This is a genomic window from Methylobacterium sp. A54F (assembly GCF_053346035.1).
On sequence record NZ_JBKFBF010000010.1, the window covers coordinates 109,622 to 218,903 of the forward strand.

Below are 109,282 nucleotides of genomic sequence, written 5' to 3' on the forward strand. Positions count from 1 at the left end.
GCATCGAGGGGCGCCCCGCCAACGTGCTGTTCTACGCCACCTCCAACCGGCGCCACCTGCTCGCCCGCGAGATGGTGGAGAACGAGCGCTCGACGGCCATCAACCCTGGCGAGGCGGTGGAGGAGAAGGTCTCCCTCTCCGACCGCTTCGGCCTCTGGCTCGGCTTCCACAAGTGCAGCCAGGACGAGTACCTCGCGATGATCCGCGCCTACGTCGCCCGCTACGGGCTGGCCGTGGAGCCGGAGCGGCTGCGCGCCGAGGCGCTGGAATGGTCCACCACCCGTGGCTCCCGCTCCGGCCGCACGGCCTTCCAGTTCATCCAGGACCTCGCCGGACGCCTCGGACGGACGCTGGACTGAGGGTGCGGGACCGCGGACACGATCCGCGGCGCGGGGCCGCACCGCCCGCGACGCTTGCCGGCCCGGGCCGCCGCCCAAGCTTCCCCGCGTGCGCCGCCGCGGGCGGCACGACGGGGGGTACGGATGGGCATGATCGCGCGCGTGACGGCGGGGCTCGAGCGGCGGCTCGACGATGTCGGGGCGGACGGCCTCGCGATGGCGGCGGCCAAGTTCGTCCCGGGCGGGCTGCCGGCCCTGCTCGATCGGCTGCGGGCGGACGGCCACGGCGCGGCGGTGGATTCCTGGATCGGTACGGGGGAGAATCGCCTCATTCCCGCAGAGGCTTACGAGCGGGTGCTCACGCCCGGTGTGAGGGACGCCTTCGCGCGCGACCTCGGCCTGCGGCCCGAGCGGGTGGCGCAATCCCTCGCCGCCTTCCTGCCCGCCGCGGTCGACCGGGAGAGCCCCGGCGGACAACTTCGCGAGCAGCGCCAGTTCAGCACGCAGATCCGCTGACCGGGCGGCAGGCCCGAAGAAGGGTCCGAAACGCGAAACGGCGGCCCGAGGGGCCGCCGTTCCCGTTCGAGCCCTGCGGGGCTCAGTTGCTGGCGAGCTGCGACATCGGGTCGACCGGCGCGCCGCCCTTGCGGATCTCGAAGTGGAGCTGGGGCGAGGTGACGTTGCCCGACGCGCCGGACTTGGCGATGGTCTGGCCGCGCTTCACCTTCTCGCCGGGCTTCACGTCGATCTCGCCGTTGTGGGCGTAGGCCGAGACGTAGCCGTTCTGGTGGCGCACCAGCACGAGCTTGCCGTAGCCCTTCACGTCCGAGCCCGCATAGGCCACGGTGCCGTCCTCGGCGGCCTTCACGGCCGTGCCCTCCGGCACCGCGATGTTGATGCCCTCGTTGCCGCTGGAGCCGTAGCCGGCGATGACCCGGCCCTTGGCGGGCCAGCGGAAGGTCTGGTCCGGCGCGGCGACGGAGCCGGTGCTGGCGGGCTCGGGCGCCTTCTCGGGCGCGGCGGGCTTGACGGGCGCGACCGGCGTCGCGGCCGCGACCTTCACGGTCTCCTTGGCCGACTCCTTCGCGGCGTCCTTGGCGCTCTTCTCGGCCGCTGCCTTGGCGGCGTCCTTGGCGGCCTTGGCCTCGGCGATCTTCTTCGCCGCGTCCTTGGCGGCGGTCTCCTTGGCGGCGGTCTCCTTGGCGGCCGCCTCCCTGGCGAGCTTCGCCTTGTCGGCCTCAGCCTTGCGCGCGGCCTCGGCCTTCGGATCGGCCTTGATCTCGGGCTTGGTCTCGACCTTGGCGGTCTGGCCCGGACGGACGTGGCGCTTCCTGGCCTCGGCCTCCTTGTCGGCCGCCTCCTTGGCGGCGTCCTTGGCAGCCTTCGCCTCGGCGATCTTCCTGGCCGCGTCCTTGGCAGCCTCGCGCTTGGCCTCGGCCGCGCTGGCCTCGCGCCGGGCCTCCAGGGCGCGGGCGGCCTCGGCGGCCTTCTCGGTCCCCTTCTCGGTCCCCTTCTCGGTCCCCTTCTCGGTCCCCTTCTCGGTCCCCTTGGGGCCCTGCGTCAGCTTCAGGCGCTCCTGGGGGGCGGCCGGCACGGTCCGGGCGGACATCGGCGCGGCCGCGGGGTTCATGCCCGAGGCGCTGTAGACCGGGATCGTGATCTGCCGGCCGGGGGTGACCTGCGCGGCGCTGGTCAGACCGTTGGCGGAGAGGATCGCCGAGGCCGGCACGCCGAAGCGGGTCGCCATCTGGTTGAGGCTGTCGCCCTGCGCGACGGTGATCTGGGTGCCGCCCTGCGCGTTCCAGCCGGCCGGGCCGGTGGCGGCGACGCGGGTCGCGGGCGCCGCGACGGGCGCGGGGCGGCTCGCGACGGGGCCGGGCCGCGGGGTGATCGGCGTCGGTGCGCCGAGCGCCTCGGACTGGATGCGGCCGGTGCGGATGACCGGCGCCGGCGCGACCTCGCCCGAGTCCGGCAGGCTTCCCGTCGCCGCGGGCTCGCCCGGCTGGTTCGACGCGAAGGGGTTGACGAAGGGGTCGCCGAGGCGCGAGGCGTCCGACGAACAGGCGGCGGCACCGCCACCGATCACCCCGATGAGGGCGAGGCGCGACAGCGTCCTCAGTCCCCGACCAGTTCCGCGAACCCGCATCGACGCACCCGTTTGCCTGACGCAACTTGATGCGGTCATTTCAACCGGATTCAGGTTAAGCAACCGTTCCCGTTCACCACGTTTCCCGCACCGCGAGAACTACCGAGCCCGTCGCCCTCAGCCCGCCTCGGCGCGGCCCGGAACCAGCGGCGCGAGGCGCAGCGGCAGCCCCAAGGCCTCGCGGGTCCCGACCTCGGAGCGCTCCACCGCGACGAGGCGGCAGCCGCCCGTCCGCCCCGCGAGGCCCGCCACGAGGCGCCCGCCCGGCGCCAGCGCGGCGATCCAGTGGGCGGGGAGCGCCGGCACGCTGCCGTTGACGAGGATGCGGTCGTAGGGCCCCTCCCCGGCCTCCACGAGGCCGTCGCCCTGGCGGATGTCGGCGCGGGCGAACTGGGCCCGCGCGGCCGCCGCGAGGCCCGCGTAGCGTTCCAGGCTGGTGACCACCGCCCCGAGCTGCCCGAGGAGCGCCGTGACGTAGCCGGAGCCGGTGCCGATCTCGAGGACCCGCGCGCCCTCCGCGACGCCCAGCGCCGCGAGCATCGCCGCAACGGTGGTGGGCGCCGTCATGGTGGCGCCCTGGGGCAGCGGCAGGGCGAGGTCCCGCCTGGCGAGCGCCCGGTGGGCCTCGGGCGCGAAGCGCTCGCGGGGCACGAGCTCCATCGCCCGCAGCACGCCGGTGTCGCGCACGCCGCGCTCGCGCAGCGCGAGCACGAAGGCCGCGTTCTCGACGGCGCCGAGGAGGGCGTCGTGGCCGGACTCCTGTCCGGCGTCGTCGGGATCCGTCACCGCGCCCCGCGAGCCGTCAGGCGCGGCGGTCGGCGTCGGAGAACGCCTGCGCGAACCGCGTCAGGGTCGGCTCGTCGGTGAGGTCGAGGCGCAGGGGCGTCACCGAGATGCGGTTCTCCGCGATGGCCTTGAGGTCCGAGCCGTGGCCCGGCTCGAACCGCGCCTTGGCGAAGGCGAGCCAGAAGTAGGGGTTGCCGCGCCCGTCCATGCGGGCGTCGATGGCGAGCAGCGCCTGGTTGCGCTGGCCCTGCGCGGCCACCGCGATGCCGGCCACCTGATCGGGCTCGCAATCGGGGAAGTTGACGTTGACGAGGATGCCCGGCTCGATGCCAATCTCCAGGATCCGTCGGACCACCGCCGGCCCGTGATGGGCCGCGCAAGACCACTTGATCGCCCCCCGGCCCCCGGCCCCGTAGGCTTGGCTGAGCGCGATCGAGCGCACGTTGAGGATGGTGCCCTCCATTGCCCCCGCGATGGTGCCCGAGTAGGTCACGTCCTCGGCGACGTTCTGGCCGCGGTTGACGCCGGACAGGATCAGGTCCGGCCCGTGGTCCTTGAGGATGTGGCGCACGCCCATGATCACGCAGTCGGAGGGCGTGCCCTTCACGGCGAAGCGCTGCTCGGAGACCTGCCGCAGGCGCAGCGGGTCGTTGAGGGACAGCGAGTGCGAGACGCCGGACTGGTCGGTCTCCGGCGCCACCACCCAGACGTCGTCCGAGAGCGCGCCCGCGATCCCCTCCAGCGTGGCGAGGCCCGGCGCGTGGATGCCGTCGTCGTTGGTGACGAGAATGCGCATCAGCTGTTCGGTCCCTCGATCCGGTTGAGTCCGCCCATGTAGGGCTGCAGCGCGGACGGGATCGTGACGCTGCCGTCCGGGTTCTGGTAGTTCTCCATCACGGCGATCAGCGCGCGGCCGACCGCCACGCCGGAGCCGTTCAGGGTGTGGAGGTAGGCGGGCTTGCCGTCCTTGCCCCGGTAGCGCGCGTTCATGCGCCGGGCCTGGAAGTCGCCGCAGACCGAGCAGGAGGAGATCTCCCGGTAGGTCTTCTGGCCCGGCACCCAGACCTCGATGTCGTAGGTCTTCCGGCTCGCGAAGCCCATGTCGCCGGCGCAGAGGGTCATCACCCGGAACGGCAGCTCCAGCTTCCTCAGCACCGCCTCCGCGCAGGCGAGCATCCGCTCGTGCTCGGCCTCCGACTGCTCCGGCGTCGTGATGGAGACGAGCTCCACCTTGTCGAACTGGTGCTGGCGCAGCATGCCGCGGGTGTCCCGCCCCGCGGCGCCCGCCTCCGCCCGGAAGCAGGGCGTGAGCGCGGTGAAGCGGAGCGGCAGCGCCTCCTCGGACTGGATCGCCTCGCGCACGAGGTTCGTGAGCGGCACCTCCGCGGTGGGGATCAGCCAGTAGCCGTCGCCGGCCGCGAACTGGTCGTCGCGGAACTTCGGGAGCTGCGCGGTGCCGAACATCGCCTCGTCGCGCACGAGCACGGGGGGCGCCACCTCGGTGTAGCCGTGATCGGTCGTGTGCAGGTCCAGCATGAACTGCCCGAGCGCCCGCTGCATCCGGGCGAGCCCGCCCTTCAGCACCACGAAGCGGGAGCCCGAGAGCCGGGCGGCCGCCTCGAAGTCCATCAGGCCGGCGGCCTCGCCGATCTCGAAGTGCTCGCGGCCCTGCTCCAGGCGGGGCCGGTCCGGCTCGAAGCGGCGGTACTCGACGTTGCCGTGCTCGTCGGCCCCGTCCGGCACGTCCGCCTTCGGGCGGTTCGGGATCGCGGCGAGGCGCGCGTCGAGGGCGCGGGCCGCCTCCCCTTGCGCGGCGTCGAGGGCCGGGGCGGCCTCCTTGAGGCGGGCGACCTCCGCCATCAGCTCGCTCGCCCGCGCCTCGTCCCGGGCCTTCTTGGCGCCGCCGATCTCCTTGGCGAGGGCGTTGCGGCGCTCCTGGTTTCCTTGCGCCGCCGAAACGGCCTCCTTGCGCGCGTCGTCCAGGGCGATCAGCTCGGCCGACAGGGGCGCGAGGCCGCGCCGCGCGAGGTCGTGGTCGAAGGCGGCCGGGTTGTCGCGGATGGCGCGGATGTCGTGCATGGAGGCGGCTCGCGTGACGGGCGCGCCCGCTTTGCCGCATCGGACCCGGTGGGACAAGGCCGGGGAGGATCAGGCCTGCGCGTAGAGGCCGTGCAGGAGGCGCGGGTCCATGTCGAGGGCTGCGGAGAGTGCATCCAGCATTCCGGGGCTCGGAGGCTGCGTGCCGGCCTCGATCGCGTCGAGCTCCGCCGCCGACACGCCCATCGCGCCCGCGAACGCCTCCGGCGTGAGCGCCGCGTGGACCCTGACGGCGCGCAGGGGATTGCGATGGACGATCAGCCCCTCGCTCAACCAAGCCGGCAGCAGGACGTCCCGTCCGGCTTCGAGGGCCGCCCTGGCTTCCGCGGCGAGCACCAGCGTCATCCGATCCTCGGCCGCCTCATCCCCGAGGCGAGCGAGGAGGACGTCGTAGGACCGGCGGGGCAGGACGACGAGTTCCTCGCCCGCCTCCGTCCTCAGGATCTGCGGTTCCACGCAAGCCCTCCTCTCACCGGTAGATCTCGCGGCGGTGCCCGATGCCGATCACCGTCAGCGCGTTCGCGGATTCCGCGAAGACCACCCGGTAATCGCCATCGCGCAGGCGGACGAGGTCGGATCCGACCATGCGCTTGACGTCGCCCTCGCCCGTCAGACCGTACAGGTAGAGCTTTCGGGTCAGGCTCTCCTGCACCGCCTCCGGCAGCTTCCAGAACGCACGGGCCGAAGAGGCCGCGAAGACCAGCGTCTTGTTCATGACCGCTGGACCCTCGCGTTCGCGGAACGCCCTGGATCCCCATCATAGAGCGCGCCACGGTCGCGGAAAAGGCGCAGCGCGCTACGGCTCCAGCCCCTCGGCGGCGCGCCGGGCCGCGCGCAGCTTCTCCATGCGGGCGACCGAGAACACCGAGGCCTCGTAGAGGAGCAGCATCGGGATCGCCAGGGAGAGCTGGGAGATCACGTCGGGCGGGGTGAGCACGGCCGCGGCCACGAACACCAGCACGATGGCGTAGCGGCGCTTCTCGCGCAGGAAGGCCGCGTCGATCACGCCGATCTGGCCGAGCAGCGTCAGGATCACCGGCATCTGGAAGGCGATGCCGAAGGCGAAGATCAGGGTCATGATCAGCGAGAGGTACTCGTCGACCTTCGGCAGCAGCGCGATCGTCGGCTCGCCGGCGACGCCCACCTGCTGCAGGCTCACCGAGAACTGGATCAGCAGCGGCATCGCCAGGAAGAACACCACCAGAGCGCCGAGCACGAAGAAGATCGGCGTCGCGACGAGGTAGGGCAGGAAGGCCTTGCGCTCGTTGCGGTAGAGGCCCGGCGCCACGAAGGCGTAGATCTGCGTCGCGATCACCGGGAAGGCCAGGAAGGCCGCCCCGAACACGCTGAGCTTGATGTTGGTGAAGACCTGCTCGAGGAAGTGCGTCGCGATGAGCTTGGCGTTGTCGACGCCCACCACGGTCACGTAGGGGTGGACGAGGATGTTGTAGATCTGCCGCGAGAAGAAGAAGCACCCGAAGAACATCACCACGAAGGCGATCAGCGACTTGATGAGCCGCGCGCGCAGCTCGATCAGGTGCTCCAGCAGGGGCGCCCGGGAGGCCTCGATCTCGGCCTCGTCCGCCTCGTTGATCATCAGCTGTGCGGCCCGGTGGCGGTCTGGTCGACGGGACGGGCGGCCGCGGCCGCCCCGGATGCGTCCGGCCTCGGCACGTCGAAGCTGCCCGGTGCGGTGGAGCCCTGCGGAGCGCCCAGATGAGTACCTTGAGCCTCACGCAGCTCGGCGGTCGCGTCCGCGAGGCTGCGGGCGGCCGGCGCGGTGGCATCCGCGGCGCGGGCCTGGCTGCGGCCCTCGACGGCGCCCTTCAGCTCGTCCCGGATGGTCTGGACCGGGTTGAAGCCCGTGCCGGCGCTGCCCACCGTGCGCTTGATGCCGTCCACCTCGCGGCGCACCTCGTCGAGCTCCGCCTCGCGGATCGCCTCGTTGAACTGCATGTGGAACTCGCCGGCCATGCGGCGCAGCTTCGTCGTGATCTGCCCGACGGTGCGCAGCGCCTTCGGCAGGTCCTTCGGCCCGATGACGATGAGGGCGACGCCGCCGATCAGCATCACCTCGCCCCAGCTCATGTCCAGCATGTCGATCGCCGTCCCGCCGCGGCTCCCGCCGGTGGGGTCGGGGCGGGACGCGGTTTACACCAACGCGCCGCCCGGGAAAGGCCCGCAGGCGGGCTTGAGGGCCTCGCGCGAGGCCCCGGAGCGCCTCAGACGGGCTTGTGGTCGGCGCCGGGGATGTGGCTCGCGGGGATCGCGGTGCCGGGCGCCGGCTCGCTGGCGTGCGGGAGGGTGCGCACCGGCTCGGCGCCGGGGACCGGCGGCTTGGCGGCGGCCTGCGGCTGCGCCTCCTCGTCGGCCATGCCCTTCTTGAACGCCTTGATGCCCTTGGCCACGTCGCCCATCAGGTCGGAGACCTTGCCGCGGCCGAACAGCAGCATGACGATGAAGGCCACGACGACCCAGTGCCAGATACTCATGCTGCCCATGGCAACCTCCTGCGCCGGGGTGGATCACCCGCGCGGCGTCTCTCGCGATCGGAATTCGGCCCGAACCTAAGGATCGGGGGCGCCGAACACAAGGCGCGCAGGCCCGGCCCGCAGGGCGGGCGGGCGCGCCGCTCAGGTGATTCGGGCGGGCTGCGCCCTCAGGCCGCGGCGGAGAGCTCCGCCTCGAAGCGGGCCCGCGCGGCGCCGACGTCGAAGGCCTCCTCCCGAGGGGCGAGGCGGGCGAGCGCGGCCTCGGCCCGGCGCAGGCCGGCCCCCGCGAGCAGCGGCGCACCGGCCGCGACGCCCTCCATCTCGGCCCGGTCGCCGTTGCAGTGGAGCACGACGTCGACGCCGGCCGCGAAGGCGGCCTCGGCCCGGGCCCGGAACGGCCCGGTGAGCGCGTGCATCGAGAGGTCGTCGGTCATCAGCAGGCCGTCGAACCCGATGGCGCCGCGGATCACCTGCGCGATCACCGTCGCGGACTGGGTGGCGGGCCGGTCGGGGTCGATCTGGCGGAACACCACATGGGCGCTCATCGCCATGGGCAGGTCGGCGAGCGCCCGGAACGGCGCGAAGTCCTCGGCCGCCAGGCTCGCGAGGTCCGCCTCCACCACCGGCAGGCCGTGGTGGCTGTCGCAGGTGGCGCGGCCGTGGCCGGGGATGTGCTTCATGACCGGCAGCACGCCGCCGGCCAGCAGGCCGTCGGCCACCGCCCGGCCGAGCTCCGCCACCGCCGCGGGGCTCGTGGCGTAGGCGCGGTCGCCGATGATGTCGTGCGCGCCCTCGGCCGGCACGTCGAGGACGGGGGCGCAGTCGACGTTGATGCCCACCGCCGCGAGGTCGTGGGCGATAAGCCGCGCCCCGAGCCAGGCCAGGGCCCGGCCCGTGCCGTTCGGGCGGCCGTAGCGGCGCCCGGCCGGGTAGGCCGGCCAGTGGGGCGGCCCCATCCGCTGCACGCGCCCGCCCTCCTGGTCGATCAGGATCGGCGCCTCGGCCCGGCCCACCGCCTCCCGCAGGGAGGCCGTGAGGGCCCGCACCTCGTCCGGCGTGCCGATGTTGCGCTTGAACAGGATGAAGCCCCAGGGCCGCACCTCGCGGAAGAAGGCGGCCTCCTCGGGCGTGAGGGTCTTGCCGGCGCAGCCGAGGATCAGGGCACGGGAGGACATCGGGGCTCGGGTCTCGGCTGGCGAGGCGGGACGGCGAATCGGACGGGGCCAGGGTCGGCCCTGGGGCCGGCGACCGCAAGGGCGAAGGCGAGAGCGAAGGCACCGGGAGGGCGGCCGGGCCGGCCGGTGTTGCGGCGCTGCGTCAGGCGGGGCCCGCGCCGGGACGCGCGCCGTCGCGGGCCGGTCCCGGCTCCCGTCCCGGTGCGCGCCCCAGGGCTCGCCTCGGTTCCCGGCTCAGTTCTTGGCGACGAAGCAGGGGGCGCCGGCGCCCTGCAGCTCGCCGCACAGGCTCGTGGCCTTCTCCTTGGCGAGCGGCCCGACGCGGACGCGGAAGATCGTCTTGCCGCCGACCTCGGCCTGGCGGATCAGCTCAGGCTGGCCGGAGAGCTGGCTGTACTTGGCCTGGAGCTGGCGCAGGGCCGTCTGGGCCTCGGCCGCGCTGCCGCGCACGCCGAGCTGCACCGAGAAGCCGCTGACGGGCGCGTTGCTCAGGGCCGGTGCGCTGCTCACGGCCGGCGCGCTGGTGGCGGCGGTGGTCGGCGGCTCGATCGGCATGCCGGCCTCGGGCGAGACCGAGGCGACGCGCTGCAGGGCCTTGCGGGGGGGCTTCGCCTCCGCGGCGGGCCTGGATTCCGCGAGGGCGGGCTGGGCGGGGGCCGCCTCGACGGGCGCCGGCTGCGGCAGGGCCGCCTGGCGCAGCGGGCGGGCCTTCGGGGCCGGCGCCGGCTCGTCGGTCGGCAGCGTCATGGTCGGGATCACGGAGGCCGGCGTCGCGGTCTCGGCGGGGGTCGCCTGCGCCTGGGCCTCGGGGCGCGGCGGGCCATCGGACTTCACCGAGACGGTGCGGACCCGGCGCGGCTCGCCGAGGGCGTCCGAGAAGGTGCCGCCGGAGGCGCCCGGCGTCGTGCTGCCGGTCTCGCCGGCCTGCGCGGCGCGGGCGGCCTGCGCCACGTCGAGGGGCTGCTCCTCGCGGTTGACGATCCGGATCTGGCTGTCCCGGGCCTTCGGCTCGTAGATCTGCTTGTTCTGGTCCGGAATCTCGACGCCGTCGGCGGTCTTCGGGGCGACCTTCAGAGGCGAGGCGTCGGCCTGGATCACCGGCACGCCGCCGTCCGCGCCGCGGGGGCGCGTGCCCTTGTAGGTCAGGGCGCCGGCCACCGAGAGGGCGAGCACCGCCACGCCGGCGCCGACCGAGAGGAGGCGGCGGCGCGGGCGCACCCGCTTCAGCTCGCGCCCCTCGAAGGGCGCCTCGACCTCCGGTGCCGCCGCGTAGGCGGCCTCGGCCGGGAACTGCTGCTCGACGCTGGCGAGGTACTGGTTGAAGGCGTCGGCCGGGGTCGCGTTGCGCTCCGGGTCCTCGGCCGAGAAGCGCGGCTCGGTGCGGCCCTGCCAGGCCGCCTCGGGCGCCTCGGGGCCGCGGCGTCCGTCGCGGGCCGCCAGCAACGCCCGGAACGGGTCGTCCTGGCCGACGATTCGGGCGAGCTCCGCCAGCGGGTCGGCCTTGCCGGCGCGGGCCTGAACGTGAGCCTGGGCGCCCGGCGCGGCCGCCACGGGGGGCTCGAGCTCGCGCGCGAAGGCTTCGAAATCGACCGGCGCACGCGACGCATTCGTCATGGCAGCATCCTCACTTCACGCCGTCAGACATCTCACCGCATCTCCTCCGGTGCGGTGACACCCAGGATGGCGAGGCCGGAGGCGATGACGCCCCGCAAGGCCTCGACGAGGGCCAGCCTCGCCCGTGTGGACTTTCGGTCGGTTGGATTAACAAACCGTAATTGCGGCAAGTCTTTGCCCTTATTCCAGAAACTATGAAGCGAACTCGCGACCTCATAGAGATGGAAGGCGATCCGGTGCGGCTCGTGCGCCGCGGCCGCGCCCTCCAGGACACGCGGAAATTGCGCAATCAGCCGCATCATCTCGGCCTCGCCCGGGTCCGTCAGCAGGGCGAGGTCCGCGTCGCCGAGGAGGGATTCGCCGGAGAGGTCCTCGTCCGGGAAGGCGGCCCGCGCCTGCCGGAACACCGAGTGGCAGCGGGCATGGGCGTACTGCACGTAGAAGACGGGGTTGTCCTTCGACTGCTCCACCACCTTGGCGAGGTCGAAATCGAGGGTCGCGTCGTTCTTGCGGTAGAGCATCATGAAGCGCACCGCGTCGCGGCCGACCTCGTCGACGACCTCCCGCAGGGTCACGAAGGTGCCCGAGCGCTTCGACATCTTGACGGGCTCGCCGGCCCGCAGGAGCCGCACGAGCTGGCACAACTTCACGTCGAGGGTCGCCTCGCCCCCAGTCACCGCGGTCACGGCGGCCTGCATGCGCTTCACGTAGCCGCCGTGATCGGCGCCGAGCACGTCGATCATCTCGCGGGCCCCGCGCAGGTACTTGTCGCGGTGATAAGCGATGTCGGAGGCGAAGTAGGTGTAGGTGCCGTCGGACTTGAGGAGCGCCCGGTCGGTGTCGTCGCCGAATTCCTTCGTGCGGAACAGGGTCTGCTCCCGGTCCTCCCAATCCTCTGGGAGCTGCCCCTTCGGCGGCGGCAGGCGGCCCTCGTAGACGAGGCCGCGGGCCCTCAGGTCGGCGAGCAGCGCCCCCACCGACCCTGGGCCGTCGCCGTGGAGCGTGCGCTCGGAGAAGAACACGTCGTGGTGGATGCCGAGCGCCGCGAGGTCGGCGCGGATCATCTCCATCATCGCCGCGATGGCGGCCTCACGCACCGCCGGCAGCCATTCGGCCTCGGGCCGGTCGAGCAGGCCGCGCCCGTGCGCCTCGGCGAGCCGCGCGCCCACCGGCTTCAGGTACTCGCCCGGGTAGAGCCCCTCGGGGATCGCCGCGACCGTCTCGCCGAGCGCCTCGCGGTAGCGCAGGTGCGCGGAGCGGGCGAGCACGTCCACCTGCGCGCCGGCATCGTTGATGTAGTACTCGCGGGTGACGTCGCGCCCGGCCGCGACGAGGAGGTTCGCGAGCGCGTCGCCGAACACCGCGCCGCGGCCGTGGCCCACGTGCATGGGCCCGGTGGGGTTGGCCGAGACGTACTCGATGTTGACCCGGCCCCCCGGCATCCGGGCGCGGGCGAACCCGTCCGGGTCGGCGAGCGCGGCGCGCAGGACCCCCTGGTAGGCCTCCGGCGCGAGGCGCAGGTTGATGAAGCCCGGCCCCGCGACGCTCGCCTCGGTAAGCCGCGGGTCGGTCCGAAGCTCGGCCGCGAGGGCTTCGCCGAGGGCCTTGGGGTTGGCCTTCGCCTCCTTGGCGAGCACCAGGGCGGCGTTCGTGGCGAGGTCGCCGTGGCTCGGGTCGCGCGGGGGTTCCACCACGACGCGCGCGAGGTCGAGGCCCTCGGGCAGCTGGCCGGCGCGGGTGAGCGCCGCCAGCGCTTCGCGCACGCGCGCCTCGAAGATGGCGAAGAGGTTCATGGTGGCGAGATCCGCTCAGGCGGCCGCGCGAGCGCCGCGGCCGGACATCCAGGGCGGCCGCATAGCAAGCGCGCCCCGAGGTGTCACGGACCGGCTGCGGACCCGGGTCCGGTCACGAGGCCGGCGAGCGCCGCCCGCAGGGGCTCGGGCAGCGGCACCGGGCGGCGGCTCTCGCGGTCGACGTAGACGTGCACGAAGTGCCCCTCGGCCGCCGCCTCGGCCTCCGCGCCCCGGAACAGGCCGACCTCGTAGCGCACGCTCGTGCGCCCGAGCCGGGCGACCCGCACCCCTGCCGTCACCGCGTCCGGGAAGGCCACCGGCGCGTGGTAGCGGCAGCCGGTCTCGACCACGAGGCCGATCACCGGCCCGCGGGCGATGTCGAGCACCCCGGCCTCCACCAGGAGGCCGTTCACCGCGGTGTCGAAGAAGGCGTAGTAGACGACGTTGTTGACGTGCCCGTAGACGTCGTTGTCGCCCCAGCGGGTGCCCATCTCCACGAATGCCGCATACGCCTCTCGGCGAGACCGCTCCGAACTGCTCATCTGATTGCCGTCTCACCCATAGTGCCGACCACCCTTCCCTCGCCTGCCGCAAAGATCGTGTACCGCTTCGGTCCACGCTGAAGAAGAGTCGTGGACCGGTTGCTGGGCCGCGCTGTGCGGACGTCGAGGCTATGGTGGCGACAGCGCTTTGGTTTTCGGAAGCGGCTTGAGGGTGATGAACCGCGCGGCGCGCGTCGGGTCGTCATCGTCCATCTGCCAGACGGTGCGGACGTTCGGATCAACGGTCGTTAACGAGACGAGGGGCCCTTCGAAATAGAGCTTGATCGCTTTGTGCGCAGGAACGTATCCGCGGAAATGGTCCCGCTGGGCATGATTCAGGATGGCTCGGGACAGGGCGCCGGGGTTCCGCCGTGAGAAGCCGAAGGACGCGAGAAATGCGCATTTCGGGCCGCCTTCTGCGTGCGTCGGGTCGAGCAGATAGGCGGTGATCTTAGCGGGCGCGATCGTGAAGCGGGCCGGCCAAGGAGGCGGATGCGTCACTCCCCGCCGCGCTGAATCAGTAGGACTGATCGCCCGTCGACGGTCGCCAAAGCCTCGAAGGGATGCACGAACTCGACCTCGAACGCCTCGCCGTTGGCATAGATCGCTACGACGGTGCCTTCCGAGCCCATGGGCACCTTCTGCCGGTCGTCGCTGACGACGGTCGATAGGAGGCGCACGCGATCGAGTTCGCGGATCGACGAGCCCCCATCGGGGCCATTTCCGCGCGTGGCGGTCGACGTCGATGTCCAGCGGCGCATGACCATGCCGCTAACGTAAGGGTGCCGCCGACGGAAGAAAAGCGCGCGCAACGCCGAGCCGCGCCCGGGATCTGTCTGCCATCGCGGGAACCTGAGGCGCGCGCCCGCCGCCCTATTGCGAGCGCCGGCTGAACGAGATCGCGTAGGCCTGCACGCGCGCGTCGATCAGCGGATCGTCGGAGACCTCGATGCCGTCCGTCAGGGCGTTCGGCAGGAACAGCAGCGCCTTCTCGGCGGCCTTGCTGTCGGCGACCGCCTTCGTGAGGGTCAGCGTCCCGAGCTCGACGGTCGGGCGGTCCTCGGGCCAGGGCTTCGTGGCGTCGGCCGTCGAGTCGCCGGCCTGGGCGAGCTGCGCGAGCACGCGGAAGCTCACCTTGGTCTTGGCGAGGCGCTCGCCGATCTCGTCCATCAGGTAGTCCTTGGCCTGCTTGGCGGCGGCCTCCGGCGGCAGCAGCTCCTCGCCCTCGGACGGGACGAACCGGTAGCGGAAGGCCTGGCGCTTGCCGGCCCCGTCCACGAGGACGAAGGCGTTGACGCCGTTGTAGGTCTGCCGGGCGAGGCTCGACGGGGTCCTGGCGGTGGCCCCGGCCGTGCCGGCGGCGGGGTGGGTCGCCAGGAAGGTCTCCACCGGCGTGGGCTTGGGCGTGTCGGGCTTGCTCTCGGCGATCGCCCTGAGCAGGTCCCGGAACTCCTCGCCCGTGGCCACGGGGAAGTACTTCAGCGCGTTGACGACGACGTCCATCTCCGAGCCGTCGGCGAGCTTGAACTTCAGCGCCATGCCGTGCGGGTTCGCGGGGGCGGCGCCGTCCGAGATCAGCGGCAGGCCGGTGGCGTCGGAGAACCGCACCGTCACGGGCACCGGCGGCCCGGCGAAGACCGAGGCCTTGCTGAGCGTCGCGGCCTCCCGGCTCGGCGCGAAGCTGCCCTCGACGACGACGCCCTTGGCGTGGTTGGCGCGGAAGCCCGGGTGCTGGCCCCAGAGCTTGTTCATGGCATCGACGGTCTGCTCGGCGGTGGTGCCGGCCTCTTCGCTCCGCGCGGGCAGCGGCGCGGCAAGCAGGAGAGCGAGGACGATTGCGGCGGACCCGGACTGCGCGCGAACCATGAGACTTCCCCAGGACAATCCCCTCGTCCGGCGCATGGTTATGCGCGCCGGACGCGCGCGTCCACACCACGCCCCGGAATCTCCCCTGGCGGTTGCGCGTCCGGCAATCCGGGGCGGCCCGGTTGTCAGGTGGCGCGCGCCTGCAGCATCGTGCGGGCGATGCGCCCACCCGTCCCGCTCTCCGCCGTCCGCACCTTCGAGGCCGCCGCCCGCCGGCGCTCCTTCAAGGATGCCGCGCGCGAGCTCAACCTCACGGCGAGCGCGGTCAGCCACGCAATCCGGAAGCTGGAGCAGGCGCTGGGCGTGCAGCTGTTCGAGCGCGACAGCCACGGCATCGCCCTCACGGCGGCCGGTGAGGCGCTCCTGGAGCCCGTCGGCCGCGCCTTCGAGGAGCTGAACCGCGGCTTCGACCTCGTGGCGACGCGCGCGCCGCAGCTCCTGCGCCTGCACTGCGCCCCGAGCTTCGCGGCGCAGTGGCTGACGCCCCGCCTCGCCCGCTTCATGGCCGGGCATCCCGATTTCGAGGTGCGGCTCGCTGCCGGCATGGACTACGCCCGCTTCATCACGGACGAGTTCGACGCCGACATCGTCTACGGGCCCCCGCGCGGCGAGGGGCTCGTGGTGGTGCCCCTCGGGACCGAGACGGTGACGCCGCTCTGCGACCCCGCGCGCGCCGCGGAGATCCGCGAGCCCGCCGACCTCCTCGGCCAGCCCCTCATCCAGAGCGACAACAAGCTCGTGCGCTGGCCGCTCTGGTTCGAGCGCAACGGCCTGCGGGCGCCGGCCCCCTCGGGCCTGCGCTTCGACCGCAGCTTCCTGGCCCTCACGGCGGCGGCGGACGGGCTCGGCGTCGCGCTGGAATCGACCCTCCTGGCCGAGCGGGAACTCGCGAGCGGGCGCCTCGTGGCCCCCCTCGGGAGCCTCGCGACGAACGTGCGCTACAACGGCCACCACCTCGTCTTCCCGGCGGTGACGCGGCGGCGCACGCCCTTGCGGGTCTTCGCCGCCTGGCTCGCAGCGGAGCTCGGCGTGGACCTGCCCGTCGAGATCGCCTGAGGGCGGCGCTCCACGTGGTGAGATGAATGAAATTCATCCGGCGCTGAAATCTTCGCGTTTGCGACCGCGCCGGGGCTGCGGCACCGTCCCTGTCAACGAGATGAGAGGAAACGACCCGCGGCCGACCCGGCACCCCTGCCGGATCACCGCCCGTTGAACGGGCCTCATGCCCCCGGCGAAGCCTTCGCCCCGGGCCATCGGCTCACCCCTCCCGTCTCGCGAACGGACCGGGCCCCGGATCGGCGACGTCCTCCGGCGCACGAGGGAGACAGCCATGCTTCTGAAGGACAAAGTCTGTGTGATCACCGGCGCGGCCTCCGCGCGCGGCATCGGCCGGGCGACCGCGCGCCTGTTCGCGGACCACGGCGGCCGGGTGGTCGTCCTCGACCTCGATGCCGGCCAGTCCGAGGCTGCCGCCCGCGAGATCGGCGCCGGCCACCTCGGCCTCGCCTGCGACGTGACGGACCGGGCGGCCTGCCGGGCCGCCGCCGAGGAGGTGATCGCCCAGGTCGGGCGCATCGACGTCCTCGTGAACAACGCCGGCATCACCCAGCCCCTGAAGCTGATGGAGATCGAGGCGGAGAACTACGAGGCCGTCACGGACGTGAACCTGCGCGGCACGCTCTACATGAGCCAGGCGGTGGTGCCGGCCATGCGGGCCCAGCGCGCCGGCTCCATCGTCTGCATGTCCTCGGTCTCGGCGCAACGCGGCGGCGGCATCTTCGGCGGCCCGCACTACAGCGCCGCCAAGGCCGGCGTGCTCGGCCTCGCCAAGGCGATGGCCCGCGAGCTCGGCGCCGACGGGGTCCGGGTGAACGCCGTGACGCCCGGCCTGATCCAGACCGACATCACCGGCGGCAAGCTCACCGACGCCCTGCGCGCCGAGATCCTCAAGGGCATCCCCCTCGGCCGGCTCGGCGTCGCCGACGACGTCGCCAAGGCCTGCCTGTTCCTCGCCAGCGACCTGTCGGACTACCTCACCGGCACGGTGATCGACGTCAACGGCGGCATGCTGATCCACTGAGCGGAAGGACCGGACCCATGGAGACCCTCCTCGACGTGCGGCCCCACGAGCGCTCGAACACCGCGCTCGCCGACCGCGCCTACCACATCCGCCGCCACGCCCTTCTGATGGGCGAGGTCCAGGGCCAGGGCTACATCGCCCAGGCCCTCGGCATCGCCGACGTGCTGGCGGTCAGCTACTTCCACGCCCTGACCTACCGTCCGGACGATCCGGAATGGGAGGGCCGCGACCGCTTCCTGCTCTCGATCGGCCACTACGCCATCGCCCTCTACGCCGCGCTGATCGAGGCCGGCATCATCCCGGAGGACGAGATCGCGAGCTACGGCAGCGACGACAGCCGCCTGCCGATGTCCGGCATGGCCGCCTACACGCCCGGCATGGAGATCACCGGCGGCTCGCTCGGCCACGGCCTCGGCATCGCCGTCGGCATGGCGCTCGGCCTCAAGCGCAAGGCCTCGTCGGCTTTCGTCTACAACCTGTTCTCCGACGGCGAGCTCGACGAGGGCTCGACCTGGGAGGCGGCGATGTCGGCCGCCGCCTTCGGCCTCGACAACCTGATCGGCCTCGTCGACGTCAATGGCATGCAGGCCGACGGGCCCTCGCGCGGCGTCCTGAACTTCGAGCCGCTGGTGCCGAAGTTCGAGGCCTTCGGCTGGTTCGTCCAGCGCGTGGACGGCAACGACATCGGTGCCCTGGTGCGGGCCTTCGACGCCGCCCGGGCCCATCCGGGCCGCTGCCCGCGCCTCGTGATCTGCGACACGCGGATGGCCAAGGGCGTGCCGTTCCTCGAGGCGCGCGAGCGCAATCACTTCCTGCGGGTCGAGGCGGACGAGTGGCGCCAGGCCCTGGCGGTTCTGGACGAAGGGAGGCTCCAGTGAAGCGTTCGAAGTACGAGAGGCCGGTCCGCTCCGAGGCGGCCGGCGGCCTGAAGACCTCGGCGATGATCGCCTCGCTCGCCGCCCCCGGCCAGCGCACGAAGCCGGCGCCCTTCGGCCACGCGCTCAAGGCGCTTGCCGAGACCCGCCCCGACATCGTCGGGATGAGCGCCGACCTCAGCAAGTACACCGACCTGCACGTCTTCGCGCAGGCCTATCCCGAGCGGTTCTACCAGATGGGCATGGCCGAGCAGCTCCTGATGAGCGCGGCGGCGGGCCTCGCCCGGGAGGGCTTCACGCCGGTCGCCACCACCTACGCGGTGTTCGCGGCGCGGCGCGCCTACGACTTCATCTGCCTCGCGATCGCCGAGGAGAACCTCAACGTGAAGATCGCCTGCGCCCTGCCGGGCCTGACCACCGGCTACGGCCCGAGCCATCAGGCGACCGAGGACCTCGCGATCTTCCGCGGCATGCCGAACCTCACGATCCTCGACCCCTGCGACGCGCACGAGCTGGAGCAGGTCGTGCCCGCCATGGTCGAGCACCAGGGCCCGGTCTACCTGCGGCTCCTGCGCGGCAACGTCCCCCTCGTCCTCGACGAGTACGGCTACACGTTCGAGTGGGGCAAGGCGAAGACCATCCGCGACGGGCGCGACGTCCTGATCATCTCCTCCGGCCTGATGACCATGCGGGCGCTGGAGGCCGCGCAGGCCCTGGAGGACGACCGGGTGGACGTGGCCGTCCTGCACGTGCCGACCATCAAGCCCCTCGACGAGGAGACCATCCTGCGCGAGGTCGGCCGCGGCGGCCGGCTCGTCGTGGTGGCCGAGAACCACTCCGTGGTGGGCGGCCTCGGCGAGGCGGTGGCGGGCCTCCTCCTGCGGACCGGCACCGTGCCGCCGGCCTACCGGCAGGTCGCCCTGCCGGACGCCTTCCTGGATGCCGGCGCCCTGCCGACGCTGCACGAGCGCTACGGCATCTCGAGCCAGGCGATGGCCCGCAGCATTCGCGGCTGGCTCTGAGCCCGCCCCCGGCGGGCCCGCCCGCCGGGCTCCGCCCTCGGACGCGCCGGGGTTCCCGGCGCCCTCCCCTCCACCCACCAATCACGAAGCAAGGCGCCACGGGCGGCGCGCAAGGCATCCGGCGAGACCGGATGACGATCCCGAAAGACCGGCAACGGCGGGGATCGGACGGCATGCCCGAACCACCAGGGAGTGAAACATGCCAGAGGCTTCTCTCAGCCGGCGCCGCCTGCTCGCGGGCGCCGCCGCGCTTCCGCTGTTCGGCATCCTGACCCGGCGCGCGTCGGCCGCCGAGTTCGTCTACAAGCTCGCCACCGGGCAGGATCCGAACCATCCGGTCAACCTGCGGGCGCAGCAGGCGATCGAGCGCATCCGCGAGGCGAGCGGCGGGCGCCTGGAGATCCGGCTCTTCCCGGCCAACCAGCTCGGGGCCGACACCGACCTCCTGGCCCAGGTCCGCAGCGGCGCCGTCGAGTTCCTCAACCTCGCCTCCTCGGTCCTGGCGACCTTCCTGCCGGTGGCGAGCCTGCCGAACGTCGGCTTCGCCTTCCGGGACTACCCGAGCGTCTGGGCCGCCCTCGACGGGCCGCTGGGCGCCTACGTGCGCGAGCAGATCGGGCGCACGCCGATCCTGACGGTCTCGAAGGTCTGGGACAACGGCTTCCGCCACATCACCTCCTCGACCCGCGAGATCCGCACGCCCGACGACATCCGCGGCTTCAAGATCCGCGTGCCGCAGGCGCCGATGCAGACCTCGCTGTTCCGCTCCCTCGACGCGGGCGCCACGCCGATCAACTTCAACGAGCTGTACTCCGCCCTTCAGACCCGGGTGGTCGAGGGCCAGGAGAACCCGCTCCCGATCACCGCGACGACCCGGCTCTACGAGGTCCAGAAGAGCTGCAGCCTGACCGGGCACGTCTGGGACGCCTACTGGATCCTCGGCAACAAGCGGGCCTGGAACCGCCTGCCGGAGGACCTGCGCGTCATCGTCTCCCGCGAGCTCGACCGCTCCGCCGACGACGAGCGGACCGACCTCGTGAGCCTCAACGCGAGCCTGCGCGACACGCTCGCGGCCAAGGGCCTGCGCTTCATCGACCCCGACCGGGAGGCGTTCCGCGACGCGCTCGGACGGAGCGGATTCTACCGGACCTGGAAGGGGAAGCTCGGAGATGAGGCCTGGGCCCATCTCGAGAGCGTCACCGGCAGGCTCGCGTGAGGAGGCCCGACATGCGACTCGACGTGCACGTCGACATGCCCGTGTCCCCTGGCCACGCGCCGAACCCTTCGCCGAACCCTTCGCCCGCCGGCATCGCCCGCCCGCAGCTCCAGGCCTTCGACCGCGCCTTCGGCCGGATGGTCGAGATCCCGGCGGCGATCCTCGTCGGCCTGGAGATCGTCGTGCTCCTGAGCGGCGTCGTCAGCCGCTACGTTCTGCACCGGCCCCTGGTCTGGTCGGACGAGCTCGCCTCGATCCTGTTCCTCTGGCTCGCCATGCTGGGGACGGTGGTTGCCTTCCGGCGCGGCGAGCACATGCGCATGACCGCCCTCGTGGGCATGGCGAGCCCCCGCGCCCGGGCCTTCCTCGACACCCTCGCGGTGGTGGCCGGCCTCGGCCTCGTCTGCCTGCTGCTGGAGCCGGCCCTGGAGTTCGCGATCGAGGAATCCTGGGTGCACACGCCGGCCCTCGACCTCGCCAACACCTGGCGGGCCGCCGCCCTCCCGGTCGGCTTCGCGCTGATGGTGGTCACGGCGGTGGTGCGCCTCGTGCAGGAGAGCGACTGGCGCCTTGTCGGCGCAGCCCTCCTCGCCGGCGCCGGCATCGCCCTCCTCCTCGCCGCGCTGTCGCCGGTCCTGATCGGGATCGGCAACCTGAACCTCCTGGTGTTCTTCCTCCTCGGCGTCGGCGCCCTGGTCTTCCTGGGGGTTCCGATCGCCTTCGCGTTCGGGCTCGCCACCTACGCCTACCTGATGACCACGACGCACGCCCCCGCGATGGTGGTGGTCGGCCGCATGGACGAGGGCATGAGCCACCTCATCCTGCTCTCGGTGCCGCTGTTCATCTTCCTCGGCCTGCTGATCGAGATGACCGGCATGGCCCGCGCCATGGTCGGCTTCCTGGCGAGCCTGCTCGGCCACGTGCGCGGCGGCCTGCACTACGTGCTGGTCGGGGCGATGTACCTCGTCTCCGGGATCTCCGGCTCGAAGGCGGCCGACATGGCCGCGGTCGCGCCGGTCCTCTTCCCCGAGATGAAGGCGCGGGGCGCCAAGGAGGGCGACCTCGTGGCGCTGCTCTCGGCGACGGGCGCGCAGACCGAGACGATCCCGCCCTCGATCGTGCTCATCACCATCGGCTCGGTGACGGGCGTCTCGATCACCGCCCTCTTCACCGGCGGCCTCCTGCCCGGCCTCGTCCTCGGCCTGACGCTCTGCGCGCTGGTCTGGTGGCGCTACCGCGGGGAGGATCTCCGCCACGTGGTCCGGCCCGACCGGCGGGCGGTCCTGCGGTCCCTCGTGGTGGCGGTGCCGGCGCTCGCGCTCCCCTTCGTCATCCGGGCGGCCGTGGTGGAGGGCGTCGCCACGGCGACCGAGGTCTCGACGATCGGCATCGTCTACGCGATCCTCGCGGGGCTCCTCGTCTACCGGCAGTTCGACTGGCGCCGCCTCGTCCCGATGCTGGTGACCACCGCGACCCTGTCGGGGGCGATCCTGCTGATCATCGGCGCGGCCACCGCCATGGCCTGGGCGCTGACGCAGTCCGGCTTCTCGCAGGCGCTCGCCGTCGCCATGAAGGGGCTGCCCGGCGGCCCCCTCGGCTTCCTGGCGATCTCCGCCCTCGCCTTCGTGGTCCTGGGCTCGGTCCTCGAAGGGATCCCGGCGATCGTGCTGTTCGGGCCGCTGCTGTTCCCGATCGCCCGGGCGGTCGGCGTGCACGAGGTCCACTACGCGATGGTGGTGATCCTCGCCATGGGGATCGGCCTGTTCGCGCCGCCCTTCGGCGTCGGCTACTACGCCGCCTGCGCCATCAGCCGGATCCAGCCCGATGCCGGGATGCGGCCGATCGCCGGCTACATCGCGGCCCTGCTGGTGGGCCTCGCGCTGATCATCCTGGTGCCCTGGTTCTCGATCGGCTTCCTGTGAGCCGAGGCAGCGGGGGCCGACCTCGGCCCCCGGGGCACGGGCGTTCTCAGAACGCCCCGGCGCGCCCGGTGCGCTCGATCCGGTCGAGCTGCTCGGCGAAGCGCGCGCGGGCGCTCCGGCGGAGCGCCGCGGCGAGCCACCCGACGAGGGACCCGGAGCCCGTCGCTCGCGCGGGGGGGATCGGCCGACGGATTGCCTGAAGGGCGACGGGCATGACCACTCCGTTGCGGGCCTCCGACGACCCGCCTGATGTTGCATCGCAATATAGCCCGACAGCCGCCGAGGTTGCGTGAGAAGTGCCGCGGTCTGGCATGCGTCCGGCTCATGCGGGCGCGGCCTACGCCCGATGGATGAACCGCGCCGCGCGCGGGGGATGGCGTAGGCGTTGCAGGGGATTCCCCCCGTCAGACCAGATCCGATCGATGCCCAGACTCGCACGCCTCCTCGGTTGGCTGCTCCTCGCCGCCCTCGCCTACGTCACGGTCTGCCCGATCGGGCTGCGGCCGATCTCGAACGAGCCGCTCTGGCTCGAGCGGTCGGCCCCCTACGCGCTCCTCGCCGCCCTGTTCTGCATCGGCTACCCGCGGCACCGCCTGCAGGTCCTGGTCCTGACCGTCGCGGCGGCCGGCCTGCTCGAGGCCGCGCAGGCGCTGCAGCCGAGCCGGCATCCGGGCGTGCCGGACGCCCTCGTGAAGGCGGCCGGCGCCTGCGCCGGGTGGTCGGCCGCGCGCATCGCCCAGTCCCTCGGCCCGTCCCTCGTCCCGTTCCTGCCCCGCCCGGCCATCCGGTTCCTACAGCGAACGTGACCCGCCCCTACCACCATCGGCGGCATTGCCCGCACCCCCGCTGAGCCGCACCATCGACCGTGACGTTCGACAGCCCTCTGAACGTCAGAGCCGGCGAGGCGAGAGAGGGAGCTTGGCTCGCTCGCCTCGCCGGTCCTTTTCGGAATCATCAGTCCGCGAAGCCCTCCTCGAACGTTGCCGCCCGGCCGGCCCCGGTCCCGTAGGCGCCGCCCACCAGGGACGCGACGACGAGCGACGTGACGCACAACGCGACCGCCAGCGTGATCCGGATGGCCGCCACGAACCTCCGACTCTCACCGATCTGCATGGTTCACCTCCTGTCTCGTGACGGGAGGCGTATGCGCCGGTTCGCCGGCCGCGACCGTGACGCGGGTCACGCAGGGCCGCCGCGCGGCGCCGGCTCTGCGGCGCCCGCCTGCATCTCCGCGCGTCACGGAGCCTCGGCTCGGCCGTCCCGCACCAGGTCTATGAAGTTGCTGACCAGCGGGTTCTCCGTGCCGATCCTCAGGGCGTGGACGTCGGCCCGGATGGGGTCTCCGCCGATCTTCCTGTAGACCACCGCCCGGTGGGCCAGCCTGCTGACGAATTCCGGGATGATCGCGATGCCGAGCCCGGCGGCGACGAGGCTCGTCAGCGAGGCCGCCTCGACGACCTGATAGGTGATGCGCGGAGAGAAGCCTGCGTCGAAGCAGTGCTGCCAGAGATGCCTTGCGAAGAGGGAGTCCTCGAGCCGCAGGAACACGAACCTCTCGTCGCGGAGGTCCGCGAGCCTGATCCGCGTCCGCGCCAAGGCGTGGTCCCGGGGGAGGACGACACTGACGGACTCCCGCCAGGCGAGCTCGCCGATGATCTCGCCGTCCTGGGGCGGGCAGCGCAGGAAGCTGAGGTCGGTCTGCCCGGATTTCAGCGCCCTGACCTGCCGATCCGGCGACATCTCGTGAAGGCGCAGGTCGACGTCGGGATAGGCGAGGGCGAATCCCCTGATCGCCCCCCCGAGGGGGCCGGTCAGCATCGATCCCGTGAGCCCGATGTTGAGGATCCCGGCCGTTCCGCCGCCGATCGATCGCGCCCGCCTGACGGCTTCGTCGGCCCGCTCCAGGATCGCGAGCGCCTGCGCCAGGAAGTCCTCGCCGGCTCGCGTCAGGGCGACGCGCCGGGTCGTACGCGTGAACAGCGCGGTGCCGATCTCGCGCTCCAGGTCCCTGATCTGCTGGCTGAGCGGTGGCTGGGCGACGCCGAGGCTCTCGGCGGCCGCCGTGAAGCTGAGGTTTCGCGCGACGGCCACGAAGTAGCGCAGGTGCCGGATCTCCATGGGTTTTTCATATCAAAAACATATAAAACAAGACAGAAGAAATATTTGACGTCTAGATCGACCGGAACAATCGTGCAGAAGGCGACGCCGAGTGTTCGCCGCACTGCACAATGCCGCCAGCGCCGCAGAGGGCGTCCCGCGGCCGAGCCACCGACGCGCCAGGGCCGGGCGGTCGGACGAACGAGAGGCCCGATGGCATCCGGGAGGTTTCGATGAGGCGGTTCTTCGCATCGCTGTTCGGTCAGGTCGTTGCCGCCCTCGTCCTCGGCGTGGTCGTCGGCGTGGCCTGGCCGGACTTCGCGGTCACGCTCAAGCCCCTCGGCGATGCGTTCATCAAGCTCATCAAGATGGCGATCGCGCCGCTGGTGTTCGGCGTCGTCGTGCACGGCATCGTCGGCGCCGGCGACCTGAGGAAGGTCGGCCGCGTCGGGCTCAAGGCGCTGATCTACTTCGAGGTGGTGACGACCATCGCCCTCGCTCTCGGCATTCTGCTCGCCTACGCGTTCGGGCCCGGCCACGGCATGAACGTCGATCCGGCGAGCCTGGATGGGACGGCGCTCGCCGGCTACACCAGTCACGTCAAGGAGGTCACCGGCACCGTCGGCTTCCTCATGAAGCTCGTGCCGACCACCCTCGTCGACGCCTTCGCCAAGGGCGATATCCTGCAGGTCCTGATCATCGCGATCCTGTTCGGCTCGGGCCTCTCGCTCCTGGGCGACCGGGGCCGCCCGCTCGCCGACAGCCTGGAGCGCATCACCGAGGTCCTGTTCAAGATCATCGGCTTCATCGTGAGGCTCGCCCCGCTCGGCGTGCTGGGGGCGGTCGCGTTCACGGTGGGCAAGTACGGCGTCGGCTCCCTGAAGCAGCTCGGCATGCTGGTGGGCCTGTTCTACGCGGGCGTCGCGTTCTTCGTGCTCGTGGTGCTGGGCGCCATCATGCGCCTGGCCGGCTTCAGCATCCTCAAGTTCCTCGCCTACCTGCGGGAGGAGCTGACGGTCGTGGCCGGCACCGCCTCCTCGGACAGCGTGCTGCCGCAGGTGATGCGCAAACTGGAGCGGCTCGGCATCCGGGACTCGACCGTCGGGCTCGTGATCCCCACCGGATACTCGTTCAACCTCGACGCGTTCTCGCTCTATCTCACCCTCGCGACCGTCTTCATCGCCCAGGCGACCAACACGGACCTGTCCTTCGGCCACCTGCTGCTGATCCTCGGCGTCGCCCTGCTGACGTCGAAGGGGGCCCACGGCGTGCCGGGCTCGGCCATCGTCGTCCTCGCCGCCACCCTGTCGGCGGTTCCGGACATCCCGGTGATCGGGCTCGTCCTCCTGCTGTCGATCGATTGGTTCATCGGCATCGCCCGGGCGCTCGGCAACCTGATCGGCAATTGCGTGGCGACCGTGGTGATCGCGGCCTGGGAGGGCGACATCGACCGCGCGCAGGCCCACCGCGTCCTGAACGGCGAGGTGGCGACCGACACGGCCGAAATCCTCGAGGCGCCCGTCGCGGAGATCCGGTCCGCCTGAGCGCGGGCGGCCGCCCCATCCCACATCCCATTTCGGACCAGCGGAGAAGCACCATGAACGCATCGACCTACCACGCCGCATGCGGGGGATTGCCGGGACAGGGCGCGCTGATGACCGGCCGCGCGGTGTTCACGGAGGCCTACGCGGTCATCCCCAAGGGCGTGATGCGCGACATCGTCACGAGCCTGCTGCCGGGCTGGCACGGGACGCGGGCCTGGATCCTGGCGCGCCCCCTGTCGGGCTTCGCCGAGACCTTCGCGCAGTACCTGATGGAGGTCGCGCCCGGCGGCGGTAGCGAGCGGCCCGAGCCCGACGCGGGGGCCGAGGGCGTCCTGTTCGTGGTGGAGGGCGGCCCGAGCCTCGTCCTCGACGGCCGGACCCATGCCCTGCGTCCCGGCAGCTACGCCTACCTGCCGCCCGGCGCGGATTGGCGGCTGCGCAACGACGGCGCCGCGCCCGCGCGCTTCCACTGGGTCCGCAAGGCCTACGAACCCGCCCCGGGCCTCGAGGTGCCGGAGGCCTTCGTCACGCACGAGGCCGAGATCGAGCCGGCCGGCATGGCCGGCTGCGACGGGGCCTGGGCGACGACCCGCTTCGTCGCGTCCGACGACCTGCGCCACGACATGCACGTCAACATCGTCACGCTGCAGCCCGGCGCCACGATCCCCTTCGAGGAGACGCACGTGATGGAGCACGGCCTGTTCGTGCTGGAGGGCAAGGCGGCCTACCGCCTCAACCGCGACTGGGTCGAGGTCGAGGCCGGCGACTTCATGTGGCTGCGCGCCTACTGCCCGCAGGCCTGCTACGCGGGCGGCCCCGGTCGCTTCCGCTACCTGCTCTACAAGGACGTGAACCGCCATCCGGCCCTCGCGCCGCGCGGGGCCGCCCGGTGAGCGGCGCGCCCGGGAGTCCGTTCGCCGACCGGTCCCTCACCGCCCAGCCGCTGACGGCCGAGGCCTTCGCGCCGTTCGGCGCGGTGATCGACCGGGCGGGGGCCGCACCGCGCCCGATGAACGCCGGCATGGCGCGCCGCTTCCACGACCTCGCCTCGGTCGAGATCGACGGTCCGGACGGGCGCGTGGTGATCGGGCTGGTGGAGGCGGAGCCCTACGCGCTGCCGCTGAGCCTGAGCCTCGTCGAGCGCCATCCCCTCGGGGCGCAGGCGTTCGTGCCGCTGACCGGGGCGCCGTTCCTGGTCGTGGTCTGCCCGGACGAGGGCGGCCGGCCGGGCCGGCCATGCGCCTTCGTGACGGAGCCCCACCAGGGCGTCTGCTACGCCCGGGGCACCTGGCACGGCGTGCTGACGCCGTTCGGCGCGGCCCAGAGCTTCGTGGTGATCGACCGGGGCGGGCCGGGGGTGAATCTGGAGGAGCACGTCTTCGAGACGCCCTGGACCATCCACGTCCCGGGCGCGCCCTGACGACCGAGCCGGTCCGGGCAGGCGTTCGAGCCGCAGCTCACCGGCCTTGCCGTCGGCGGCCTGTCCGCCGGTCAGCAGGAAGGCGAGCGGGCGGCAGAAGCGGTCGGTGAGGGCGTGGATCTTGGTCGTACGCCCGCCCCGCGAGCGGCCGACGGCCTGACTTTGCTCCCCCCTTCGCCACCGGCAGCGCAGCGGTGCGCCTTCACCGCGGTGGAGTCGATCAGCACCTGGGAGGGCGGTCCGCCGGCCTGGGCCAGCGTCTCGAACAGCCCGACCCAAACCCCCTGGCTGCCCAGTGCACGAATCGGTTGTAGAGCGTCGTCTTCGGCCCGTAGGCATCCCGCGGCGCGTCTGTCCAGCGCCCACCGGACTTGAGCACATGGACGATGCCGCTGATCACCCGCCGGTCGTCCACGCGCGCCTTGCCCCGCGTGTCGGTGGGCAGGTGCGGCGCGATCTTCGCAAACTGCTCGTCCGCCAGCCAGAACTGGTCCCTCGGCCCCTCCCGCAGGAGCCGTGAATCACACCCGAGCCGGCCACGCCACCTTCATGGGTCCAGACGCTAGAAAGCAGTTCGCGACGCTACACACAGCAGCAGAATACCCAACCTGGGCCTGATCGCTCGCCTCCTTGACGCGCACCAGCCGCGCAGTCCGTCGCAATTTGCAGCGGACTGCGCGGCAAGGCCTATGCTACTCGAAGGTGCCATCGCCTAAGGGTGCACGACCCTCCAGCGCTCCGAACTGCAGGAAGTGACCCAAGGGATTTGCGCCTGCGGTCCGCACATCCCCATTCCCCGCCAAATAGTTCGTGGTGTCGAACAGTCCTGACGGATCCCGGCCCTCCTTCCAGCCGTACGTGTCGTAGTGCAGCAGCGGATCCACGCCGGCACCCTTCACATCCGTATATGCGTTCAGGTAGCCAGCAACGTCGAATAAGGCGTTCGGACTGCGGCCCTCGCGCCAGCCGTAGGTCTCGTAGTGTCGATAGGCAGCCTCTGCGGCATCAGCCACGGTGCGGCTAGCCTGCACGCTACGTCCGACATCGGGGTTGCTCAGCAAGTAGTATTCCGCGTCGAAGCTGCCGTGGATGATGCTGCTCGCACTGCCGATCGCGGATGAGATCTCGCGTCCCTCGGCGCGCCCGTATTGTAGGTAATGGAACAGGGGATCGATGCCTGCGGCCCTCACATCCGGGTTCCGGGCAAGGTAGAGCTCGTTGTCGAAACCCGCTGCCGGGTCTCTTCCCTCTCGCCATCCAGACTGATCGTAGTGGGCGAGCGGATTGATGTTGGCAGCTGCGACGTCAGGATTGGCGAAGCGATACGCGTTCGTATCGAACAGCTCGTCCGGATTGCGTCCCTCCTTCCACCCATACTGATCGTAGTGCACGTCTGGGTCGACGCCGGCCGCTGCTACGTCGGGGTAGCGGTTCTTGTAGAAGGCGTCGTTGACGAGCGGCATACCGTCCGGATCGCTCGTCACAGCGGCCAATTGGTAGGTCCGCGTGAGCACGTCGCTCTGCCCCGAGCTGTAGCTTGTCTGAACCAGCGCGACCGAACCGTTGAGGAGGGCCGCTGACAACTGAGAGTTGATCGTATTCCCAGTTCCGTTTGGTGCGCCGGCAGGATTGGATGCCGAAACCAGACCCAGCATTTGGCCATCAGGAGAAAACAGCTCCGAGACTTCACTGTTGAGCAGAAGCCCTCCCGAATACTCCCCAGCATACCTATCATAGTTGGCCAATATGTTGCCATCGGCCGCGACTGATAAGTTAATGTCTCCGACTGGCCGCCTGCTGAAGTTAAATCCGCTCAGTCCACCGGGCCCAATCGCGCGCTCATCAGTCAATGTACCAAATGACGAAATTGTCCTAAATACAAACTGGTCGGCATAAATGCTCTGACTGCTGCGATAGGCAATTGCAACTTGATTGTCCGGCAAAGTCGTCGCGGAAATTGGAGTAATTTGCCCATTCGACAATGTGATGAGTTGGGTTTTTGACTTGCCGTCGCGATCGAATATCTGCACGCCGGCGAGGCCATATTTGTAAGATCCACTAAGGCCGAGCAGCGACGCGGTCTGTCCTACGCTAGCCAGTGTGAACCCGCCGTCGCCTAGTGGAGATACCGCGAGATCTGTAAAGCCGCCGGTATCATACGAGATCGTGGAGCTGAGCTGGAGGGGGCCGGTAAGCACCGCTCCGTCCGGCGAAAGGATGCTTCCGACAAGTCTGCTGCCGGTAGGGCCCCATCCGGTTGCCCAGGCCACGAGGAGACGTCCATCGGACAAGGCTGTTATCGTCGGCAGTCTCGGAAGCAAGTCGCTCGCATCCGGCTGGGCATTCAGCGTAGTCGCACCTGCTCGCGGTGCACCATCGGCGCCGAAAAGGCGTACGTTCAGGCTGGCTTGCGGATTGCTGTCGGAAGCGGGCCGCAGCAGAGCGACAGCGAAGCCGCCGGATGGCAGAGCCGTTACCGAACTCTGATCTCCGGGCCCGATGAGGATATCTCCGGAAGTAGGCTTCCCGGTTGCACCGTAGACCCGCGCGTGGGTTGACGAAGAGCCGGACGTTGGCGTGTCCGCCCACGTGACGACGTACCCTCCCGTTGCAAGCGCTGTAATGTCGGAAGCAGTTTGATTGCCGGCTGGATCGCGGCTTGTGATCAGGGCGGCAGTTGGGAGGTAGGGAGGCACGCAGGTTCCTCTAAGCTAAGGCAACAGCATCTCGTAAAGCTGGCCGTCGGTCCACCAACCCTAAGTCGAAAAGTATACCAACCTCAATCTTGCGATAGTCGAACGTCTACGAAAAGTTGCATCAAAATCACAGGCAAGCTGCTTCGCGGTTGCTGATTTAGCCTATCCCGTAGCAGTTCATGGCAGCTCGGTCGACGGTGATCCCAGCCAGGGCTCGATAAGCCCAGTGCGTGGTCCCGGCCATGGCGTTGGGTGCCGCTGGCTAAGCCGAGTGCCCACTGCGTCATCAGGGCGCGCGAGACAGGCTGATCGAACAGGGGCAGCGCCTGCGAGCAATCGAGCGTGCCGACGCCGGCGATGTTGCCACCCTCGGCTCGCGCCGCGCCAGCTACGAGGCAAGCGCAGAGCGCCGGCGTCACGGCGGCGCGCTTTGTGTGAGACGGCTCCGTGAGACGCACCAGCCGTGTCGGATTAAGTGGTTGATTTTGCTGGCGCGCCCTACGGGAATCGAACCCGTGTTTTCGCCGTGAAAGGGCTGGTCTAAGTTGTCCGATAGCGTCCTAGGGCGTCCAGCTATCACATTGTCTTCGTTGAATTTTTAGGCGCGTGCCCGCTTGGCACGTCCAGCGTCGTGCGGTACGAAATGGGTACGTCGGCAGGACACAAACTGGACACGAGACAATGCCCCGCAGCGCCCGTGCCGCCAAGCTCGAAACCCGTACTAGCCGGCTCAAGCTGCCGGTAGCGGGCAAGCCGGTGTTCGTGCGCGTGATCCCCGGCGTCTCGCTTGGCTACCGTCGAACCGCGACTGCTGGCTCATGGGTCGTGCGTGTTGCCAACGGGGCCAGTGGCACATGGACGAAACGCATCGCGACCGCCGACGATCTCTCGGACAGCGATGGCGAGACCGTCCTGACGTTCTGGGAAGCGCAGGATCGCGCGAAGGCGGGAGCGCAGGGCGAGCACGCCAGCAGTAAGCGCGGAACCCCGCTCACGGTCGAGCGCGCGGCGGAAGCCTACTGGACCAGTCTCGAGGCGCGCAGCAGCCGCACGGCCTATGATGCTCGCCTCCGGCTGAAGCGCATCTTCCTGCCGCGCTTCGGCGCGAGCCGCATTGAGGATCTGACCCGCCGCCAGTTGGAGGCATGGCGCGACGGCCTCGTGCGTAAGGACGGCGATGCCGAGCGGCGGCGGCGCAGCCAGGACACGGCCAACCGCGTGCTTAGTATCGTGAAGGCTTGCCTCAACCACGCCGTCGGGGACCCCGCGAACCGACTCTCCGACGACAGCGCGTGGCGGCTCGTGCGGCCCTTCCAGGGCGTGGCCCGGGCGCGCGAAGTGCATTTCACCGTGCCCGAGATGCTGCGCCTGCTCGATGCGGCGAACAGCGCGGCCTTTCGCGACCTCCTCACGGCTGGTTTCCTTACCGGCGCGCGTTACGGGGAACTTTGCGCCTGCGAGGTGCGCCACTTCGATCTCGCTCGCGAGACGCTGTACGTCCCGCGCGGCAAGACCGGCCCGCGCACCGTCATCCTCCAACCCGAAGCTGCCGCCTTCTTCGCACGAGTTGCTGGGACGCGCGGTAAGAATGAGCCGCTCCTTAAGCGGCCGGACGGCGAAGGCTGGAAACCGAGCGATCAGCAGCGCCCGATGAAGGAGGCCATTGCGAAGGCTGGGCTTGATCCCGAGGGCACATTCTATGCCCTGCGTCACTCCTACATCTCACGAGCCATCGAGGCGGGTATGCCGCTGACCGTGCTGGCAGAGAACTGCGGGACGAGCGTGCGGATGATCGAGAAGACCTATGCCAAGGTGCTGGCCGACAAGCGGCGCGAGTTCATCGTGATGGCTGCGCCTCGGCTTTTCGCTGCTTAACGGCATTTCTGAATCGGATGAGGCAAATTTTGGCGGACTATGATCGTACCCGCGAAGCGACTGTCGCCGAACTTCGCGTTGTAACAAGGAGATTACAGCGTAGTTTGCTTGTTACTTTCAAGTACCGCCTTGTAAGCCAAGCTCAAGCTGCGCCTGTTGAGAGGGGATACGCTGTTTGGGCTAAAAACGGGGAAAAAGGACCGCAGCCCGACGTGGATGTGGCGTCATTCCGGGCTGCAATCTACAATCAAGCAGCCGCCGCACGTCAACTCGATGCATTCATTCGAGTTTCAAGCGTGGTGGCATATGAGTTGTGTCAGGCAGCCATTCGTGGGTTCGAGGCTAGAGAGATAACGGTACCGTACATGTCTTTGCGAGGCTTGATCGAGCGAACGGCTCATGCGGCAGCTCTCGCCAATGCAATAAGATCGCTAACAGAAGCGTTGCCGTCGCCAGATGGGCCGAATCTACCTCTCCTAAATGTAGCAGACAAGATCGGCAAAGCGCTCTACGGGACAAAGATTGACTGGCAGAAGCTGCGCGAGGTCGGTTTTGGTGAGAGTAAAGAATCTGTTGCTTATGTTCATAAGGACATGACAATGGACGTCTCGGCACGAAGCATTCTCAGTGCTATCGACAAATTGGACAAAAAAATTCCGGGCCTGCGGATTTCTTACGATACATTATGTGAGTATCTGCATCCAAACGTCGGCGATTTGTATTCAGCGACAGCAAGATCTTATTCTTTGCTTGACGGCTATGGCACTCGCCACATAATTAGAGAGCTCGGATTAGGGCCGAAAGATTTATCGACAGCTCCCGACCTTGAGCATGTGATGTCTGGCGTCCTCGCAGTCTGCTGCGAGATGCTCCGCGAGTTGCCAGATGCGATTGATGAATTGCAGACAACATCCTGGGCTGCAAACATCTTTGCAATGAAATATGCACATCGGATCCGTAAGCTTTATCGGCACTATTTTCAAAAAAATGATTTTTGCCCATGCCTATCTGGACTTCGAGTTCGCGATTGCAAGCGAATAACTTAATGGCTGGCCGCTCGACCGAGCGTCCGGCACCGGGCCAGCTTGCTGAGTGCAGCGACGATCTCAGCCTCGCTGATGTCGTCGGGATCGAAGGGATTGCCGTGCCACGCTTGCATGGCCTTATGCTCGCGGTGACGCGAATGTGTGAGCGCTCGGACGAACTCGTCACACCCGGCACTCCGCCAACATCCTCGGGCGGGGCACGTCGCGCGCCGGATAAGAAGCGGGGGTAATCCGCTGCCGAATCAGCCGCCACCACGGCCTCGACCACGACCTCGTGCCGCCAGTCGTCGTCGAAGTCGTAGGTGTAGCCGAATCGCCTGATCCCGCGCTTGACTAGCGTGGCGAGGCGCATCGTCCTCTCGGAGCGGATCGGGTCGATGCTGTCCCACTCAGGGTCCGGTACGCCGTATCGCACCTCGCCGACCTCGAAGAGGTGGAGTGGTAGCCCTCCCACAAGAACGCCGCCTGGATCACGTCGTGCAGGGCCTTGAGCGTCGCGGTGAGGGGCACCTCGACCTGCCGCCAAATGGCTGGCTCGATGCCCTCCAGGCTGATGCGTAGCCGGGCGATTTGCTCGGCTTTGACCAACTCGGTCATGGTGGCCACCCACAGCAGAGGATGCTCTGCCTGATTGATCCTCCGATCCCCATATCGGATCAATCGTCTGAGGCTCGCCTAAGCCTCGGGCCTCGATGCTGCTGCCCCCGTGAACGCCCGGCTGCCGAAGGAGACGCTCGCCGGTACGGTCGAGCGGGTGACCTTCCACAACGCCGACAACGGCTTCTGCGTGCTGAAGGTGCAGGCACGGGGCAAGCGTGACCTCGTGCCGGTCATCGGCCATGCCCCAGCCATCGGAGCGGGTGAGTGGGTGGTCGCCACCGGCCTCTGGTTCACCGACCGGCAACACGGCCTTCGATTCAAGGCCGAGACGCTGAAGGTTACGCCGCCGACCGGAGCTGAGGGCATCGAGAAGTATCTTGCCTCCGGCTACATGCGCGGCATCGGTGCGGCTATGGCCAAGCGGATCGTGGCGATGTTCGGCGAGGCCACCTTCGAGATCATCGAGGCTGAGCCCGACCGCCTGAAAGAGGTCGCGGGCATCGGTCCGACCCGCGCCGCTCGCATCGTCTCCGGCTGGGCCGAACAGAAAGCCGTGCGGGAGATCATGCTGTTCCTGCACGCCCACGGCGTCGGCACGGCGACGGCACGGCGCGGGCGGTGTGGATCTTCGCGACCTACGATCACCAAGCTATCAAGGTCATGAGGGAAGATCCTTACCGGCCCGCGCGCAACACGCAACATCCGAGGCATCGGGTTAAAGATGGCGAATACCATCGCGATGCGGCTCGGGCTTGTCACCAACGCAACCCAATGCCTGCGGGCGGGGGCGTCCTATGCCCTGCTGACCGTTACCGACGAGGGCCACTGCGCGCTTCCGGTCTTCGCCCTCGTCGCGCTGGCCGTCGAAGTCGTGGACGTTGAAAGCAGTGTGATCCGCACGACATTGGTGAAGGTGCTGGGCGAGGGCGAGGTCGTCCAGCGATTAGCGAACTTTCAAGGTCCGAGATGAGCATTTTGCGATCACATAAAAGCCACTATTGCAGAATTCGGCGGACAACGCTACTGTCTCTTCAGCATCTTACAACGAGGCCGAAATCGATAATCAGATTAGCCGCATGTCCGGTTTACGGCTCAAGGATTTGGTTCGAACCAAAGGGAGGTTGTATTGAAAAAGTTTCTCTTTCTATTTTTGGCAACAATGCTTTGTTTTCCGCTGATGGCGAAAGCAGAGTGTTCCAGTTCGCAAATTGTGAGCCTCGCGTCAGCAGGGTTTAGCAAGGAAGAAATAAAGAGAATTTGCGGCGAGGGAATAACCACCGCAAATCCAGTCACGATAGTTTTAAGAAACGAACTTATTGAATATGTTCTGAATTCTGTTGGGGACGTAAGATCGGACATTGATCTTGGCGATACCGGACGGGTCTCGGGCTTGGAGTTTAAAATTTGCGAGCCGACGAGTGTCGATAAGGCTAGAGTACTAGTCGTTGCGGCATTAGATACATCTGAGACACGTAAGCCGTCGCATTCAAAAGGAATATTTGCGGACAATGACTGCAGCGCGCCCTTATCTGCGACAGCGGATCGAATTGTGGCCACAGCAGATCCTTCAAGATGGGTTCCTATTGCGGCACAGCAAATATTTATATCCGAAATAATTGTAGAAGCGGGTAGTGCTGGTCTAATTGGAAGAATTTCCAAAATAGACTATCCAAATTCTAGCAGCATAAATTCAGAAAGCAGAGCACGTATTTTGTCTTCTATCAAGGCTAAGGACGATATTGTATTCCGTACGCACGCACTAAGAGTGCCACTATTTGTCGGAAAATCAGACTACAAAATTGTCCCAGCAGGCGAAAATGCGTTTGTTGAAGTGAAATTCTTCAAATCGTACGTTGGTGTGGTCACAGCCCTGAAGGAAGCTTCTATCAAGTCACAGAGTAAGGAAAGGCTCGAAGCCCTCAGCGCCAAGTTAAACTCTGTCGCAAATGCCAACATTGCTGTTCTCGTCCCGATTGCGGAAGCTAACGAGCTTGTACAGTCGTATCTGAAATACGTGGCGATTTCAGTGCCGACAACCCCTTTGATCGGAGATCTCGTGTTCAAAAAACTGGGTGTAGGAGTGGCGGCAAACAATCTAGTAATTAACGGTAGTTTCTTGGACTCCCAGACGAACGCATATGACTTTGCTGTACAGCTGAACGGTAAAGACCTGCTGTTCAAAAGCGCAGAAATCAGTCCCGTTTCGGTGGTTTGTAATCCCGAAAACATAGCGAGTTATGCCGCTTGTATCCTAAGGAACTCGGCGAAGGTGGAAATATCAAAATCCATAAGCCAAATGATGACATTGTTTGGGACTGGAAAAAGGTTTATACCTGACACGCACGAAGCTCCGGTCTCCTTAAACGACATCCAGTTAAACTTGAAGATTGCAGTCATTGAGCAAGAGCTTCAGCAAGAGAATGTACAGGGTGTGGGCCACATAGGCGTTGAGAGTCGCTGACGGTATTACTAGCACTACGAGTCTCGATCATGCTTGCATGGCATCGGAATGCCGCACTGAGTCGAAAACGAAATGCTAGTTTCCGATAACTAAAGAGTACGTGCTCGTATATGTTGCCGCGATGACATTGAGAGGATGAGACATGGCAGCTCTCGGGAAGATTACCGCCTTGACTGTAATGTTTGCAATAAGCATTACACAATATGGCTGTGCAACCTGTCAGATCAAGCCCGATCCGCCCGTGCCGATCTCTCCGGGTTGATATGAACCGCGGAAGCCACGATGACGGGCAGATATAAAAGGTTGGCCAGCCATGCCGAAGAAAGTCAGTGATTACGAGCGTATTTAGGCATTAAACTCGGCCCTAACTTCGTTCATGGTTTTGATAAAGTCCCTTTGGGCCTGTGTACGGGGAGCTTGAACATGCGTTGCCTGATAATCGCTATCGTCCTCGGCACTAATCTTGCATTAACCAACATGGCCTTAAGTGATGTTGCTTCGGATGCGTTGCTAAGTAAGATCAATTCGTTATTTAAACCGGCCAGCATACTTCGACCCCAGTGGGAAGCGATAGATGCTGCCGAAATGGCCCTCACAAAAATCACGAAACCGTCGATTGCGCTCTCTTTAGACCCCGCGCCAGTTACGAGTGCGGCAGAGCGCGAGGTCCTTCAAGCGCTTCCTCAACTTTCGAAAATACGAATAAAATTTGGAAGACAGGTTGCTGAGATCGATGCTAAATTCGATTTAATGAGCGACGAAGGAAATATCAAAGTATCAGGGACTGTCTTGGGATACATGTCTGTTCGGCCCGTTCCTGACGCCTTTGTCATAGGTCCAGTATTCAAACAAGTAAGACTCACGAAAGCAGAAATCAGAGGCGTAGCCGATCTTGATGCTGCCACATCTGCAACGAATGATTTGCTAGATAAGTTCATTGATGGGCTGAACCGAATAATAATAAATGGGCCTGAACTCCGTATACCAGTGCGGATGTCGCTGTCTGAAACTCTCAACATTTCAGACTTGGCTGCAAGGACTGATCCCTCAACGAGGCTAAAGACAGAGGGCGAAATCAGCGCGTATTTGCACGTACATCAACTCTCCCTACTGATCGACTCAACGAAAATCGAAATCCTGGTTGAAGCACGCGCCGGACAGGGAACTTATGGACCTGCCTTCCCGTCCGCCGCGCCAGCTGATCTCTCCAAATCGAAGCTTGATGATAAGTTCAAAGCCTTTCGCGAAAGTTTCAGATCCAAGTCTGATATATTATATAAACAAAGAGACTCCGACGGTAATACTTGGATAGCTGTAAGTAAAGCTACAATATCAGAACTAGTTAATTATACATTTGATGATGTAAGACTTTGCATAGGGCAGCAAAATTTTCAACAGGACGTACAAATTCCAAGCCACGACATTGAGCCGTTTGCTGACCAGCCTGTCCTTGACTGTTCTCCGACACGCACATGCGGTGTGGCATCGCAGTGCTCTCGAAATGAAGATACCCGAAACTGCAGTGGATGTTTAGCTCGTCGATTCTGGGATGGCGGCTGTATTCAGGAGGGGAATGACCCGTTTTGCGAGGCTCAGAAAGCTCTCCAAAACACCGGGTACGCAGTCGCTTACAATACCTGTCTTGGGAAGGAGGCTGCTGCAAAATTTGACTGTGAGCGTCTCAAGGTGATGGAGAAAGCCGGATGCGAAGCAAACAAAGAATGGCTGTCTCGTGTCCAAAAGATTGGAGCTATAGGCAGTGTCTCCGGAGACATGTCAGTAAAGGGTGAATATCAACTCTGTCTCAGAAATATAAAATCTTCACCTGCGCTCGACCGATATTCGTTCTCCGCGGAGATATCTGCTGACATGACTCTTTTGGGGAATTTCCAGTTCGTGCCGAAAGATCTTGGGCACCTTCTTGCTTGCGTCGCGCAATGGACCGAGGGTTTCAACGCGCACACGAAGATACCGCGTCAGATTATAAATATTTCCGGAAGAGTTTCTTACGATAATAGCAACAAGGGCTTGATTTCGAACATAACAACCGATGAATTTCAGGTTTCAGCGGATGTTGACCCTCCGCCATTTGATGCCGTCTTCGGTCAAAATCCCCACTTATATGTAAATTGCTTACCCGCAGCTGCGCTAAAGTTAGTTAATGTTAGCGCAAGATTATTCCGGCAAGACGATATAAATCAGTATTTTGGGAAAAATATTAGACAAAAAATTGATAGTCAGGCGTTCTCTTTCGGTATTGCAACGCGTAGTGTTGTGGTTGGCGATAAGGTTTATACTGGCTCTGCGCGTTCGTACGATGGCTCACTGGTTTACCAACTGTCTATGAATTCGGACGTAGCTAAAATCCCTAAAACTTTGATTGTCGCTGGTTACAATGGGACAACGTACGTGAACGGAGTTTTTCAGAAACAACCATCCGGGAAGTGGTCCGAAAAGAATGATCAAGGATCAACTGAGTTTATTTTCAATCCAGTGTCAGAAAGCGCAGGTAGAATACTGCTTCGCGATGAGAGCAGAAAGATGTTGCTAGACATTGACACCGTTTCGAAGAGGATGCGGTGGAAAACAGCGGAGACAAACGATTGGGTGCCCTTGTATAATGTTGTAGCAGCTTTCCGCTAAGGCATCCATTTGGTGCCCTTACTCTCGGCAATCCTCCGCCATTCACGGTGTGGTCGAGGCGTGCAAATTGGATTCCGTGTTGTGCACATCGGGGTATACCCCCGCTTGACGTCACGGCTGCTCCGACGGGCTGCGTCACGTTCGGGTGAAAACTGGGCGATGTGACGGTCGTGCAGGCAAGCCTAAACCCTGATGTGCCGCTGAACCATGCCCGAGCGATGCTGGCCGACAGACGTATCATCGCGGCAGGGTGAAGTCGGCTCAGGGACTGACGTCGAGCGCGATCACGCGATGGCCGGCGATCTCCGCGAGCGGCACGTTGGCCGTGAGGTACTCCTCGACCCGCTCCCTCGTGAGCGGGTCCGTTGCCCAGCCGTCGCCAGTGAAGTGCTGGTTTAGCCCGAGGGTGTGCCACAGAAAAACGCGGGCGTTCGCCGCCGTATCGGAGCACGCCTCGTAGCGCGCGACACTCATATGGTCGGGATGCCCGGCATCGTCCTTGACCGCCCCCGACACGAGCGCCGGGTTGATCTTGGCGACGAGCGCTTGGTCGCGGATCGCATCCCGCCAGCGCAGGAGCTTGCGAGCAACCTCCGGGTAGACCACCTCGACCATCGCGAAGACGCCGGCCCAGTCTGCGCGCGCGCACTCCGACTGCGGCAGAACAACGAGCCGCCAGCCCATGCCCTCGACGACCTTCTCGCGCAGCCACGCCGCGTCCTTACCGATTCCGAGCACGATCTTCGCCCCGCTGCGGCCGATCATGCTGCGCAGCCCCGCCGGCCCTGTCACCCATGCCAGCCGTCGCCCGCTTGCGAAGGCCAGCATCGTGAACTCCGCCTCGCTCTTACCCCGCACTACACGGCCGCACACGCCGGCGAGCGCGCCGGGCACAGGCCGCCCGCCCTCGAACAGGGCGACGTAAGCTGTGGGATCGACCGTGACTGCCGCACCGACCCGTTGGCTCATGTCCGCCCTCCCATGCTAAAGCTTGGCCGTGCAACCCTACCGTGAACCTGCCTCTGCGCCCAGCGCCGCCTCGGCCACCTTCCGCGCCTGCGTCCATCGGGGCACGCGCGAGATCGGCGGCACCTGCGTCGAGTTGGCCTGCGCGGGCGAGCGGCTTCTCCTCGACCTCGGCCTGCCCCTCGATACCGACCCGACCGCCAACGCTGCCCTCCTGCTGCCGGCGGTGGCGGGCCTGCACGGAGCGGATGCGAGCCTGCGGGCGGTCGTTGTCTCGCACGGCCACGCCGATCACTGGGGCTTGCTACCCTACGCCCGGCCCGGCGTACCCGTAATCGCCGGCGCGGCCACGACGCGTATCCTGCGCGCGGCCTCGCCCTTCGTGCCGCGCGCCTTGCCGCCGGCCTTCCTCGATGAGAGCGGCCCCGTGCTTGAGGACGGCGTAGCGCTCGACCTCGGCCCCTTCCGCATCACGCCCTTCCTCGTGGACCACTCGGCCTACGATGCCTACGCGCTCCTCGTGGAGGCCGGCGGGCGGCGGTTGTTGTACTCCGGCGACCTGCGCGCCCACGGCCGCAAGGGCGCGCTCTTCGAGCGCCTACTGCGCGACCCGCCGTGCGGCGTGGACGCGATGCTGATGGAGGGATCGAGCCTCGGTCGCCTCGCCCCTGACCAGCGCTTCCCGAGCGAGAGCGAGATCGAGGCGGCCCTCGTCGAGCGCTTGCGCGCGCCGGGCCTTGTCGCAGCCTGCGCTTCGGCCCAGAACATCGACCGCGTCGTCACCCTCTACCGCGCGGCCAAGCGCACCGGGCGCACCCTCGTCCTCGACCTCTACGCGCTCGAAGTGCTGCGGGCGACGCAGAACCCGAACATCCCGGCTGCGGGTTGGCCGAACCTCGCCGTCTACGTGCCGCAGTACCAGCGCCGGCATATCGCCCGCACGCGGCGCTTCGACCTCCTAGCCCCTTTTAAGCCGCATCGCATCTACCCCGAGGGATTGGCTGCCCTTGCTCCGCGTGCCGTCATGCTCTTCCGCCCCGCGATGCTGACCGACCTGGACGCTCTCGGGGCCGAGGTCTGGACCGGCGCACGGGCGATCTTCTCGCAGTGGGACGGCTACCTCAAGGATGGGGCGGGGTCCGGTGCGAAGCTGCGCGCCGACTTCGCGGCACGCGAGGTCGGCTTCGAGGTAGTCCATACCTCGGGCCACGCCAGTATCGCGGACCTCAAGCGGCTCGTGGAGGCGGTGCGGCCCGGCGCGCTCGTGCCCGTGCATACCTTTGCGGGCGACCGCTTCGCGGAGCATTTCGGGGCAAGCGTCGTGAGACGCGGTGATGGGGAATGGTGGGCGGTATGAGCATGTCGGTCGCGCCGTTTCGACGTCGTCTGCCGGATGGGGCCTTGGCGTACCTGCGCACCCTGCCGGACTGGTGGCGCGACGTGCTCGCCTTGCGCTTCGAGGAACGACCGGGCGTACAGCAGCCCCTCCTCATCGCGATACGCGACGGCTACCTCAACGTCTACGCGCAGGGCCAGTCCGTGCTGAAGGTCGGATTCGACACGCGGCGCGGCGGCGAGGCCCGGCTGCGCTGCCGCATCCACCGCAAGTACGTGCGTGGGCCGCAGGCCGGGGATGGCTACGACCTCTTCGACGGCGAGAAGGTCACGGGGGGCGACGATGGCGCGGTGATCGCGACCTACGCAGGGCCGGACACGCTGCGTGGTTGGGTGGAGGCGGCACGGGGCTACGCCGGCGACGAGAAGAAGGGGGTGGCGGTGATCGCAGCCAGCCACCCCGAGGTCATCGACGTTGAGATGGCCTTGCCGGCGAACGCACCCGTCGCAGGTGAGGCGAAGGTCGCCAACCGCATGGATATCGTCGCGCTCGAGGAGCACGAGGGCGTGCGGCTCGCCTTCTACGAGGCGAAGCTGTTCGCGAACCCGGAACTGCGCGCCGACGATCTCAAGCCGCGCGTGCTGGGCCAGCTCCGGCGCTACCGCGACTACGTCTCGGCTCCGGATCGCCACGCCGAGGTGATCGCGGCTTACCGGAACGCCTGCACGGTGCTCGCCGAGATCTCCGCGATGCGGGGGACGGAGCCCGCGCCCCTCGTGCGTGCCGTTGCCGAGGATACCCCGCTCAGCCTAGATCCCGAGCCCCGGCTCGTCGTGTTCGGGCACGAGACGGCGCAGGTTGTCCCCGGCTCCTCATGGGACCGTCATGCCGCTGCGTTTCGGGACGGTGGCATCGCGCTCCTGCTGGGAGCCAAGCCGCACGACATCGCCCTGCACGCGCTGGGAGGGCCTTGACGCTGCCTATTGCGGGTGTGGTGTGTGGGGTGGGCCTACCACCCTGAGGTGACCACCCATGGCCCGCATCGGTTACGCCCGCGTATCAACCCTCGACCAAGACCTCGACGGACAGGTCGCTCGCCTTAGTGCCGAGGGCTGCACCCTCATCCGCTCTGAAAAGGTGTCGGGCGGGTCGCGCGAGGGCCGGACCGAGCTTGCCACCGTCATCGCCTTCCTTCGGGCAGGCGATGAACTCGTAGTCGCCCGGCTCGACCGGCTCGGGCGCGACACCCGCGACGTGCTCAACATCATCCACGAGGTCGAGCAACGCGGGGCGTTCGTCACCGTGCTCGACCCACACGTTTCGACGCAAGGACCGATGGGCCACGTCATGCTGACCGTGCTTGGCATGGTGGCGCAGATGGAACGCCGGTTCATCCGTGAGCGGCAACGTGAGGGCATCGAGCAAGCGAAGGCGGCCGGCATCTACCTCGGCGGCAAGCGCCGGCTGGACCGCGAGAGGATCAGGGCGCTGCACGCTGAGGGAAATGGCCCGGCCGCCATTGCGCGCGCGGTCGGCTGCTCGCGGATGCAAGTCTACCGGGTGCTGCAGGATGGTTGATCCGGTCGCCCGCCACTTGGGGGTGGCGGTCACAAGACGCTCCCGAACTGCCCGGCGGGGTGGTACTCTCTCCAAGAGAGGGCGTCGAATGTGCTGCCCTCGCGGTTGGTTTTTTCGGCGCTGGATGGGGGTCGTGTGAACGCGGTCGAGATCGAGGAAGCCGTATCGGAGTTGGCCGACGCGCCCTTCGATCCCAATGAGTTCCCCTTCGCCTTTCTGCAAGCTTTCGGCAACAAGGAGACGACCGTGCGACGGTTGCGTGCCCGGTCGGGTAACGCTTCCGACGTGCCCGGCGGGGTGCTCCAGCGCAGCAACATCCATCTCGCAATCTGCGACGAGGGTGCGGTCGGTGAGACGCTGCGGCTCCTACGAGAGAGTCCAAAGACTGCTGCCAACAAGGCGAAATTCGTTCTCGCTACGGATGGGGCCACGGTCGAAGCGGAGGAACTGGCGACCGGCGAGGTCGTCGCCTGTGACTTCGGCCGCCTCGGCGATCATTTCGGGTTCTTCCTTCCGCTCGCCGGCATCTCAACCGTTCGGCAGATTAAGAACAATCCTATCGACGTGAAGGCAACCGGTCGCCTCAACCGGCTCTACGTTGAGTTACTGAAGGACAATCCGGACTGGGGAACGCCTGAACGACGGCACGACCTAAACCATTTTATGGCTCGGCTTATCTTCTGCTTTTTTGCAGAAGACACGGGCATTTTCCTTAAAGAGAGCCAATTTTCCGAAACTATCCGACGGATGAGCGACGCCGGTGCAGGTAACACGCATGAGGTCATTGCCGAGCTATTTCGCGCAATGGACACCCCCACAGAGTATGAGGGCAGGCCCGACGAACGATTTCGAAAAGCTGCGGGCATCAAGACGTGGGCCGACAAGTTCCCGTATGTAAACGGTAATCTTTTCGCGGGAGCGGCTGAATGTCCATTCTTTAGCCGAATCGCACGTTCCTACCTGTTACGGGCGGCGGAACTTTCTTGGCGCGACATCAATCCTGATATCTTTGGTTCTATGATACAAGCCGTGGCCGACGATGCTGAGCGCGGAGCCCTTGGCATGCATTATACGTCCGTGCCAAACATCCTGAAAGTGCTGAACCCGCTCTTCCTCGACAGCCTTCGAGCCGCCCTAGAGACAGCCGGAGACAGTGTCCGAAAGCTCCGTGCGCTTCGTCGTCGTCTCGCGGCCATTAGGGTTTTCGATCCCGCTTGCGGTTCAGGCAACTTCCTTGTGATCGCTTATAAAGAACTCCGAGCCATCGAGGCAACGATTATCGCGCGGACAGGGGATGAGGCCAGAACAGTCATTCCGCTATCAAATTTCTTCGGTATTGAGGTTAAGGATTTTGCTGCCGAGGTTGCACGACTCGCTCTACTTATAGCCGAGTTCCAGTGCGATGTACGCTTTATTGATCAAGCTACAGCGCGTTCCCTCGTCTTACCGTTGAAGCAAACCGGCCAGATTGTGAGGAGCAATGCCCTTCGGACTAACTGGTTAGAGGTTTGTCCTCCCATAGTAAATCTGAATGCTCCTAGAACTGATTTGCTTGATTTTGTTCGAAGCGAAGATGGTTTGGCTGATGGTTCGGTGAGATATGAAACCTTTATCTGCGGTAACCCGCCGTATACTGGCAGCAAATGGCAGAACGAGGATCAAAAGTTAGACCTTGAAGCCGCCTTCTGTGGTCGTTCTGAATCTTGGAAATCGCTCGATTATGTTTCCGGATGGTTTATCAAGGCTGCGGACTACAGCCTGCATACGGAGGCAACTGTCGCCTTCGTCAGCACCAACTCTCTATGTCAAGGACAGCAAGTGCCAGCGCTCTGGCCCCTCCTATTTCAAGCCGGTGTAGATATTGCGTTCGCTCATACCTCATTCATCTGGAGCAATCTTGCGAGCCGACAGGCAGCTGTAACAGTAGTCATTGTAGGATTAAAGCGGAACCCCGGTAAGTCACGTCTGCTATTTGAAAACACAGAGAGCGGACAGACGTCGGTCAGAGAAGTCGATTTCATAAACGCATACTTGATTGCTGCTGATAATGTAATTGTTGCACCAGCAAGAAAGCCCTTGACTGAACTTCCCGAGATGTTGTTTGGCAATATGCCTCGTGATGCTGGGCACCTACTCTTGACCGATGAAGAAAGGCGAGATCTGCTGCGATCTGAACCGGAAGCAGGAACATTTATCAAGCTGTTTCAAGGTTCTGAGGACTTCACCAATGGGCAATTTCGCGGCTGCATTTGGATAGAGGACAGCGACGCACAGAACGCAGTTCGTCTCAAATCTCTGCAACAGCGGATCGCATCAGTTGCCGACGCGCGCAGTCAATCCAGCGCCGCATCAACTCGCCAGTTCGCAGGCAAACCGTACCGCTTTGTTCAAATCCAAGGCGTTGCCAAATCTCATTCGATAATTGTGCCTCGGCACACTTCTGAGTCACGCGAGTATTTGCCCGTCGGCCTCAATTCTGCGGACGTCATTATAGCGGACAGTGCTCTTGCAATTTACGACTCCGAGATTTGGGCTCTCGCGATAATCGCATCTCGCATCCATCTTGTCTGGATCGCGGCGGTTTGCGGCAAAATAAAATCCGATTACCGATATGCAAACACGCTTGGTTGGAATACATTTCCGCTGCCTCGCCTAACAGAAGCGAATAAAGTAGAGCTTTCCTCCTGTGCTGATGGTATTCTGATCGCTCGAGAACGGCACTTTCCTCGAACGGTTAGCGAACTTTATGAGCCCAGCCAGATGCCGGTCGATTTGCGTGCTGCGCATGACAAAAATGACGAGACGCTTGAAAGGATCTATATAGGCCGGCGATTTCGCAACGACACGGAAAGGCTTGAAAAGCTTTTTCAGCTCTATGCAGCTATGGTGTCTGCTGATCCCAACGCTCGCGTTAGACCCGAAACGTCGAAGCGCGCCAGATCAAAACAGGCATCTTTCGAAAATGCATCCGGGGGCGGATTGGTATGATTGTGTCCCGTGCTGTCGCTCAGCCGATCCGCCGTTCAACTCTCGATGCCGTTTCATTTTTGCTGAGAGACGATTCTGTTTCGGCGATTGACGTGGCTGCGGCTTACGTGACGGTCGGCGGTGTTCACGATCTCCTTTCCACTATGAGGGAGATTTTGAAGGTGGATTGGCCGAACATCAGAAAGCGCTGGGTCGTCTCATTTGACTACTGCCGATCCGAGCCGCTCGCACTTAAAATGCTGGCTTCGGTGCCGAAGTCGAGCGTCAGAGTGCACGACGCTGTGCGAGTTTTGGATCGCGCTTGCATGCCATCCACGCCATTCCACCCGAAGACCGTACTGGTCCAGAGCGCAACGCGCAGCGCCGTTCTGGCTGGATCAGGGAACATTTCTCGTTCTGGTCTTAGCAAAGGTTATGAGGCAGGGATCCTGTTGAAAATGGATGCTCCTGTCTTAAGCGCCGACCATGCGGTCGGGGAGGCCATCGCGGAATTGCAAGGCTGGTTTGGTGAGATCTGGACAGATGCGAGTGTTTTGGACGCTACGCTTCTCGGGCGTTATACGAGGGAGTTCGAGTCAAAACCGAGATTGGCCCATCCGACCCCTACTGACGATGATCTCGCTCCTGTCGGTGGCTTCGGTCGGCTCGGTTTCAGCCGGACAGACCTGTGCAAGCTGCGAACCTGTCGCCATATGTGGATTGAAGCTGGAAATATCACTAAAAATCTTGGGCGGAGACGTTCGGGCAATCAGTTGATGATGAAGCGCTTGTCGCGCGTGTTCTTTGGTGTTCCAGCGGGCGACGTTCCGCAGAACAGCCCGTTGACGAAGATTGCGATCAATTATGGTGGCCGGGTGAAGGACGATTGCTCTTTGACTTTCAGCGACAATGGTATGGATAAGCTTACGTTGCCCATTCCGGACGCGGGCGGTCCCCCGACTTACGACCAGCAGAACTTACTCTTTAAGAGAATTGGCGCGGGTAGTTTCGAATTATTTTTGGGCACTGAGCGCGACAAAAGCAGTTGGATTGAGAGAAGTATGGCTATTCATGCGTCTTATACGATGCCGCCCGACGGGAGGCAGTTCGGTGTCTTTTAAGCTGTTAGCAATTCTCGAACGGACGAAACTTGGTGCAAGCTGGTTGGCGGAGTAACGGTGCGGATGACAGCGAGCCCACACCTTCCTTCCGTCGCGCTCCGCACTGCCCGCACGGGCGCGTCCACCAAGGCGGACGAGCTTGGCATGAGGCCGATGCAGCGGCTCGCCTATGCGAAGCGTGGCGAGCCCTACCTGCTTATCAAGTCGCCCCCCGCCTCCGGGAAGTCGCGAGCGCTCATGTTCGTCGCCCTCGACAAGTTGCATCGGCAGGGCATCAGGAAAGCGCTCATCGTGGTGCCGGAACGCTCCATCGGCGGCTCCTTCGCCGACGAGCGCCTGACCGAAGGTGGCTTCTGGATGGACTGGCGGGTCGAGCCGCGCTGGAACCTCTGCAACGCGCCCGGCATCGACGAGGCGCGGGTTGCGCGCTCCAAGGTCAGGGCGGTCGGCGAGTTCCTCGCGAGCCCCGACCGGGTGCTCGTCTGCACCCACGCTACCTTCCGCTTCGCCTTCGAGGAACTGGGCGTCGAAGCCTTCGACGAGTGCCTCGTGGCGGTGGACGAGTTCCACCACGTCTCGGCCAACCCGGACAACCGGCTTGGCGCGCAGCTTGGCCAATTGATCGCGCGCGGGCGTGCCCACATCGTCGCGATGACGGGCTCCTATTTCCGGGGCGACGCTGCTCCTGTACTGTCTCCTGAGGACGAGGCCAAATTCGAGACCGTCACCTACACCTACTACGAGCAACTGAACGGCTACGAGCACCTGAAGTCGCTCGACATCGGCTACTTCTTCTACACCTCGGGTGGACGTCGGGGCTATCTCGACGCCATCGCCAAGGTGCTCGACCCCGACCTCAAGACCATCGTTCACATCCCGAGCGTCAACGCCCGCGAGAGCCTCAAGGACAAGGTGCGCGAGGCGAACGAGGTCATGGATGTGCTCGGGTCATGGGAGAGTGAGGACCCTGCCACAGGCTTTCATCACGTCCGCCGGCCTGATGGCCGCGTGTTGAAGGTCGCCGATCTCGTTGACGACGATCCCACGCGTCGGGACAGGGTCGTCTATGCGCTGAAGAACCCGGCGCAACGGGGCAACCGCGACCATGTGGACGTCATCATCGCCCTCGGCATGGCCAAGGAGGGCTTCGACTGGATCTGGTGCGAGCACGCCCTGACCGTTGGCTACCGGTCGAGCCTGACCGAGATCATCCAGATCATCGGCCGCGCCACCCGCGACGCACCCGGCAAGGCCACCGCCCGGTTCACCAATCTCATCGCCGAGCCGGACGCCAGCAACGAGGCCGTGCAGGAGGCCGTCAACGACACGCTTAAGGCCATCGCCGCCAGCCTCCTCATGGAGCAGGTGCTCGCGCCGCGCTTCAACTTCACGCCCAAGAGCGCGGGGCCGAAGGCGGGGTTCGACTATGGTCCGGGTGGGTATGATGCGAACGGCGTCAACGTCGGCTTCAGCGAGGCGACGGGTCAGCTCCATCTTGAGGTGAACGGCCTTGTCGAGCCACAGAGCACCGAGGCGCGCCGCATCTGTCAGGAGGACATCAACGAGGTCATCACCGCCTTCGTGCAGGATCGCTCCGTCGTCGAGCGCGGCATGTTCGACGAGGAGACCGTGCCGGAGGAGCTGACGCAGCTCCGCATGGGGAAGATCGTGCGGGACCGCTATCCCGAGCTCTCGGCCGAGGATCAGGAGGCTGTTCGTCAGCACGCCGTCGCCGCCCTTTCGCTGACCCAGAAGGCGAAGGTGCTGGCGGCCTCGGGCGGAGGCAGCGAGGATGACGGTGAGCCGGGCGGCAACCGGGCGCTGATCGACGGCGTGCGCCGCTACGCCATGGACGTGCGCGGTCTCGACATCGACCTGATCGACCGCATCAACCCCTTCGAGACCGCCTATGCGATCCTCGCCAAGTCGATGAGCGAGGGCAGCCTGAAGCAAGTCAAGGCCGCCATCGAGGCCAGGCGTAGCACGCTCACTCTTGAGGAGGCGCGCGAGCTTGCCAAGCGAGCGCTCCGGTTCAAGCGCGAGCACGGCCGCCTGCCTGAGATCACCGCGACCGATGCGTGGGAAAAGCGGATGGCCGAGGGTGTTGCCTTCCTCGCCCGCGCGCAGGCCGAGGTCGCCCGTGGCTAAGAACCTCGATCAGGACCTCACCGATCAGGAACTTCTCGACGCACTCGGGGTCAGCGCGATAGCGCGGCCGGCAACCGCGCGCTCGCCGGTCGAGGAACGGGTGATCACCGGCTTCGAGGACATCCTGCGTTTTACGGCCGAGCACGGCCGACCTCCCCAGCACGGTGAAAGCCGCGACATCTTCGAGCGCCTGTACGCGGTGCGTCTCGACCAGCTCCGGGAGCAACCGCAGTTCCACACCCTACTCGCACCGCTCGATACGGCGAGGCTGTTGCATACCGGGAGTGCGACGGCGGTCGCCGACGATCTTGATGACGAGGCGCTCCTGGCGGAACTCGGCGTCGCGGCGTCCGACACGGACGACATCACGACCCTGCGCCACGTCCGCTCGCAGGCCGAGGTGCAGGCGGCCGAGGAGATCGCGACCCGCATTCCCTGCGCCGACTTCGAGGTCTTCGAGCCCCTGTTCGCCAGGGTGCAGCGAGACCTCGACGCCGGGGTACGCCGCACCCGGCCCTTTGAGCGGAAGGCCGAGATCGAGCAAGGGCGCTTCTTCATCCTTGGTGGCCAGAAAGCATACATCGCCGAGAAGGGCGAGCCGTTCGTGCAAAGCTACGGCGACCTCGACAGCCGCCTGCGCGTGATCTTCGACAATGGCACCGAGAGCGACATGCTGATGCGCTCGCTGCAACGGGCGCTGACGAAGGACGAGGCCGGCCGGCGTATTACCGAGCCTAACGCCGGCCCGCTCTTTGCTGATACCATGGACGAGGGCGACATCGAGAGCGGCACCATCTACGTGTTGCGCAGCCAGTCGGAGCACCCGCAGATCGCGGCACACCGCGAGGTCATCCACAAGATCGGCGTCACTGGCGGGACCGTCGAGGCGCGCGTCGCCAACGCGGCGAGTGACCCGACCTACCTGTTCGCCCCGGTCGAGATCGTGACCACTTACAAGCTTGCCGGCGTGAACCGAGCCAAGCTGGAGCGCCTCCTGCATCGGACGTTCGAGGCGGCGCGCCTCGACCTTACTTTGCCCGACCGCTTCGGTCGTCCGTTCCGGCCGCAGGAGTGGTTCATCGTGCCCTTTCCCGTCATCGACGAGGCGATCCGGCGGTTGATGGATGGATCGCTGCCGGAATTTCAATTCGACAGGGCGACCGCGTCGCTTCGGCAAATGCGGAGCTAACGGAACACGCGGCGTGAGGGAGAATGGTTCGGAGGACGTCCGTGCACCCCGTGCGCCGCGCCTTCCCAGCCACCGCTCTCGCGGCCCTCGGCCGCGGGTTCACACGTTGGCTGGTCAGCCGACGCTCAGCGGCCTTGGCAAATCTTGGCGCTGCGGTGCTCCACGCAGAAGACATCGTCGAAACCGGCGCTGGAGCCGAAGCCGACGATCTCCGGCTTCGGCTTACCCATGCAAGAGTCGGTCAGGCGAGCGATAGCGGCCGTGTTTGAGGATTCGTCGCTCTCCTGCATCCCCCAAATGTAGAGCGCTGTGGATGTCCGGTGATGCGTCCTGGGGCCGTTCCAAGAGGCCGTACCGCCGGCCGTGCAGCGCTACCCGCCGTGTCGAGCAATCGGCAGCTACCATCAGCTTCACCATCAGCTATAAGCGCCGCGCCGACTCCCCCTCGCCTTCATCAGTTTCGCCTGCACTCTCGTCTGCCAAGCTCAGTTAAAACGGTCTTGTCCCTGACACTGAAGGGGACCGAACAGCTTTGCCGGGTTGTGGCTGCAATGGGTGGAATGCTGTCTAATTGCTTCTGTTAGCGGGATGTTGTGACACAGGAATTAGCCATGACTATGCAAAGGCAATTGCATCCTATGGTATTTTTGGTACCTGATCCCTGACCTGACCAACAAGTGTCCGGGCATCATTCAGCAGATTTATAGTTCGAGGTCCGTTTTCTGGAGTTTGTCCATGCTTGCCGCCGGGGCATGACTCTGGAATACTGTTCGCTGCGTTGGTTATGTTTACTTCAATCTTGGCAAGATTTTCTCTGATGGCCTTGGCATCTATGGGTGTGCTATGATTGGCAACTAGCCAAGATGCCATGGCTGCGATTAACGCGGTGATTATAGGTACGATGACTGCAAAATTTTTCCACCAGGTCTCGCTCTCTTTTGCCTTTTCTTTATCGTCCTCAAGTTTTGTCAGCTTTCCTGCATTTACTACAACTTGTGCAGCAATGTGTTCTGGTGGCTCTCCATCAGCAACCCACCGAATATAAGACTGATTCTCGATTACGCGATATTTTTCTTTATCGATACGAGAACCCCTAGAGTAAACATCTTGCACTATTGATCCGGGCAGATCTAATGCTGGACAACGCCATGATCGAATCGTTGAATCGAATTCGTTATCAGTAAGCTTAACAAAAAAGCTTACGGGTTCTAAATCCTGGTTTCCCGAGTTTGGTGAAGTGGTCAAGGACGCACCTCTGCGTTCGTCGTGAAGATCACATACCTTGGCTGTTTCGCGGGGTTGGATCAAGAGCTCTTTGCTTTCGCAAGCAGGCAAAACTTGCATCCTAACCGGAGTCATACATAAAAAATCTTCGCCAATTTAGACGAGTTATTTTTGAAGTATAATTGTTGAGATTAGATCGGTTATCGGAGTTTTAGGCGCCCCTGAAGGCTTCGGATGTAACATTTGATGCAATCGATTACTATAATGCAATTGTGGGCAAAGAGGCGCTTGATGCCTTTCTAGCGAAGCGACGCTCACATTTCTGTGTCAGCATACCGCTGCATTGTTTATCAACATCTATGCCGACGAGATGCGCCAAGCGAACTGCCGTTTTTTGGTACGGTTTGAGTGAGGCTCTGAAGCAGTGGTTGAATCGAGTTGAGTCTCTCAGCTATGTTTCTCCTCGTGCAAGATGTTCAGGTGAATTCTCTCTCCCGTTCATGCTGGCTAAGATGGATGTGACTGCCGCATTCACTGTTTAATTCTGCCTGAGAAGAAATGTTACGGGTCGGAGCGCAAGCAGAAATCATGGTGCTAAGTTGTCCTTACAACTTGTATGGTAAGAATAAATCAGATACGACCCACTAGTGAACAATGCATTCATCGCCGAATTTGCCGTTGAGCGAGTGGGCTTAGATTGCCACAAGCACCCAGCACCATCGGAATGGCCGCGCGCAGCCGGGAATACCCACGGGTCGAGCGCGGCCATGCGACCTCGTCCCAGGTGCGTCGCACGCGCACGCATCCCTCGGGCAACGCACTGGCCGACGGACCGACTGGCGCCCATGCCGTGACAATCGGCAGCCCCCCATCCCAAGCGTCCTCGACCCGGGCAGCCGGGCAACCGAAGTGTGCCTCTGCCCTCGCAAGCGCATCGTCCATCGCGACCCGATCCGCCCGCCGCACCAAATCTGAGGCGTCTTCTGCATGGGCGAGGAAGCCCGCTACCCGGCGCACGGTCGCCGTTCCGAGCGGCAGGCTTTCGGGTTGCAGGTCGTCGAGGTGGAGCAGCAACGCGACATCGCCAGCGGGTGCAACATCGGCCGGCGGTAGCGCGACCTCGCGCGGAGGCATCGGCTCGTCGAGTGCGTCCGGGTACTCGTCAAGTCCCCTTGGGTCGTAGCGGCCGTCGGTGTATCGCCTGATGTTCTCGGCGCGAGCCACGTAGTGCTTGCCCCGCGTATGCAGGCCCGCCACCCAGCGCCAGGACAACGTGTTGCTAGCCGGGTCGCCATCGACAAGATGGCGCAGGAAGAACTCCGCGCCGAGCGACCAGGGCAGGCGCAGGGTGAAAATCCAGATCGAGGCGAACCACATCCGCGCGTGGTTGTGCAGCCAGCCCACCCCCACGAGTTCGCGCCCCCAGTCGTCAAAACCGTCGATGCCGGTACGCGCCTCAACCGCCCGCTCGTAGGTCCGGCGCAGCCCTGGCTCAGAGGCGACCCGCTCCCGATCCGCGGCGGCCAGCGCGAGGTAGTCCGTCCAGGCGGCGGGGTGGGTCTCAAGATGGCCCTTAAAGTAGGTCCGCCAAAACACCTCCGAGACGAACTTCTCCGCACCGCCGTCGCCGAACGCAGCGTCGGCAGCAGCAGCTACCTCCGCCTCAGTGATCAAGCGACGGCGCAAGTATGGCGACAGCGCCGAGGTAGTTGCTTCGACGTTGGGACCCCGGTCAGTGTTGCGAGCTCCGGCGTAGTCAGCACCCGCACCTGCGAGGAAGTGCGTGAGCCGCGCGAGACCAGCCGCGCGGGTCATAGGAGAGGTTCGGTTCATACCCGATCAAGGTGGAGCACGAGGGTGACCGGAACATGCGACCAATGCTGCCGAGACCCTCGGACGCGAGCAGGCGCCTTCCAAGTTCGGCTTGGGCGGTCCTCAGCCGGCCATCACCGCTTCTTCCCGAGTTCCGTAGCGATGTCTTTGATCATCAGCCCCGCCTTGCGGTGCGCTGTCACTAACTGATCACGGGTGACGCCCCAGCGCTTCATCCAGTACTCGACCGCCTTGCGCTCCGACAGATCGAGACGATCTTTGTCGATGAAGCCACGCTTGTCCTTCAGCCCAGCCATTGGCCCTGTTCCTCAGACGCATCAGCACCGTGTCGGCCACCCGCGCTAGATGGCTGCCCGGAGCGAAAGAGCGGGTACACGGCCAAGGCCAGCGCCACCACCCAGCCGACGATGCTCGAGTTGAACGCCAGGATGAGCCAACGGTTCGGGTCGCGCCGCCGAAAGGCGACAAACGACGGCAGCGCGAAGACTGTCAGCGCGAACAGGTACGCGCATATGACAGCTAGGATGAGGTCGATCCCAATGATCATATGCAGGCCTCTGCTGCGCCCGTGAACATCGAACCAGAGCCGACAGGACGTCGGACAGGGATCAGCAGGAGGTCCGCCCAGGCCTAAGCCCGGGCAGGTAGTGGATTTCCTTAGCAAAACCCCGCCGCTCACGTCCCCTACCTAGCCCACCGTCCCGGGATGCAGCAGCGCAAGTTGGTGGCGGTGGCGTGAGATGTTGCCGTCGAGGGGGAAATCGCGCCACCGCAACTCAAAGTAGTCGTCCGCTTTTGTGTAAACTACCACGGCTTCGAACCAGCCCTCTTGCGGGCCCCCAGTGGTGGCGAGGACGAGCGAGCCAATTCCGATGTCGGGCCAGTCGAAGGGCGGCTTGGCAGCCCCGCCAGCGCCTCCGGGCGTATCGCCCCGGGCCGACCCCGCCTTTTCCCCCAGATCCCCGCCAGCGGGCTTGCTAGCGCCCCTGAAAGGCATTGGCGCATCGGGCAACCCTGCCGCCGCGAGCAACTGGCTGAAAGTTTGTGCCGAGATGAAGGGTACGAAGGCCCGACCCGACGCCGGAAACAGCCGACCGGCCGGCAGGCGCTCAGCCAGATTTTTCAGTGCGGGCGTTTCAGCGACAATGAAAGAGAAGCCCATGAGGCCTGCCGCGTTCGCGACCGCCGCTGTTTCGTGATCAACGAAACGTGAGGCGTGGGGCCGCCCACGTTCATCGCGCCCTAGCAAAATCAGCGGCAGGGGCGACGACGGCGAAGAGCCTCCCCCTTGGGACAGCGTGAGCGGCAGCGCGATGCTGCCGGGCACTGCCACTGAGGCCGTCACCGTATCTAAGATTTGCATTACCCAGGCTCCTGAAATGAAGAGGGCGGCCCTCGGGTAGCCCTGTGATGAGTGAGCGCCGCGTAGCGCGGCGAGCACCGATGTATAAGATTTAAATCCTATTTTGTCAAACTTGGCACGTGGATCGTATCGAACTTACGGCGCTTCCGACGGCCTCGCGAGCTTGAACGGGGGCCGATACGCGGCGACGATGGCGCGATGTGCAATCTCTACAGCCTCGGTCGGCAGGGGCCTGACGCCCTCCGGGCGTTCTTCCAAGCGACTCGCGACGAGACGGGCAACATGCCCGAGCTACCGGCGATCTTCCCGAACACCGCCGCACCGGTCATCCGCCTCCTCGAGGCCGAGCGAACGCTGTCGATGATGCGCTGGGGCCTGCCGTCTCCGACCTTCGCGTTGGAGGCCGCAAGGTCGATCCGGGGGTGACGAACGTGAGGAACGTGAAGTCCCCGCGTTGGCGGCGCTGGCTCAAACCCGAACACCGCTGCCTTGTGCCCTTCACCTCGTTCTCGGAGAACATGAAGGACGCGAGCGGCAAAGCGGTGCCGGTGTGGTTCGCCTTCAGCCAAGAACGACCGCTGGCCTGTTTCGCCGGGCTGAAGGTCGAGGAGTGGACGTCGGTCCGCAAGGTCAAGGATGGCGAGACGACCGACGACCTCTACGGTTTTCTGACGACTGAGCCGAACGCTGAGGTTGGCGCGGTCCATCAGAAGGCAATGCCAGTGATCCTCACTACCGACGAAGAGCGCGAGGTGTGGCTGCGCGCGCCGTGGGCCGAGGCGGCAGCGCTGCAACGGCCCCTTCAGGATGGCGCACTCGCAGTCGTCGGGCAGGGCGAGCGACGCGATATGTAAGGGAAACTGCCGGCAGCCAGTGAGGTCTTCACCGCCTGACTTGTCGCGTTTTGCCTTCAATCCAGGCGATGTTCGCTTCGGCGAACTCGCTGTAATTGTTCTCCAACATCATGTGCTTGTTGCCGTGGATGCGTTTCTCGACAAGCTTCAGCCGATCAGGCTTGTCTCCGGCCTAGGCGAGGATCTGCGCCGTCTTCCCCAAGCCTAACGCGGTGAAGAGAGACCGCACGGCCTTTGAGCACGCTGACCGCAGCAGCGGAGATCGCACCTGCGGCAGCGAGTCCGTCGTTTTGCACGCCCGAATTTTCGCGTGACGCGAAAATGGCGGCCGGCCTACGCTCGCTGCATCCAAGGCTGCCGAGCTTTCCACGACCGAAATGGTGCAAGAGCCTCTGCTCTAATGGCATTGACAAGGGTGGTGCCCTCGCGGCTGCCGAACATGAGGTGATCAAGCGTTCTATGACCCATCACGTCCAAGAGCCGGATCCGATCACCAGTTTGCAGCCAATCCTTGTTGACGTGCAAACCGGGCTGTCGGGTTTTGCCGGTCTCTCGATCTTTCCAGGGTTTAGAAAAATATCCTACACGGTAAATCTTCTGCGGCGCCTTGAGCATGTAGACCAGCTTCTGCGGGACATTGTGCAGCGAAATTCGATCTACGTGTGCTGCTGGTACATTCTCCAACATACTGCGATGGCGCTTACGCAGCGGTGCAAGCTGTCGCGAGACTTCACGCGGTGCGATGCCCCACACGATCAGGTGACAGTGCCACGATATCCAATCTCGGCATGAAGGTCCGTCGGGCCCCCACCGTCGGAAGAGGGCAGCCTCAACCATCCCGATAAAGGGTGTATCGCCCAGCGCTTGGCGCGCGATCTGCTGGAGGACGAAAACATCGAATTCCGCTGCTGGGCCACCGCGCCGTGCGCGAGCGTTGGACATGAGAACAATCGGTAGCCGAGCCCTGCGGTCTCCGACCGGAAACGCTGAAACCGAAGGCGTGATGGTCACAAAGCAGAGTGGCCCGGCACCGATGGCGGGGTCCGCCAGGATATGCTCGAGGGCTATCTCGGCAAAGGCAATACGGGCGGTGGCATTGTTCGCTGGCAACTCGAACGCTCTACTCGGCTGCAAGGTGTACAGGATCTCAGGGTGGACAGTTGCCGCATGGTTTGGCCGGGGCGCAATGATGTAGTTGATCATCTTGATGTCGGCCCAAGAGTGCACATCAATGTAGGTGCGCAAATTAACGATTTCAGGCGGTTTGGCGCTGCCCGGCCAAGGGTGGGGGGGTCGATAATCGAGTTCTTGCTGGGGGCCTAACAACTGGGGTCGAGGCGGCCTCAGGCGGCTGATTCCGGGCATGGTTCGATGCTTTCGGTGTGAGGGTGTGTGTTATACGGTTGCCTGAACGCACACGCAGAGATCCCGTGAAAGATGTCACGGTTGGTCCGTTAATAGCGTAGGCTGGTTTATTTGGGTAAGGGGGCGACACCGAAGTCTGTGTTGCCCTGATTTTATTGTACGGCTACTTTTTACTAGCGCGTACCGCGTGCCAGATGCAGACAGTGCGCTGTCCTGAAGACGATTCGGTAATGGTCAGGTGAGCCCTGACGTGACAGCCTGCGGGCAAATCCGGGAAAAGACAGCCACCTCTCTCGAAGGTCGCTGCAAGCAGCAATGGTTCTGCGGCACGGGTTGTAGGCTGCCGCGTGCTCGGAGTTTCCTCTTCGACCACCTTACCAAGGGGCTCATCGGTAGAGGACTTCGCTCCCTGTACGTGTGTTTGCGCATCCGATGTTTGTTCCCAAGAGGTAGTTGGTGTACTTGGGGTGATCGTTGTGACCGGCTTTACGCGGGGGAACCGTAGGCTTCTGTTTGCCAACGCTTGGTATCCGCCACCTTCGGTAATCAAGCGAGGATAGTCCTCGGCCTTCACCTCGCGCTCAAACATCTGATAGGTAGCTCGAAAGTAGAAGCTTGCCTTCTTCGCATCAGCGTGGGCCTTTTTGAGCACGAACTTTAGAGCTTGCGTCGCATTTGGCGCGTGTTGCTGCCAGAATACAGCCCACTCGTCAGAGTGGTAGCGCGGGTTGTGAGGGTCATCCCCGGCAAGAAAACGCGCTATCTCCACGCAGTTCATGACTTCTTGGTCGATTGCATCGCGATGCGTTCGATCCGCTTGTGCGAACCGGGTCATGATCTCGCGAAGTACCAACCGCAGCCGTCCCCGCTGATGCAGACCTTCCAAGTTAAGGGGGGCCGGTGTGCGGACCTTGGTGCTCGGACGGGTTGCAGGGGTGTGGCTATGCGCAATCCTCACAGCGCGGTTCCGGTAGATGGGCTCGAGATCCAATCTCACCCTCTTTTTCAGGCGTTGCTTGGCCATCAGACAGCTCCGTTCTGCATGAAGGCTCGGATATCTTCGCAACGCCAAGCTGTAATTCGCGGACCAAGCTTCACTGGCTGCGGGTAGCGATTGGCACGAACACCCTCCCACCAGGACGACTTGCTGATTGGCAAAGGTCCGCCGGGATGAATGATCTGCTTGAGACGGAGATACCCACCTTCACGTAGTACAAAGGGCGCAGTTGAATCTACTAGAAGCTTTTTGGTCATCGATCTAATCCGTTCAAACCTCATCAGCGCTGCTTGCGTTGACCGGATTAGAATGACCGCGCTACCAAAATTCGACCACACGACAAACTTGCTGCCCCAGGAAAAGAACAAGTTTATCAGTGCTTTAGCTCGTCAAAAGAGGCCCCCTATTTTCGCTTGCAGCTTGGAGCTAGGTTGGGGATTCTCCACTGGCAACGGGTCTATCCACTTGGGGAGTGTCGGGAACGCTATGAGACGTACGGCGCGTGGATCGAGCACGCATGTCAACCGTTCAGTTACCCATTTTACGCGCCCAAAGTACTCCGGCAGACTGCCCGCCATATGAAGAATTTCATCTACACTCTGCGCAAAATCTTGATCTTGGGGGTTTAATGACCAATCAAAGTGAGAGTGGTATTGTTCTACATATAGGTATGGAAAAGAGGCGGCGCGAGTGCGCCAATATTTCTCGAACGTACGAGGTGACATAGTCCAGTTTTTACCAAAAGCACCTTCATGAACTAGGTACTGAAGTTTTTGCAGATTCGGACGATGTTGCTTTCCTGCGATAATAATTTTGTCACTAATAAGATAATTCACAATCTCTGCGAAAAATTGTCGGTCGTCATAGCGACTTGCTTTATCCGAGACAACTTCAAAATCAGGATTGAGGGCGGATTGTGGCGAGCTAAATCTGATTATAGTACTCAATGTAAGATATCTGAAAAGCAGCGAAGCATCCTGGCGGTCTATATCGTCAATGTTATTATAACATTGTTTTTGCTTGAGATAAGACGCCGTGCAGTTGATGAGTGCCGCAAGGTAATATTCGGGTTCATCAGGCCAGCGTATCCACGTTAGGAACTGAAACAATGCGTCTCTTACGATGCGCGGTTCAGATGAGGACGCTTGGCAGAGAATGTGTACAGCTTGATCAATCTGATACAAGCCTTCGATGGCTTCGGTGTTCAATTTGTGCTGTATCTGGTCTTGCTGTCGCCACCATCTGTAAATTGAGGCGGCGGAAACACCGATCTTCTCCGCTATCTCGGACGTACTTAAGCCATCAACGTAGCCACTTCGTATAAGATTAAGATAATCGGCTTTCTGCTCGGAAGTTGGGCGTGCTCCTGGCCGGCGCCGCTTCAGCCTCTGCACAGATTGCATTTTGCTGACTTTGGACACATCGATCCAATCTGCGGGCCATGCTTCAGCCTGCCTGGGTAAAATCGCTCGCCCATGGGTCCATCATTTTACGCCGTTTGGCGAGTAGGTCGTCGCTCCGGCAGGCAGCTTCGACCCGTTTCTTCACCACGTGCGCCAGTGCCATCTTGGCGACCTCGTTCGGGTGAGGCGCCACTCTGCTTGTCCGGTCGCGAGATGAGGAATGGCCTGATTCGAGATCACTGTGTGACTGACGGGCGTCGGCAATCGCAGCCCTCGCGCTCAAACTCGCCTCGCGCGCGTGAGGCTTTCGGCCGGATTAATCCGGTACGGTCCGCGTTGGTCCGGCCTCATTGGCTGGACACAAACTGGACTTAGGCACCGGTCGGTTCAGCTAAGTGCTTGATTTTGCTGGCGCGCCCTACGGGAATCGAACCCGTGTTTTCGCCGTGAAAGGGCGACGTCCTGGACCGCTAGACGAAGGGCGCTGGCCTCGGGCCGGGGGTTCTATAATCGGCTTGGCCCGGCGGGGCAACGCCTCGTGCGGCTTGACGGGGCGCGGCATCGTCGGTTTGAGGCTGGGGTCATGTCCCGCAAATCCGACGATGCCCCGCCGTTCCGCCGCGACGGATCCCGCAACCGCCCGCCCGGCCGCCGGCGGCCGCCCGGTGGGCCGCCCGGTAGGCCGCCTCGGGGGCCGCAGGGGGGGCCGGGGGATCCGGTGGTGCTCTACGGCTGGCATCCCGTCTCGCAGGCGCTCGCCAACGGCGCCCGGCGGCTGCACCGGCTGCTCGCCACCGAGAACGGGATCGCCCGCCTGCGCGAGGAGCTCGGCCCCCTGCGGATCGAGCCCGAGCTGGTGCGGCCCTCGGCCATCAACGCCGTCGTGGGGGCGGATGCGGTGCACCAGGGCCTCTACCTCGAGGCCGATCCGCTGCCGGCGCCGGGCCTCGACGACCTGCCCGACGACGCGCTGCTCCTCGCCCTCGACCAGATCACCGACCCGCACAACGTCGGGGCCATCGTGCGCACCGCCGCGGCCTTCGGGGTCGCGGCGATCGTCACCACCGCGCGCCACTCGCCGAACGCCACCGGCGTGCTGGCGAAGTCGGCCTCGGGGGGGCTGGAGCACGTGCCGCTGGTGGTGGTGCGCAACCTCGCCGAGGCGCTGATCGCGCTGGGCGAGCGCGGCTTCGCCCGCATCGGCCTCGACTCGGAGGCCGCGGTCGCCCTCGACGCGGTGGAGCGCCGCCGGCCGGCGGTGATCGTGCTCGGCGCCGAGGGCAAGGGCCTGCGCGAGCGCACCCGCGCGTGCTGCGACGTCCTCGCCCGCATCCCGTTCACGGGGGAGATCCGCAGCCTCAACGTCTCGAACGCGGCCGCCATCACCCTCTACGCCCTCGGGCCCCGCTGAGGGCTCAGGCCGGCCGCTCCGCCTCGCGCGCCACCGCCCGGTAGCCGATGTCGCGGCGGCAGAAGCCCTCGGGCCAGTCGATCCGCGCCACCGCCGCGTAGGCCCGGGACTGCGCCTCGGTGACGCTCTCGCCCAGCGCGGTCACGGCGAGCACCCGCCCGCCGTCGGCCAGGAGGCAGGGCCCCTCCGCCCGGGTGCCGGCCTGGAAGACGTGCACGTCGTCGCGGGCCTCGGCCTCGGCGACGCCCCGGATCTCGGAGCCCCGCACCACCGTGCCGGGGTAGCCCGCCGCCGCCATCACCACGGTCAGCGCCGCCCGCTGCTCGTCGAACGCGAGGGCGACCCCCGTGAGGTCCCCGTCGCAGGCCGAGAGCAGGGCCGGCACCAGGTCCGAGGCGAGGCGCGGCATCAGCACCTGCGCCTCCGGGTCGCCGAAGCGGGTGTTGTACTCGATGAGCATCGGCCCCTCGGCGGTCAGCATCAGCCCCGCGTAGAGGATGCCCGTGAACGGCGTGCCCCGCGCCCGCATGCCGGCGAGCGTCGGGGCGATGATGCGCGCCATCACGTCGGCCTCGATCTCCGGCGTCAGCACCGCGGCCGGCGAGTAGGCGCCCATGCCGCCGGTGTTGGGGCCGCGGTCGCCGTCGAAGACCCGCTTGTGGTCCTGCGCGGTGCCGAGCGGGATCGCGCGGGTGCCGTCGCAGAGCGCGAAGAAGCTCGCCTCCTCGCCGAACAGGCAGGCCTCGATCACCACCTCGGCGCCGGGCTCCTCCAGGAGCGCGCGGAGCGCCGCCTCCGCCTGGTCGAGGGTGTCGGCCACCGTCACGCCCTTGCCGGCCGCGAGCCCGTCGGCCTTGATCACGATCGGCGCGCCCTGCGCCCGCAGGTAGGCGAGCGCGGGCTCCAGCGCCCCGAAGCGCCCGAAGGCGGCGGTGGGGATGCCCCGCTCGGCGCAGAGGTCCTTGGTGAAGCCCTTCGAGCCCTCGAGGCGCGCGGCCGCCCGCGTCGGCCCGAAGGCCCGGATGCCGGCGGCGGCGAGGTCGTCCACGAGGCCCGCCACCAGCGGCGCCTCGGGGCCGACCACCACGAGGCCGATGCCCTCCTGCCGGCAGAAGTCGCGCACGGCCGCGTGGTCCGCCACGTCGAGGTCCGGCCGGTTCTCGCCGTGCCGGGCCGTGCCCGGGTTGCCGGGCGCCGTGAACAGGCGGCTGCAGAGCGGGCTCTTGGCGATGGCCCAGGCCAGCGCGTGCTCGCGCCCCCCCGAGCCGATGAGCAGGATCTTCATGGCCCGGGCTTGTTCCCGAAAAGCCGCCGCGAGGGAAGCCGCGCGGGTGGACATCCGGGCGATTTCCCGCGGACGCGGGGGCCGGACGCGGCGCGCGCCTTCCCCTGTCCGGCACTTGTCCACCGGGAATCGGGCCGGACCGCCCCGCGGCGGCGCCGCAACGCCCGCCGGCAATCGGCGCCGCGGCCTCGACCGCCCGGCCGCGCCCGGCTAGCCTCCGGCTCCCATGGCCGTCCCCGCTCCCGTCCTCGCGCCCAAGCCCGACCCCGCACAGGCGGGCTCCGGCCCCGCCACGAACCAGCCCGAATGGTCGGTGGGCGACCTCGCGGCCGCCCTCAAGCGGACGCTCGAGGACGCCTTCGGGCACGTGCGCCTGCGCGGGGAGATCTCGGGCTACCGGGGGCAGCACGGCTCGGGCCACGCCTATTTCTCGCTGAAGGACGGCAGCGCCCGCATCGACGCGGTGGTCTGGAAGGGCACCTTCAACCGGCTGCGCCAGAAGCCCAAGGAGGGGCTCGAGGTCGTCGCCACCGGGCGCATCACCACCTTCCCGGGCAAGTCCGCCTACCAGATCGTCATCGAGAGCCTGGAGCCCGCCGGCCTCGGCGCCTGGATGGCGCTCCTCGAGGAGCGCCGGCGCGCGCTCGCCGCCGAGGGGCTGTTCGCCCCCGAGGGCAAGCGGCCGATCCCCTACCTGCCGCGGGTGATCGGCGTCGTCACCTCGCCCACCGGGGCGGTAATCCGCGACATCCTGCACCGGCTGGCGGACCGCTTCCCCCGCCCCGTGCTGGTCTGGCCGGTGCGGGTGCAGGGCGAGGGCGCGGCCGAGGAGGTGGCGGCGGCGATCCGCGGCTTCGACGCCCTGCCCCCGGGCGGCCCGATCCCGCGGCCGGACGTGCTGATCGTCGCCCGCGGCGGCGGTTCCATCGAGGACCTCTGGGCCTTCAACGAGGAGTGCGTGGTGCGCGCCGCCGCGGCATGCCGCATCCCGCTGATCGCGGCGGTGGGCCACGAGACCGACACCACCCTCATCGACTTTGCGGCGGACCGCCGCGCGCCGACCCCCACGGGCGCCGCCGAGATGGCGGTGCCGGTGCGCGCCGAGCTCGTCGCCGACCTCGACGAGCTCGGCCGGCGCGGCCGCGGCGCCGTCGGCCGCCGCCTCGACCGGATCGGTACCGACCTGCGGGCGCTCCTGCGGGCGATGCCGGGCGCCGACGCGTTCCTGGCGGGCAAGCGCCAGCGCCTCGACCTCGCCGAGGCCCGCCTCGCCCCGGCGCTCGCCGGCAACGCCCACGGCCACCGGCTGCGCTTCGCGGCCGTCGCCGAGGGCCTGCACCGCCACCCGCCGGCCCTGATGCTGCAGCGCGCCCGCACCCGCCTCGCGGCGATCGACCACCGCCCGCGCCACGCGCTCGCGAACCAGGCCGAGCGCCGGGCGGCGGCGCTGGCGGCGCTGGGCCACCGCCTCGTGCAGGCCCGCGCCGCGAGCCTCGACCGGGCCCGCGCCGAGACCGCCCGCCGCGCCGAGCGGGTGGCCGGCCTCGACGCCCGCCTCGCCCAGGCCGCCGCCGCCCTCACCGAGCGCCGCCGCCCGCGCCTGGATCGCGCCGCCGCCCTCCTCGCCACCTTGAGCTACCGCGCGGTGCTGGCCCGCGGCTACGCGCTGGTGCGCGACGGGGCCGGCGCCCCGGTGCGCACCGCCGCCCTCCCCCCGGGCACCCCCCTCACCCTGGAATTCGCCGATGGCACGGTGGCCGCCCGCGCCGAGGCGCCGGGCGCCCCGGAGCCCAGCCCGGAGCCCCCGCCGACCCCGCGCCGCAGCCCCCGCCGCCCGAGCGCCGAGGCCCCGGCGCCCGCGCCGGCCGCGGGCCGGCAGGGAACGCTGTTCTAGGCCAGCTGCGCGCCGCCTCTTCGCCTCGCGCGGAGCGAGCGCGAGTCGGTGCGGACCCGTTCCGCCCGGGGGCGCCGGCCGACGCGCTCGTTCTCCGACGACGAGGCCGTGCGTGCCGGCCAGCAACCTCCGGCTGTGGCTTCCTCGGCACATCCGCCGCTCCGGACGGTGAGGCAAGACTCTGGGACGCCCAGACAATGCCGGTCACGCCAAGATGCGATAGCGATCACACCAAGTCGGCGGGCGCAATCCCAGCCCAGTCGACAGACGCGTGCGAGTAGCCGGCTGATCGCCGACGGTAGAACGGACTGGGCAGACAATCATCCAATCAGACCGCCTGGGCCTGAGGATTTGGCGATCCGATCTCGTGCCGCCTCGGGCTCGGTGGACCTGAGACAGTTCCACATCCGTCAAGACGACGGACGGCTGCTGATCCGATCAGTGGCCGTGCGGGTCTCGATGCGGGGTATAGGCCGGGGAGGAAATGAGATGTCGGCACGCCGTTGGACCCGGGGCCAGCGTCACGCGCCCGCCTTTCTCGGTAACAACTACGTAGTAGAGAGCCGAAATTAGTCATGTCGATCTGAAATAAATTTCGGAGTGTCGTTAACATCACAGAAAACAGCATAAAAACGTAACAGTCACACTTGCGAAACCATAAATATCCGTCGTAAGTCAGCCCCACAGCAAAGAATGAGTCTTTACGGCTCTCGCTGCGGGGTACTTCGATGCCGTTCAATTATTTTTACAACGATCCTCCGGTCAACACTGTGCCGGGGTCCGCGAATGTCTCTGAAGATGGTTCGATCATCTTCAGCAGCACGAACAGAAACGCCATCACGGTTTCCGACTCCGACGCCGGATCGGATCGCCTGACGGTCAAGCTGACCGCGACGACGGGCACGATCACCCTGGGGTCGACCACGGGTCTCTCCTCGGTTCGCGACAACGGGTCCGGATCGGTCACCCTGTCGGGCTCCCAGACGGCGATCAACGCGGCCCTGAACGGGACGGCATTCAGGCCGGCCGCCGACTTCAACGGCACGGCGACGCTGACGGTCGAGACGAACGACAACGGCAACAACGGCCTCGATGGTGCGAAGTCCGACACCGACACGATCGCGATCACCGTGGCTTCGGTGAACGATGCGCCGGCCGGCGCCAACAAGACGCTGACCTTCAACGAGGACACCAAGCTCGCCTTCACGGCGGCCGATTTCGGCTTCAGCGATCCGAAGGACTCGCCCGCCAACACGCTCAAGTCGGTGCTCATCACCACGCTGCCGACCGCGGGCACCCTGAGCCTCGGCAGCACCGCCGTCGCCGCCGGGCAGGAGATCCTCGCCGCGGACATCGCCAGGCTGAGCTACCAGCCGGCCCTCAACGCCAACGGCGCGAGCTACGCGACGCTGACGTTCCAGGTGCGCGACAACGGCGGCATGGCGAACGGCGGCGTCGACCTCGACCCGACCCCCAACACGCTGACCTTCTCGGTCACCCCCGTGAACGATGCGGCCATCATCACGAACGGCACCCCGAGCGGCGCCCTCGTCGAGGACAGCGTCACCGCCGCGACCGGCAAGTTCGACATCACCGACGTCGATACCGGTGAGGCGAGCTTCAAGGCCGAGACCGTGAGGGGCAGCTACGGCTCCCTGGCGATCGACAGCACCGGCAGCTACAGGTACGCCCTCGACGACCGCGCACAGGCGCTGACCGGCGGACAGCTCGCCACCGACACGATCTCGGTGCACGCCTTCGACGGAACCGCGCAGAGCGTGGTGTTCAGCATCACGGGCACGAACGACGTCGCGACCTTCACGGGCGACGACACCGCCTCGGTGATCGAGAACACGAAGCCCTCCGCCACCGGCAAGCTGACCGTCAGCGACATCGACGCCGGCGAGGCCCATTTCCGGGCCGACAGCAGCATCCGGGGCAGCTACGGCGCGCTCTCGATCGACAGCGTGGGCAACTGGGCCTACGCCCTCGACGGCCGGGCGGAGTCGCTTCCGGGCGGCGCGGGCGCGAACGACACGGTCTCGGTGCTGGCGGCCGACGGCACGGCCAAGACCATCTCGATCGCCATCACGGGCACGAACGACGCGGCCTCCGTCAGCGGCGGCCAGCAGAGCAACGCCATCGTCGAGGACAGCAGCACCGCCGCCACCGGCCGGTTCGACGTCACCGACGTGGACGCGGGGGAGAGCAGCTTCCGGGCCGCGACCCTGAACGGCACCTACGGCACCCTCAGCCTCGATAGCGTCGGCTCCTACATCTACACGCTCAACAACGCGACGCAGGCCGTCCAGACCCTGACGGCCGGCCAGATCGTGACGGACACGATCGCGATCAGCACCTTCGACGGAACGACCTACAACGCCGCCTTCACCGTCACCGGCACGAACGACGCGGCCACCATCACCGGCGGCACGCCGAGCAACGCCCTCATCGAGGACAGCGTCACCTCCGCCACCGGCAAGTTCGACATCAGCGACATCGACACGGGCCAGAGCCGCTTCAAGGCCGAGACCCTGACGGGCCGCTACGGCGCGCTGGCGATCGACCTCAACGGCAACTACACCTACGCGCTCGGCGACGCCGCGCAGGCGCTGACCGGCGGGCAGCTCGCCACCGACACGATCTCGGTCCACGCCCTCGACGGCACCGCGCAGAGCGTGGTGTTCAGCATCACGGGCGTCAACGATGCGGCGACCATCACGGGCACGGCCTCGGGCGCGGTGACGGAGAACGACAGCCCCTCCGCTACCGGTCAGCTCACCGTGAGCGACGTCGACACCGGCGAGTCGAGCTTCAAGGCCGAGACTGTGGCGGGCGGCTACGGCTCGCTCCGGATCGACAGCACCGGCGCTTGGGCCTACGACCTCGACGGCCGGGCGGAATCGCTGCGAGACGGCGAGCCGGCGAACGACACGATCTCGGTGCATTCCTTCGACGGCACCACCAAGACGATCGCGATCGCCATCACCGGCAAGAACGACGCGGCCACCTTCACGGGTGACAGCTCGGGCTCGGTGACCGAGGACGGAACGACCACCGTCTCCAAGACCCTGACCGCCACCGACGTCGACGCGGGCGAGGTCGGCTTCCGGGCCGGCACCGTCGCGGGCGCCTACGGCTCGCTCCGGATCGACAGCGTCGGCAACTGGACCTACGACCTCGACAATTCCAGCGCCGCGGTTCAGGCGCTGCCGGGCACCTTCTCGGGCGACGACACGATCTCGGTGCAGTCCTTCGACGGCACCCGCCAGACGATCACGATCGACGTCACCGGCGCGAACGACACGGCCTCCATCGGCGGCACGGTCTCGGGCTCGGTGGTGGAGGACAGCATCACCTCCGCGAGCGGCAAGCTGACCGTCTCCGACGTCGATGCCGACGAGGACCACTTCCAGGCGGCCACCGTCACGGGCAGCTACGGCTCGCTCCGGATCGACAGCCTCGGCAGCTGGACCTACGACCTCAACAACGGCAACGCCACGGTGCAGGGCCTCAGCGCCGGCGACACGCTGACCGACCTGCTCCCGGTACTCTCGGCCGACAGCACGGCCGGCACCATCAGCATCACCATCAACGGGCAGAACGAGCCCGTCATCGGTGGCGGTGGCGGTGGCGGTGGCGGCGGTGGTGGCGGCGGCGGTGCGGGCCCGACCAATCCGGTCGGGGGCGGCGGCACCGCGGTCTCCGGCACGGACGGGGCCGACAGCCTCACCGGCACGGACGGCAGCGACAGCATCCTGCTGCTCGGGGGCAACGACACCTACCTCGGGCTCGGCGGCGACGACTCGGTATTCGGCAATCAGGGCGACGACCAGCTCTTCGGCAACCAGGGCAACGACACGCTCTACGGCGGCCAGGGACTCGACTCGCTCTACGGCGGCCAGGGCAGCGACGTGCTGTTCGGCAACATCGGCACCGACAGCCTCTACGGCGGCCAGGGCAACGACACCCTCTACGGTGGCCAGGGCGACGACGTGCTCTCGGGAGACCTCGGCGACGACATCCTGTCGGGCGATCTCGGGGCGGACCGGTACGTGTTCGGCCAGAACTCGGGCCGCGACCTCGTCCTCGGCTTCAGCCAGGGCCAGGGCGACCGCCTCGACCTGCAGGGCCAGACCTACCAGGTCGGGACCACGGCGAGCGGCAACACCCTGCTGACGCTCTCGGGCGGCGGCACGGTGGAGCTCTCGGGCGTCAGCCGGACGAGCTTCGGCACCGGCGCCGGCTACCTCGCCTGAGGCGAGACGCCCGAAGGATGCGAAGCTCCGCGGCCGAGAGGCCGCGGGGCTTCGTCGTGTGCTCGCTCCGGTGAACAATGGCCCTCGCTACGTCGCTTTGCCCAGGCCCAACTTGCCGCGCTGGTGACGCCATCGTGCATCCCCGACCACCCCGACACGTGAGAATCGCACCCGCCCGCAGTCCGTCCGGGTGGTGGGTTTGGCTCTGGCGGCGGGCCAGCCGGAGGACATTCCAGGCGTTGCCCGGATCTGTGGATCCGACCGTGAAATTTGCGGAGTTGCATATCTGCCACGCTCCCAAAGGTGCAATCTGCACGATACAAAGAGAAAATCTGGTTGTATTGCTGGACCTCCCGGAATGTAGTTTTTCGATATCTTCAAACACCTGATGCAAAAATTCTGATTATGTTTTGAGTAAAATCGGCACTTTGTTTAAATCGCACGTTCAGGTCCTACGCTGGTTTCAGATTCTTGTTATTTGAAAGCGCCGTTATTGCCGAAGATGCAAATCCTCGGCAACAGCGCATTGCGGTTATGCGCGTGATGCTCCCGCTCTAAGCAGTTTTCACAACATCACTAGAAGTTGACATTCCGTGAATGGAGAAGCGAAAAATTGCTGGCAACGAGGGGAGTGTCATGGCGACGCCAAAGATTACGATCGACAGGCAGGATGACGGTGTTTGTACGATTACGTACAAGAGCGATACGCTTACGAAGACCTATTCCGGATACTGGGACGATGCCACGCCTTATGACGGTGCATCCGGCGATCTGCTGTTCCGGAACCACAAGGGATCGAGCCCGGAGAAGCCCGCCTTTCAGCTGTCGGGTGGGATCGGCGGTCGCTCGGGTATCAACATCCACCGCGGGTTGAGCACGAAGTCGTCCGAGGGGTGCATTGTCACCGATCAGGCGAACATCAACGAGATCTACAAGGATCTCGGCATCGACCCGGTCGTGGTCGGAACCCGGAACATGCAGGACGCGGGTGTCGACTACGAAATCACCGGAAATTGGGCCGCAGCTCTGAAGCTTGAGGTTGACAAGACGAACGTCAAGGAGGGCGACACCTTCAACCTGAAGATCAGCCTGCAGGGTGCCGGAGGCGCCAACGGCGTGTCGAAGCCGATCTTCGTGAAGCTGGCCGATCTCGGGGCGAATGCGATCGATATCAGCGGACTTCAGACGACCTCGATCGCTGGCTACGGTAGCGGCTGGATCAAGCTCGACGCCATGACACCGTCGAAGTCGATCGCCCTCACGGCCGTGGACGATCAGCTGAGCGAGAACCCGGAGACTGTCCGCTTCGCGATCTCCGACTACTTGGTGATGAATGATTACAACACGCAGCCGGATCAATATTATAAGGACTCTGTCAGCGTTCTCACGTCGATGGGGTCAATTTCGACCAGCGTCACCATCACGGACAACGAGCTGCTCGACAAATCGGTCCAGGCCAGCGGTGGTTACGAGGGCTACAACAACAACGCGCAGTTCGCCCCCGGGCAGAAGGTCAGCGTCTACTTCGACCCCTACACGATTCCCGACGAACTGAAGGTCACGTCGAGCAACGGCGCATCGCTGCTCGATACGGGATTCATCGGGGGCCACAGCTTCAGCGGCACCTTCACGGTGCCGACCAAGAGCGATGGCATCGTCAACATTCAGGTTCTCACCAACGATCCCGGCACGGCCTGGGAGTTCCTGCTGTCCTCGGTCAGGAGCACGCCGTCGCAGAATGTGGCGCGCCTCATGTCCGCCCCGTCCCAGAGCCTATCGGCTTCCGCGGCGCTTCAGCTTGCGAGCGCGACGAGCCCTCTGTCCCTCTCGCAGAACAACCTCGTGACCTCGGAGGGCGAGCACGACTCCGCGGGCCTGACCTTCGCCGTCGCCCTGAACGATGAAGCCTATAGGGGCAAGACCATCGAGTGGAAGCTCGTTCCCGACACCACGAATGGTGCGCAGGGCGATGATTTTCCGGCCGGTACCCCGACGTCCGGCGATTTCCAGATCGCCAACTCGGCCTCCGTAGGCAGCCAGATCTTCGAGTTCGAATTCCCGGATCCGGTCGACGACGGTCTCGCTGAGGGTTTGGAGCGGTTTTCCATCCAGCTCTTCGATAAGGCGAGCGGTACCCCAATTCTTGACAGCAACGGTGCCGCGGTCTCCGCCTCGTTCGGTATCATCGACCAGTTCACCTTCGTCGAGCCGGTCAACGGCGACGACAACGATAATTACATCGTCGGGACGACACTTACCGACGTCCTGGCAGGCAGGGTCGGCAGCGATGTAATTCTCGGTCTCGAAGGCAACGACATTATCGAAGGCGACAGCGGCAATGACACCATCCTGGGTGGATCAGGCGACGACCTGATCAACGCCGGGTTCGGGGAGGATCAGGTCGACGGCGGAGCCGGCTTCGATGTTCTGTACCTGGCGCGCCCACAGGCCAGCATCACCCTGACCACCAACGCGGATGGCTCGCTGAGCATCTCGGACGGCTCCACAGTGCCGCTCGGCACCAAGGTTGTCCGGAATATCGAGCGAATCGTTTACGCCGATGGGGTAACGGACGTCGTTTCGGAAGCCCCCGCTCTGCCAGTGCCGACCGCGCCGTCCACGGGCGGCGGAGGCGGCACAGGCGGGAGTTCCGGCTCGGAGAACCCTTCGAGTGGCGGCGGGACCGCGGCGACCGGGACCGACGGCGACGACTCGCTCCTCGGCACCGCCGGCGGCGACGCGATCCTCCTGCTCGGGGGCAATGACACCTACCTGGGGCTCGCCGGCAACGACTCGGTGTTCGGCAACAAGGGCGACGACGTCCTGTTCGGCAACCAGGGCAACGACACGCTCTGGGGCGGGCAGGGCAACGACAGCCTCTACGGCGGCATGGACTCGGACGTGCTGTTCGGCAACCTCGGGGCCGACATCCTGTTCGGCAACAAGGGCACCGACACGCTGTTCGGGGGCCAGGGTTCGGACACCCTCTACGGCGGGCAGGGCGACGACGTGCTCTCGGGAGACCTCGGCGACGACATCCTGTCGGGCGACCTCGGGGCGGACCGGTACGTGTTCGGCCAGAACTCGGGCCGCGACCTCGTCCTCGGCTTCAGCCAGGGCCAGGGCGACCGCCTCGACCTCCAGGGCCAGACCTACCAGGTCGGGACCACGGCGAGCGGCAACACCCTGCTGACGCTCTCGGGCGGCGGCACGGTGGAGCTCTCGGGCGTCAGCCGGACGAGCTTCGGCACCGGCGCCGGCTACCTCGCCTGAGCCTCAGACCGCGCCGCCGGCCCCCGGGCCCGGCGGCGCGGCGCGCGAGCATGGAGACGAGCCCCGTGGGGCGGCCCCGAACGGCCGCAGCGCGGGGCTTCGCGCATCGGCCCATCCCCCGCACCTTGCCGCGGCGGCCGCCCGACCCATCCTGAGGCCCGTCCGCCGGGCAGATCCGCCCGTCGGTACGGAGGCCTGACACGATCATGAAGCACGGCGCCCGCAACGACATTCCGGCCGAGATCGTCGCGATCAAGCGCGGCACGGTGATGGCCCAGGTCGAGGCCCGGATCCAGGGCACCGACTACCGGATCACCTCGGTGATGACCCTCGATTCCCTCGAGGCCCTGGCGCTCCAGCCCGGCGACACCGTGCACGTCGTCGCCAAGGCGGTGAACGTCCTCCTGGTGAAGCCCTGACGGGTGAGACCCTGACCGGCGAACCTCCGGGGCGGCCGTCCGCCCCGCCTCTCCCGCGTGCCCGCCCCGCGGGCCGGCGGGTTGACGCCGGCGGCGGCGTTTGCGACCGCAGGCCGCGGCACGGCTCCTGCCTTCCCGGGGCGGGCCGCAGGCGCCGCAGGGAGACCCGATGACCACCGCGATCGACAGCGATCAGAAGCTCCACCTCGTCTTCGGGGGCGAGCTCGCGAACCTCGAAGGGGTTCGCTTCCGCGACCTGAAGGGCCTCGACATCGTCGGGATCTACCCCGACTACGCCTCGGCCCAGGTCGCCTGGAAGGCCAAGGCCCAGGCCACCGTCGACCAGGCCCAGACCCGCTACTTCATCGTCCACCTCCACCGGCTGCTGGAGCCGTGAAGCCGGGCTCCGTGAAGCCATTGTGACGCCCGGCCGCCGCTGGTAAGAGCCGGCGCGGCCGTGCGCCCTCGCGGAGGGCGGCCCTGATCGTCGAAACCCGTATTCGCCGACGAGACCCGAGGTTGAGTGTGCCGGCATGAAGTCTTCGATCAAGATCATCGCCGGCAACGCCAGTCGCCCGCTGGCCGAGGCCATCGCGGCCTACCTCGAGCTGCCGCTCGCCAAGTGCATGGTCCGGCGCTTCGCCGACATGGAGATCTTCGTCGAGCTGCAGGAGAACGTCCGCGGCGAGGACGTGTTCATCGTGCAGTCCACGTCGTTCCCGGCGAACGACCACCTGATGGAATTGCTGATCATGATCGACGCGGCGCGGCGCTCCTCGGCGCGCCGCATCACCGCGGTGATCCCCTATTTCGGCTATGCCCGGCAGGACCGGCGCACCTCCGGCCGCACCCCGATCTCGGCCAAGCTCGTCGCGAACCTGATCACCGAGGCCGGCGCCGACCGGGTGCTGACGCTCGACCTCCACGCCGGCCAGATCCAGGGCTTCTTCGACATTCCCACCGACAACCTGTTCGCCGCCCCCGTGATGGTGCGCGACATCAAGGAGCGCCTCGCCGGGGGCGACCGCATGGTGGTCTCGCCGGACGTCGGCGGCGTGGTCCGCGCCCGCGCCATCGCCAAGCGGATCGACGCGCAGCTCGCCATCGTCGACAAGCGCCGCGAGCGCCCGGGCGAATCCGAGGTGATGAACATCATCGGCGAGGTCGAGGGCCGCTCCTGCATCCTCGTGGACGACATCGTGGATTCGGGCGGCACCCTGGTGAACGCCGCCGAGGCGCTGCTCAACGCCGGCGCCCGGGACGTCTCGGCCTACATCACGCACGGGGTCCTGTCCGGCGGCGCGGTCTCGCGCATCGCCGCCTCGCGCATGAAGGAGCTCGTCATCACCGACTCGATCCAGCCGACCCAGGCCGTCAAGCTCGCGCGCAACATCCGCGTCGCGACGATCGCGCCGCTCCTCGGCGAGGCGATCGGGCGCACCGCCACCGAATCGAGCGTGTCGAGCCTGTTCGACTGATCCGGTTCAGATACCCGGACCAGATACCCGGGCGAGATACCTGGGGACGCGCCGGCCCGCCGCACCCGGTACGGATCGTGCACCCTTCCCTCGCGCCCTATCTATCGGGCTCGGTCGGCGGGGAGGCGCGAACGCGGGATGAGCGGCAACGGTGTGGTGATCGGCATCCACGGGCTGGCCAACAAGCCCCCCGCCGAGGAGAAGGCGCGCTGGTGGCGCGCGGCGATCCACGAGGGCATCCAGCGCAACGCCTCGGTGGTGGCGCCCGATTTCCCCTTCGCCTTCGTCTACTGGGCGGACCTGCGCTACGACGCGCCGCTCACCGACGAGACCAACCACGAGCCCTACTACACCGACGGGCGCCTCGGCGCCTTCCCGGAGCCAGAGGACGCCGCCCCGACGCTGGCCGACCGGATCTACCGCGTCCTCGACCGGGTCCAGGAGCGGACCGGGCTCACGCCCCTCGACGACGCCATCCTGGAATACCGCCTCGACGACCTCTGGGGCTACCACGAGGACGCCGCCTTCCGGGACGCCGCCCGCGACCGCCTCGCCGCGGCGCTGGAGCGCCACGCCGGCCGTCCGATCCTGATCGCCGCCCATTCCATGGGCTCGCTCATCGCCTACGACGTGCTGCGCCGGGCCGAGGCCGCGGGCCGGCCCCTGCCGGTGACCCACCTCGTCGGCCTCGGCTCGCCGCTCGGCCTCGCCGAGGTCAAGCTGCGCCTCGAGGCCGAGCACGGCCCGCTGCGGGTCCCGGCGGGCCTTGGCGCCTGGACGAACCTGATCGACCGGCACGACATCGCCACGGTGGGCGAGGACCTCGGCGCGAGCTACGGGCCGAACGCCGCGGGGGTCCGGGTGCGGGACCGCGTCGTGCGCAACGCCTACCAGCGCCCGGACGGGACGGTGAACCACCACAAGTCCTATGGCTACCTGCGCACGCCGGCCTTCTCGCGCCTCGTCCTCGACTTCGTGCGCGGCTGAGGCCGCGCCGGCGCCTCAGCTCTCCGCGATGGCGAGCGCCGCCTCCCGCAGCCGGCGGCGCTGGGCGTAGACCACGAACAGCAGCAGGCCGAGGAGGATCGCGGGCGGCGCGGCCATGCCGGGCGGGTCGCCGGCGATGAGGTGGCTGCCCACCGCGCCGATCATCACGAGGGCAAGGAGCCCGGCCCCGGCCGCCGCGTAGCCCCGGAACAGCAGGAGCGCCGCGCCGAGGAGCTGCGCCGCGCCGACCGCGTACATGAGCCAGGGATCGTAACCGAAGTGCCGGAAGCCCTCGACCTCGAAGGGGCTCGCGGCGAGCTTCATGCAGCCCGCCACCGCGAAGCCCGCGGCGAGCAGGCCCCGCAGCACCATCCCGGCGACCCGGGCCTTGCGCCCCCGGGCCCGCACCGCGCGCTCGCTCTTCAGCATCGTTCCTCCTGCGCCCCGTCCCCCGGGAGGCCAAGGGCCTTCCGGGGCCCTGCAAGGGCCTTCGCGGACACCCGGCCGCCCTCGCGTCCGGGCGGCGGTTCGCGATTGCGCCGCAACCCCCGGGACCTATATAGAGAAGTCTTCCCTTGCAGTGTGAGACGGGATGCTCCGGCCATCGAGCCGTGGTCCGGAGCGAGCGGCGCCGCGTACCCGGCGCCCCCGGCCCGTCACCTGAGAGCCGCTGGAGTTGCCCGATGTCCCAGGGTCCGTTGATGCCGAAGGCCACCGCCGTGTGGCTGGTCGAGAACACTTCGCTGGCCTTCGAGCAGATCGCCGATTTCTGCAAGCTCCACCCCCTCGAGGTGAAGGGCATCGCCGACGGCGAGGTGGCGGCCGGCATCAAGGGGCTCGACCCGATCACCACGGGCCAGCTCACCCGCGACGAGATCGAGAAGGCCCAGAAGGCGCCGCACTACCGGCTGAAGGTGGCGGTCTCGAAGGTCAAGCTGCCGGAGGTGAAGCGCACCACCAAGGGCCCGCGCTACACGCCCCTCTCCCGCCGCCAGGACCGGCCGAACGCCATCCTCTGGCTGCTGCGCAACCACCCCGAGCTGAAGGACGCGCAGATCATCCGCCTCGTCGGCACCACCAAGTCGACGATCCAGCAGATCCGCGAGCGCACCCACTGGAACTCCAGCGCCCTGCAGCCGATGGATCCCGTGACGCTCGGCCTCTGCACGCAGATCGACCTCGACTTCGAGGTGCAGCGCGCCGCCAAGGACCGCCCCGCCGCGGTGGCGACCGAGGCCGGCGCCTCGCTCCTGCCCGCCGAGGTCTCGACGGCCGCCGAGGAAGAGGCCGACACCTACGGGGACACCCGCCACGGCGGCCGCGAGGAGCGCCTCGACGCCGATTCGGTCTTCGCCAAGCTGAAGGGCATGCGCCGCCACGACGAGGACGACGAGGAGTAGGGCGCGCGGCCGCCCATAGCGTCTGGATCGGCGTGTGGATCGGCGCCGGATCCGGGCGGGATCGCGGGAAGCGGTGCTCCCCCGCCCCTCCTGTTGAAGTCGAATCGCCGATGCGCTAGAGAGCGGGCGTCCTCCGGGCCGGGCGCGACGGTCATTGCGCGCGCGCCGTTCCGGGCGACCGCCCTCGTACACCGTGACGATCGCGTCGGCAGGCCGGCCCCGAGGGGCCGGCGCCGCCCCGCCCCAGGCGGGCGGCAGCGGCGTAGCGGGGGTGACCGCAGCACGAGCCGCCGACGCATGAGGTCCCCCCGCGGGGCCGTTCAGGAGAGAGAATGACTGCTGGTACCGCTCTGGCGCGTGGACCGAGCCGCGACGACTTCGCGGCCCTGCTCGAGGAGAGCTTCCTCAAGCACGAGATCACCGAGGGCTCCGTCGTCAAGGGTCGCGTCGTCGCGATCGAGAAGGACGTCGCCGTCATCGACATCGGCGCGAAGACCGAGGGCCGCGTCGCCCTCAAGGAATTCAACGGCCCCGGCCCCGGCCGCGAGGGCGAGCTCGCCGTCGGCGACGAGGTCGAGGTCTACGTCGACCGCATCGAGAATGCGCTCGGCGAGGCCGTCATCTCCCGCGACAAGGCCCGTCGCGAGGAGTCGTGGGTGAAGCTCGAGAAGGCCTTCGAGGCCAACGAGCGCGTCTCCGGCACCATCTTCAACCAGGTCAAGGGCGGCTACACCGTCGACCTCGACGGCGCCGTGGCGTTCCTGCCGCGCTCCCAGGTGGACATCCGCCCGGTGCGCGACGTGACCCCGCTGCTGGGCACGCCCCAGCCGTTCCAGATCCTCAAGATGGATCGCCGCCGCGGCAACATCGTCGTGTCGCGCCGCACCGTCCTCGAGGAGAGCCGCGCCGAGCAGCGCTCCGAGCTCGTGGCCAACCTCGAAGAGGGTCAGGTCATCGACGGCGTCGTCAAGAACATCACCGAGTACGGCGCCTTCGTCGATCTCGGCGGCATCGACGGCCTCCTGCACGTCACCGACATGGCGTGGCGCCGCGTGAACCACCCGTCCGAGGTCGTGACCATCGGCCAGACGGTCAAGGTCAAGATCATCAAGATCAACCACGAGACGCACCGCATCTCGCTCGGCATCAAGCAGCTGCTGGCCGATCCGTGGGAGGGCATCGCCGCTCGCTATCCCGTGGACGCCAAGCTCAAGGGCCGCGTGACCAACATCACCGACTACGGCGCCTTCGTGGAGCTGGAGCCGGGGATCGAGGGCCTGATCCACGTCTCCGAGATGAGCTGGACCAAGAAGAACGTCCACCCGGGCAAGATCGTCTCCACCTCCCAGGAGGTCGAGGTGCAGATCCTCGAGGTCGATCCCGTCAAGCGCCGCATCTCGCTCGGCCTCAAGCAGACCCTCCAGAACCCCTGGGAGGCCTTCGCCGAGCAGCATCCGGTGGGCTCCGAGGTCGAGGGCGAGGTCAAGAACAAGACCGAGTTCGGCCTGTTCATCGGCCTCGACGGCGACGTGGACGGCATGGTCCACCTGTCCGACCTCGACTGGAACCGCCCCGGCGAGCAGGTCATCGAGGAGTTCAAGAAGGGCGACATGGTCAAGGCGCAGGTTCTCGACGTCGACGTCGAGAAGGAGCGCATCTCGCTCGGCATCAAGCAGATCGGCGGCGACCCCTTCGCGGAGGCCGGCGAGATCAAGAAGGGCCAGGTGGTCACCTGCGAGGTGACCGAGGTCAAGGATTCGGGCGTCGAGGTGAAGATCATCGACACCGACCTCTCGACCTTCATCCGCCGGGCCGAGCTCGCCCGCGACCGCGGCGACCAGCGCCCCGAGCGCTTCGCGGCGGGCGAGAAGTTCGACGCCCGGGTGACCATGTTCGACCGCAAGGCGCGCCGCGTCCAGCTGTCGATCAAGGCCCTCGAGGTGGCCGAGGAGAAGGAGGCGATGGCCCAGTTCGGCTCCGCCGATTCCGGCGCCTCCCTCGGCGACATCCTGGGCGCGGCCTTCAAGAAGGCCCGCACGAGCGACGACAAGGAGTGAGCCTCGGGGGCGCCTCGCCGCGAACCGGCGAGGCCTCCGGGACCGGTCAGGAAGGCCCGCGCGGGACCCCCGCGCGGGCCTTTCGCGTCTCGGCGCCCTTGTGACGCTGCGCGGGGGGCGTGGGCCGGGCCCCCCTTGCGGCCCCCCGCGGGCCGGGGCTAGAACACGCCACGCCCGCCGTCGCGAACAGCGCGCGCCTTTGATACCAATGACTTGGTCTGTACCAGCGGGGTGGTGCAAACCGCACCCGGATATGGGACAGCTGCTCCGCGGCCCGACCGTCCGGGTCCGGGGCCAAGAACGGGACGCCGGCATCGGGCCGGGGCGCAGGGAGAAGACCGTCGCATGGCCGCTGACGCCGAACTGCTGATCGACCGCCGGCGCCTGCGCCGCAGCCTCTCCCTGTGGCGGGTGCTCGGCATCGGTGGCCTCGTGGTCGCCGCCGGCGCCCTCGGCTACCGGGCGCGCACGGGCGGCGAGGCCGGGTTCGGCCTCGGGGCGGTGCAGCCGCAGATCGCCCGGATCTCGATCTCGGGCTTCATCGCGGGCAGCGAGGCGACCGCCAAGCTGATGAAGCGGGTCGGCGAGGCCTCCGCCGTCCAGGGCGTCGTCGTCTCGATCAACTCCCCCGGCGGCACCACCACGGGGTCCGAGGAGCTGTACCGCAACCTGCGCCAGCTCGCGGCCAAGAAGCCGATCGTCGCCTTCGTGGACGGCACCGCGGCCTCGGGCGCCTACATCACGGCGATCGCGGCCGACCACATCGTGGCCCGCGAGACCGCCCTCGTCGGCTCGATCGGCGTGCTGTTCCAGTACCCCGACGTGTCGGGGCTCCTCGACAAGGTCGGCGTCAAGGTCGAGTCCGTGAAGTCCTCGCCCCTCAAGGCCGAGCCCTCGGGCTTCACGCCGACCTCGCCGGAGGCGCGGGCCGCCCTCGCGGCCGTGGTCGGCGACACCTACGCCTGGTTCAAGGGCCTCGTGGCCGAGCGCCGCGGGCTCGCCGAGGCCGATCTCGGCCGGGTCTCGGACGGACGCATCTTCAGCGGGCGCCAGAGCGTGCCGCTGCACCTCGTGGACGAGCTCGGCGGCGAGCGCCAGGCCGTCGCCTGGCTGGAGAGCCAGCGCAACGTGACCAAGGACCTGCCGATCTACGACTGGAAGCCGCGGTCCGAGAGCGACTTCAAGCTCTGGTCGGCGCTCGGCTGGGGGGCCGGGCTCGTCGGCCTCGCGGGCCTCTCCGAGGAGATGCGGGCGCTCGGCGCGGAGACGGGCGCGGTCGCCCGCGGCGGGCTCCTCGCCGTGTGGCGCCCGAGCCCGGCCACGCCCTGAGGCGCCTCATCCGCGAAGTACGCCCGCGACGCGACGCCCCCGCCCCTACCAGAAGACCGGACGCCATGATCAAGTCAGAGCTTGTGCTCAAGATCGCGGAGCAGAACCCGCATCTCTACCAGCGCGACGTCGAGACCCTGGTCAACGCGATCCTCGACACCATCGCGGACGCGCTTGCCCGCGGCGACCGGGTGGAGCTGCGGGGCTTCGGCGCGTTCTCGGTGAAGCGGCGCGACGCGCGGCGCGGCCGCAACCCGCGCACGGGGGCGGCCGTTGCCGTCTCCGAGAAGGCGATCCCGGTGTTCAAGACCGGCAAGGAGATGCGCCAGCGCCTCAACGCCGCGGGCATCGGCGAGAGCGCCTCCGCGGCCGAGTGAGCGCGGCCGAGATGATGCAGAGCTAGGAGTCGGAGAGATCGATGGTGCGCTTCCTCAAGGGCCTGGTGCTGCTGCCCGTCGCGATCCTGGTGGTGCTGCTCGCGGTGGCCAACCGCGAGGCGGTGCGCGTCTCCTTCGATCCGTTCTCGCCCGAGATGCCGGTGTTCAGCGCGACGCTGCCCCTCTACGCGATCCTGTTCATCACGGTGGCCGTCGGCATCGTGGTCGGCGGGATCGGCGCCTGGCTCGGCCAGGGCGGAACCCGCCGGACGGCACGCCAGCGCCACCGCGAGATCCGCCGCCTGGAGGGCGAGACCGCCCGCCTGCGCGCCTACGCGCCGGAGGCCGAGCCCGGCCTCGGCGGCGGCCGCGGCGGCCTGCCCGCCACGATGTCCACCACCCTGCCCGCCCCGCGCTGAGCCGTGCCGCCCGACATCCGCGTCAAGATCTGCGGCCTGAGCACCGCCGCGACCCTCGCGGCGGCCCTCGACGCGGGCGCGGACTGGATCGGGCTCGTCCACTTCCCGAAGAGCCCGCGGCACGTGCCGCTGGAGACGGCCCGCGTCCTCTCGGGCCAGGCGAAGGGCCGGGCCGAGCGGGTAGTGCTCCTCGTCGACCCGGACGACGCCCTCCTCGATGCCGCGTTGGCCGCCGCCGAGCCCGATCTCGTGCAGCTCCACGGCCGCGAGAGCCCCGCCCGCGTCGCCGCGATCCGGGCCCGCGCCGGGCGGCCGGTGATGAAGGCCCTCGGCATCGCCGAGGCCGCCGACCTCGCCCGGGTGCCGGCCTACGCGGAGGTCGCCGACCGCCTCCTCCTCGACGCCAAGGCGCCGCCCGGCGCGGAGCTGCCCGGCGGGAACGGCCGCGCCTTCGACTGGTCGCTCTTGAGCGGGGCCGCCCTCCCGGCGGGCTGGATGCTCTCCGGCGGCCTTACCCCGGCGGGCGTCGCCGAGGCGCTCGCCCGCACGGGGGCCCGCGCCGTCGACGTCTCCTCGGGGGTCGAGGCGCGCCCGGGCGCGAAGGACCCGGCGCTGATCGCGGCCTTCGTGGCGGCCGCCCGCGCCTGACGGCGGCCCCGGGCCGGCCCGATCGCACCGTCTGCCGCATTGTCGCGACCCGCCCGAAGGGTCTAGTGGGTCTCATCACAAGCCCGACCGAGATCATCCCGACGAGGATTGCCGCCGTGACCATCGCACCCATCCCGAACTCCTTCCGGACCGGTCCGGACGAGCGCGGCCGCTTCGGCATCTTCGGCGGGCGCTTCGTGGCCGAGACGCTGATGCCGCTGATCCTCGACCTGGAGGCGGCCTACGAAGCCGCCAAGGCCGACCCGGCCTTCCAGGCCGAGATGGATGCGGGGCTGACCCACTACGTCGGCCGCCCGAGCCCGCTCTACTTCGCCGAGCGGCTGACCGAGCACCTGCGCGCGGGGGCGCCCGCCGGCCACGGCGCCAAGGTCTACTTCAAGCGCGAGGAGCTGAACCACACCGGCTCCCACAAGGTGAACAACGTGCTGGGCCAGATCCTGCTGGCCCGCCGCATGGGCAAGCCGCGCATCATCGCCGAGACCGGCGCTGGCCAGCACGGCGTCGCCACCGCGACCCTCTGCGCCCGCTACGGCCTGAAATGCGTCGTCTACATGGGCGCCGTCGACGTCGCCCGGCAAGCCCCCAACGTCTTCCGCATGAAGATGCTCGGCGCCGAGGTGGTGCCCGTCGAGTCCGGCACGAAGACCCTCAAGGACGCCATGAACGAGGCCCTGCGCGACTGGGTCACCAACGTCGCCGACACCTTCTACTGCATCGGCACGGTGGCGGGCCCCCACCCCTACCCGGCCATGGTGCGCGACTTCCAGTCGATCATCGGCCGCGAGACGAAGGCCCAGATGCGGGAGGCCGAGGGCCGCCTGCCGGACTCGCTCATCGCCTGCATCGGCGGCGGCTCGAACGCCATGGGCCTGTTCCACCCCTTCCTGGACGACCCCGAGGTCGAGATCTACGGCGTGGAGGCGGCTGGCCACGGCGTCGCCTCGGGCCTCCACGCCGCCTCCCTCACGGGCGGCAAGCCGGGGGTCCTGCACGGCAACCGCACCTACCTGCTGATGGACGGCGACGGCCAGATCGCCGACGCGCACTCGATCTCGGCGGGGCTCGACTATCCGGGCATCGGCCCCGAGCACGCCTACCTGCACGAGGCCGGGCGCGTCACCTACCTGTCGGCCACCGACGCCGAGACGCTCGAGGCGTTCCAGCTCTGCTCCAAGCTCGAGGGCATCATCCCGGCCCTTGAGCCCGCCCACGCCCTCGCCAAGGTGATGGAAATCGCCCCCGCCAAGCCCGCCGACCACCTGATGGTGCTCAACCTCTCGGGTCGGGGCGACAAGGACATCCCGCAGGTGGCCGAGATCCTGGGCACCCGCCTCTGAGGGGCGCCCGCCGGGCCCGGTGACCGGTTGACACCGCGCGGGCGATCTCCCTATACCGCCCCGGTCTCCGGACGGCGGCCGCGCAGGCCGCCGGCAAGGCTCGGGGCGGGGTAGCTCAGCTGGTTAGAGCAGAGGAATCATAATCCTTGTGTCGGGGGTTCAAATCCCTCCCTCGCTACCACTTCAGACCCACGATCGTTCGTCAGACACAGGTCCACCGTGTAGGTCTGGCCACCGAGGCTCAGACGGTCGCCATCCGCTTGGCTGAAGCCGAGGATCAGGTCGCGGCCGGCATTGGACCCGCAACCGAAGCGGTCCGCGCCAAGGTCCCCTGAGAGCCCGTCGCCCTGGTCGCCGAAGAGCTGGCCGTCGCGGCTCGGCCGCGATGGTGGGCTGGCTCGTCTCCGGGCAGGGCATCGGGCCGCATATCAGCGCCTTCGATACGTCGACCCGCGCCGATGGCACCTTCTCACGCGCCGACTTCACCGACGACCAGCCCCATGACGTCTATCGCTGCCCGGCGGGCCGGATGCTGGCGACGACCGGCACCTTGGCCAACGACGGGGTGATGCTGATGCCTCACGCGAGCGAGTTCGACTGCGCGCCATGTCCGCCGAAGGCGCGGTGCTGCCCGAACAAGCCGGAACGCAAGCTGCCACGCTCGGTCCACGAGGGCGCGCGAGACATGGCCCGCGACCTCGCACGAACCAAGGACGGCGAAACCGCACGCCGCGAGCGTAAGAAGGTCGATATGGTGTTTGCCCATTTCGAGCACGTCCTCAAACTGGATCGCCTCCGGTTGCGAGGACCCAATGGAGCGAGAGACGAGTTCCACCTCGCCGCAGCCGCTCAGAACCTGAGGAAGTCGGCCGAGATCATCCCGGTCCCGCAGCCGAGCCCGGCTTGATCGAGGGAGACCTCACGGCCAGGGGAAAGAGGCTGCCCCTGTCCGTCGCCGATCTCGGCCCCCACCGCGTTCTTCAATAAAATCGACCTTAAGTGGATAGCCTATGGCGCTCCTCAGCGTCCCCCAAATCGGGCATTCGCCTGCCGGAGGCGACTTGAAAATCTTGACCATCAACGAGGCAGACCGATAATTTGCTAGGTGACTACGGCATCTCTGGAAGGACAGGGAACGCAGCGAGTCGGTCTGACGGCGACCGGGGCAGCCCGAGCACGTAGTGTCAGCAGCGGGTGTCGAACCCCGCCCGTAGTCGCCTGATTTCGCTCACCGATCACAGATGCACCCTTTGTCCTTGCAAAGCGATCAGCGCGAGGCTCTTCGCCTTGGACTTACCTACGCCGCAGCTGGAAAGGCTAAACTCGCATTGCCTTGGCTGAAGCGCTCGATGCCAAATCCGGTCGCAGCGCTCCGCATTGCGGAAATCTATGCGCGCAGCCGTTCGATGCGCTCCTCAAGGACGTCGCTAAATTATGCAGCTGCGGCGCTTGGGGAAGCACACGATCTGGAAATCAACGAGCGGAAAGAGCTTGCAACACTTATCGAAGATTTGATGAAGCGACGTTTCTATCCAAGTCCCTGCGATTTACGACCAATCAGATATGCAAGATCCTTAGTATTATAGGCAAATAGCGAGCGTTTCAGAAAAATATCAGGACAAGCGAAATTCAATCACTCCGTATGAATGCGCCTTTGTGGCCAGGACAGTGACCGTTTTCTGGTTCAAGAGCAGTGTCCGCTCCAACGCATTTCCGCCCGGAAGCTGACGGGCGGACATCCATTCTCCGCAGACCGTCCTCGCCCGGCAATGGCCTCCTGCAGTGCGACGGGAAGGTCGAACCGGCGCTGCGGCGCCTGTCCCAGCGCGGTGCCCTCCGGGTGCTCCCGGCCGTCGTCACAGTCCACGTGGGACCGGCCGCACACGGCCCGGCCCTGCCACAGCTCTCGGCCTGCATCGAACCCGAAGCCGGTCGTCCCTGCCACGCCTCTACGGCCGAGGCCGCGCTGATCTCAGTCGGTCCGGCGGTCGATGCTGCCAGGGCAGCGTCGCGGCGATCATCGCTCGACGCCGCACGGCTCGACGATGAGACCCTTGATGCGCGCGCCCAGGGCGTCCATCGCGAAGGGCTTCGTGAGCACCTGCATGCCCGGGCCGAGCCGTCCATCGGCGATGACGGCCGCCTCGGCGTAGCCGGTGATGAACAAAACCTTGAGGTCGGGCCGGCGTTCGCGGGCGGCATCCGCCATCTGTCGACCGTTCACCCCGCCGGGCAGGCCGACATCGGTCACGAGCAGGTCGATGCGGGCATCGGACCGCAGCACCTTCAGGCCCGCCGCGCCGTCGGCGGCCTCGACCACGGTGTAGCCCATGTCCTCCAGGACCTCGGCGACCAGCATCCGCACGGAGGGCTCGTCATCCACGACGAGGACGGTCTCGCCCCGGCCGACACGACCGAGCCGGGTGGCCTCACGCTCGATGTCCTCCACCTCGGCCTCGCCGTGGTGCCGCGGCAGGTAGAGGCAGACCGTCGTCCCCAGGCCGACCTCCGACTGGATGCGCACCTGCCCGCCGGATTGGCGGGCGAAGCCGTAGATCATCGAGAGGCCGAGGCCGGTGCCCTCGCCGAGCGGCTTCGTGGTGAAGAACGGCTCGAACACCCGGGCCACGATCTCGGGCGGCATGCCGGTGCCGGTGTCGGTGACGCAGACGGACAGGTACTGGCCCTCGGGGAGGTCGTGCCGGGCCGCGTAGTCGCGGTCCACCCATCGATTGCCGGTCTCGACCGTGATGCGACCGCCATTCGGCATCGCGTCGCGCGCATTGATGCACAGGTTGAGGAGCGCGTTCTCCAGCTGGGTCGGGTCGATCAGCGTCGGCCACAGCCCCGCCGCCCCGACGACGTCCAGGGCGATCTGCGGCCCGATGGACCGGCGGATCAGTTCCTCCATGTCGGCCACGAGCCGGTTCACGTCCGTGGGCTTGGGGTCGAGGGTCTGGCGGCGGGAGAAGGCGAGCAGGCGGTGGGTGAGCGCGGCCGCGCGCTTGGTCGCGCCCTGCGCCACCGACATGTAGCGGCCGACGTCGCCGAGCCGGCCCTGGCCCATCCGGGTCTGCATCAGCTCGAGCGAGCCCGAGATGCCGGCCAGCAGGTTGTTGAAGTCGTGGGCGAGGCCCCCCGTCAGCTGCCCGATGGCCTCCATCTTCTGCATCTGGCGAAGCTGGCCCTCGGCGGCCATGAGCTCGTCGGTGCGCGCCTTCACCCGCGCTTCGAGCGTCTCGTTGAGCTCGCGCAACCGGGCCTCGGACAGCCGCAGGCGTTCCTCGCTGGCGCGCAGGGTCTCCTCCGCCATCGTCCGCTCGAGCAGGTCGGCCCCCTGGCGCGCCAGGATGTCGAGCAGCCGCAGGTCCCGCTCCGTGGGCTGGTGCGGCGCGCTCCAGTGCGTCGAGATCATCCCGATCAGCTCACCGCCGCGGGATATCAGCGGCGTCGTCTGGGCCGAGCGGATGCCGGCACGGCGGAACGCGAGGAGATCCGCGGTGCCGGCGATGTCGGCCCACGCCTCGAAATCCGGGACGACGGCGCGCCGCCCGAGCTTGAGGGCGGCCGTGCAGCTCGTCACGGCGGCGGGCGCGACCCACTGCCAGACCCGCTTGTCCTGGGGGGAGAGCCCGCGCGAACTCAGCAGCTCGAGGTGCCCGGCATGGGAGGGATGGTCCGCCGAGCAGAGCCGCTGCATGGTTCCGAACTGGGAGCCCGTGATCCGGACCGCGGCATCCACGATCTTCCCGCAGAGCGCCTCCAGATCGTTCTCGCCGATCAGCTCGACGCAGATGCCGTGAAGGAGATCGAGGTCGCCTTGCCCGTCGTCTCTCGCCTCGACGGGACGGCGGGACTTCGCCGGGAACGCGGTGACCGTGGCGGACATCAACAGCCCCTGGGCGCGGGCGGGATAAGGAAACGTGCGCTGCAACGACGACGCCTGCCGAGGCGCCGCGTTCCGTCGCGGATCGGTATAGGTCAGGGACTCGTGTTCAACCAGAGGTGACTGTTGCGGGCGGGCCACGCCGGCCGCCCTCTGCGACGGCCGTCGCGCGCGCTTTCATCGCCTCGGCCCTGCGCCTACATACCCGGCATGCCCATCCTCCTGGCGCTCGGCGTCGCCCTCCTGTTCGGCCTCGTGTTCGGCCCCCAGTGGTGGGTGCGGCGGGCGATGCAGCGGCACGCCACCGAGCGGCCGGACCTGCCCGGGACCGGAGGCGAGCTCGCCCGCCACCTGCTCGACCTGGCGGGGCTCGGGCACGTCGCCGTCGAGACCGCGCCGGCCGACCACTTCGACCCGGTCGGAAACGTCGTGCGCCTGTCGCCGGAGAACCATGACGGCCGCTCGATCACGGCGGTCGCGGTCGCGGCGCATGAGGTCGCCCACGCGCTCCAGCACGCGGCGGGGGACCGGCTCCTCGCGGCCCGGGTGCGGTTCGCCCCGGTCGTGCAGGGCTTCGAGATCGCCGCGGCCGTGGTGATGATGACCGCGCCCGTGATGCTCGCCGTCGTCAAGTCGCCGGTCCTGCCTGCCCTGCAGGTGGGGGTGGGCCTCGCGCTCCTCGGCGTTCGGCTCGTGTTCCACCTCCTGACGCTGCCCGTCGAGATCGACGCGAGCTTCCGCCGGGCCCTGCCCATCCTGGAGACGGGCCGCTTCCTCGACGCCGGCGACATGCTCGGCGCCCGCACCGTCCTGCGCGCCGCGGCGCTCACCTACGTCGCCTCCTCGCTCGTGGCGCTCGTGAACATCGCCCGCTTCCGGCGCCTCCTCCCGTTCTGAGACCTCAGCGGCGCGCGTCCGGTTTCCCGCTCCGCCCCGCCGCGAGCGGACCGTCGCCCGGCGGCCTGCGAGGCCGGCCGGACGCTCCGGCCAGGCGGGACCCGGCGGCGTCCCGCCGGGGCCGCGCGGCAGGGGTCAGTTCCAGGTGTGCAGGACCGTGCGCCAGCTGCCGTCACGCTTCTCCAGCACGTTCACCCAGTTGCCCTCGAACTTCTTCTTCGCGCCGCCCTCCACCGGCCCGGTCATCTCCCAGCGCCCCGAGACGATGAGGAGGTTGTCCTTCGGCAGGGCCGATTTCACGGTCGTCTTGTGCTCGTCCCAGCCCTTCGACTTCAGTCCGGCGAAGAACTTCTGGATGCCATCGCTGGTCTGCGGCGCTCCCTTGGTGATCACGATCGCGTCGGGCGTGTAGAGCTTGGCCAGCGTATCCATGTCGCCGCCATTGTAGGCCTCGTCCCACTTGCTCGCCGCGCCCTGCGCGTCGGCTTGCAGGGTGTCCGAAAAGCCCGCGGTCGGGACCATAAGGGCACCCGCGAGGGCAACTCCGCGCAGAATGTTCTTGCCGATCATGCGTTCCTCCGTTGCAGATGGCCCCGGATGCTCCGGGGCCGGGCGTACGAGTCTCGACGGAGCCCCTCAGGGGTATCGCGTCCAGATCAGGGTGATGACGCTCATCCGGCCATCGAGGTTGAACTTGAACGGCGTCGTCGTGAGCACGAGCTGCCCGTCCTTGCGCTCGACCTGACGGACCTGGGAGGTCCCGGTCCACGCCTCGTTCCAGGACGTGTCGATGTCGTGGACGATCCGATCGCCCTCGAGCCGGTAACTCCCCGCATAGGCGAAGAAGGTCTTGTGGAGCTTGACCCGGTCCGCGTCGGTCATCCTGTCGTTGGCGACCGGCCTGTCCCGGCCTTCGTGGGCGCACACCACCATCATGCGGCCGTCGCGGCCGTAGTTGATCCAGCCTGTCGGCCTCGGTCCGCCGTAGGCGTCGATGGTCTCGCCCGTGTCGACGATCCTGCGCGTGGCGGCGGCAAGTCGCCAGGTCCCGACGACCTCATCCACCTCCAGCGCGCGTCCAGCCGAAGTGCCGAGCCCCAGCGCGGTCAGCACAAATGCGGTGCTCGCGACGAAACCCAGGGCGGCGTTGCATAGCCTGCGCGCAGAGATCGGGACGATGACCTTCGATCCATAGTGGCTCGACCATCGATCGACGACAGGCATCATCACACCCCGAGAACGACGAGGGGATAGGGAGCATTCGGCGCGCTACACGCCCTGTAGAAACATTATGAATACCATATCTCTATCGGAGGCAAGTCCCGATCACTTGCGCCACGGCGTGAATGCGAGCCGACGACTGCAGGGGATGGACGTCTTCGTGAATATCGGCGGGGGCGGCTTCTGGCCGACGGCGCGCGTCCGCTCAGGCGTGAGGACGCACGAAGTTGCGGATGGTCGAGACCATCGCGGGGCCGTCGAACGGCTTGCCGAGGTAGACGCCGCGGGCCGGGATGGTGCCCGCGCGCGGCGCGCGCGGTGCCGAGGAGGTGAGGATCAGCTCGATGGGCGGCCACCGCTCGCGGATCAGCGCCGCGAGCTTGAGGCCCATCACCGCCCCCCGCACGTCGAGGTCCGCCACCACCACGCGGATGTCGGTGCGCGCCTCCAGGATGCGGATGGCCTCGGCCGTCGTGCGCGCCTCGACGACCGCGCAGCCCGCCTCCTCGATGAGGTCGGACAGCGTCATCGCCAGCAGCGGCTCGCCCTCCAGGAGGAGGACGCAGGGACGCTGCGATCGGTCTTCGTTTGCCACATCGACCTCGAAACGATCCGCTGCCTCCCGCATCAGGACGCTCGAACCTGTGAAAGTGGGGCACGGAACACCGCGGCCAATCCCGCGGGGGTGTAATCCAGGGTGACGTCGCGCGTGCCGACGAGGCCGGTGCGGATCAGCCGCGTGCCGAACCCGCGCCGCGCCGGCTCCGTGGCCGGAGGCCCGCCGCGCTCGTGCCAGCCGAGCTCCAGCACGGGCTCGTCCGCGCTCCGGACCGCCCAGGAGAGGTCGACGTGGCCGCCCGCCACGGAGAGCGAGCCGTACTTGGCGGCGTTGGTGGCGAGCTCGTGCAGCAGGAGCGAGAGGGACAGCACCGCCGAGGGGGCGAGCGCCATCTCGGGCCCCGAGAGGACGAAGCGGTCCAGGGCCGCGTGCGGCCCGAGCACGCTCGCCGCGACCGTCCGCAGGGAGGCCGGCGCCCAGGCGTCCTGCAGCAGCACGTCGTGGGCCCGCGCCAGCGCCATGATGCGCTGCTCGAACGCCTCGACGGGCCCGCGCTCGGGGACCGGCCGCAGGGTCTGCCCGGCGATGCTCTGGACGATGGCGAGGGTGTTCTTCAGGCGGTGGGACAGCTCGTGGTTCAGGAGGTCCTGCCGCTCCTCGGCCCGCACGCGGCCGATCGCCAGGCGGAGCCTCGAGGCGACGTCCTGGATGAAGGCCAGTTCCGGCCGGCTCCAGTCCCGGGCCCGCGCGGTGCTGACGTAGAGGAGCGCCACGAAGGCGCCCCGCTCGAACACCGGCGCGTTGACGAAGGCGCGCGCGCTGCGCGCCTCCAGGGCCGCCGCGTGGTCCCGGGTCCGCGGGTCGGTGCGGCAGTCGGTGACGACGACGGTCTCGCCGCGCCTCAGGTCCTCGATGTACGAGCCGTAGTCGCGCAAGTGCAGCGTCCCGGCCAGGGTCTCGGCCCCGCCGGTGGTCCAGTCGCGCGCGACCGTGACGGTCTCCTGCTGCGGGTCCACGTCGCCGTAGCCCACCAGCATGGCGCCGAGGGTCTGCCCAAGGGTCTCGCACGTGGCCTCGGTCATCGCCTCGACGCTCGCGAGGTCGCGCAGCCGGTCGTTCAGGGCGAGCACGGCGGCGCGCCGGGCCTCCGCCTGCACGCGGTCGGTGATCTCCAGGAAGATCACCCCGAACTGCTCGCCGCCGAGCGGGAAGGCGCGGCCCTCGTACCAGCGTCCGAGCGTCCCGACCTGGCGCATGAACGCGACGGGCTCGCCCGTCTCGACCACGTCGGCGAACTCGCTGACCCAGGCGTCCTCGATGCCGGGGAACACCGCGCGGATGGTGCGCCCGACGACGGTCGCCGGGTCGACGGAGACGAGCTCGCCCCAGGCCGCGTTCACGTCGACGTAGCGCCAGTCGCGGATCGTGCCCGCGGCGTCGCGCAGGACCTTCCCGATGATGAAGCCCTCGCTCAGGCGCCCGAACAGGCCGCGCCAGTGCGCCTCGCTGGCTTCCAGCGCGTCCTGTGCGGCCCGGCGATCGGTGATGTCGCGGACCGTGCCGAACATGCGGCTCACGCGCCCGGCCGCGTCGCGCACGACGTCTCCGCGGCGGGCGAGCCACCGCACGGCGCCGTCGTCGGCCCGGCGGAAGCGGTATTCGACCTCGTCCGTGACGATCCCCGTCCGGAGGTCCGCCTCGATGGAGGCGCGGTGCCGGTCCTCCGGGAGGGTCAGCGCCTCCAGGCGGTCCACGGGGTAGTGCGGGGCGGGCGGGAGGCCGAGGATGCGCGTGAACTCGCGCGACACGCTGACATGGCCCGCCTCCGTGTCGACCTCGAAGGTTCCGACCTGCCCGGCCTCCTGCGCGAGGCGGGAGCGGGTGTCGCTCTCGCGCAGCGCCGCCTCGCCGTCGAGCCGCTCGTAGACGGCCGACATCAGGCGGGCCAGGGTCTCGAAGAAGGTCAGCGCCTCGGCGTCGAAGGCCGGCTCCCGCGTCGAGGCGAAGGCGATCACCCCCCGCAGGGCGCCGCGGCTCATGAGCGGGAAGCCCGCATAGGCGTCCAGCCCGAGGGCGCGGACGGCCTGGTAGGCCGGCTCCCCGGAGGTCTGCAGGTTGTCCAGCAGCAGCGGCGCGCGCCGCTCGGCGACGATGCCGCACAGCGGCGTGCCGTAGGGCATGCGGGCCAGGACGTCCTGCACCTCGGCGGTCGCGTTGAGCGCGTGCGTCAGGCGCAGGTGGCCGCCGTCCGGCCAGAGGTCGTAGGTGTAGCTGCGGTCGAACCCGAGCGTGGCGGCGTTGGCCGACAGGATGGGGTCGAGCACTGCGGCCGGGTCGGCCCCGGTGAGGAGCGCCTGCGAGGCCTTCGAGAGGATGTCGATCCGCCGGGCCTGCCGCAGCTCGGTGGCCTGGCGCGCCAGCACCGCGTCCCGGCGCTCGACGGCCCGGCGCATCCCGAGCTGGAGCATCACCTCCTCGGCCAGCACCCGGAGGTCGTCGGCCTGCTCGGGGGTGAGGCCCCCGGGCCGCGCCACCGTGTCGATGACGCACAGGCTCCCGAGGACGTGGCCCTCGGGGGTCCGCAGCGGCGCGCCCGCGTAGAAGCGGATGCGGGGGTCGTCCGTGACCAGGGGGTTGCGGGCCGTGCGCGGGTCCGCGGTCAGGTCGGGGATGACGAGGAGGTCGGGTTCGGCGAGGGCGAACTTGCAGACCGAGCGATCGAGGTCGGTCTCGCAGTGGGGAAACGCGACCCGGGCCTTGAACCACTGGCGGTCGCGCGCGACGAGGCTGACGAGGGCGACCGGCGCGGCGCAGAGCCGGGTCGCGAGGCGGACGATCCCGTCGAACCCGGCCTCCGGCAGGGTGTCGAGGATGTCGTAGGCGTCGAGCGCCGCGAGGCGGTCCTCGTCGCCGACGGCACTGCTCGCGTTGGGGGCCGGACCTGCGGGGACGACAGCGTTCACGCCTCTCCCTTAGCGCTTATGCCGGGCCCTGTCCCATGGTCCAAACGACGCCTGCGTGTTTCTTGGGAGGACGGCGAGGGCCCGCCCCGAGCCCTACGGCGCGGTCCCGACCTCGGCGGTGATCCGGTCCGAGCGGTCGAGCCACGCGCTGCGCTCTCTGGGGGCTCCGGCCCCTTCGGGCAGGCATGGCTGCGGGACGGCCTTCTCGATCCGCCAGCAATCGGTCCAGATGCCGCCGCGGCGGATCAGCAGGTGGCGGCCGTCCGGGGCGAGGACGAGGGCGGGGGATTCCGTGAAGGCGTGGTCCTCCGAGTAGGTGACGTCCCGCGCCGCCGCGAGGAACGTCCGCCAGCGCAAGCCCTCCGGTTGCCAGAGGGCGAACATCGTGTCGCTCAGGCCCGGCTCCAGGGTCATCAGGACCACGCGGCCGTCCCGGAGGGTGACGCGGCCCACCTCCCAGCGCGCCAGGAAGACCTCCCCGAGCCCCAGCAGAAGGACCGCCGCGAGGACCGCGGGCACCGGGGCGAGAAGCGGCAGGAGCCGCCGCCAGCCCCGGCGCGCCGCCGCCGCGATGCCCTGCGCGAGCATGACCAGGGCCAATCCGACGGCGCTGATCAGGCCCGAGTCGCGCGGCAGGATGAGCTGAGGTTCGTTGGCGGCGGGAAGCGCGCAGGCCACGAGCAGCAGCAGGTTCGCCAGGACCAGGAGGCTGCCGACGACGAGGAGCGGGCGGCGCAGGTTCGAGAGGGTCACGCGCGGTCTTGCCTGATCCCGGGGGTGCCCCTCGGAAGGGGCGCAGGTCCTCAGCGGAGGTCCTCAGCGCGGGTCGTAGCCCGGCTTCCGGTAGAGGCTGTCCGGCCGGCCGAGGATGTCGGGCTCGTAGACGCTGGCGCGCCAGTCGTCGGGCGCCACGTCCTCGACGGCGACGGAGACCGAGGCCTCGCTGCAGCCGGCGCTCGCGATCACCGCCCGGGCGACTGCCTCCGCGAGGTCGGCCTTCTGCGCCTCGGTGCGGCCCGCGTAGAGCTTGACGATCACGTGGGGCATGGGCGGGGTCCGGGCTCGCGCCGCGCGGCGCGCGCGGCTTCGCCGTGCCATAGCGCGGGCCGCGGGGCTTCGCCATCCGGCGGGCCCGCCGACTTCCGGCTCGACTTCGCTCGGCGCGGAGCCATCTTCGGGCGGACAGGACCCCGTCCGGAGGAGTGCCGCCCGATGCGCCCGATGCGCCTGCCGTTCGCCGCCGCCCTCCTGCTCGCCGGCCACGCCGCCGCCGCCGAGCCCGTCGCCTTCACGGGCATCCGCCTCATCGACGGCATCGCCGCGGCGCCGGTGGCGGACGCGGTGCTGGTGATCGACGGGGGCCGGGTCGTCGCCGCCGGCCCGCGCGGGGCCGTCTCGGTTCCGCCCGGCGCCGAGATCCGCGAGGGGCAGGGCCGCACCGTCATGCCGGGCCTGATCTCGGACCATTCCCATGTCGGGCAGGTCCTTGGCGTCACGAACGGATCGGGCAACTACACCCGCGAAAACATCCTCGCCCAGCTGAAGGCCTACGCCGACCGGGGCGTCACCACGATCATGGCGCTCGGCCTCAACGGCGCGCTCCTGCCCGAGCTGCGGGCCGAGGCCCACGCGGAGCGCCTGCCCGGCGCCGACCTGTTCGGGGTCGACCGCGGCATCGGCGTGCCGGACGGGGCGCCCCCGCAATCGATGCTCCAGGTGGGGCCCGACCAGCTCTTCCGCCCGGCGACGCCCGAGGACGGCCGCGCCGCGGTGCGCGCCATGAAGGCGCGGGGCACCGACATGGTGAAGCTCTGGCTCGACGATTTCGGCGGCTCCGTGCCGGCCAAGATGCCGCCCGCGGTCTACGCGGCGGTGATCGAGGAGGCCCACGCGCAGGGCCTGCGGGTCGCCGCCCACGTCCACGACCTCGAGGACGCGCGGGCGATCGTGGCGGCGGGCGCCGACATGCTGGCCCACGGCGTGCGCGACCGGCCGGTGGACGCCGACTTCGTCGCCCTGCTCAAGGAGCGGGGCACCTGGTACGTGGCGACGCTCGCCCTCGACGAGGCGACCTTCGCCTACGCCGAGCGGCCGGCCTGGACCGAGACGCCCTTCGTGCGCGCGGCCCTCTCGCCGGAGCTGCGGGCGCGCTTCGACGATCCGGCCTGGCAGCGGCAGACTCGCGAGAGCCCCAAGGCCGAGGCTGCGCGCCGGTCGCTGGCGATGAGCCTGCGGAACCTCGCCGCCCTGAGCGCGGCCGGGGTGCGCATCGGCTTCGGCACCGACAGCGGGGCGACGCCCGAGCGGGTGCCCGGCGTGTCGGAGCACCGGGAGCTCGCCCTGATGGTCCAGGCCGGCTTCACGCCCATGCAGGCGCTGACCGTCGCGACGGCGCGGGCGGCCGACCTCCTCGGCCTGTCGGACCGCGGCCGGCTGGAGCCCGGCCGGCGGGCGGACTTCGTGGTGCTGGCCGCCGACCCAGCGGCCGACATCGCGAACAGCACCGCCATCCTCGAGGTCTGGCGGGGCGGGCGACGCCAGGACGGTCCCTGAAGCTTCGGGCCCTGAAGCCGGGGCTCGGACGCCCTCTCACCGGGCGCGGTGCCGGGCGACCGCGAGGGCCGCGTCGGCACCCTGCGGGGCTTGTACGCCCTGCGGGGCCTGCACACCCTGCGGGGCCTGCGAAAACCAGTCCCGCGCCACGATCTCGGTGACGACGCCGGCCGCGCGGAGGCGGGCGGGATCGGGCATCCACATCGCCTCGGCGCGCACCGCGAGGGCCTCGGCGACGAAGTCCGGGGTGAGGCCGGCATTCAGGTAGGCCGTGCGCTCGGGCGCCGCATCGACGGGGTGGACCGCCTCGAAGAACCCGACCTCGTAGGGGCCGTGGAAGCCGAGCTGGCCGCCGGCCGCGAGATAGCGCCCGCGCCCGCGCACGAAGACCAGGGTGCAGGCCGAGGCGCAGACCTCCGACACGGAGGTGGCGAGCCCGTGGGCGGCCACCAGCGCGCCGAGGGCGAGGGCCTCCTGAACGAGGCCGCCCTCGCTCGTCAGGTGCAGGCGCTCGACCTCCGGGTGGGCGGCGAGCAGGGTCGCCACCCGGTCCGCGATCCCGTCCGTCAGGTCCCCGGCGAGGTGCAGCGTGCGCCCCCGGGACCCGAGTTCCAGCTGCGGCTCGGTGGGCGCGTCGGCCTCGGCCGGCCCCGCCAGGCCGATGGCGCCGAGGAGCGCCGAGCGCGACGGCGGCGCCTCGGACGGGCCCGGCCGCACGGCGGCCGGGCAGGCCGTGCCCGCGATCAGCCCCAGCGCCAGGCCGAGGAGCGCCGCTTCCGGGCGAACCGGGCCGGGGAACCTGCTGAGGAACCTGAACCGCATCGCCGAAGCCTCCGTCCGCATCCGTCCATCGAGCGGGAAGCGATCTTCAGGCCGGATCCTGGCCGCGCCCCGCGAGCCCGGGTCAGCCCAGGTAGGCGACCATCATCTCCGCCACCGCCCGCACCGCGTAGGCGGGCGGCGTCTCGCCCCGGCGGACCGGGAAGGCCTCGACCATCCGGCGACCGGCGAGGATCTGCTCGACCTCCTCGGACAGGAGCCCGTCGTCGAGCGCCGCCGCGAGGGCGGCCGAGCCGTGGGTCCTGTCGGGGCGGGCAAGGTCTGAGCGGAGAAGGGCTCGGCGCGCGGCGTCGGGTGCGGCCGCCGTATCAGGCGTGATGTCGAAGGCGAGCATGGTCGGAGACCTCGTCCGAGACGGTCCGTGCAGGGCTGCGTGACGTCATGGTCCGGCCCGTACACGACGTGCCCGGACCCGATGATCCCGCGCGGAGAGACTGATCAGGGGCCGCCGCGAGACGGAGATCTGCCTGGGATGTCTGGTGGAGGTCGTGTTTCATGAATGGAACCTACGAAGTTCCGCGAGGAAAGTGCTTTCAAAGATCTGTCGCAGGAGGGAGCATCGCCGTCGGCGCGGGCGCCCGCCGTGGAACGATCCCGCGCCGCGCAGGATCGGCGGGCCGGCCCCGGATGGCCCGAAGGACCCGACCGGCGGAGGCGGCTCCCGCAAGGAGCGCTTCGCAAGGGACGCTTGCGGCGAAGAACCGCGGGGCACGCGCGTGGGGCGCATTCAGAAGCCCTGCTTATAGCCCCTTGCGGCCGCGGGCCTCTAATTCCGCTCCCGCCGGGGGCTATTTCCCGCCTCTGTACGGCTGGGTCGATACCCCGGGTCCGGACGATCCGCACCGCGACGCGTGCGCCTCGTTCCGTGATCGCCGGGAACGCGCGGCCGGTGCCCGAACTTATCGCGGGCAGCCCTCGCGCGGATCGCTCGCGCGGATCTGAGGGGCCGCCCGCCATTTCCCGCAGCCGCTTCGGAGCGCGCGATGCAACGCCACCGAGACACCGACCTGAACCGGAGAGACTTGATGGTGGGGGCCTCCGCCACCGCCGCGGTCTGCACCCTGCCCGCCGCGGCCGGCCCGGCCTCCGCCGCCCCTGCCGCCGCCGGGGCCGACCAGCCCGTGCTGGCGAAGGTGGCCTTCACGGTGAACGGCGAGCGCCGCGAGCTCGAGCTCGACACCCGCACCAGCCTGCTCGACGCGGCGCGTGAGCACCTGCGCCTGACGGGCTCCAAGAAGGGCTGCGACCACGGCCAATGCGGCGCCTGCACGATGATCGTCGACGGGCGGCGCATCAACGCCTGCCTGACGCTCGCGGTGATGCACCAGGGCTCGGAGATCACCACCATCGAGGGGCTGGGGCAGCCCGAGAACCTGCACCCGATGCAGGCTGCCTTCATCAAGCACGACGGCTACCAGTGCGGCTACTGCACCCCGGGCCAGATCTGCTCGGGCGTCGCCGTGCTGGCCGAGATCAAGGCCGGCATCCCGAGCCACGTCACCGCGGACCTCAACGCCACCCCGGCCGTGACCGAGGCCGAGATCCGCGAGCGCATGAGCGGCAACATCTGCCGCTGCGGCGCCTACTCCAACATCGTCGAGGCGATGACCGAAGTTGCCGGGAGGCAGGCATGAAGTCCTTCACCTACGAGCGGCCGGGCACCCCGGCCGAGGCCGCCGCGGCGGTCGCCCGCAACCCGGGCGCCAAGTTCATCGCCGGCGGCACCAACCTCCTCGACCTGATGAAGCTGCAGATCGAGACCCCGGCCCACCTCGTCGACGTGAACGGGCTCGGCCTCGACCGGATCGAGGCGACGCCGGAGGGCGGCCTGCGGGTCGGCGCGCTGGTGCGCAACACCGATCTCGCGGCGGATGCGCGCGTGCGCCGGGACTACGGGGTGCTCTCGCGGGCGCTGCTCGCCGGCGCCTCGGGACAGCTGCGCAACAAGGCGACGACGGCCGGCAACCTGCTGCAGCGCACCCGCTGCCCGTACTTCTACGACACGGCGCAGGCCTGCAACAAGCGCCAGCCCGGCTCCGGCTGCTCGGCGCTCGACGGGATCTCCCGCCAGCTCGCGGTGATCGGTTCGAGCGAGGCCTGCATCGCCACGCACCCGGGCGACATGGCGGTGGCCATGCGCGTCCTCGACGCCACCGTCGAGACGATCGACGCCGGGGGCGCCGAGCGCAGGATCCCGATCGCCGAGTTCCACCGCCTGCCGGAGGACAAGCCGGAGATCGACACCACGCTCAAGGCCGGCGAGCTCATCACGGCGGTGACGCTGCCGAAGCCGGTGGCGGGCACGCACATCTACCGCAAGGTCCGGGACCGGGCCTCCTACGCCTACGCGCTCGTCTCGGTCGCCGCCGTGATCGGCAAGGACGGGACCGGTCACGTCGCGTTCGGCGGGGTGGCCCACAAGCCGTGGCGCGTCGAGGCGGCGGAGGCTGACCTGCCGAAGGGCGCCAAGGCCGTGACGGACCGGGTCTTCGCCGGCGCCAAGCCGACCCACGACAACGCCTACAAGCTGAAGCTCGCCGAGCGGACGCTCTCCGCGGCGCTCACCCAGGCGAGGGCCTGAGCCATGAAGTTCGACACCCCCGCAGGCCAGAACCCCATCGACCAGCTCAAGGTCGTGGGCAAGCCCACCGACCGCATCGAGGGCAGGTTCAAGACCACCGGCACCGCGGCCTACGCCTACGAGCGCCACGACGTCGCGCCGAACCAGGCCTACGGCTACGTGGTGGGCGCCGGCATCGCCAAGGGCCGCGTGCGCGCCATCGACGTCTCGGCCGCCCGGCGGGCGCCCGGCGTCGTGACCATCGTGACGACGCTCGACATGCCGCGGCTGGAGCGCGGCCGGATGAACGCCGCCTACCTGTTCGGCGGCGACCAGATCCAGCACTACCACCAGGCCGTCGCCCTCGTGGTGGCGGAGACCTTCGAGCAGGCCCGCGCGGCCGCCTTCCTGGTGCGCGTCGATGCCGTGCCCGAGGCCGGCAGGTTCGACCTCGCCGCCGAGGCCAAGGGCGCCCCGCCGGTGCCGGGGGACAGCGGCGAGGGCAGCGGCGGCCACGGCGAGGAGCGGGTCGGCGACTTCGAGGGCGCCTTCGCGCAGGCTCCGGTCAAGCTCGACCAGACCTACACGACCGCCGACGAGAGCCACGCCATGATGGAGCCCCACGCCACCACGGCGGCGTGGGAGGGCGACAAGGTCACCCTCTGGACCTCGAACCAGATGGTCGCCTGGAGCAAGGGCAGCGTCGCCAAGATCCTCGGCCTCAAGCCGGAGAACGTGCGGATCGACGCGCCCTACGTGGGCGGCGGCTTCGGCGGAAAGCTGTTCGTGCGCTCCGACGCGGTGCTGGCGGCGCTGGGCGCCCGGGCGGCCAAGCGGCCCGTGAAGGTGGCGCTCACCCGCCCCATCGTGGCCAACAACACCACGCACCGCCCCGCCACGATCCAGCGGGTGCGGATCGGCGCGACGCCGGACGGCACCATCACGGCCATCGCGCACGAGAGCACCTCCGGCAACCTGCCCGACGGCCGGCCCGAGACGGCGGTCGACCAGACGAAGCTCCTCTACGCGGGCGCCAACCGCCTCACCGCGATGAAGCTCGCCCATCTCGACCTGCCGGAGGGCAACGCCATGCGGGCCCCCGGCGAGGCGCCGGGCCTGATGGCCCTCGAGATCGCCATGGACGAGATGGCGGAGCGGCTCGGGATGGATCCGGTCGCCTTCCGCCTGCGCAACGACACCCAGGTCGACCCGGCCAAGCCGGGGCGGCCCTTCTCCCACCGCGACCTCGCGGGCTGCCTCAGGCTCGGCGCGGAGCGGTTCGGCTGGGCGAAGCGCAACCCGCGCCCCGGCCAGGTCCGGGACGGGCAGTGGCTCGTCGGCATCGGCATGGCGGCGGGCTTCCGCAACAACCTGCTGATGAAGTCCGGCGCCCGCGTCAGGCTCGACCCGGCGGGCACCGTCACGGTCGAGACCGACATGACCGACATCGGCACGGGCAGCTACACCATCATCGCCCAGACGGCGGCCGAGATGATGGGCGTGCCGCTGGAGCGGGTCGTCGTGCGCCTCGGGGATTCCGACTTCCCGGTCTCGGCGGGGTCGGGCGGCCAGTTCGGCGCCAACAACGCGACCTCGGGCGTCTACGCGGCCTGCGTGAAGCTCCGCGAGGCGGTGGCCCAGCGCCTCGGCATCAACTCCGCGGACGCGGTCTTCGCCGAGGGCGAGGTCCGCGCCGGCAACCGCGCCGTGCCCCTCGCCGAGGCGGCCGCCCAGGGCGCGCTGACGGCGGAGGACTCGATCGAGTACGCCGATCTCTCGAAGAAGCAGCAGCAATCGACCTTCGCGGGCCATTTCGCGGAGGTCGGCGTCGACGTCGACACCGCCGAGGTCCGGGTGCGCCGGATGCTGGCGGTGTGCGCGGCCGGGCGCATCCTCAACCCGAAATCGGCCCGCAGCCAGGTGATCGGCGCGATGACCATGGGCGTCGGCGCGGCGCTGATGGAGGAGCTCGCGGTGGACACCCGGCGCGGCTTCTTCGTCAACCACGACCTCGCGGGCTACGAGGTGCCGGTCCACGCCGACATCCCGCACCAGGAGGTGGTCTTCCTCGACGAGGTCGATCCGCAATCCTCGCCCATGAAGGCCAAGGGCGTGGGCGAGCTCGGCCTGTGCGGGGTCGGCGCGGCCCTGGCCAACGCTGTCTACAACGCCACGGGCGTGCGGGTGCGGGACTATCCCATCACCCTCGACAAGCTCCTCGACCGCATGCCCGACGCGGCCTGAGAGCCTCGCGGCTGGACGAACCCCGTCCGCCGCCTCGCGGCGCCGCGAGGCGGCCTCCAGGGAGTTATCCGGGACCCTCCACGATCCCTGGAGGCCTCCTTCGAGGCTCCGCTTCGCTGCGCACCTCAGGATGAGGTCGCGGGTGAGCGGCAGGCCGGCACAGGGCTTCTCCCACCCACCCACCTCATCCTGAGGTGCCCCCGCAGGGGGCCTCGAAGGAGCCCTCCAGAAGTCGCGCGGGAGCTGGAGGCCTCCTTCGAGGCTCCGCTTCGCTGCGCGCCTCAGGATGAGGTCGCGGGTTGGGGAAACCCGGACGGTGGATCCCATCCACCCGCCTCATCCTGAGGTGCCCCCGCAAGGGGGCCTCGAAGGAGCCCTCCAGCGGACGCGCGCTTCCTGGAGCCCTCCCCCGACGGCGCCCCCACACCGGATCGTGACGCGCGCGCGATGCCGCGCATCGCATCGCCCTTGCCTGTTCGGTGGGCAATCTGGTTCAAGGCCGAGCCGATTCTCCGGGGGTCACTCCATGTTCCTGTCCGCCGCGCGGGGCCTGACCGGCCGCGCGCTCCCGCTCGCGCTCCTCGTCCTCTCGACCGGGCCCGCGCTCGCCGCCGCGCCCGCGCCCGACACGGGCAGCACCGCCTGGATCCTCACCGCCTCGGCGCTCGTCCTGTTCATGACCCTGCCGGGCCTCGCCCTGTTCTACGGCGGCCTCGTCCATGCCCGGAACGTGCTCTCCGTCCTGATGCAGTGCTTCACGATCTGCTGCATCGCCTCGGTGCTGTGGGCGATCTGCGGCTACAGCCTCGTGTTCGACGGCGACGGCGCCCTGATCGGCGGCCTCGGCAAGGCCTTCCTGGCCCATCTCGACGGGGTCCGGGCCGCGACGGTGCTCCCTGAGAGCGCCTTCGCCCTGTTCCAGATGACCTTCGCGGTCATCACGCCGGCCCTGATCATCGGCGCCTTCCCGGAGCGGGTGGCCTTCCCGTTCGTGGCGCTGTTCTCGGGCCTGTGGCTGCTGCTCGTCTACGTGCCGGTGGCGCACTGGATCTGGGGCGGCGGCTGGCTTGCGGCCCTCGGCACCCTCGATTTCGCGGGCGGCATCGTGGTGCACACCACGGCCGGCGTCTCCGCGCTCCTCCTCGCGGTGCTGATCGGCCGCCGCCGCGGCTTCCCGGCGACCCTGACGCCGCCGCACAGCCCTGGCATGACCATGACGGGGGCCGGCATGCTCTGGGTCGGCTGGTTCGGGTTCAACGGCGGCAGCGCGCTGGCGGCGGATGCGAGCGCCGCCAACGCCATCCTGGTGACGCACCTCTCGGCGGCCGCCGGCGCCATGGCCTGGACGGCGGCCGAGTGGGTGAAGATCCGCAAGCCGACCTCCATCGGCATCGTCACGGGCTGCGTGGCGGGCCTCGCCACCATCACGCCGGCGGCGGGCTACGTCGCCCCCGGCTCCGCCCTGCTGATCGGCACCGCCGGCGGCCTGATCTGCTTCTTCGTGACCCTGTTCATCAAGCAGCGCCTGCAGATCGACGACACGCTGGACGTGTTCGCCGTGCACGGCGTCGGCGGGATGCTGGGCTCGGTGCTGCTCGCCCTCTTCGCGCTGCCGGCCCTCGGCGGGTTGGGCTTCGGCGAGGGCCGCACCGCCCTGGGGCAGCTCGGCGTGCAGCTCCTCGCCATCGCGGCGACGGCCGTCTGGTCGGGCCTCGTCACGGTCGGGCTGACGCGGCTGATCGGCGCCGTCACGCCGCTGCGGGTGGACGTGGAGGCGGAGCACGACGGCCTCGACCTCGCGAGCCACGGCGAGCGCGCCTACGAGTTCACCGCGTAGGCGAAGGGATCCGCGCGCGGGCTCCGCGACCGGGGGCCCGCGCCGCCGGCGCCCTTAAGCGGCGAGCCAGGCCAGCAGCATCAGCCCCAGGAAGAACGGGGCCGAGGTGGCGAGGACGGCGGCGACCTCGCGGTGTTCCAGGAGGAGGGTCTTGGACGTGCTGATCATGGCGGCAACGGGTGCGGCGGGGACGGGGGACGTGAGCCCGTTCTGCCATCCCGCGGGCGCGCTGGCGACGGACCAAAAGGCTTAGCGGACGGTTAAGATCGGGGTTGTCGCCGGGCCGCAACATCACCCTCGGGCGAAGCCGTTCCGGGCCGCGCCGCGGGCGCCTCAGGCCTTCGCGACCCCCGGCAGGACCGCCCGCCGGCCCGGACGCAGCCGGGACAGGAGCCCCCGCGCCTCGTCCACGAGGGGATGGCGCAGGACGCAGAGGCCGCAGGCCCAGCCCGCGACGCCCGCGGCGACGGCCCCGGCGAGGCTCGCCGGCGGCGCCGCGTCGGACCAGCCCCACAGCGACATCACGAGGACGGCCGGCAGGATCGCGAGCCCCGTGAGGCTGCCGGCCTGGAGGTAGATCGGGACGAAGTCGCGTCCGCGCGTGTCGGTCATCCGTTCGAGGTGGCGCCGGTAGACGGTCACGGCGAGGACGGCCTCGCCGATCCGGGCCCAGCCGGCCCCGGCCAGGCCGAACCCGCAGCCGGCGGCGAAGATCAGCAGGCCGGCGCCGTTCCGGATGAACTCGAACCGGGCCTGCAGCGCCGTCTGGTCGCGGATGACGAACACCTCCCAGGTCATGCTGATCGAGATCAGGATCATCGAGGCGACGGACATCAGGCTCAGGGGCAGGGCCGCCCCGGCCCATTCGGGGCCGAGCAGGACCCGCACGAGGGGGCCGGCCAGCACCGCGACCCCCGCGAAGATCGGCCAGAGCAGGGCCGTGATCATCCGCAGCGTGCGCAGGTAGCTCTCCCGCAGGGATCGCCCCTGCCGCTGCTGGTCGGAGAGGTCGACGAACACGATCCGGGTGATGAGGGCGTGGAGGTTCTCCCACATCAGGCTGTTGAGGTTCGTCGCCCGCGTGAACAGGCCGAGGGCGCTGAGCCCGAGCACGCGCCCGAGGATGAGCTCCCCGAGCCGGGCGGAGACCCCCCCGACGCCCGCGATCGCGAGCAGGCGGACGCCGTAGGTCGAGATCTCGCGCCAGCCCTGCAGGCCGACGCGCAGGCTGACGTGCCGGCGGCCGAAGCCGTTGAAGGCGAGGACGGCCGCGAGGGCGCCGAGGACCTGCGCATAGGCCAGGCTCATGTAGCTGAAGCCGCCGAACGCCAGGGCGAGGATGGCCAGGCTCGTCGTGAAGCCGCGCAGCATGTTCACCAGCGCGACGACGCGGAAGTCGCCCTGGCGCTCGATCATCGCCGCGGGCCGGAACTCGAGGATCCCGAGGAGCGGCACGACGGCGAGCACGGTGAGGGCCCGCTGCACCTCCGGCTCGCCCAGGAGAGCGCTCCCGAACGCGCTGAGCCCCAGGATCAGGGCCGCGGTGGCGAGGGAGAGGATGAGGTTGATGGTGAACACGCTGGCGAGCAGCGCGCCGTCGACCCGCTCCGCCCGCACGATGTAGCTCGACAGGCCGCAGGCCCGCAGCGTGGAGAGCAGCCCCGCCATGGCGGCGGCGAGGCTGAAGATGCCGATCTCGTAGGGCGTCAGCAGCCGCGCGAGCGCCAGGGACGTGCCGAACTGCACCAGGAACAGCCCGCCCTGGCAGAAGCCCATCCACGCCAGGCTGCGGCGGATCGAAAACGACATGCTCCCGCTCGGCTCCTCGTCGCCCGCCACCGGTCCCCTTGCGCGCCGGCCGGCTACGCGACCCGCCTGTTCGTCGCGAAGATCTCCGCGGCGGTCATGCAGAGGCTCCGGCGCTTCATAAAATCCTCCGCCTCCCTGCGGGCAGATAGCCAATCGTAGGACTTGCCGACCGGCCGGAGGTGGCGGAGCGGCGCGGCATCCACCACCCCCATCCGCCAGCCGCGACGCTTCGCGACGTGCGACCAGAGCACGTCGAGCCCCCAGGCCCAGCGCAGGCTCGGGAAGGGCAGGAGCTCCGCGAAGGTGTCGCGGTGCAGGAGGGAGATCGGGCCGATCTCGACGAAGCTCGTCTCGCGGACGAGCGAGCCCCAGTGCCGCTCGGTGACCTTGAAGGTCGAGTAGGACTGAAACCGATGCGCCGGCTGCGCGATGCGCAGGCCGTGCTGCTCGGACAGCTGGATCATGACGTCGAGCAGGTCGTCCTGAAAGTCGATGTCGTCGTCGACGATCATCAGCCAGTCGTAGGCGTCGAGATCGAAGCCGGCGATCGCCTGCATGATGTTGTCGAACTTGCCGACCGGCCCCATGCGGCAGGTCGCCACGTCCACGTGGTGACGCGTCTTCCGGGACAGTTTCGTCATCACCGCCTGCAGGTCGGCCTCGCGGCCGGGCACCTCGACGGCCGCCAGCAGGACGCGACGGGGCGCCTGCCTCTCGGCATCCCGCACGACGTCGCGGCGCTTCACCCATAGACGTGCGCTGGTTCCAGCATCCATTAGGCGTAGCAGGCTTAAGCATCGCCTAAGTCTGTTTGATGGTATCAACCCGCATCGATTTTCGAAAAAGTCGCTTATCATCGGCCTAGTGCTTCCCTCGACTCGGTTTTTTCCTGGCGGGGGTCCCAAACAACGTTTGGTCTTCTTGCCTGTACTTCTACCGAGAAAATCACCTCCGTCAAGTCTCTCGCCGCATTCGAGACCGATCTCAGTAATGTTCCCTGGGCATTGCCCGGGATGTTTCCTGTATATGGAGCGACCTAATTCGTCGCCCCAATGTTCATTCACGAAACCGTTTGATCGAAATCATGGATAACGGTGAATAATCGTCCGGCCTGCGATCTTCGCGCCGTAGGTCTCTCACCAAAAAATCTTCCTGCTGAAAAGCCGAAGGGCAGATCGTCGTCCTTCCAGACGATGACTGCTTGCGTTGCATCGATCATGCCGAAGATCTGCGGGAACACCGCCGATCCGCCGCCGCCGTCAGGATCGGCGGCCGCGCATCTGGCTCGGGTCCGGCCCTGAGCGGCGCGGCGAGGACGCCTCGCGCTGCCTGGGGGCGCTCGTCCGGCGCCGGGCCTGCGGGGGATCCTGGGCGCGCCGGAGGTCGCGCGCGCCCGTGCGCGCCGCGAGATCCGCAAAGGAAAAGCGTCGAACCGATCCGGCTGACGCTTCCGTGAAAACCCGAACTCTCCGAGCCTACGCAGGCTCAAGTCGGTAGCGAGGGTCAGCGCGCGCTTCCAACTCTGACAGCCGCAGTGCCCGCTCGGCTCGCAGCCGCGGCGGGCTCTTCCGTTTCCTGATCACGCCGCGCCTCACCATTGGCGATCGTTGAACTCGTCCTCCGTCATCTCGCGGATCGGGCGTCGATAGATCCAGCCCCGGGCCGTCCGCGCACGGTCGATGAAGCAGAAGGCGGCCCAATGCCGGCCGACATGCAGGTGCGCCGCCTGGATCGGTGCTGCGTCCCTTGTGCTGCTGAGAAGGTACTCGGCCCGGACGGGATGCCACGCGAACCAGCGGGTCCAGACGCAAATCGGATTGTGCTTCATTGCTGAGCACAACCTGGACGAGGCGGCAAGGTTCGCTAGGTTGCAGGCGCAACTCGATGGGCCGGCCCTCACGGGAGCGATACGTGGCGCTCGATTTCGTCTCCGAGGACCCGTGCCATCGCCTGCGCGATCTGGCTGGCTTGCTGGCGCAACACGCGCTGCGGCGCGCTGGCGTGATCGGGGATCTGCGCAAAGGTGGACGTCGCCGGCCTAACGCCCGGTCGCGCCGGAGGTTGCGACCGCGTCCCCGGGGACGCGGATGCGCAGTGGCAGGGCCGACCCGGAGGCGGCTCACCGTGGCGAGGGGTGCCGCGGCCACCGGCTTCCCGGAACGGGCACGTGCGGCACCGGCTGACGCTTGTCGGGCGTCAGGCGCGTGAGGCGGGTGCTGGCTCCGCCGGGGCTTTCGACCCGCCGTGACGCGCGTGGCGTCGTCCGCCCTCGCTAATGCAGGCTTGTCCGCCTGCTGCCTCCGCGAGCAAGGGCGCGTTCCCCCATCGGGCGACGGGTGCGGTCACAACGAGGGCCCCTGGACCGAAGGTGACAGGCCTCGGATCGAGGCCGCCGCTCATCCGGGGCGACATCCGGCGGCACGCGGGGGCCTCCCTGCTGCACGATGCCGGAGCCGTCGTGAGCCGCGACGATGCGGCGGGCCTGCTCGACCGACATATCGCAGGCGCTCGTCATCCCCTGCAGGGCGCCGAGGGCACGGTTGTACTCGGGTAGGTTGGAGCAGCCGGGAAAACCGAAACCCCAGCCGGGCGTCGGCATCACCATGGAGCCGGCGAGCACGAGCGCGGCTGCGCAATCCCTGAACGATGGGCCCTGGCTCACGGACGCGCCTCCCGGGTGATCGACCTCTCAGGCCATCATACGCCTGTGGCCTGGATCGAGGCATCACCGATTGCTCAAGCAACGCCCCTCCCCCGTCGCCTCGCCTTGGCTCTTGCCTCAACGCATTGCCGACGAGTCCCCTGCAGCCTGCGCCCATCGCGGGCCCATCCCGCGGTCGGCCGGGCTGGAGGCGCGATGACGGGCCGTGACGAGGGCTACGCCCCGGCCCTGCAGCGGAGGGTGGCGCACGGCGACAGGCTGATGCTGAATGGCGAGACGCCGCAGCGGGGTCGTGAGAGGCACCGGGCCCTCGTCGACGGATCCACGCGCCGGTGGATGCCGAGGGCCGTCCGGTGGCCCTCCAGATCATGAGCCCACGACCTGGGAGTGGTTTTCAGCCGGTCCGCTTCCGGTCGGCAAAGCGCGGAAGCGGGCCTTGTCTTCGTGCGCGCTCTCGATCAGTTCGGCAGCAGGCCTGACTCTCGATAGCTCCTGACCAACGAGTCGAACAGATCTATATCCGACCGGCTTCGAGCGATGATCTGAGCTCCGGCCATCGCGGCATAGATGGCGCGCGCTCTCGTCTCCCCGTCCTTCGGCTCAACAAGCTTTGCAGCAACGAGCTGCTCGCGTAACCATGTCGTATTAACGTCGGCAAAAGCCTGGACCTCTTTCAGAACCTGCTCAGGCAACGCGTCATATTCTGTCGCCATGAAGCTGCTGAGGCACATGCGATTGTTGCGCTCCAGTGAGAGGCGAAAAATGCTAGGGTATTGCCGTAGCGCTTCCATCGGATTTTGCGTATCGGTTGAAATATTCTCAAGATCGCGGGCAATGTCTTCCCAATAACGGCGCGCGACGGCCTCGCCGAGGATGGCCTTGTTGGCGAAGTAGTAGTTGATGCTGGCAGCCTTGATGCCAACGGCCTCTGCGAGGTCGCGGAAATTGATGCCGCCGTATCCATAGGCCATCGCTGCCTCCCGCGCGGCCGCGAGGATCGCCTCACGCACATCCCTCTTCAATGTCGCTGCCATTTCAGCCTCCGTCTGTCATATGGCAGACAGGGGTTGACGGCGCAAGATGCCGGTCCTAGCTTGTTGCCTGTCATATGACAGACAGGCAGCGATCTCAAGGAAGCGATACGACCATGTCCGACAAGCTCAAGCTCTTCACCTCTCCCTCGGCCTTCCCGAACCCGCAGCGCCTGCGGATCTTCATGCACGAGAAGGGCATCGCCGATCACTTCGAGGAGACGATCTACGACATGTCGCCGGTGGGCGAGCAGCGAGGATGGAAGCACCTGAAGATGAACGCTTGGGGCGAGACGCCGACCCTCGCGCTCGCCGATGGCTCTTACCTCAGTGAAACCTCTGCCATCGCCCGCTACCTCGACGACACATTCGAAGGCCGCAAGATCATGGGCGAGACGGCGCACGAGCGCGGCCTCGATCAGATGTGGGACAACCGGGTGTGGGTCCACATCCTCTATCCCATCGTCACGGCCTTCCATGTCCTGCATCAGGGTCTGGGCCCGAAGCTCGAACTGACCAGCAATCCGGCCTGGGGCGAGCATTCCCGCAAGGTGGCACTGGCGCATGCCGGTTTGGTCGACCGGCACCTCTCCGACGGCCGTGCATGGCTGCTCGGAGGCGATCAGCCGACGTTCTCGGACATCACGCTGGCGACGGCCGTCGCGTTCTCCAAGTTCCCGGTGAACGCCACTCCGCTCGATGAGCGCTTCGAGCATCTCGATGCCTTCTGGCAACGCTGGCAGTCTCGGCCGACCTTCATCGCCGCCTATGCGGACAGGAGCAGCGGCGTGTCGGAGATCGACAACCGGGCGTGAGCGCCCATCGGTCGGTCCCCGGCCGGGACCGACCGCAATCCCGCCCGAGGAGGTCATCATGCCTTTTGCACGTATCGATTTGATCGAGGGAAAAAGCCCCGATTACCGCGCTGCGGTGGCAGACATCGTCTATCGAGGCATCGTCGATATCCTCGAAGCGCCTGATGGCGACCGCTTCGTGGTGATCGGCGAGCACAAAGTGGACAATCTTGTATATGATCCGCAATTTCTTGGATTCAGCCGGTCGCCGGACTTCATCTTGATCCAGGTGACGAGCACCGTCGGCAACAGGACGGACACCAAGTTCGCCTTCTATCGTTTCGTTGCCGATGAACTGAAATCGAAGTTGGGGGTCCGACCTGACGACATCATGATCAACATGGTCTTTGTCGCCAAGGAGGACTGGTCGTTCGGTGATGGTCAGCCGTGGTAAGGACCCCCGATCTCGCCTCGGTCCACAACTGCGGGGCCGCAGATCGATGACCGCCTTGGAGAAGCGCCGACGGTCGTCGTAACGACTGGCGTGGGTCGTGAGCAGCCCTGCGGCCGCCGGCCCATCAGATCAACCCCTCAGGCCGGGCGCCGCATCAGGCGTGGGCGGCGGAGCCCCGCACCATGTTGGCGGTGGCGACGGCCGGCAACACCCGGAGGGCGCCGGGCCCGGGACAGGCGCCGCATCGCCGGCTCGTCCTTCCCCGTCTCACTGCACCAGGCAGTTGCCGGGCGATGACGGTCTGCGGAGGGTTGATATGCGACGGTCCGCTTCCGGGCGGCATGCGCATCAAAGCGACGTGCGGAATCTGGATTGCGGCGCAAGAAGCGGGAGGCTCCGCAGACCGGGCGGTCACATAGGTAGTTCGTTGCCAAGCTACGGAGCCTCTCGTGATCGATCCCCACGTCACAATCGAGCCGTCGATCCTCTACCTCGGAACGCCAGTCGTCCTCATCAGCACACAGAACGAGGACGGCACTGCCAACCTCGCGCCGATGTCGTCCGCGTGGTGGCTCGGCTGGCGGTGCATGCTCGGTCTCCAGACCGCATCGCAGACGCCGCAGAACATGATCCGCACGGGGCAGTGCGTCCTCAATCTGACGTCACCGAAACAGGCTGACGCGGTGAACCGGCTGGCTCGCCTGACGGGCACCGAGACGATACCCGAACTGAAGCAGCGGCTGGGCTACGCGTATGAGCCTTCCAAATTCGAAGTGGCTGGCCTGACGCCCATCGCATCGCAGACCGTGGCCGCACCGCGCGCGTTGGAGTGCCCCATCCAGCTGGAAGCCGTCGTCGCCGCACAACACGGGATCATGGACGACGATCCCCAGGTCGCTGGCCTGCTCACGGCCTTCGAAGTCCGCATCACCCGTGTCCATGTGCATCCGAGCTTGCTCATGGATGGGCATGAGAACCGCATCGATCCAGCCAAGTGGCAGCCGTTGATCATGAACTTCCAGAAGCTTTACGGAGTGTCCAGCATCGAGATCGTTCCATCCCGCCTCGCGGAGATCGAGGAGAAGTGCTACCGCATGCCCGACGTGGATCGGGCTCGCGGGAACGCGCTCGAACCGTCTCTTTGAGCATTTCGTTGGGCATCCTCGGTTCTTCTCCCAAGCCGAGGATGCTTGAGGTCCTGGCGCGCTCACCTGCTTGCCTACATCCGCATGCGAAAGGCTGACGTCCGCTTTCGAGGAGCGGCAGGTCGCGACCCCGATGGCGTGATCGGTCGTGAGCGGCCCTCGGCCTCGCCCCTCACGCCGGGCGCCGCATCAGGCGCGGGCGCCAGATCCCCAGCACCACGTGGGCGGCGGTGACGGGCCGCCGCACACAAGGGGCCCCGTTCGGGACAGGCGCCGCATCGCCGGCTCGTCCTTCCCCGTCCGAATGCACGGGGACGTTGCCGGGCGATGACGGTCTGCAGAGGGCGGATTTCTGCTGGTCCGTTTCGGAGCGCAAACTCGATTGAAGCGGACTTTGCCCCCTGTTTGCTCCCGACCGATTTCGTTGAAAAACTCGTTGGCGGCCGAGATCGGAGAGGGGCGGGATGAGCCCTCGCCCTAGGGCTGGGTGTCGCCAGCCAGTCAGGCCGGGCTCGGCTGCGGGATCGGAAGGAGCTTTGCGAG

Annotated in this window: 95 protein-coding genes, 2 tRNA genes and 4 pseudogenes (1 of these 101 only partly in view); 52 read left to right on the forward strand and 49 right to left on the reverse strand. The window is 67.6% G+C overall.

Translation table 11 applies throughout. The features are described from left to right. Positions 1-359, forward strand: the 3' end of a protein-coding gene (locus tag ACLBXP_RS17355) for an ATP-binding protein (protein ID WP_447669000.1). It extends 523 nt beyond the left edge of the window; the window shows 359 of its 882 coding nt (coding positions 524-882); its start codon lies beyond the left edge, outside the window; it ends in the stop codon at positions 357-359. Between the two features lie 123 nt (positions 360-482). Further along, the gene (locus tag ACLBXP_RS17360) at positions 483-854 is read left to right on the forward strand and encodes a YidB family protein (protein ID WP_447669001.1); all 372 of its coding nucleotides are present in this window, start codon (positions 483-485) and stop codon (positions 852-854) included. An 82-nt stretch (positions 855-936) separates the two neighbouring features. Here ACLBXP_RS17360 and ACLBXP_RS17365 read toward each other — a convergent pair whose 3' ends face one another. The 16 genes from ACLBXP_RS17365 to ACLBXP_RS17440 all read right to left on the reverse strand — a co-directional run bounded on the left by ACLBXP_RS17365 (position 937) and on the right by ACLBXP_RS17440 (position 14,849). Beyond that, a complete protein-coding gene (locus ACLBXP_RS17365) occupies positions 937-2,484 on the reverse strand; it encodes a peptidoglycan DD-metalloendopeptidase family protein (protein WP_447669002.1) in 1,548 nt (515 codons plus the stop codon). Positions 2,485-2,601: 117 nt separating this feature from the next. Further along, on the reverse strand, positions 2,602-3,270 hold the full coding sequence (locus ACLBXP_RS17370; RefSeq protein ID WP_447669003.1) for a protein-L-isoaspartate O-methyltransferase family protein: 669 nt from the start codon (positions 3,268-3,270) through the stop codon (positions 2,602-2,604). A 16-nt stretch (positions 3,271-3,286) separates the two neighbouring features. After that, positions 3,287-4,066, reverse strand: a complete 780-nt coding sequence (gene surE, locus ACLBXP_RS17375; protein ID WP_447669004.1) for a 5'/3'-nucleotidase SurE — start codon at positions 4,064-4,066, stop codon at positions 3,287-3,289. After that, the gene (serS, locus tag ACLBXP_RS17380; RefSeq protein ID WP_447669005.1) at positions 4,066-5,349 is read right to left on the reverse strand and encodes a serine--tRNA ligase; all 1,284 of its coding nucleotides are present in this window, start codon (positions 5,347-5,349) and stop codon (positions 4,066-4,068) included. Before serS ends, surE begins: the two co-directional genes overlap by 1 nt. A gap of 69 nt (positions 5,350-5,418) precedes the next feature. After that, on the reverse strand, positions 5,419-5,823 hold the full coding sequence (locus tag ACLBXP_RS17385) for a helix-turn-helix domain-containing protein (protein ID WP_447669006.1): 405 nt from the start codon (positions 5,821-5,823) through the stop codon (positions 5,419-5,421). Between the two features lie 13 nt (positions 5,824-5,836). Continuing rightward, a complete protein-coding gene (locus tag ACLBXP_RS17390; protein WP_447669007.1) occupies positions 5,837-6,082 on the reverse strand; it encodes a type II toxin-antitoxin system RelE family toxin in 246 nt (81 codons plus the stop codon). A gap of 81 nt (positions 6,083-6,163) precedes the next feature. After that, positions 6,164-6,964, reverse strand: a complete 801-nt coding sequence (gene tatC, locus ACLBXP_RS17395) for a twin-arginine translocase subunit TatC (RefSeq protein WP_447669008.1) — start codon at positions 6,962-6,964, stop codon at positions 6,164-6,166. Continuing rightward, positions 6,964-7,464 (reverse strand): Sec-independent protein translocase protein TatB, encoded by a 501-nt coding sequence (gene tatB / locus ACLBXP_RS17400; protein ID WP_447669009.1) that lies wholly within the window; start codon positions 7,462-7,464, stop codon positions 6,964-6,966. The genes tatC and tatB overlap by 1 nt, the downstream gene beginning before the upstream one ends. Positions 7,465-7,589: 125 nt before the next feature. After that, positions 7,590-7,868, reverse strand: a complete 279-nt coding sequence (locus tag ACLBXP_RS17405) for a twin-arginine translocase TatA/TatE family subunit (protein ID WP_447669010.1) — start codon at positions 7,866-7,868, stop codon at positions 7,590-7,592. A 158-nt stretch (positions 7,869-8,026) separates the two neighbouring features. Beyond that, on the reverse strand, positions 8,027-9,034 hold the full coding sequence (gene nagZ, locus ACLBXP_RS17410) for a beta-N-acetylhexosaminidase (RefSeq protein ID WP_447669011.1): 1,008 nt from the start codon (positions 9,032-9,034) through the stop codon (positions 8,027-8,029). A gap of 234 nt (positions 9,035-9,268) precedes the next feature. Beyond that, positions 9,269-10,648 carry an SPOR domain-containing protein gene (locus tag ACLBXP_RS17415; protein WP_447669012.1) on the reverse strand — a complete coding sequence of 460 codons (1,380 nt, stop codon included), beginning with the start codon at positions 10,646-10,648 and terminating at the stop codon, positions 9,269-9,271. Positions 10,649-10,680: 32 nt separating this feature from the next. Then, the gene (gene argS, locus ACLBXP_RS17420) at positions 10,681-12,441 is read right to left on the reverse strand and encodes an arginine--tRNA ligase (protein WP_447669013.1); all 1,761 of its coding nucleotides are present in this window, start codon (positions 12,439-12,441) and stop codon (positions 10,681-10,683) included. An 83-nt stretch (positions 12,442-12,524) separates the two neighbouring features. Next, the gene (locus tag ACLBXP_RS17425) at positions 12,525-12,983 is read right to left on the reverse strand and encodes an acyl-CoA thioesterase (RefSeq protein ID WP_447669014.1); all 459 of its coding nucleotides are present in this window, start codon (positions 12,981-12,983) and stop codon (positions 12,525-12,527) included. A 129-nt stretch (positions 12,984-13,112) separates the two neighbouring features. After that, entirely contained in the window at positions 13,113-13,484 is a 372-nt protein-coding gene (locus tag ACLBXP_RS17430) for a DUF6883 domain-containing protein (protein ID WP_447669015.1), read from the reverse strand. Next, positions 13,481-13,750: a DUF4926 domain-containing protein gene (locus ACLBXP_RS17435; RefSeq protein ID WP_447669016.1), complete on the reverse strand. Its 270-nt coding sequence runs from the start codon at positions 13,748-13,750 to the stop codon at positions 13,481-13,483. The genes ACLBXP_RS17430 and ACLBXP_RS17435 overlap by 4 nt, the downstream gene beginning before the upstream one ends. Before the next feature lie 106 nt (positions 13,751-13,856). Beyond that, entirely contained in the window at positions 13,857-14,849 is a 993-nt protein-coding gene (locus ACLBXP_RS17440) for a catalase family peroxidase (protein ID WP_447669017.1), read from the reverse strand. Positions 14,850-15,008: 159 nt separating this feature from the next. Here ACLBXP_RS17440 and ACLBXP_RS17445 point away from each other — a divergent pair, with 159 nt between their 5' ends. From ACLBXP_RS17445 to ACLBXP_RS17470, 6 genes are all read left to right on the forward strand, one after another. Further along, entirely contained in the window at positions 15,009-15,905 is an 897-nt protein-coding gene (locus ACLBXP_RS17445) for a LysR substrate-binding domain-containing protein (protein ID WP_447669018.1), read from the forward strand. A gap of 274 nt (positions 15,906-16,179) precedes the next feature. Continuing rightward, on the forward strand, positions 16,180-16,929 hold the full coding sequence (locus ACLBXP_RS17450; RefSeq protein ID WP_447669019.1) for an SDR family NAD(P)-dependent oxidoreductase: 750 nt from the start codon (positions 16,180-16,182) through the stop codon (positions 16,927-16,929). A 17-nt stretch (positions 16,930-16,946) separates the two neighbouring features. Next, positions 16,947-17,807 (forward strand): transketolase, encoded by an 861-nt coding sequence (locus ACLBXP_RS17455; protein WP_447669020.1) that lies wholly within the window; start codon positions 16,947-16,949, stop codon positions 17,805-17,807. Then, on the forward strand, positions 17,804-18,826 hold the full coding sequence (locus ACLBXP_RS17460) for a transketolase family protein (RefSeq protein ID WP_447669021.1): 1,023 nt from the start codon (positions 17,804-17,806) through the stop codon (positions 18,824-18,826). Before ACLBXP_RS17455 ends, ACLBXP_RS17460 begins: the two co-directional genes overlap by 4 nt. 199 nt (positions 18,827-19,025) lie before the next feature. Continuing rightward, the gene (locus ACLBXP_RS17465) at positions 19,026-20,042 is read left to right on the forward strand and encodes a TRAP transporter substrate-binding protein (RefSeq protein WP_447669022.1); all 1,017 of its coding nucleotides are present in this window, start codon (positions 19,026-19,028) and stop codon (positions 20,040-20,042) included. Positions 20,043-20,053: 11 nt separating this feature from the next. After that, positions 20,054-21,964, forward strand: coding sequence for a TRAP transporter large permease (locus tag ACLBXP_RS17470; protein ID WP_447669023.1), 1,911 nt, complete (start codon positions 20,054-20,056; stop codon positions 21,962-21,964). A gap of 46 nt (positions 21,965-22,010) precedes the next feature. On the opposite strand, the gene ACLBXP_RS17475 is transcribed toward ACLBXP_RS17470, so the two are convergent. Further along, complete coding sequence (locus ACLBXP_RS17475; RefSeq protein ID WP_447669024.1) at positions 22,011-22,178, reverse strand: hypothetical protein; 168 nt, start codon at positions 22,176-22,178, stop codon at positions 22,011-22,013. Between the two features lie 208 nt (positions 22,179-22,386). Here ACLBXP_RS17475 and ACLBXP_RS17480 point away from each other — a divergent pair, with 208 nt between their 5' ends. Further along, positions 22,387-22,770: a hypothetical protein gene (locus ACLBXP_RS17480; protein WP_447669025.1), complete on the forward strand. Its 384-nt coding sequence runs from the start codon at positions 22,387-22,389 to the stop codon at positions 22,768-22,770. A gap of 148 nt (positions 22,771-22,918) precedes the next feature. On the opposite strand, the gene ACLBXP_RS17485 is transcribed toward ACLBXP_RS17480, so the two are convergent. Together ACLBXP_RS17485 and ACLBXP_RS17490 are read right to left on the reverse strand one after the other, a co-directional pair. Beyond that, positions 22,919-23,077 carry a hypothetical protein gene (locus ACLBXP_RS17485; protein ID WP_447669026.1) on the reverse strand — a complete coding sequence of 53 codons (159 nt, stop codon included), beginning with the start codon at positions 23,075-23,077 and terminating at the stop codon, positions 22,919-22,921. Positions 23,078-23,200: 123 nt separating this feature from the next. Beyond that, the gene (locus ACLBXP_RS17490; RefSeq protein ID WP_447669027.1) at positions 23,201-24,082 is read right to left on the reverse strand and encodes a LysR family transcriptional regulator; all 882 of its coding nucleotides are present in this window, start codon (positions 24,080-24,082) and stop codon (positions 23,201-23,203) included. Between the two features lie 212 nt (positions 24,083-24,294). Between ACLBXP_RS17490 and ACLBXP_RS17495 the strand changes: the two genes are divergently transcribed. From ACLBXP_RS17495 to ACLBXP_RS17505, 3 genes are read left to right on the forward strand one after another with little or no spacing between them, the layout of a single operon-like run. After that, positions 24,295-25,605 (forward strand): dicarboxylate/amino acid:cation symporter, encoded by a 1,311-nt coding sequence (locus ACLBXP_RS17495; RefSeq protein ID WP_447669028.1) that lies wholly within the window; start codon positions 24,295-24,297, stop codon positions 25,603-25,605. A gap of 53 nt (positions 25,606-25,658) precedes the next feature. Further along, the gene (locus tag ACLBXP_RS17500) at positions 25,659-26,498 is read left to right on the forward strand and encodes a bifunctional allantoicase/(S)-ureidoglycine aminohydrolase (protein WP_447669029.1); all 840 of its coding nucleotides are present in this window, start codon (positions 25,659-25,661) and stop codon (positions 26,496-26,498) included. After that, positions 26,495-27,025 (forward strand): ureidoglycolate lyase, encoded by a 531-nt coding sequence (locus ACLBXP_RS17505; protein WP_447669030.1) that lies wholly within the window; start codon positions 26,495-26,497, stop codon positions 27,023-27,025. The genes ACLBXP_RS17500 and ACLBXP_RS17505 overlap by 4 nt, the downstream gene beginning before the upstream one ends. A gap of 15 nt (positions 27,026-27,040) precedes the next feature. Here ACLBXP_RS17505 and ACLBXP_RS17510 read toward each other — a convergent pair. Further along, a pseudogene (locus tag ACLBXP_RS17510) lies at positions 27,041-27,536 on the reverse strand (IS5 family transposase); the annotation flags it as partial. A gap of 181 nt (positions 27,537-27,717) precedes the next feature. Further along, positions 27,718-29,721 (reverse strand): hypothetical protein, encoded by a 2,004-nt coding sequence (locus ACLBXP_RS17515; RefSeq protein ID WP_447669031.1) that lies wholly within the window; start codon positions 29,719-29,721, stop codon positions 27,718-27,720. Positions 29,722-30,402: 681 nt separating this feature from the next. Here ACLBXP_RS17515 and ACLBXP_RS17520 point away from each other — a divergent pair. Continuing rightward, complete coding sequence (locus tag ACLBXP_RS17520; RefSeq protein ID WP_447669032.1) at positions 30,403-31,596, forward strand: tyrosine-type recombinase/integrase; 1,194 nt, start codon at positions 30,403-30,405, stop codon at positions 31,594-31,596. Between the two features lie 29 nt (positions 31,597-31,625). Then, positions 31,626-32,642 (forward strand): hypothetical protein, encoded by a 1,017-nt coding sequence (locus ACLBXP_RS17525; protein WP_447669099.1) that lies wholly within the window; start codon positions 31,626-31,628, stop codon positions 32,640-32,642. Positions 32,643-32,862: 220 nt separating this feature from the next. Here the strand turns inward: ACLBXP_RS17525 and ACLBXP_RS17530 are convergent. Continuing rightward, positions 32,863-33,239 (reverse strand): annotated as a pseudogene (locus ACLBXP_RS17530) (plasmid pRiA4b ORF-3 family protein); the annotation flags it as partial. Between the two features lie 109 nt (positions 33,240-33,348). Between ACLBXP_RS17530 and ACLBXP_RS17535 the strand changes: the two are divergent. The 4 genes from ACLBXP_RS17535 to ACLBXP_RS17550 all read left to right on the forward strand — a co-directional run bounded on the left by ACLBXP_RS17535 (position 33,349) and on the right by ACLBXP_RS17550 (position 38,346). Beyond that, positions 33,349-33,906 (forward strand): YrrC family ATP-dependent DNA helicase, encoded by a 558-nt coding sequence (locus ACLBXP_RS17535; RefSeq protein ID WP_447669033.1) that lies wholly within the window; start codon positions 33,349-33,351, stop codon positions 33,904-33,906. Positions 33,907-33,963: 57 nt separating this feature from the next. Next, a complete protein-coding gene (locus tag ACLBXP_RS17540; protein WP_447669034.1) occupies positions 33,964-34,212 on the forward strand; it encodes a hypothetical protein in 249 nt (82 codons plus the stop codon). A gap of 156 nt (positions 34,213-34,368) precedes the next feature. Further along, the gene (locus tag ACLBXP_RS17545; protein ID WP_447669035.1) at positions 34,369-35,703 is read left to right on the forward strand and encodes a hypothetical protein; all 1,335 of its coding nucleotides are present in this window, start codon (positions 34,369-34,371) and stop codon (positions 35,701-35,703) included. 423 nt (positions 35,704-36,126) lie between these two features. Beyond that, positions 36,127-38,346 (forward strand): hypothetical protein, encoded by a 2,220-nt coding sequence (locus tag ACLBXP_RS17550; protein WP_447669036.1) that lies wholly within the window; start codon positions 36,127-36,129, stop codon positions 38,344-38,346. A 261-nt stretch (positions 38,347-38,607) separates the two neighbouring features. On the opposite strand, the gene ACLBXP_RS17555 is transcribed toward ACLBXP_RS17550, so the two are convergent. Beyond that, entirely contained in the window at positions 38,608-39,315 is a 708-nt protein-coding gene (locus ACLBXP_RS17555) for a hypothetical protein (RefSeq protein WP_447669037.1), read from the reverse strand. Between the two features lie 28 nt (positions 39,316-39,343). Here ACLBXP_RS17555 and ACLBXP_RS17560 point away from each other — a divergent pair, with 28 nt between their 5' ends. From ACLBXP_RS17560 to ACLBXP_RS17590, 7 genes are all read left to right on the forward strand, one after another. Continuing rightward, the gene (locus ACLBXP_RS17560; protein WP_447669038.1) at positions 39,344-40,669 is read left to right on the forward strand and encodes an MBL fold metallo-hydrolase; all 1,326 of its coding nucleotides are present in this window, start codon (positions 39,344-39,346) and stop codon (positions 40,667-40,669) included. Then, positions 40,666-41,622 carry a hypothetical protein gene (locus ACLBXP_RS17565; protein ID WP_447669039.1) on the forward strand — a complete coding sequence of 319 codons (957 nt, stop codon included), beginning with the start codon at positions 40,666-40,668 and terminating at the stop codon, positions 41,620-41,622. Before ACLBXP_RS17560 ends, ACLBXP_RS17565 begins: the two co-directional genes overlap by 4 nt. Before the next feature lie 58 nt (positions 41,623-41,680). After that, on the forward strand, positions 41,681-42,226 hold the full coding sequence (locus ACLBXP_RS17570) for a recombinase family protein (RefSeq protein ID WP_447669040.1): 546 nt from the start codon (positions 41,681-41,683) through the stop codon (positions 42,224-42,226). A gap of 135 nt (positions 42,227-42,361) precedes the next feature. Next, a complete protein-coding gene (locus ACLBXP_RS17575) occupies positions 42,362-45,214 on the forward strand; it encodes a class I SAM-dependent DNA methyltransferase (RefSeq protein ID WP_447669041.1) in 2,853 nt (950 codons plus the stop codon). Continuing rightward, a complete protein-coding gene (locus ACLBXP_RS17580; RefSeq protein ID WP_447669042.1) occupies positions 45,211-46,314 on the forward strand; it encodes a hypothetical protein in 1,104 nt (367 codons plus the stop codon). The genes ACLBXP_RS17575 and ACLBXP_RS17580 overlap by 4 nt, the downstream gene beginning before the upstream one ends. 63 nt (positions 46,315-46,377) lie before the next feature. Continuing rightward, complete coding sequence (locus tag ACLBXP_RS17585) at positions 46,378-48,462, forward strand: pseudomurein-binding repeat-containing protein (RefSeq protein WP_447669043.1); 2,085 nt, start codon at positions 46,378-46,380, stop codon at positions 48,460-48,462. Then, entirely contained in the window at positions 48,455-49,651 is a 1,197-nt protein-coding gene (locus ACLBXP_RS17590) for a GIY-YIG nuclease family protein (RefSeq protein ID WP_447669044.1), read from the forward strand. Before ACLBXP_RS17585 ends, ACLBXP_RS17590 begins: the two co-directional genes overlap by 8 nt. A gap of 636 nt (positions 49,652-50,287) precedes the next feature. Here the strand turns inward: ACLBXP_RS17590 and ACLBXP_RS17595 are convergent. From ACLBXP_RS17595 to ACLBXP_RS17615, 5 genes are all read right to left on the reverse strand, one after another. Next, on the reverse strand, positions 50,288-50,896 hold the full coding sequence (locus ACLBXP_RS17595; protein ID WP_447669045.1) for a hypothetical protein: 609 nt from the start codon (positions 50,894-50,896) through the stop codon (positions 50,288-50,290). A gap of 639 nt (positions 50,897-51,535) precedes the next feature. Continuing rightward, positions 51,536-52,549, reverse strand: a complete 1,014-nt coding sequence (locus ACLBXP_RS17600; protein WP_447669046.1) for an FAD-binding domain-containing protein — start codon at positions 52,547-52,549, stop codon at positions 51,536-51,538. Positions 52,550-52,821: 272 nt separating this feature from the next. Further along, on the reverse strand, positions 52,822-53,004 hold the full coding sequence (locus tag ACLBXP_RS17605; protein WP_447669047.1) for a DUF3606 domain-containing protein: 183 nt from the start codon (positions 53,002-53,004) through the stop codon (positions 52,822-52,824). Beyond that, positions 52,992-53,255: a hypothetical protein gene (locus tag ACLBXP_RS17610; protein ID WP_447669048.1), complete on the reverse strand. Its 264-nt coding sequence runs from the start codon at positions 53,253-53,255 to the stop codon at positions 52,992-52,994. The genes ACLBXP_RS17605 and ACLBXP_RS17610 overlap by 13 nt, the downstream gene beginning before the upstream one ends. A gap of 141 nt (positions 53,256-53,396) precedes the next feature. After that, on the reverse strand, positions 53,397-54,071 hold the full coding sequence (locus ACLBXP_RS17615) for a hypothetical protein (protein WP_447669049.1): 675 nt from the start codon (positions 54,069-54,071) through the stop codon (positions 53,397-53,399). A gap of 198 nt (positions 54,072-54,269) precedes the next feature. Here ACLBXP_RS17615 and ACLBXP_RS17620 point away from each other — a divergent pair. Then, positions 54,270-54,925, forward strand: a pseudogene (locus tag ACLBXP_RS17620) (SOS response-associated peptidase). Positions 54,926-55,258: 333 nt separating this feature from the next. Here ACLBXP_RS17620 and ACLBXP_RS17625 read toward each other — a convergent pair. The 4 genes from ACLBXP_RS17625 to ACLBXP_RS17640 all read right to left on the reverse strand — a co-directional run bounded on the left by ACLBXP_RS17625 (position 55,259) and on the right by ACLBXP_RS17640 (position 59,175). Further along, on the reverse strand, positions 55,259-56,128 hold the full coding sequence (locus ACLBXP_RS17625; protein WP_447669050.1) for a hypothetical protein: 870 nt from the start codon (positions 56,126-56,128) through the stop codon (positions 55,259-55,261). Between the two features lie 325 nt (positions 56,129-56,453). Continuing rightward, positions 56,454-57,314 carry a hypothetical protein gene (locus ACLBXP_RS17630; RefSeq protein WP_447669051.1) on the reverse strand — a complete coding sequence of 287 codons (861 nt, stop codon included), beginning with the start codon at positions 57,312-57,314 and terminating at the stop codon, positions 56,454-56,456. A 362-nt stretch (positions 57,315-57,676) separates the two neighbouring features. Beyond that, the gene (locus tag ACLBXP_RS17635) at positions 57,677-58,708 is read right to left on the reverse strand and encodes a transposase (protein ID WP_447669052.1); all 1,032 of its coding nucleotides are present in this window, start codon (positions 58,706-58,708) and stop codon (positions 57,677-57,679) included. A gap of 391 nt (positions 58,709-59,099) precedes the next feature. Continuing rightward, positions 59,100-59,175: transfer RNA gene (locus tag ACLBXP_RS17640), tRNA-Glu, on the reverse strand. Positions 59,176-59,273: 98 nt separating this feature from the next. Between ACLBXP_RS17640 and ACLBXP_RS17645 the strand changes: the two genes are divergently transcribed. After that, positions 59,274-60,101 carry a TrmH family RNA methyltransferase gene (locus ACLBXP_RS17645; RefSeq protein WP_447669053.1) on the forward strand — a complete coding sequence of 276 codons (828 nt, stop codon included), beginning with the start codon at positions 59,274-59,276 and terminating at the stop codon, positions 60,099-60,101. A 4-nt stretch (positions 60,102-60,105) separates the two neighbouring features. On the opposite strand, the gene purD is transcribed toward ACLBXP_RS17645, so the two are convergent. Further along, complete coding sequence (purD, locus tag ACLBXP_RS17650) at positions 60,106-61,386, reverse strand: phosphoribosylamine--glycine ligase (RefSeq protein WP_447669054.1); 1,281 nt, start codon at positions 61,384-61,386, stop codon at positions 60,106-60,108. A 226-nt stretch (positions 61,387-61,612) separates the two neighbouring features. Between purD and xseA the strand changes: the two genes are divergently transcribed. Further along, on the forward strand, positions 61,613-63,280 hold the full coding sequence (xseA, locus tag ACLBXP_RS17655; RefSeq protein WP_447669055.1) for an exodeoxyribonuclease VII large subunit: 1,668 nt from the start codon (positions 61,613-61,615) through the stop codon (positions 63,278-63,280). A 745-nt stretch (positions 63,281-64,025) separates the two neighbouring features. On the opposite strand, the gene ACLBXP_RS17660 is transcribed toward xseA, so the two are convergent. Further along, a complete protein-coding gene (locus tag ACLBXP_RS17660) occupies positions 64,026-64,409 on the reverse strand; it encodes a hypothetical protein (RefSeq protein WP_447669056.1) in 384 nt (127 codons plus the stop codon). Position 64,410: 1 nt separating this feature from the next. On the opposite strand from ACLBXP_RS17660, the gene ACLBXP_RS17665 reads away from it, so the two are divergent. From ACLBXP_RS17665 to ACLBXP_RS17690, 6 genes are all read left to right on the forward strand, one after another. Continuing rightward, positions 64,411-67,539: a VCBS domain-containing protein gene (locus tag ACLBXP_RS17665; RefSeq protein ID WP_447669057.1), complete on the forward strand. Its 3,129-nt coding sequence runs from the start codon at positions 64,411-64,413 to the stop codon at positions 67,537-67,539. A gap of 636 nt (positions 67,540-68,175) precedes the next feature. Continuing rightward, positions 68,176-70,812 (forward strand): calcium-binding protein, encoded by a 2,637-nt coding sequence (locus ACLBXP_RS17670; protein ID WP_447669058.1) that lies wholly within the window; start codon positions 68,176-68,178, stop codon positions 70,810-70,812. Between the two features lie 206 nt (positions 70,813-71,018). Then, positions 71,019-71,231 (forward strand): TOBE domain-containing protein, encoded by a 213-nt coding sequence (locus ACLBXP_RS17675; protein ID WP_447669059.1) that lies wholly within the window; start codon positions 71,019-71,021, stop codon positions 71,229-71,231. Positions 71,232-71,400: 169 nt separating this feature from the next. Next, a complete protein-coding gene (locus ACLBXP_RS17680) occupies positions 71,401-71,628 on the forward strand; it encodes a DUF4170 domain-containing protein (protein ID WP_447669060.1) in 228 nt (75 codons plus the stop codon). 136 nt (positions 71,629-71,764) lie between these two features. Continuing rightward, positions 71,765-72,709, forward strand: a complete 945-nt coding sequence (locus ACLBXP_RS17685) for a ribose-phosphate pyrophosphokinase (RefSeq protein ID WP_447669061.1) — start codon at positions 71,765-71,767, stop codon at positions 72,707-72,709. Between the two features lie 138 nt (positions 72,710-72,847). Next, complete coding sequence (locus ACLBXP_RS17690) at positions 72,848-73,696, forward strand: hypothetical protein (protein WP_447669062.1); 849 nt, start codon at positions 72,848-72,850, stop codon at positions 73,694-73,696. A 15-nt stretch (positions 73,697-73,711) separates the two neighbouring features. On the opposite strand, the gene ACLBXP_RS17695 is transcribed toward ACLBXP_RS17690, so the two are convergent. Further along, positions 73,712-74,125, reverse strand: coding sequence for a DoxX family protein (locus tag ACLBXP_RS17695; RefSeq protein WP_447669063.1), 414 nt, complete (start codon positions 74,123-74,125; stop codon positions 73,712-73,714). Between the two features lie 254 nt (positions 74,126-74,379). Between ACLBXP_RS17695 and ACLBXP_RS17700 the strand changes: the two genes are divergently transcribed. The 9 genes and pseudogenes from ACLBXP_RS17700 to ACLBXP_RS17740 all read left to right on the forward strand — a co-directional run. Beyond that, on the forward strand, positions 74,380-75,096 hold the full coding sequence (locus tag ACLBXP_RS17700; protein ID WP_447669064.1) for a DUF1013 domain-containing protein: 717 nt from the start codon (positions 74,380-74,382) through the stop codon (positions 75,094-75,096). A 332-nt stretch (positions 75,097-75,428) separates the two neighbouring features. Further along, positions 75,429-77,153: a 30S ribosomal protein S1 gene (rpsA, locus tag ACLBXP_RS17705; protein ID WP_447669065.1), complete on the forward strand. Its 1,725-nt coding sequence runs from the start codon at positions 75,429-75,431 to the stop codon at positions 77,151-77,153. 345 nt (positions 77,154-77,498) lie between these two features. Continuing rightward, positions 77,499-78,482, forward strand: a complete 984-nt coding sequence (gene sppA / locus ACLBXP_RS17710; protein WP_447669066.1) for a signal peptide peptidase SppA — start codon at positions 77,499-77,501, stop codon at positions 78,480-78,482. Positions 78,483-78,547: 65 nt separating this feature from the next. Further along, positions 78,548-78,859 (forward strand): integration host factor subunit beta, encoded by a 312-nt coding sequence (gene ihfB / locus ACLBXP_RS17715; RefSeq protein ID WP_447669067.1) that lies wholly within the window; start codon positions 78,548-78,550, stop codon positions 78,857-78,859. 41 nt (positions 78,860-78,900) lie between these two features. Further along, positions 78,901-79,278: a LapA family protein gene (locus ACLBXP_RS17720; RefSeq protein WP_447669068.1), complete on the forward strand. Its 378-nt coding sequence runs from the start codon at positions 78,901-78,903 to the stop codon at positions 79,276-79,278. A 3-nt stretch (positions 79,279-79,281) separates the two neighbouring features. Next, entirely contained in the window at positions 79,282-79,926 is a 645-nt protein-coding gene (locus ACLBXP_RS17725) for a phosphoribosylanthranilate isomerase (protein ID WP_447669069.1), read from the forward strand. 116 nt (positions 79,927-80,042) lie between these two features. Then, positions 80,043-81,284 (forward strand): tryptophan synthase subunit beta, encoded by a 1,242-nt coding sequence (gene trpB / locus ACLBXP_RS17730; RefSeq protein ID WP_447669070.1) that lies wholly within the window; start codon positions 80,043-80,045, stop codon positions 81,282-81,284. Positions 81,285-81,388: 104 nt separating this feature from the next. After that, a tRNA-Met gene (locus ACLBXP_RS17735) sits at positions 81,389-81,465 on the forward strand. A 192-nt stretch (positions 81,466-81,657) separates the two neighbouring features. Further along, positions 81,658-82,191 (forward strand): annotated as a pseudogene (locus tag ACLBXP_RS17740) (transposase); the annotation flags it as partial. A 1,110-nt stretch (positions 82,192-83,301) separates the two neighbouring features. Here the strand turns inward: ACLBXP_RS17740 and ACLBXP_RS17745 are convergent. Further along, positions 83,302-85,173, reverse strand: a complete 1,872-nt coding sequence (locus tag ACLBXP_RS17745; protein WP_447669071.1) for an ATP-binding protein — start codon at positions 85,171-85,173, stop codon at positions 83,302-83,304. Between the two features lie 207 nt (positions 85,174-85,380). On the opposite strand from ACLBXP_RS17745, the gene ACLBXP_RS17750 reads away from it, so the two are divergent. Then, a complete protein-coding gene (locus ACLBXP_RS17750; protein ID WP_447669072.1) occupies positions 85,381-86,067 on the forward strand; it encodes a zinc metallopeptidase in 687 nt (228 codons plus the stop codon). Positions 86,068-86,202: 135 nt separating this feature from the next. Here the strand turns inward: ACLBXP_RS17750 and ACLBXP_RS17755 are convergent, their stop codons facing one another. The 6 genes from ACLBXP_RS17755 to ACLBXP_RS17780 form a co-directional block, all read right to left on the reverse strand. After that, positions 86,203-86,637 carry a YybH family protein gene (locus ACLBXP_RS17755; RefSeq protein ID WP_447669073.1) on the reverse strand — a complete coding sequence of 145 codons (435 nt, stop codon included), beginning with the start codon at positions 86,635-86,637 and terminating at the stop codon, positions 86,203-86,205. Between the two features lie 66 nt (positions 86,638-86,703). Continuing rightward, positions 86,704-87,291, reverse strand: coding sequence for a lipocalin-like domain-containing protein (locus ACLBXP_RS17760; protein WP_447669074.1), 588 nt, complete (start codon positions 87,289-87,291; stop codon positions 86,704-86,706). A gap of 202 nt (positions 87,292-87,493) precedes the next feature. After that, positions 87,494-87,883 carry a response regulator gene (locus ACLBXP_RS17765; RefSeq protein ID WP_447669075.1) on the reverse strand — a complete coding sequence of 130 codons (390 nt, stop codon included), beginning with the start codon at positions 87,881-87,883 and terminating at the stop codon, positions 87,494-87,496. A gap of 32 nt (positions 87,884-87,915) precedes the next feature. Further along, the gene (locus tag ACLBXP_RS17770) at positions 87,916-90,810 is read right to left on the reverse strand and encodes a GAF domain-containing protein (RefSeq protein ID WP_447669076.1); all 2,895 of its coding nucleotides are present in this window, start codon (positions 90,808-90,810) and stop codon (positions 87,916-87,918) included. 93 nt (positions 90,811-90,903) lie between these two features. Further along, on the reverse strand, positions 90,904-91,563 hold the full coding sequence (locus ACLBXP_RS17775; RefSeq protein ID WP_447669077.1) for a hypothetical protein: 660 nt from the start codon (positions 91,561-91,563) through the stop codon (positions 90,904-90,906). Positions 91,564-91,626: 63 nt separating this feature from the next. Continuing rightward, positions 91,627-91,857 carry a tautomerase family protein gene (locus ACLBXP_RS17780; RefSeq protein ID WP_447669078.1) on the reverse strand — a complete coding sequence of 77 codons (231 nt, stop codon included), beginning with the start codon at positions 91,855-91,857 and terminating at the stop codon, positions 91,627-91,629. Positions 91,858-92,022: 165 nt separating this feature from the next. On the opposite strand from ACLBXP_RS17780, the gene ACLBXP_RS17785 reads away from it, so the two are divergent. Beyond that, complete coding sequence (locus ACLBXP_RS17785; RefSeq protein WP_447669079.1) at positions 92,023-93,363, forward strand: amidohydrolase family protein; 1,341 nt, start codon at positions 92,023-92,025, stop codon at positions 93,361-93,363. A gap of 36 nt (positions 93,364-93,399) precedes the next feature. Here the strand turns inward: ACLBXP_RS17785 and ACLBXP_RS17790 are convergent, their stop codons facing one another. Then, the gene (locus tag ACLBXP_RS17790) at positions 93,400-94,185 is read right to left on the reverse strand and encodes a hypothetical protein (RefSeq protein ID WP_447669080.1); all 786 of its coding nucleotides are present in this window, start codon (positions 94,183-94,185) and stop codon (positions 93,400-93,402) included. Positions 94,186-94,267: 82 nt separating this feature from the next. After that, entirely contained in the window at positions 94,268-94,537 is a 270-nt protein-coding gene (locus tag ACLBXP_RS17795) for a hypothetical protein (RefSeq protein ID WP_447669081.1), read from the reverse strand. Positions 94,538-95,228: 691 nt separating this feature from the next. Between ACLBXP_RS17795 and paoA the strand changes: the two genes are divergently transcribed. The 4 genes from paoA (at position 95,229) to ACLBXP_RS17815 (ending at position 100,844) form a co-directional block, all read left to right on the forward strand. Beyond that, on the forward strand, positions 95,229-95,837 hold the full coding sequence (gene paoA / locus ACLBXP_RS17800; protein WP_447669098.1) for an aldehyde dehydrogenase iron-sulfur subunit PaoA: 609 nt from the start codon (positions 95,229-95,231) through the stop codon (positions 95,835-95,837). Continuing rightward, positions 95,834-96,784, forward strand: coding sequence for an FAD binding domain-containing protein (locus ACLBXP_RS17805; RefSeq protein ID WP_447669082.1), 951 nt, complete (start codon positions 95,834-95,836; stop codon positions 96,782-96,784). Before paoA ends, ACLBXP_RS17805 begins: the two co-directional genes overlap by 4 nt. Positions 96,785-96,787: 3 nt before the next feature. Next, positions 96,788-99,007: an aldehyde oxidoreductase molybdenum-binding subunit PaoC gene (paoC, locus tag ACLBXP_RS17810; RefSeq protein ID WP_447669083.1), complete on the forward strand. Its 2,220-nt coding sequence runs from the start codon at positions 96,788-96,790 to the stop codon at positions 99,005-99,007. Positions 99,008-99,533: 526 nt separating this feature from the next. After that, the gene (locus ACLBXP_RS17815) at positions 99,534-100,844 is read left to right on the forward strand and encodes an ammonium transporter (protein WP_447669084.1); all 1,311 of its coding nucleotides are present in this window, start codon (positions 99,534-99,536) and stop codon (positions 100,842-100,844) included. 333 nt (positions 100,845-101,177) lie between these two features. Here ACLBXP_RS17815 and ACLBXP_RS17820 read toward each other — a convergent pair whose 3' ends face one another. From ACLBXP_RS17820 to ACLBXP_RS17840, 5 genes are all read right to left on the reverse strand, one after another. Then, positions 101,178-102,653 carry an oligosaccharide flippase family protein gene (locus tag ACLBXP_RS17820; RefSeq protein ID WP_447669085.1) on the reverse strand — a complete coding sequence of 492 codons (1,476 nt, stop codon included), beginning with the start codon at positions 102,651-102,653 and terminating at the stop codon, positions 101,178-101,180. Positions 102,654-102,706: 53 nt separating this feature from the next. Then, the gene (locus ACLBXP_RS17825; protein ID WP_447669086.1) at positions 102,707-103,399 is read right to left on the reverse strand and encodes a hypothetical protein; all 693 of its coding nucleotides are present in this window, start codon (positions 103,397-103,399) and stop codon (positions 102,707-102,709) included. A 314-nt stretch (positions 103,400-103,713) separates the two neighbouring features. Further along, on the reverse strand, positions 103,714-103,893 hold the full coding sequence (locus ACLBXP_RS17830; protein ID WP_447669087.1) for a hypothetical protein: 180 nt from the start codon (positions 103,891-103,893) through the stop codon (positions 103,714-103,716). Positions 103,894-104,244: 351 nt separating this feature from the next. Next, entirely contained in the window at positions 104,245-104,481 is a 237-nt protein-coding gene (locus ACLBXP_RS17835; RefSeq protein WP_447669088.1) for a hypothetical protein, read from the reverse strand. Positions 104,482-105,773: 1,292 nt separating this feature from the next. Further along, a complete protein-coding gene (locus ACLBXP_RS17840) occupies positions 105,774-106,349 on the reverse strand; it encodes a TetR/AcrR family transcriptional regulator (protein WP_447669089.1) in 576 nt (191 codons plus the stop codon). A 113-nt stretch (positions 106,350-106,462) separates the two neighbouring features. Here ACLBXP_RS17840 and ACLBXP_RS17845 point away from each other — a divergent pair, with 113 nt between their 5' ends. The 3 genes from ACLBXP_RS17845 (at position 106,463) to ACLBXP_RS17855 (ending at position 108,739) form a co-directional block, all read left to right on the forward strand. Continuing rightward, positions 106,463-107,161 carry a glutathione S-transferase family protein gene (locus tag ACLBXP_RS17845; protein ID WP_447669090.1) on the forward strand — a complete coding sequence of 233 codons (699 nt, stop codon included), beginning with the start codon at positions 106,463-106,465 and terminating at the stop codon, positions 107,159-107,161. 58 nt (positions 107,162-107,219) lie between these two features. Beyond that, the gene (locus ACLBXP_RS17850) at positions 107,220-107,594 is read left to right on the forward strand and encodes a tautomerase family protein (protein ID WP_447669091.1); all 375 of its coding nucleotides are present in this window, start codon (positions 107,220-107,222) and stop codon (positions 107,592-107,594) included. 449 nt (positions 107,595-108,043) lie between these two features. Next, positions 108,044-108,739, forward strand: a complete 696-nt coding sequence (locus ACLBXP_RS17855) for a flavin reductase family protein (protein ID WP_447669092.1) — start codon at positions 108,044-108,046, stop codon at positions 108,737-108,739. Positions 108,740-109,282: the final 543 nt, after the last annotated feature.

Coding starts and splice junctions, on each gene's coding strand:
- ACLBXP_RS17615 (WP_447669049.1), bottom strand. CDS start 54,071: ATGCAAATCTTAGATACGGTGACGGCCTCAGTGGCAGTGCCCGGCAGC.
- ACLBXP_RS17475 (WP_447669024.1), bottom strand. CDS start 22,178: ATGCCCGTCGCCCTTCAGGCAATCCGTCGGCCGATCCCCCCCGCGCGA.
- tatB (WP_447669009.1), bottom strand. CDS start 7,464: ATGCTGGACATGAGCTGGGGCGAGGTGATGCTGATCGGCGGCGTCGCC.
- ACLBXP_RS17815 (WP_447669084.1), top strand. CDS start 99,534: ATGTTCCTGTCCGCCGCGCGGGGCCTGACCGGCCGCGCGCTCCCGCTC.
- ACLBXP_RS17425 (WP_447669014.1), bottom strand. CDS start 12,983: ATGAGCAGTTCGGAGCGGTCTCGCCGAGAGGCGTATGCGGCATTCGTG.
- ACLBXP_RS17605 (WP_447669047.1), bottom strand. CDS start 53,004: ATGGCTGGGCTGAAGGACAAGCGTGGCTTCATCGACAAAGATCGTCTC.
- ACLBXP_RS17360 (WP_447669001.1), top strand. CDS start 483: ATGGGCATGATCGCGCGCGTGACGGCGGGGCTCGAGCGGCGGCTCGAC.
- ACLBXP_RS17675 (WP_447669059.1), top strand. CDS start 71,019: ATGAAGCACGGCGCCCGCAACGACATTCCGGCCGAGATCGTCGCGATC.
- purD (WP_447669054.1), bottom strand. CDS start 61,386: ATGAAGATCCTGCTCATCGGCTCGGGGGGGCGCGAGCACGCGCTGGCC.
- ACLBXP_RS17440 (WP_447669017.1), bottom strand. CDS start 14,849: ATGGTTCGCGCGCAGTCCGGGTCCGCCGCAATCGTCCTCGCTCTCCTG.
- ACLBXP_RS17470 (WP_447669023.1), top strand. CDS start 20,054: ATGCGACTCGACGTGCACGTCGACATGCCCGTGTCCCCTGGCCACGCG.
- ACLBXP_RS17500 (WP_447669029.1), top strand. CDS start 25,659: ATGAACGCATCGACCTACCACGCCGCATGCGGGGGATTGCCGGGACAG.
- ACLBXP_RS17455 (WP_447669020.1), top strand. CDS start 16,947: ATGGAGACCCTCCTCGACGTGCGGCCCCACGAGCGCTCGAACACCGCG.
- ACLBXP_RS17805 (WP_447669082.1), top strand. CDS start 95,834: ATGAAGTCCTTCACCTACGAGCGGCCGGGCACCCCGGCCGAGGCCGCC.
- ACLBXP_RS17405 (WP_447669010.1), bottom strand. CDS start 7,868: ATGGGCAGCATGAGTATCTGGCACTGGGTCGTCGTGGCCTTCATCGTC.
- ACLBXP_RS17610 (WP_447669048.1), bottom strand. CDS start 53,255: ATGATCATTGGGATCGACCTCATCCTAGCTGTCATATGCGCGTACCTG.
- ACLBXP_RS17645 (WP_447669053.1), top strand. CDS start 59,274: ATGTCCCGCAAATCCGACGATGCCCCGCCGTTCCGCCGCGACGGATCC.
- serS (WP_447669005.1), bottom strand. CDS start 5,349: ATGCACGACATCCGCGCCATCCGCGACAACCCGGCCGCCTTCGACCAC.
- ACLBXP_RS17835 (WP_447669088.1), bottom strand. CDS start 104,481: ATGAAGCACAATCCGATTTGCGTCTGGACCCGCTGGTTCGCGTGGCAT.
- ACLBXP_RS17695 (WP_447669063.1), bottom strand. CDS start 74,125: ATGCTGAAGAGCGAGCGCGCGGTGCGGGCCCGGGGGCGCAAGGCCCGG.
- ACLBXP_RS17480 (WP_447669025.1), top strand. CDS start 22,387: ATGCCCAGACTCGCACGCCTCCTCGGTTGGCTGCTCCTCGCCGCCCTC.
- ACLBXP_RS17670 (WP_447669058.1), top strand. CDS start 68,176: ATGGCGACGCCAAAGATTACGATCGACAGGCAGGATGACGGTGTTTGT.
- ACLBXP_RS17580 (WP_447669042.1), top strand. CDS start 45,211: ATGATTGTGTCCCGTGCTGTCGCTCAGCCGATCCGCCGTTCAACTCTC.
- ACLBXP_RS17540 (WP_447669034.1), top strand. CDS start 33,964: ATGGCGAATACCATCGCGATGCGGCTCGGGCTTGTCACCAACGCAACC.
- tatC (WP_447669008.1), bottom strand. CDS start 6,964: ATGATCAACGAGGCGGACGAGGCCGAGATCGAGGCCTCCCGGGCGCCC.
- nagZ (WP_447669011.1), bottom strand. CDS start 9,034: ATGTCCTCCCGTGCCCTGATCCTCGGCTGCGCCGGCAAGACCCTCACG.
- xseA (WP_447669055.1), top strand. CDS start 61,613: ATGGCCGTCCCCGCTCCCGTCCTCGCGCCCAAGCCCGACCCCGCACAG.
- ACLBXP_RS17445 (WP_447669018.1), top strand. CDS start 15,009: ATGCGCCCACCCGTCCCGCTCTCCGCCGTCCGCACCTTCGAGGCCGCC.
- ACLBXP_RS17415 (WP_447669012.1), bottom strand. CDS start 10,648: ATGACGAATGCGTCGCGTGCGCCGGTCGATTTCGAAGCCTTCGCGCGC.
- ACLBXP_RS17750 (WP_447669072.1), top strand. CDS start 85,381: ATGCCCATCCTCCTGGCGCTCGGCGTCGCCCTCCTGTTCGGCCTCGTG.
- argS (WP_447669013.1), bottom strand. CDS start 12,441: ATGAACCTCTTCGCCATCTTCGAGGCGCGCGTGCGCGAAGCGCTGGCG.
- ACLBXP_RS17585 (WP_447669043.1), top strand. CDS start 46,378: ATGACAGCGAGCCCACACCTTCCTTCCGTCGCGCTCCGCACTGCCCGC.
- ACLBXP_RS17365 (WP_447669002.1), bottom strand. CDS start 2,484: ATGCGGGTTCGCGGAACTGGTCGGGGACTGAGGACGCTGTCGCGCCTC.
- ACLBXP_RS17820 (WP_447669085.1), bottom strand. CDS start 102,653: ATGTCGTTTTCGATCCGCCGCAGCCTGGCGTGGATGGGCTTCTGCCAG.
- ACLBXP_RS17450 (WP_447669019.1), top strand. CDS start 16,180: ATGCTTCTGAAGGACAAAGTCTGTGTGATCACCGGCGCGGCCTCCGCG.
- ACLBXP_RS17555 (WP_447669037.1), bottom strand. CDS start 39,315: ATGAGCCAACGGGTCGGTGCGGCAGTCACGGTCGATCCCACAGCTTAC.
- ACLBXP_RS17550 (WP_447669036.1), top strand. CDS start 36,127: ATGCGTTGCCTGATAATCGCTATCGTCCTCGGCACTAATCTTGCATTA.
- ACLBXP_RS17850 (WP_447669091.1), top strand. CDS start 107,220: ATGCCTTTTGCACGTATCGATTTGATCGAGGGAAAAAGCCCCGATTAC.
- ACLBXP_RS17685 (WP_447669061.1), top strand. CDS start 71,765: ATGAAGTCTTCGATCAAGATCATCGCCGGCAACGCCAGTCGCCCGCTG.
- ACLBXP_RS17520 (WP_447669032.1), top strand. CDS start 30,403: ATGCCCCGCAGCGCCCGTGCCGCCAAGCTCGAAACCCGTACTAGCCGG.
- ACLBXP_RS17485 (WP_447669026.1), bottom strand. CDS start 23,077: ATGCAGATCGGTGAGAGTCGGAGGTTCGTGGCGGCCATCCGGATCACG.
- ACLBXP_RS17570 (WP_447669040.1), top strand. CDS start 41,681: ATGGCCCGCATCGGTTACGCCCGCGTATCAACCCTCGACCAAGACCTC.
- ACLBXP_RS17465 (WP_447669022.1), top strand. CDS start 19,026: ATGCCAGAGGCTTCTCTCAGCCGGCGCCGCCTGCTCGCGGGCGCCGCC.
- ACLBXP_RS17760 (WP_447669074.1), bottom strand. CDS start 87,291: ATGCCTGTCGTCGATCGATGGTCGAGCCACTATGGATCGAAGGTCATC.
- ACLBXP_RS17780 (WP_447669078.1), bottom strand. CDS start 91,857: ATGCCCCACGTGATCGTCAAGCTCTACGCGGGCCGCACCGAGGCGCAG.
- ACLBXP_RS17840 (WP_447669089.1), bottom strand. CDS start 106,349: ATGGCAGCGACATTGAAGAGGGATGTGCGTGAGGCGATCCTCGCGGCC.
- paoC (WP_447669083.1), top strand. CDS start 96,788: ATGAAGTTCGACACCCCCGCAGGCCAGAACCCCATCGACCAGCTCAAG.
- ACLBXP_RS17845 (WP_447669090.1), top strand. CDS start 106,463: ATGTCCGACAAGCTCAAGCTCTTCACCTCTCCCTCGGCCTTCCCGAAC.
- ACLBXP_RS17795 (WP_447669081.1), bottom strand. CDS start 94,537: ATGCTCGCCTTCGACATCACGCCTGATACGGCGGCCGCACCCGACGCC.
- ACLBXP_RS17720 (WP_447669068.1), top strand. CDS start 78,901: ATGGTGCGCTTCCTCAAGGGCCTGGTGCTGCTGCCCGTCGCGATCCTG.
- ACLBXP_RS17755 (WP_447669073.1), bottom strand. CDS start 86,637: ATGATCGGCAAGAACATTCTGCGCGGAGTTGCCCTCGCGGGTGCCCTT.
- ACLBXP_RS17565 (WP_447669039.1), top strand. CDS start 40,666: ATGAGCATGTCGGTCGCGCCGTTTCGACGTCGTCTGCCGGATGGGGCC.
- paoA (WP_447669098.1), top strand. CDS start 95,229: ATGGTGGGGGCCTCCGCCACCGCCGCGGTCTGCACCCTGCCCGCCGCG.
- surE (WP_447669004.1), bottom strand. CDS start 4,066: ATGCGCATTCTCGTCACCAACGACGACGGCATCCACGCGCCGGGCCTC.
- ACLBXP_RS17390 (WP_447669007.1), bottom strand. CDS start 6,082: ATGAACAAGACGCTGGTCTTCGCGGCCTCTTCGGCCCGTGCGTTCTGG.
- ACLBXP_RS17490 (WP_447669027.1), bottom strand. CDS start 24,082: ATGGAGATCCGGCACCTGCGCTACTTCGTGGCCGTCGCGCGAAACCTC.
- ACLBXP_RS17745 (WP_447669071.1), bottom strand. CDS start 85,173: ATGTCCGCCACGGTCACCGCGTTCCCGGCGAAGTCCCGCCGTCCCGTC.
- ACLBXP_RS17700 (WP_447669064.1), top strand. CDS start 74,380: ATGTCCCAGGGTCCGTTGATGCCGAAGGCCACCGCCGTGTGGCTGGTC.
- sppA (WP_447669066.1), top strand. CDS start 77,499: ATGGCCGCTGACGCCGAACTGCTGATCGACCGCCGGCGCCTGCGCCGC.
- ihfB (WP_447669067.1), top strand. CDS start 78,548: ATGATCAAGTCAGAGCTTGTGCTCAAGATCGCGGAGCAGAACCCGCAT.
- ACLBXP_RS17435 (WP_447669016.1), bottom strand. CDS start 13,750: ATGGTCATGCGCCGCTGGACATCGACGTCGACCGCCACGCGCGGAAAT.
- ACLBXP_RS17625 (WP_447669050.1), bottom strand. CDS start 56,128: ATGATCAACTACATCATTGCGCCCCGGCCAAACCATGCGGCAACTGTC.
- ACLBXP_RS17785 (WP_447669079.1), top strand. CDS start 92,023: ATGCGCCCGATGCGCCTGCCGTTCGCCGCCGCCCTCCTGCTCGCCGGC.
- ACLBXP_RS17680 (WP_447669060.1), top strand. CDS start 71,401: ATGACCACCGCGATCGACAGCGATCAGAAGCTCCACCTCGTCTTCGGG.
- rpsA (WP_447669065.1), top strand. CDS start 75,429: ATGACTGCTGGTACCGCTCTGGCGCGTGGACCGAGCCGCGACGACTTC.
- ACLBXP_RS17495 (WP_447669028.1), top strand. CDS start 24,295: ATGAGGCGGTTCTTCGCATCGCTGTTCGGTCAGGTCGTTGCCGCCCTC.
- ACLBXP_RS17690 (WP_447669062.1), top strand. CDS start 72,848: ATGAGCGGCAACGGTGTGGTGATCGGCATCCACGGGCTGGCCAACAAG.
- ACLBXP_RS17630 (WP_447669051.1), bottom strand. CDS start 57,314: ATGGCCAAGCAACGCCTGAAAAAGAGGGTGAGATTGGATCTCGAGCCC.
- ACLBXP_RS17790 (WP_447669080.1), bottom strand. CDS start 94,185: ATGCGGTTCAGGTTCCTCAGCAGGTTCCCCGGCCCGGTTCGCCCGGAA.